General features: G+C 46.4%; 113 protein-coding genes and 1 pseudogene (1 of these 114 only partly in view). 40 read left to right on the top strand and 74 right to left on the bottom strand.

Going from position 1 to position 115,343, the window contains the following annotated elements; translation table 11 throughout:
* Positions 1-95: 95 nt before the first annotated feature.
* The 5 genes from ACVC9U_RS21345 to ACVC9U_RS21325 form a co-directional block, all read right to left on the bottom strand.
* Complete coding sequence (locus ACVC9U_RS21345; RefSeq protein ID WP_075751591.1) at positions 96-1,202, bottom strand: sensor histidine kinase; 1,107 nt, start codon at positions 1,200-1,202, stop codon at positions 96-98.
* Between the two features lie 14 nt (positions 1,203-1,216).
* Entirely contained in the window at positions 1,217-1,855 is a 639-nt protein-coding gene (locus ACVC9U_RS21340) for a response regulator (RefSeq protein ID WP_075751592.1), read from the bottom strand.
* A gap of 158 nt (positions 1,856-2,013) precedes the next feature.
* Positions 2,014-2,385: a DUF423 domain-containing protein gene (locus ACVC9U_RS21335; protein ID WP_041817476.1), complete on the bottom strand. Its 372-nt coding sequence runs from the start codon at positions 2,383-2,385 to the stop codon at positions 2,014-2,016.
* A 67-nt stretch (positions 2,386-2,452) separates the two neighbouring features.
* Positions 2,453-3,754, bottom strand: a complete 1,302-nt coding sequence (locus ACVC9U_RS21330; RefSeq protein ID WP_075751593.1) for a purine/pyrimidine permease — start codon at positions 3,752-3,754, stop codon at positions 2,453-2,455.
* 38 nt (positions 3,755-3,792) lie between these two features.
* On the bottom strand, positions 3,793-4,101 hold the full coding sequence (locus tag ACVC9U_RS21325; RefSeq protein ID WP_020453335.1) for a YwdI family protein: 309 nt from the start codon (positions 4,099-4,101) through the stop codon (positions 3,793-3,795).
* 270 nt (positions 4,102-4,371) lie between these two features.
* On the opposite strand from ACVC9U_RS21325, the gene ACVC9U_RS21320 reads away from it, so the two are divergent.
* On the top strand, positions 4,372-5,754 hold the full coding sequence (locus ACVC9U_RS21320; RefSeq protein ID WP_441391490.1) for an aldehyde dehydrogenase: 1,383 nt from the start codon (positions 4,372-4,374) through the stop codon (positions 5,752-5,754).
* Between the two features lie 51 nt (positions 5,755-5,805).
* Here ACVC9U_RS21320 and ACVC9U_RS21315 read toward each other — a convergent pair whose 3' ends face one another.
* Together ACVC9U_RS21315 and ACVC9U_RS21310 are read right to left on the bottom strand one after the other, a co-directional pair.
* Positions 5,806-6,483 carry a uracil-DNA glycosylase gene (locus tag ACVC9U_RS21315; protein WP_020453337.1) on the bottom strand — a complete coding sequence of 226 codons (678 nt, stop codon included), beginning with the start codon at positions 6,481-6,483 and terminating at the stop codon, positions 5,806-5,808.
* A 13-nt stretch (positions 6,484-6,496) separates the two neighbouring features.
* The gene (locus ACVC9U_RS21310; protein WP_020453338.1) at positions 6,497-7,315 is read right to left on the bottom strand and encodes a glycosyltransferase family 2 protein; all 819 of its coding nucleotides are present in this window, start codon (positions 7,313-7,315) and stop codon (positions 6,497-6,499) included.
* Positions 7,316-7,552: 237 nt separating this feature from the next.
* On the opposite strand from ACVC9U_RS21310, the gene ACVC9U_RS21305 reads away from it, so the two are divergent.
* Positions 7,553-8,365, top strand: coding sequence for a bifunctional hydroxymethylpyrimidine kinase/phosphomethylpyrimidine kinase (locus tag ACVC9U_RS21305; protein ID WP_020453339.1), 813 nt, complete (start codon positions 7,553-7,555; stop codon positions 8,363-8,365).
* 34 nt (positions 8,366-8,399) lie between these two features.
* On the opposite strand, the gene ACVC9U_RS21300 is transcribed toward ACVC9U_RS21305, so the two are convergent.
* The 5 genes from ACVC9U_RS21300 to ACVC9U_RS21280 all read right to left on the bottom strand — a co-directional run bounded on the left by ACVC9U_RS21300 (position 8,400) and on the right by ACVC9U_RS21280 (position 12,998).
* Positions 8,400-8,666 carry a hypothetical protein gene (locus ACVC9U_RS21300; RefSeq protein WP_065644515.1) on the bottom strand — a complete coding sequence of 89 codons (267 nt, stop codon included), beginning with the start codon at positions 8,664-8,666 and terminating at the stop codon, positions 8,400-8,402.
* 89 nt (positions 8,667-8,755) lie between these two features.
* Positions 8,756-10,192, bottom strand: a complete 1,437-nt coding sequence (locus tag ACVC9U_RS21295; protein ID WP_441391489.1) for a sucrose-6-phosphate hydrolase — start codon at positions 10,190-10,192, stop codon at positions 8,756-8,758.
* A gap of 18 nt (positions 10,193-10,210) precedes the next feature.
* Positions 10,211-11,590 (bottom strand): sucrose-specific PTS transporter subunit IIBC, encoded by a 1,380-nt coding sequence (locus tag ACVC9U_RS21290; protein WP_023857021.1) that lies wholly within the window; start codon positions 11,588-11,590, stop codon positions 10,211-10,213.
* Positions 11,591-11,834: 244 nt separating this feature from the next.
* A complete protein-coding gene (locus tag ACVC9U_RS21285) occupies positions 11,835-12,665 on the bottom strand; it encodes a PRD domain-containing protein (RefSeq protein WP_075751595.1) in 831 nt (276 codons plus the stop codon).
* Positions 12,666-12,707: 42 nt separating this feature from the next.
* Positions 12,708-12,998: a hypothetical protein gene (locus ACVC9U_RS21280; protein ID WP_075751596.1), complete on the bottom strand. Its 291-nt coding sequence runs from the start codon at positions 12,996-12,998 to the stop codon at positions 12,708-12,710.
* Between the two features lie 482 nt (positions 12,999-13,480).
* Between ACVC9U_RS21280 and ACVC9U_RS21275 the strand changes: the two genes are divergently transcribed.
* Entirely contained in the window at positions 13,481-15,901 is a 2,421-nt protein-coding gene (locus tag ACVC9U_RS21275; RefSeq protein WP_441391488.1) for a S8 family peptidase, read from the top strand.
* A gap of 123 nt (positions 15,902-16,024) precedes the next feature.
* Positions 16,025-16,273, top strand: a complete 249-nt coding sequence (locus ACVC9U_RS21270; RefSeq protein ID WP_020453346.1) for a hypothetical protein — start codon at positions 16,025-16,027, stop codon at positions 16,271-16,273.
* Here ACVC9U_RS21270 and ACVC9U_RS21265 read toward each other — a convergent pair.
* Complete coding sequence (locus ACVC9U_RS21265; RefSeq protein ID WP_441391487.1) at positions 16,270-17,277, bottom strand: LLM class flavin-dependent oxidoreductase; 1,008 nt, start codon at positions 17,275-17,277, stop codon at positions 16,270-16,272. The two genes, ACVC9U_RS21270 and ACVC9U_RS21265, sit on opposite strands and share 4 nt — an antisense overlap.
* Before the next feature lie 253 nt (positions 17,278-17,530).
* On the bottom strand, positions 17,531-18,280 hold the full coding sequence (nfsA, locus tag ACVC9U_RS21260) for an oxygen-insensitive NADPH nitroreductase (RefSeq protein WP_020453348.1): 750 nt from the start codon (positions 18,278-18,280) through the stop codon (positions 17,531-17,533).
* A gap of 144 nt (positions 18,281-18,424) precedes the next feature.
* Here nfsA and ACVC9U_RS21255 point away from each other — a divergent pair, with 144 nt between their 5' ends.
* Positions 18,425-19,600: an amidohydrolase gene (locus ACVC9U_RS21255; protein ID WP_441391486.1), complete on the top strand. Its 1,176-nt coding sequence runs from the start codon at positions 18,425-18,427 to the stop codon at positions 19,598-19,600.
* A 26-nt stretch (positions 19,601-19,626) separates the two neighbouring features.
* Here ACVC9U_RS21255 and ACVC9U_RS21250 read toward each other — a convergent pair whose 3' ends face one another.
* Together ACVC9U_RS21250 and ACVC9U_RS21245 are read right to left on the bottom strand one after the other, a co-directional pair.
* On the bottom strand, positions 19,627-20,796 hold the full coding sequence (locus ACVC9U_RS21250; RefSeq protein WP_441391485.1) for an FtsW/RodA/SpoVE family cell cycle protein: 1,170 nt from the start codon (positions 20,794-20,796) through the stop codon (positions 19,627-19,629).
* A 111-nt stretch (positions 20,797-20,907) separates the two neighbouring features.
* Positions 20,908-22,092 carry an FtsW/RodA/SpoVE family cell cycle protein gene (locus tag ACVC9U_RS21245; RefSeq protein WP_020453351.1) on the bottom strand — a complete coding sequence of 395 codons (1,185 nt, stop codon included), beginning with the start codon at positions 22,090-22,092 and terminating at the stop codon, positions 20,908-20,910.
* 278 nt (positions 22,093-22,370) lie between these two features.
* On the opposite strand from ACVC9U_RS21245, the gene ACVC9U_RS21240 reads away from it, so the two are divergent.
* On the top strand, positions 22,371-23,726 hold the full coding sequence (locus tag ACVC9U_RS21240; protein WP_441391484.1) for a YjiH family protein: 1,356 nt from the start codon (positions 22,371-22,373) through the stop codon (positions 23,724-23,726).
* Between the two features lie 319 nt (positions 23,727-24,045).
* The gene (gene ywcE / locus ACVC9U_RS21235) at positions 24,046-24,306 is read left to right on the top strand and encodes a spore morphogenesis/germination protein YwcE (RefSeq protein ID WP_020453353.1); all 261 of its coding nucleotides are present in this window, start codon (positions 24,046-24,048) and stop codon (positions 24,304-24,306) included.
* 50 nt (positions 24,307-24,356) lie between these two features.
* Here the strand turns inward: ywcE and ACVC9U_RS21230 are convergent, their stop codons facing one another.
* The 8 genes from ACVC9U_RS21230 to ACVC9U_RS21195 form a co-directional block, all read right to left on the bottom strand.
* A complete protein-coding gene (locus ACVC9U_RS21230) occupies positions 24,357-25,556 on the bottom strand; it encodes a clostripain-related cysteine peptidase (RefSeq protein ID WP_020453354.1) in 1,200 nt (399 codons plus the stop codon).
* Between the two features lie 17 nt (positions 25,557-25,573).
* A complete protein-coding gene (locus tag ACVC9U_RS21225; RefSeq protein ID WP_145653687.1) occupies positions 25,574-26,029 on the bottom strand; it encodes a GNAT family N-acetyltransferase in 456 nt (151 codons plus the stop codon).
* Positions 26,030-26,040: 11 nt separating this feature from the next.
* Positions 26,041-27,849 carry an ABC transporter ATP-binding protein gene (locus ACVC9U_RS21220; protein WP_441391483.1) on the bottom strand — a complete coding sequence of 603 codons (1,809 nt, stop codon included), beginning with the start codon at positions 27,847-27,849 and terminating at the stop codon, positions 26,041-26,043.
* Positions 27,843-29,768 (bottom strand): ABC transporter ATP-binding protein, encoded by a 1,926-nt coding sequence (locus ACVC9U_RS21215; RefSeq protein WP_441391482.1) that lies wholly within the window; start codon positions 29,766-29,768, stop codon positions 27,843-27,845. Before ACVC9U_RS21215 ends, ACVC9U_RS21220 begins: the two co-directional genes overlap by 7 nt.
* Before the next feature lie 42 nt (positions 29,769-29,810).
* The gene (locus ACVC9U_RS21210) at positions 29,811-31,811 is read right to left on the bottom strand and encodes an asparagine synthase-related protein (RefSeq protein ID WP_441391481.1); all 2,001 of its coding nucleotides are present in this window, start codon (positions 31,809-31,811) and stop codon (positions 29,811-29,813) included.
* Positions 31,808-32,272 carry a lasso peptide biosynthesis B2 protein gene (locus tag ACVC9U_RS21205; RefSeq protein WP_441391480.1) on the bottom strand — a complete coding sequence of 155 codons (465 nt, stop codon included), beginning with the start codon at positions 32,270-32,272 and terminating at the stop codon, positions 31,808-31,810. Before ACVC9U_RS21205 ends, ACVC9U_RS21210 begins: the two co-directional genes overlap by 4 nt.
* Positions 32,272-32,544: a PqqD family peptide modification chaperone gene (locus ACVC9U_RS21200; RefSeq protein WP_003186189.1), complete on the bottom strand. Its 273-nt coding sequence runs from the start codon at positions 32,542-32,544 to the stop codon at positions 32,272-32,274. The genes ACVC9U_RS21205 and ACVC9U_RS21200 overlap by 1 nt, the downstream gene beginning before the upstream one ends.
* Before the next feature lie 358 nt (positions 32,545-32,902).
* Positions 32,903-33,535: a response regulator transcription factor gene (locus ACVC9U_RS21195; RefSeq protein WP_020453360.1), complete on the bottom strand. Its 633-nt coding sequence runs from the start codon at positions 33,533-33,535 to the stop codon at positions 32,903-32,905.
* 171 nt (positions 33,536-33,706) lie between these two features.
* Between ACVC9U_RS21195 and ACVC9U_RS21190 the strand changes: the two genes are divergently transcribed.
* Entirely contained in the window at positions 33,707-33,823 is a 117-nt protein-coding gene (locus ACVC9U_RS21190) for a lariocidin family lasso peptide (protein WP_423734433.1), read from the top strand.
* Positions 33,824-33,922: 99 nt separating this feature from the next.
* On the opposite strand, the gene qoxD is transcribed toward ACVC9U_RS21190, so the two are convergent.
* The 5 genes from qoxD to galE all read right to left on the bottom strand — a co-directional run bounded on the left by qoxD (position 33,923) and on the right by galE (position 39,314).
* On the bottom strand, positions 33,923-34,288 hold the full coding sequence (gene qoxD / locus ACVC9U_RS21185) for a cytochrome aa3 quinol oxidase subunit IV (protein WP_003186195.1): 366 nt from the start codon (positions 34,286-34,288) through the stop codon (positions 33,923-33,925).
* Positions 34,288-34,902, bottom strand: coding sequence for a cytochrome aa3 quinol oxidase subunit III (qoxC, locus tag ACVC9U_RS21180; protein WP_020453361.1), 615 nt, complete (start codon positions 34,900-34,902; stop codon positions 34,288-34,290). Before qoxC ends, qoxD begins: the two co-directional genes overlap by 1 nt.
* A gap of 14 nt (positions 34,903-34,916) precedes the next feature.
* Positions 34,917-36,866, bottom strand: coding sequence for a cytochrome aa3 quinol oxidase subunit I (gene qoxB / locus ACVC9U_RS21175; RefSeq protein ID WP_025810604.1), 1,950 nt, complete (start codon positions 36,864-36,866; stop codon positions 34,917-34,919).
* Between the two features lie 17 nt (positions 36,867-36,883).
* On the bottom strand, positions 36,884-37,852 hold the full coding sequence (qoxA, locus tag ACVC9U_RS21170; RefSeq protein ID WP_020453363.1) for a cytochrome aa3 quinol oxidase subunit II: 969 nt from the start codon (positions 37,850-37,852) through the stop codon (positions 36,884-36,886).
* 472 nt (positions 37,853-38,324) lie between these two features.
* On the bottom strand, positions 38,325-39,314 hold the full coding sequence (galE, locus tag ACVC9U_RS21165) for a UDP-glucose 4-epimerase GalE (RefSeq protein WP_020453364.1): 990 nt from the start codon (positions 39,312-39,314) through the stop codon (positions 38,325-38,327).
* A gap of 800 nt (positions 39,315-40,114) precedes the next feature.
* On the opposite strand from galE, the gene ACVC9U_RS21160 reads away from it, so the two are divergent.
* From ACVC9U_RS21160 to ACVC9U_RS21145, 4 genes are all read left to right on the top strand, one after another.
* Complete coding sequence (locus ACVC9U_RS21160) at positions 40,115-40,264, top strand: anti-repressor SinI family protein (RefSeq protein ID WP_041817368.1); 150 nt, start codon at positions 40,115-40,117, stop codon at positions 40,262-40,264.
* 536 nt (positions 40,265-40,800) lie between these two features.
* Positions 40,801-41,364 (top strand): flavodoxin family protein, encoded by a 564-nt coding sequence (locus ACVC9U_RS21155; protein ID WP_020453365.1) that lies wholly within the window; start codon positions 40,801-40,803, stop codon positions 41,362-41,364.
* 175 nt (positions 41,365-41,539) lie between these two features.
* Entirely contained in the window at positions 41,540-41,854 is a 315-nt protein-coding gene (locus ACVC9U_RS21150; RefSeq protein WP_441391479.1) for a DUF485 domain-containing protein, read from the top strand.
* Positions 41,851-43,389, top strand: a complete 1,539-nt coding sequence (locus ACVC9U_RS21145) for a solute symporter family protein (protein ID WP_441391478.1) — start codon at positions 41,851-41,853, stop codon at positions 43,387-43,389. Before ACVC9U_RS21150 ends, ACVC9U_RS21145 begins: the two co-directional genes overlap by 4 nt.
* Before the next feature lie 53 nt (positions 43,390-43,442).
* Here the strand turns inward: ACVC9U_RS21145 and xylB are convergent, their stop codons facing one another.
* A complete protein-coding gene (xylB, locus tag ACVC9U_RS21140) occupies positions 43,443-44,942 on the bottom strand; it encodes a xylulokinase (RefSeq protein ID WP_441391477.1) in 1,500 nt (499 codons plus the stop codon).
* Positions 44,942-46,288, bottom strand: coding sequence for a xylose isomerase (gene xylA, locus ACVC9U_RS21135; protein ID WP_041817477.1), 1,347 nt, complete (start codon positions 46,286-46,288; stop codon positions 44,942-44,944). The genes xylB and xylA overlap by 1 nt, the downstream gene beginning before the upstream one ends.
* 196 nt (positions 46,289-46,484) lie before the next feature.
* Between xylA and ACVC9U_RS21130 the strand changes: the two genes are divergently transcribed.
* The gene (locus ACVC9U_RS21130) at positions 46,485-47,648 is read left to right on the top strand and encodes an ROK family transcriptional regulator (RefSeq protein ID WP_252607138.1); all 1,164 of its coding nucleotides are present in this window, start codon (positions 46,485-46,487) and stop codon (positions 47,646-47,648) included.
* Positions 47,649-47,680: 32 nt separating this feature from the next.
* Here the strand turns inward: ACVC9U_RS21130 and thiE are convergent, their stop codons facing one another.
* The 5 genes from thiE to ACVC9U_RS21105 form a co-directional block, all read right to left on the bottom strand.
* Positions 47,681-48,355, bottom strand: a complete 675-nt coding sequence (gene thiE / locus ACVC9U_RS21125) for a thiamine phosphate synthase (protein WP_441391476.1) — start codon at positions 48,353-48,355, stop codon at positions 47,681-47,683.
* Between the two features lies 1 nt (position 48,356).
* Entirely contained in the window at positions 48,357-49,166 is an 810-nt protein-coding gene (thiM, locus tag ACVC9U_RS21120) for a hydroxyethylthiazole kinase (RefSeq protein WP_020453372.1), read from the bottom strand.
* Entirely contained in the window at positions 49,163-50,080 is a 918-nt protein-coding gene (gene cidR / locus ACVC9U_RS21115) for a cidABC operon transcriptional activator CidR (RefSeq protein WP_020453373.1), read from the bottom strand. Before cidR ends, thiM begins: the two co-directional genes overlap by 4 nt.
* A 130-nt stretch (positions 50,081-50,210) precedes the next feature.
* Positions 50,211-50,480, bottom strand: coding sequence for a YwqI/YxiC family protein (locus ACVC9U_RS21110; protein ID WP_065644440.1), 270 nt, complete (start codon positions 50,478-50,480; stop codon positions 50,211-50,213).
* On the bottom strand, positions 50,477-50,905 hold the full coding sequence (locus ACVC9U_RS21105) for a YwqH-like family protein (protein ID WP_020453375.1): 429 nt from the start codon (positions 50,903-50,905) through the stop codon (positions 50,477-50,479). Before ACVC9U_RS21105 ends, ACVC9U_RS21110 begins: the two co-directional genes overlap by 4 nt.
* A 458-nt stretch (positions 50,906-51,363) precedes the next feature.
* Here ACVC9U_RS21105 and ACVC9U_RS21100 point away from each other — a divergent pair, with 458 nt between their 5' ends.
* Both ACVC9U_RS21100 and ACVC9U_RS21095 read left to right on the top strand, forming a co-directional pair.
* Positions 51,364-51,750 carry a CidA/LrgA family holin-like protein gene (locus ACVC9U_RS21100; RefSeq protein WP_441391475.1) on the top strand — a complete coding sequence of 129 codons (387 nt, stop codon included), beginning with the start codon at positions 51,364-51,366 and terminating at the stop codon, positions 51,748-51,750.
* On the top strand, positions 51,732-52,418 hold the full coding sequence (locus tag ACVC9U_RS21095) for a CidB/LrgB family autolysis modulator (protein WP_441391474.1): 687 nt from the start codon (positions 51,732-51,734) through the stop codon (positions 52,416-52,418). The genes ACVC9U_RS21100 and ACVC9U_RS21095 overlap by 19 nt, the downstream gene beginning before the upstream one ends.
* A gap of 296 nt (positions 52,419-52,714) precedes the next feature.
* On the opposite strand, the gene putP is transcribed toward ACVC9U_RS21095, so the two are convergent.
* Both putP and ACVC9U_RS21085 read right to left on the bottom strand, forming a co-directional pair.
* On the bottom strand, positions 52,715-54,181 hold the full coding sequence (putP, locus tag ACVC9U_RS21090; protein WP_020453378.1) for a sodium/proline symporter PutP: 1,467 nt from the start codon (positions 54,179-54,181) through the stop codon (positions 52,715-52,717).
* A 97-nt stretch (positions 54,182-54,278) separates the two neighbouring features.
* Positions 54,279-55,469, bottom strand: coding sequence for a class I SAM-dependent rRNA methyltransferase (locus ACVC9U_RS21085; protein ID WP_441391473.1), 1,191 nt, complete (start codon positions 55,467-55,469; stop codon positions 54,279-54,281).
* Between the two features lie 169 nt (positions 55,470-55,638).
* On the opposite strand from ACVC9U_RS21085, the pseudogene ACVC9U_RS21080 reads away from it, so the two are divergent.
* Positions 55,639-55,992, top strand: a pseudogene (locus ACVC9U_RS21080) (VOC family protein).
* An 11-nt stretch (positions 55,993-56,003) separates the two neighbouring features.
* Here the strand turns inward: ACVC9U_RS21080 and ACVC9U_RS21075 are convergent.
* The 4 genes from ACVC9U_RS21075 to ACVC9U_RS21060 all read right to left on the bottom strand — a co-directional run bounded on the left by ACVC9U_RS21075 (position 56,004) and on the right by ACVC9U_RS21060 (position 58,441).
* Entirely contained in the window at positions 56,004-56,960 is a 957-nt protein-coding gene (locus ACVC9U_RS21075) for a phosphoglycerate dehydrogenase (RefSeq protein ID WP_441391655.1), read from the bottom strand.
* Between the two features lie 154 nt (positions 56,961-57,114).
* Positions 57,115-57,978, bottom strand: coding sequence for a glycosyltransferase family 8 protein (locus ACVC9U_RS21070; protein ID WP_441391472.1), 864 nt, complete (start codon positions 57,976-57,978; stop codon positions 57,115-57,117).
* Positions 57,979-58,094: 116 nt separating this feature from the next.
* Positions 58,095-58,274: a hypothetical protein gene (locus tag ACVC9U_RS21065; protein ID WP_142238584.1), complete on the bottom strand. Its 180-nt coding sequence runs from the start codon at positions 58,272-58,274 to the stop codon at positions 58,095-58,097.
* On the bottom strand, positions 58,271-58,441 hold the full coding sequence (locus tag ACVC9U_RS21060; protein WP_441391471.1) for a hypothetical protein: 171 nt from the start codon (positions 58,439-58,441) through the stop codon (positions 58,271-58,273). Before ACVC9U_RS21060 ends, ACVC9U_RS21065 begins: the two co-directional genes overlap by 4 nt.
* A 310-nt stretch (positions 58,442-58,751) precedes the next feature.
* Between ACVC9U_RS21060 and ACVC9U_RS21055 the strand changes: the two genes are divergently transcribed.
* The 3 genes from ACVC9U_RS21055 (at position 58,752) to ACVC9U_RS21045 (ending at position 62,837) form a co-directional block, all read left to right on the top strand.
* Entirely contained in the window at positions 58,752-59,915 is a 1,164-nt protein-coding gene (locus ACVC9U_RS21055) for a sensor histidine kinase (RefSeq protein ID WP_441391653.1), read from the top strand.
* Positions 59,908-60,546: a response regulator gene (locus tag ACVC9U_RS21050; protein ID WP_003186252.1), complete on the top strand. Its 639-nt coding sequence runs from the start codon at positions 59,908-59,910 to the stop codon at positions 60,544-60,546. Before ACVC9U_RS21055 ends, ACVC9U_RS21050 begins: the two co-directional genes overlap by 8 nt.
* A 116-nt stretch (positions 60,547-60,662) precedes the next feature.
* Positions 60,663-62,837, top strand: a complete 2,175-nt coding sequence (locus ACVC9U_RS21045) for an MMPL family transporter (RefSeq protein WP_003186255.1) — start codon at positions 60,663-60,665, stop codon at positions 62,835-62,837.
* Between the two features lie 96 nt (positions 62,838-62,933).
* Here ACVC9U_RS21045 and ACVC9U_RS21040 read toward each other — a convergent pair whose 3' ends face one another.
* From ACVC9U_RS21040 to ACVC9U_RS21015, 6 genes are all read right to left on the bottom strand, one after another.
* Entirely contained in the window at positions 62,934-63,674 is a 741-nt protein-coding gene (locus ACVC9U_RS21040) for a YwaF family protein (protein WP_003186257.1), read from the bottom strand.
* Between the two features lie 94 nt (positions 63,675-63,768).
* Positions 63,769-65,100 (bottom strand): MFS transporter, encoded by a 1,332-nt coding sequence (locus ACVC9U_RS21035; RefSeq protein ID WP_021837792.1) that lies wholly within the window; start codon positions 65,098-65,100, stop codon positions 63,769-63,771.
* Between the two features lie 62 nt (positions 65,101-65,162).
* A complete protein-coding gene (dgoD, locus tag ACVC9U_RS21030; protein WP_003186261.1) occupies positions 65,163-66,311 on the bottom strand; it encodes a galactonate dehydratase in 1,149 nt (382 codons plus the stop codon).
* 16 nt (positions 66,312-66,327) lie between these two features.
* The gene (locus tag ACVC9U_RS21025) at positions 66,328-66,954 is read right to left on the bottom strand and encodes a bifunctional 4-hydroxy-2-oxoglutarate aldolase/2-dehydro-3-deoxy-phosphogluconate aldolase (RefSeq protein ID WP_003186263.1); all 627 of its coding nucleotides are present in this window, start codon (positions 66,952-66,954) and stop codon (positions 66,328-66,330) included.
* Between the two features lie 27 nt (positions 66,955-66,981).
* Positions 66,982-67,935 carry a sugar kinase gene (locus ACVC9U_RS21020; protein WP_003186265.1) on the bottom strand — a complete coding sequence of 318 codons (954 nt, stop codon included), beginning with the start codon at positions 67,933-67,935 and terminating at the stop codon, positions 66,982-66,984.
* A 17-nt stretch (positions 67,936-67,952) separates the two neighbouring features.
* Positions 67,953-68,711 (bottom strand): IclR family transcriptional regulator, encoded by a 759-nt coding sequence (locus ACVC9U_RS21015; RefSeq protein WP_441391470.1) that lies wholly within the window; start codon positions 68,709-68,711, stop codon positions 67,953-67,955.
* 229 nt (positions 68,712-68,940) lie between these two features.
* Between ACVC9U_RS21015 and ACVC9U_RS21010 the strand changes: the two genes are divergently transcribed.
* Positions 68,941-70,290 (top strand): M28 family peptidase, encoded by a 1,350-nt coding sequence (locus ACVC9U_RS21010; protein ID WP_003186270.1) that lies wholly within the window; start codon positions 68,941-68,943, stop codon positions 70,288-70,290.
* Between the two features lie 53 nt (positions 70,291-70,343).
* Here ACVC9U_RS21010 and ACVC9U_RS21005 read toward each other — a convergent pair whose 3' ends face one another.
* Positions 70,344-71,705 (bottom strand): MFS transporter, encoded by a 1,362-nt coding sequence (locus tag ACVC9U_RS21005; protein ID WP_441391469.1) that lies wholly within the window; start codon positions 71,703-71,705, stop codon positions 70,344-70,346.
* On the bottom strand, positions 71,706-71,891 hold the full coding sequence (locus ACVC9U_RS21000) for a hypothetical protein (RefSeq protein WP_075751626.1): 186 nt from the start codon (positions 71,889-71,891) through the stop codon (positions 71,706-71,708). It lies immediately after the preceding gene.
* 219 nt (positions 71,892-72,110) lie between these two features.
* On the opposite strand from ACVC9U_RS21000, the gene ACVC9U_RS20995 reads away from it, so the two are divergent.
* Complete coding sequence (locus ACVC9U_RS20995) at positions 72,111-72,341, top strand: Ger(x)C family spore germination C-terminal domain-containing protein (RefSeq protein WP_081379872.1); 231 nt, start codon at positions 72,111-72,113, stop codon at positions 72,339-72,341.
* Positions 72,342-72,371: 30 nt separating this feature from the next.
* Here the strand turns inward: ACVC9U_RS20995 and ywaC are convergent, their stop codons facing one another.
* On the bottom strand, positions 72,372-73,010 hold the full coding sequence (ywaC, locus tag ACVC9U_RS20990; protein ID WP_441391651.1) for a GTP pyrophosphokinase YwaC: 639 nt from the start codon (positions 73,008-73,010) through the stop codon (positions 72,372-72,374).
* Between the two features lie 213 nt (positions 73,011-73,223).
* On the opposite strand from ywaC, the gene ACVC9U_RS20985 reads away from it, so the two are divergent.
* The 8 genes from ACVC9U_RS20985 to ACVC9U_RS20950 all read left to right on the top strand — a co-directional run bounded on the left by ACVC9U_RS20985 (position 73,224) and on the right by ACVC9U_RS20950 (position 80,556).
* A complete protein-coding gene (locus ACVC9U_RS20985) occupies positions 73,224-73,307 on the top strand; it encodes a YjcZ family sporulation protein (protein ID WP_071583652.1) in 84 nt (27 codons plus the stop codon).
* 242 nt (positions 73,308-73,549) lie between these two features.
* Complete coding sequence (locus ACVC9U_RS20980; protein WP_003186278.1) at positions 73,550-73,699, top strand: teichoic acid D-Ala incorporation-associated protein DltX; 150 nt, start codon at positions 73,550-73,552, stop codon at positions 73,697-73,699.
* 14 nt (positions 73,700-73,713) lie between these two features.
* Positions 73,714-75,222, top strand: a complete 1,509-nt coding sequence (dltA, locus tag ACVC9U_RS20975) for a D-alanine--poly(phosphoribitol) ligase subunit DltA (RefSeq protein WP_071583639.1) — start codon at positions 73,714-73,716, stop codon at positions 75,220-75,222.
* The gene (gene dltB, locus ACVC9U_RS20970) at positions 75,219-76,376 is read left to right on the top strand and encodes a D-alanyl-lipoteichoic acid biosynthesis protein DltB (RefSeq protein WP_075751629.1); all 1,158 of its coding nucleotides are present in this window, start codon (positions 75,219-75,221) and stop codon (positions 76,374-76,376) included. The genes dltA and dltB overlap by 4 nt, the downstream gene beginning before the upstream one ends.
* 15 nt (positions 76,377-76,391) lie before the next feature.
* On the top strand, positions 76,392-76,628 hold the full coding sequence (gene dltC / locus ACVC9U_RS20965; protein WP_003186284.1) for a D-alanine--poly(phosphoribitol) ligase subunit 2: 237 nt from the start codon (positions 76,392-76,394) through the stop codon (positions 76,626-76,628).
* A complete protein-coding gene (gene dltD, locus ACVC9U_RS20960) occupies positions 76,628-77,797 on the top strand; it encodes a D-alanyl-lipoteichoic acid biosynthesis protein DltD (RefSeq protein ID WP_075751630.1) in 1,170 nt (389 codons plus the stop codon). The genes dltC and dltD overlap by 1 nt, the downstream gene beginning before the upstream one ends.
* Before the next feature lie 171 nt (positions 77,798-77,968).
* Positions 77,969-79,060 carry a branched-chain amino acid aminotransferase gene (locus ACVC9U_RS20955; RefSeq protein ID WP_075751631.1) on the top strand — a complete coding sequence of 364 codons (1,092 nt, stop codon included), beginning with the start codon at positions 77,969-77,971 and terminating at the stop codon, positions 79,058-79,060.
* Positions 79,061-79,293: 233 nt separating this feature from the next.
* A complete protein-coding gene (locus tag ACVC9U_RS20950; RefSeq protein WP_065644419.1) occupies positions 79,294-80,556 on the top strand; it encodes an MFS transporter in 1,263 nt (420 codons plus the stop codon).
* A gap of 103 nt (positions 80,557-80,659) precedes the next feature.
* Here ACVC9U_RS20950 and licH read toward each other — a convergent pair whose 3' ends face one another.
* From licH to ACVC9U_RS20920, 6 genes are all read right to left on the bottom strand, one after another.
* Positions 80,660-81,988 (bottom strand): 6-phospho-beta-glucosidase LicH, encoded by a 1,329-nt coding sequence (licH, locus tag ACVC9U_RS20945; RefSeq protein ID WP_075751632.1) that lies wholly within the window; start codon positions 81,986-81,988, stop codon positions 80,660-80,662.
* Positions 81,988-82,317 carry a PTS lactose/cellobiose transporter subunit IIA gene (locus ACVC9U_RS20940; protein WP_020453402.1) on the bottom strand — a complete coding sequence of 110 codons (330 nt, stop codon included), beginning with the start codon at positions 82,315-82,317 and terminating at the stop codon, positions 81,988-81,990. Before ACVC9U_RS20940 ends, licH begins: the two co-directional genes overlap by 1 nt.
* Before the next feature lie 15 nt (positions 82,318-82,332).
* Entirely contained in the window at positions 82,333-83,649 is a 1,317-nt protein-coding gene (gene celB / locus ACVC9U_RS20935) for a PTS cellobiose transporter subunit IIC (protein ID WP_154495557.1), read from the bottom strand.
* A 50-nt stretch (positions 83,650-83,699) separates the two neighbouring features.
* Positions 83,700-84,005 carry a PTS lichenan transporter subunit IIB gene (gene licB, locus ACVC9U_RS20930; RefSeq protein WP_075751634.1) on the bottom strand — a complete coding sequence of 102 codons (306 nt, stop codon included), beginning with the start codon at positions 84,003-84,005 and terminating at the stop codon, positions 83,700-83,702.
* Positions 84,006-84,131: 126 nt separating this feature from the next.
* Entirely contained in the window at positions 84,132-86,078 is a 1,947-nt protein-coding gene (locus tag ACVC9U_RS20925) for a BglG family transcription antiterminator (protein ID WP_441391468.1), read from the bottom strand.
* A 326-nt stretch (positions 86,079-86,404) separates the two neighbouring features.
* A complete protein-coding gene (locus ACVC9U_RS20920; protein WP_065644414.1) occupies positions 86,405-86,995 on the bottom strand; it encodes a DNA-3-methyladenine glycosylase in 591 nt (196 codons plus the stop codon).
* A gap of 224 nt (positions 86,996-87,219) precedes the next feature.
* On the opposite strand from ACVC9U_RS20920, the gene ACVC9U_RS20915 reads away from it, so the two are divergent.
* From ACVC9U_RS20915 to prpB, 4 genes are all read left to right on the top strand, one after another.
* Positions 87,220-87,891 carry a GntR family transcriptional regulator gene (locus tag ACVC9U_RS20915; RefSeq protein ID WP_075751636.1) on the top strand — a complete coding sequence of 224 codons (672 nt, stop codon included), beginning with the start codon at positions 87,220-87,222 and terminating at the stop codon, positions 87,889-87,891.
* 75 nt (positions 87,892-87,966) lie between these two features.
* Positions 87,967-89,082 (top strand): citrate synthase, encoded by a 1,116-nt coding sequence (mmgD, locus tag ACVC9U_RS20910; protein WP_065644413.1) that lies wholly within the window; start codon positions 87,967-87,969, stop codon positions 89,080-89,082.
* 36 nt (positions 89,083-89,118) lie between these two features.
* Positions 89,119-90,558, top strand: coding sequence for a bifunctional 2-methylcitrate dehydratase/aconitate hydratase (locus tag ACVC9U_RS20905; RefSeq protein WP_441391467.1), 1,440 nt, complete (start codon positions 89,119-89,121; stop codon positions 90,556-90,558).
* Positions 90,559-90,570: 12 nt separating this feature from the next.
* Positions 90,571-91,488 carry a methylisocitrate lyase gene (gene prpB, locus ACVC9U_RS20900; protein WP_075751638.1) on the top strand — a complete coding sequence of 306 codons (918 nt, stop codon included), beginning with the start codon at positions 90,571-90,573 and terminating at the stop codon, positions 91,486-91,488.
* Between the two features lie 47 nt (positions 91,489-91,535).
* Here the strand turns inward: prpB and ACVC9U_RS20895 are convergent, their stop codons facing one another.
* From ACVC9U_RS20895 to ACVC9U_RS20880, 4 genes are all read right to left on the bottom strand, one after another.
* On the bottom strand, positions 91,536-92,726 hold the full coding sequence (locus ACVC9U_RS20895; protein WP_178388294.1) for a chromate transporter: 1,191 nt from the start codon (positions 92,724-92,726) through the stop codon (positions 91,536-91,538).
* Positions 92,727-92,738: 12 nt separating this feature from the next.
* Positions 92,739-93,047 carry a PadR family transcriptional regulator gene (locus tag ACVC9U_RS20890; protein ID WP_020453412.1) on the bottom strand — a complete coding sequence of 103 codons (309 nt, stop codon included), beginning with the start codon at positions 93,045-93,047 and terminating at the stop codon, positions 92,739-92,741.
* Between the two features lie 144 nt (positions 93,048-93,191).
* The gene (locus tag ACVC9U_RS20885) at positions 93,192-94,907 is read right to left on the bottom strand and encodes an ABC transporter ATP-binding protein (protein ID WP_075751640.1); all 1,716 of its coding nucleotides are present in this window, start codon (positions 94,905-94,907) and stop codon (positions 93,192-93,194) included.
* A gap of 114 nt (positions 94,908-95,021) precedes the next feature.
* Entirely contained in the window at positions 95,022-95,684 is a 663-nt protein-coding gene (locus ACVC9U_RS20880) for a rhamnogalacturonan acetylesterase (RefSeq protein ID WP_075751641.1), read from the bottom strand.
* A gap of 318 nt (positions 95,685-96,002) precedes the next feature.
* Between ACVC9U_RS20880 and bslB (ACVC9U_RS20875) the strand changes: the two genes are divergently transcribed.
* On the top strand, positions 96,003-96,587 hold the full coding sequence (gene bslB, locus ACVC9U_RS20875) for a biofilm surface layer hydrophobin BslB (protein WP_075751642.1): 585 nt from the start codon (positions 96,003-96,005) through the stop codon (positions 96,585-96,587).
* A 226-nt stretch (positions 96,588-96,813) separates the two neighbouring features.
* Positions 96,814-97,287 (top strand): biofilm surface layer hydrophobin BslB, encoded by a 474-nt coding sequence (bslB, locus tag ACVC9U_RS20870; protein WP_075751643.1) that lies wholly within the window; start codon positions 96,814-96,816, stop codon positions 97,285-97,287.
* Positions 97,288-97,326: 39 nt separating this feature from the next.
* On the opposite strand, the gene ACVC9U_RS20865 is transcribed toward bslB (ACVC9U_RS20870), so the two are convergent.
* From ACVC9U_RS20865 to sigY, 7 genes are all read right to left on the bottom strand, one after another.
* Positions 97,327-98,556, bottom strand: coding sequence for a multidrug effflux MFS transporter (locus ACVC9U_RS20865; protein ID WP_075751644.1), 1,230 nt, complete (start codon positions 98,554-98,556; stop codon positions 97,327-97,329).
* A gap of 111 nt (positions 98,557-98,667) precedes the next feature.
* Positions 98,668-99,444 (bottom strand): ABC transporter permease, encoded by a 777-nt coding sequence (locus ACVC9U_RS20860; protein ID WP_035337984.1) that lies wholly within the window; start codon positions 99,442-99,444, stop codon positions 98,668-98,670.
* Positions 99,441-100,328 (bottom strand): ABC transporter ATP-binding protein, encoded by an 888-nt coding sequence (locus ACVC9U_RS20855; RefSeq protein WP_441391466.1) that lies wholly within the window; start codon positions 100,326-100,328, stop codon positions 99,441-99,443. The genes ACVC9U_RS20860 and ACVC9U_RS20855 overlap by 4 nt, the downstream gene beginning before the upstream one ends.
* Positions 100,328-100,540: a PLD nuclease N-terminal domain-containing protein gene (locus tag ACVC9U_RS20850; protein WP_035337990.1), complete on the bottom strand. Its 213-nt coding sequence runs from the start codon at positions 100,538-100,540 to the stop codon at positions 100,328-100,330. The genes ACVC9U_RS20855 and ACVC9U_RS20850 overlap by 1 nt, the downstream gene beginning before the upstream one ends.
* Complete coding sequence (locus ACVC9U_RS20845) at positions 100,537-100,755, bottom strand: hypothetical protein (RefSeq protein WP_025810585.1); 219 nt, start codon at positions 100,753-100,755, stop codon at positions 100,537-100,539. The genes ACVC9U_RS20850 and ACVC9U_RS20845 overlap by 4 nt, the downstream gene beginning before the upstream one ends.
* Entirely contained in the window at positions 100,756-101,079 is a 324-nt protein-coding gene (locus ACVC9U_RS20840; protein WP_075751645.1) for a YxlC family protein, read from the bottom strand.
* On the bottom strand, positions 101,076-101,609 hold the full coding sequence (gene sigY / locus ACVC9U_RS20835) for an RNA polymerase sigma factor SigY (protein WP_075751836.1): 534 nt from the start codon (positions 101,607-101,609) through the stop codon (positions 101,076-101,078). The genes ACVC9U_RS20840 and sigY overlap by 4 nt, the downstream gene beginning before the upstream one ends.
* Before the next feature lie 153 nt (positions 101,610-101,762).
* On the opposite strand from sigY, the gene ACVC9U_RS20830 reads away from it, so the two are divergent.
* Positions 101,763-102,974 carry an MFS transporter gene (locus tag ACVC9U_RS20830; protein WP_075751646.1) on the top strand — a complete coding sequence of 404 codons (1,212 nt, stop codon included), beginning with the start codon at positions 101,763-101,765 and terminating at the stop codon, positions 102,972-102,974.
* A 70-nt stretch (positions 102,975-103,044) separates the two neighbouring features.
* On the opposite strand, the gene ACVC9U_RS20825 is transcribed toward ACVC9U_RS20830, so the two are convergent.
* Positions 103,045-103,425, bottom strand: a complete 381-nt coding sequence (locus tag ACVC9U_RS20825; protein ID WP_441391465.1) for an enoyl-CoA hydratase — start codon at positions 103,423-103,425, stop codon at positions 103,045-103,047.
* Positions 103,426-103,731: 306 nt separating this feature from the next.
* Positions 103,732-105,330: a catalase gene (locus tag ACVC9U_RS20820; protein ID WP_075751648.1), complete on the bottom strand. Its 1,599-nt coding sequence runs from the start codon at positions 105,328-105,330 to the stop codon at positions 103,732-103,734.
* A gap of 185 nt (positions 105,331-105,515) precedes the next feature.
* On the opposite strand from ACVC9U_RS20820, the gene katA reads away from it, so the two are divergent.
* The 4 genes from katA to ACVC9U_RS20800 all read left to right on the top strand — a co-directional run bounded on the left by katA (position 105,516) and on the right by ACVC9U_RS20800 (position 109,825).
* Positions 105,516-106,973, top strand: coding sequence for a catalase KatA (katA, locus tag ACVC9U_RS20815; RefSeq protein ID WP_075751649.1), 1,458 nt, complete (start codon positions 105,516-105,518; stop codon positions 106,971-106,973).
* 116 nt (positions 106,974-107,089) lie between these two features.
* Entirely contained in the window at positions 107,090-107,506 is a 417-nt protein-coding gene (locus ACVC9U_RS20810) for a Fur family transcriptional regulator (protein WP_081379873.1), read from the top strand.
* Positions 107,507-107,512: 6 nt separating this feature from the next.
* Positions 107,513-108,466, top strand: coding sequence for a ferrochelatase (gene hemH, locus ACVC9U_RS20805; protein ID WP_075751651.1), 954 nt, complete (start codon positions 107,513-107,515; stop codon positions 108,464-108,466).
* Between the two features lie 333 nt (positions 108,467-108,799).
* On the top strand, positions 108,800-109,825 hold the full coding sequence (locus tag ACVC9U_RS20800) for a pectate lyase family protein (protein WP_075751652.1): 1,026 nt from the start codon (positions 108,800-108,802) through the stop codon (positions 109,823-109,825).
* Between the two features lie 37 nt (positions 109,826-109,862).
* Here the strand turns inward: ACVC9U_RS20800 and ACVC9U_RS20795 are convergent, their stop codons facing one another.
* The 4 genes from ACVC9U_RS20795 to cydB form a co-directional block, all read right to left on the bottom strand.
* The gene (locus ACVC9U_RS20795) at positions 109,863-110,714 is read right to left on the bottom strand and encodes an NAD(P)H-hydrate dehydratase (RefSeq protein ID WP_075751653.1); all 852 of its coding nucleotides are present in this window, start codon (positions 110,712-110,714) and stop codon (positions 109,863-109,865) included.
* 164 nt (positions 110,715-110,878) lie between these two features.
* Positions 110,879-112,630, bottom strand: coding sequence for a thiol reductant ABC exporter subunit CydC (cydC, locus tag ACVC9U_RS20790; protein ID WP_075751654.1), 1,752 nt, complete (start codon positions 112,628-112,630; stop codon positions 110,879-110,881).
* A complete protein-coding gene (cydD, locus tag ACVC9U_RS20785; RefSeq protein WP_075751655.1) occupies positions 112,627-114,351 on the bottom strand; it encodes a thiol reductant ABC exporter subunit CydD in 1,725 nt (574 codons plus the stop codon). The genes cydC and cydD overlap by 4 nt, the downstream gene beginning before the upstream one ends.
* Positions 114,351-115,343, bottom strand: partial view of a cytochrome d ubiquinol oxidase subunit II gene (gene cydB, locus ACVC9U_RS20780; RefSeq protein WP_020453435.1) — the 3' portion only. Its footprint extends 24 nt past the window's final position; only the last 993 of its 1,017 coding nucleotides appear in the window; its start codon lies off the right edge, out of view — the gene reads right to left on this strand; its stop codon occupies positions 114,351-114,353. Before cydB ends, cydD begins: the two co-directional genes overlap by 1 nt.

Here is a 115,343-nt window from a genome sequence, read left to right as displayed (position 1 = left end):
CTCATTTTGACTTCATTATAAAAAAAAGATGAATGGTGCGGCAGTGCAGCATTTCATCTTTTTCACATGAGAAAATTCATATTCAATTCATGAAATCATTCATGCTTGGGCAGCAGGGTGGTGACAGAGAAGCCGTTCGAACCGTCAACAATCACCTTTCCGTTAACAGAAGCGGCCCGTTCCTCCATCCCGATGATCCCCATCCCTTTCTTGATTTTCTGCCGCCCTTTTCCGTTGTCTTTCACTTCGGCTTTAATGAGCGTATTCAGCACATGAATATAGATGGACACATGTGTCGCTTCAGCATATTTCACCGAGTTTGTCAGCGCTTCGGTGATATTTTCAAAAATAATCTTCCACTGAATTTGAGAAATAACATCCAAATCGCCTTTATGCAAAAATGAAATATTCATATGGTACCGCGCCGAACATTCATCGATAAACAGCTTCAATCTGTGGATACCCATCTGTTCTGAAGGCGGTTTGACGCTTTTTAACGTCAATCTGATGTTTTCGATCCCGTCCTTGGAGATGTTAATCGCGTTTTGCAGGAGCTCGGAAGCTTTTTCCTTGTCTATGTCAAGGACGCGCTTCGCCGCTTCGAGCTGAATCAGCGCTCCTGTCATGGAATGGCCGATTTTATCGTGTATTTCCTGGGAAAGCCGGTTGCGCTCCTCAAGCTTATACGTATATTCGGATTGTCTGATAAACTCTTTGTTTTCCCGCAGCATGTTTGTTAGCTTCTCCAGGTCTCTTCTCGTTTGATCGATATGATGTTCAAGCTTTTCAATCCGCGCTGCATCATGGCTTGCCGCCCAGTACAGCAAAAATTGAAAAGCGGCTGTCAACGCGTAGACCGCTGAGATGCTTTCATTGATAAACAAAACCGGACCGATTGAAGCGGCAAGTACCACCCACTTCGGCAGCCCGAAATCAGCTGCTCCTTCATACAGGCTAAAAGGAAGAAATAATATAAATAGGGGGTGCACATCTGCATAAGAAACAATTGAAATAATGACAGACATAATAATAAAAAGCTTTTTTATTTTTCCTTCAGGTAAAATCGCAATCCCGAGGTTGATACAGGCGTAAACAAGAAGGCTGAATACAAGCCACGGCAGATTGTCAATTTCCGAAGAAACGCATTGATAGATGATAAATCCCAACAAAATCAGTTTACCGGTCATAATCCGCAATTCCATGGTGATCCCCCAGGTTAAAAGTTAACGTTTCCGGTTAAATAATAAATCGCGATTTGCGTCCGGTGTTCAAGCCCTGTTTTCCCCAAAATCGAGGAAATATAATTGGCGATCGTACCTTCAGAAATAAACAGCTCTTTCGAAATTTCTTTATTGGACAGCCCTCTGGCGATCAGAGCCATAATTCCGAGCTCGCGTTCGGTAAACAGGCTTTCGTCTATTTTGGATTCCGCTTCTTTTTGCTCCGCCAAATTGGATTTAATCTTGTCGAGGATGACATCCTGCATGACAGTATGGCCGTTGAACACGCTTTTAATCGCGTCTCTGATTCGCTCAGGCTCGGCATTTTTCAGCAAATATCCTTTTGCTCCGTTCCGTATTGCAGCAACGATGTATTCGTCGTCATCAAACGTTGTTAAAATAAAAGGCTTGGCGCCCGTTTCTGAAATGAGCCGCGCAGCTTCCACTCCATCCATGTTGGGCATGCGGACATCAAGCAGTGCGATATCCACAGCTTGGCCGCGGCAAAATTCGACCGCTTGCAAGCCATCCTCTACCGTCGCCAGCACTTCAAATTCATCATAAGTGCTCAATATGATTTTCATACCCTCTCTTATGAATGAATTGTCATCCGCAATGATCACTTTAATTTTCATCTTTGAACGGAGACCGGTCCTCCGCCATGCACATCCCTTCTGTCAAAATGCAAAAGCCGGGTCTTTCGCCCTGTTCATAACATTAAATTACCATGAATCAGCCCCTGTTAAAATAAAAAAAAGCCAATCCTTTTCAGGAGATTGGCTTTTTAGTAAAGCTACAAGTATTTGACCGCTGAAACAACAACCATGATCCATGCGGCAATAAACGCCACACCGCCCAGCGGAGTAATCGCGCCGAGGACGCTGATTTGCGTAAGGCTGAGGACATATAAACTTCCTGAAAATAAAACGATTCCGGCAAACATCAGCCAACCTGCCGCAGTTACGCTTCCCGCATCTGTAAGCTTTGCCGCGATGAGCGCGACGGCAATTAAACCGAGCGCATGATACATATGATACTGGACGCCGGTCTGCCAGATTTGCAAATATTTCTCGGGAATTTTCCCTTCAAGACCATGAGCTCCGAACGCCCCTAAAGCAACCGCAAGCATCGCATTGACAGCACCTAAAATTAAAAATAATTTCACGATCAAATCCCCCGCCTTTCTTTTATCATCATAGCGCACACGCCTTTAATTTCAACGTTTGCACATCTCATGACACGATATTGTCAAATTTCTTTTTCCGAAGCTGCATCTGTTCCGCAGCAATCGCTACAATTGTTCCAAGGACAAGCCCATTGCTTAAAATAGAAACAAAAACAGGATGCATTCCTTCCAAAGCACTTTCAGGTACAAACATGACCCCAACGCCGGCAAGGAGCGCAATCCCGGTAACAAAACGGATGCGGCCTGCCTCGTCCTTTTCATAAGAATCGAATTCGGCAAATGCCAGGCCGACCATCGTTGAAAACACGACGAAGTTCACCGCAAAGCCGACCGGAGACGGCAGGCTGGCAAAAGTATTCATAACCAGCGGGAAAAAGCTGATGACGATCACGATCAGACTCCCGAGCAAAAACGGTTTTTTCGAAGACATTCTCGTCGTTTGAATAAACCCGGCCGCCCCGGATATCGGCACCGTCCCTACAGCTCCGAGCAATCCGCTCAGCAAATGGCTGACGGAGGCGATAAATCCGGCAGGACGGGCCCGCTTCCTCTCCTCCAGTTTCTCAAACTGTCTGACCGCTCCTTCAACCACCCGTATGCTGGCGAGCATATTGACGATTAACAACACTGTAATAAACAGCGAAGTAACGACTAATCCGCTGTCAAACAGCGGCATCCCGAACGGAAAAATATCCGGAAGGTGGAACAGCTGGTTCGCACGCTCAGGCGCCTTCGCCACGCCGAATACGGCAAATAAGACCCAGCCGCCGAAAAGCGCAATTAAAATTGAATATTGCTTAAGTACCGGAATCTTCGACCGGCTCATCAGAAACGTAGCCAGCATGATCACAACCGCCAGCAAAAACACGGGTATATCGACCTCGTTTTTCCGGTAGCCGATCCCCATGACACCTTTAACGATCGGATCGCTAAGCTGGATAACCAGCAACAGTAAATAAATGCCCGTCACAACAGGGGTAAACATCACAGCCAGCTTATCAATGACTTTAAATAAACTAAAAATAAAGAAGAAAACCGCGCTTAACAGCATCGCTCCCTGCAGCCCCTGAAGCGTTTCGATATGAGTCGCAAATACGGTCCCTGTAAGACCGGAATAAATCGTGTACACGCCCCACCAGAGGCCAGCCGGACTCTCATTAATCGGCAGGCGGTGTCCCAATAAACATTGGATAAAAGCCGTTGTGCCGAGCACGAAAAAAGTGCTTTGAACCAGCCCTGCGGTCTCTGCCTGGTTCAGCCCGAATGACTGCCCGATTGCAATGGGCACCACGATTGCGGACGCAATAATAAATGCCGTCCATTGTAAAGCCCCAAAAAGCAGTTTCAAGTTGATCAACCTCTCTTTTTTAAACAGCCGGACGGCGCCTAGAAATCAAAAATAGAATCTCCGTTGCCGTCATCTTCATGCTTTTGTTTCTCTTGTTTTTTGTATTGTTCAGCACCGGCGCTTCCCATCATTTTTTCTAGCATCAGCTGGTCGCTCGATGGTTTATTGGCCGTTTGAACATAGGGTGAAGACTGGACAGAAGGCCGCTGCTGCGGTTCAACAATGACGTCGCAAAGAGAGCGGATAACCGCGATGTGCATTTTCAATTCGTTTTCCTGGCTGCATTCCTTTGCTTTTTTCAATTCGTCCTCCATCTTCTCCAGCAAACTTGATATATGTATGTTCATCAAATCGATCCTCCAAACCGTTTTCAGTTTCCATTTCATTTTACCAAATTAACTTCTCTCGTGCCGAATGCACTTTGCAAATATCCATTGCGAAAAATTGCCTCTCCTGCTGTGAAATATGGCCTTTTGCACTTTTAAAAAAGATATCTGCAGGCAAACGCAGGTGGAAAACGCCGATTTTCTTACGGCTAGAAGTTGACAGCTGAAAAGGCTGTCACACATAATGAAAAAAACTTCACTCGAATTTCTAAAAGCGAAAGGAAGCAGGGAATGGCAGAACGTACACCCTCCATCGAAACGACTGTTACCGAGCAAAAGCGATATTTTTTAAGCGGGGCAACACTCGCTGTTGAAAATCGTCTGGAACAGCTCAACATTCTTAAGAATGCTGTAAAAAAATATGAACGGGACATACTTGAAGCCCTTCAGAAAGACCTTAATAAATCAGAGCACGAAGCCTATATGACGGAAATAGGCATTGTACTGGAAGAAATCCGCTTCATCAGCAGACGATTAAAAAAATGGGCCAAGCCGAAAAAGGCCAAAACGGCCGTCTCGCACATCGGTTCAAAAAGCATCGTCATTGCGGAGCCTTATGGCACGGTCCTGATCATCGCACCATGGAACTATCCGTTTCAGCTTGCCGTTTCGCCTCTGATCGGCGCACTTGCTGCGGGGAATACGGCCGTCATCAAACCGTCAGAGCTTACTCCCGCTGTATCCAGCGTCATATCCAAGATGATTAAGGAAATCTTTCCGCCCGAATATGTGTCCGTTATTGAGGGCGGGGTGAAGACGAATCAAGAGCTTTTGCGGCAAAAATTTGACTATATCTTTTTTACAGGCAGTGTTCCCGTGGGCAAAGTCGTCATGGAAGCCGCAGCAAAACAGCTCATTCCAGTCACACTTGAGCTTGGCGGAAAAAGCCCCTGCATCGTGCACAAGGATGCTGATCTCAAGCTTGCAGCTCAAAGGATTGTTTTCGGAAAGCTGACAAACGCAGGACAGACGTGCATCGCGCCTGATTATCTGCTCGTACACAAAGATGTAAAAAGCGAGCTGATGCGCGCTCTCAAGCAATCGATCCAAACCTTTTACGGAAAAGCGCCGGAAAGCCATCCGGCGTACGGAAAAATCATAAGCGAACGTCATTTCGAACGGTTACTCCGCTTTTTACACAACGAGAATATCGTTACAGGAGGAACGTATCAAAAAGACGCACTTAAAATTGCTCCGGCCATTATCGATGAACCTGACTGGGAATCGCCGATCATGCAGGAAGAGATTTTCGGGCCGCTCCTTCCCGTCATCGGCTATGAAACAATCGAAGACGTTATCCAAATGGTTCAAAGCCGCCCTAAACCGCTCGCGCTCTATTTGTTCACGAATGAAAAAACGGTACAGAAGCACATCCTCAGCCGGGTTTCATTTGGCGAGGGATGCATCAATGACACGCTGATGCACACAGCCACACCTTACCTCCCCTTTGGCGGCGTAGGTGAAAGCGGAATCGGAAGTTACCATGGGTATCACAGCTTTAAGACGTTTTCCCACGAGAAAAGCGTTTTAAAACAGACAAACCTGTTTGACATTTCATTCCGTTACCCTTCATCAAAAAACGGGCTGCGGATCATCAAAAAACTTCTCAGCTAGATAGGAGCCAGACAAAACGAAGAACCGCTTATTTTAGCGGTTCTCGCGATTTTAAAGATTCGGAAGGGACCAATCAATCGGCTCATCACCGATTTGTTCCAAATACTGATTGGCTCTTGAAAACGGTCTGCTCCCGAAAAACCCGTTTCTAGCCGAGAATGGGCTCGGATGCGGCGATTGGATAATGAAATGCTTGGATGTATCGATTCGTTCTTTTTTCATTTGGGCATGCCGGCCCCAGAGAATAAAAACGACCGGCTTATCTCTTTTGTTTAAAACATCTATGATACTGTCTGTCAGCTGTTCCCAGCCTTTTCCTTTATGCGAATTTGCCTGACCCCGTCTCACGGTCAAAACGGTGTTCAGCAGCAGAACGCCTTGCTTAGCCCAGCTCACGAGAGAACCGTGATTGGGGATGTCGGCGCCAATGTCATTCTGCAATTCTATAAAAATATTTTTCAAAGAAGGCGGCGGATTGACGCCGGGTTGTACGGAAAAGCTTAAGCCATGAGCCTGCCCCGGGCCATGATACGGATCCTGGCCGAGAATCACAACTTTAACATTTTCATAGGAAGTATAATGCAAAGCATTGTATATATCGTTCGGTTCAGGATATACGGTGTGTTCTGCATACTCCCTTTTCAGCATTTCCCTCAGTTCTTGATAGTAAGGCTTATTAAATTCGTCCTTTAGCTGCTGCCACCAGCTGTCATTCAAAATCTGTTTCAATGTTCAGGCCTCCTTAACTCAATTGTCTTGCAGCGGAAAGCCTGGATGCGACCGGTTTTCCGTCCCAGACGATTTCGCTTTCCGCTTCCCTTTTTTTCATGGCAGGTTCTTCGAGAAGTACGAAAAAGTTCTTTGTCGGCAGCTTGCCAAGCTGATGCTTTTCACTCAAGACATCCAAATAATACTGTCTCATTCCGCCAAGATCTCCGGATTGGTTGTCACCCTGATCTGAAAACGCATAGATTACGCTTGCAAAAGGAACCCTTTTCACGCGAAACCGCTCAGCTGCTCTCAGGAAAAAGTCCCAATCCCAATAATTGTGGACGGCAGGATCAAAATAGCCGATCTCGTCATGAAGAGACCGTTTGTACATACTCCCTGAAGGAACATATGTAGAAAACTTCCTCATTTCATCCAAGTTAAAGGAATACGCAAAAAGATAACGGCTTGTCGGAATTCTTTTATCCTCTTTTTCTTCGAAAGACACAATCTCAGCATCCGAATAAACAAAATCGGCGGTCTCCAGCGCATTTAACATTCTTTCCATATGGCACGGAGTGAAAAAATCATCATCATCACACAGCATAATAACATCTCCGGAAGCTTCTTTCACCCCTATATTTCTCGCTTTTACATGCTTCACGTTTTCTTTCAGATGTATAACTCTGATCGGAAGGTCTGAATAAAGGCGCTCAACAAAGTCGACGCTCTCCCCGGCATCATTAACAATAATGACTTCAAACGGTGCAACAGACTGTTTTGTAATGGATTCAAGCAATTCGCACAAAGCGGTGACCCGGTTGTGCGTGACAACTACGATAGATATGTTCATGTTTGTAATATACGCTCCTTCTTATTTCATTCTAAACATATTAAATCATAATGCGAATAATTTCACATGGATCAAAAGATGGTTTGGTTTTTTATGCCAACCCATTCACGAAATTTGGCAGAGGACCGCTGCACTATAAAGCGGCAGTCATTTCATTGTGATCTTGCGAAAAGCTGTCTATAATAAGTAATAAACCAACTTTGGATGGAATCTCTTATCGTGGAGGATTGACTGAACATGACAATGCACAAAGCACTGACAATCGCCGGCTCTGACTCAAGCGGAGGCGCCGGCATTCAGGCGGACTTAAAAACGTTCCAAGAAAAGAACGTCTATGGAATGACGGCCCTTACGGTTGTTGTCGCCATGGATCCTGAGAACAACTGGAATCACCAGGTATTCCCGGTTGATACAGAGGTCATCCGCGCCCAGCTGTCGACGATTGTGGACGGCATCGGGGTAGATGCGATGAAAACGGGCATGCTTCCGACCGTTGACATCATTGAATTGGCGGCAGACACAATCAAGAAGCACAGCATGAAAAATGTCGTCATTGATCCCGTTATGGTATGTAAAGGGGCAAATGAAGTGTTGTATCCCGAACACGCAAAGGCTTTAAGAGAGCTTCTGGCTCCGCTTGCCACGGTCATTACGCCAAACCTTTTTGAAGCCGGCCAGCTCAGCGGACTTGGAGAAATTAAAACGGTTGAGCAAATGAAGGAAGCGGCAAAAGTCATTCACGGGCTCGGCGCTGAACACGTCCTCATTACAGGGGGAGGCAAACTGAATCACGAAAAAGCGGTAGATGTATTATTTGACGGCCGCGATGCAGAAGTCATCGAAGGAGAAAGAATTGAAACTCCATACACGCACGGGGCGGGCTGCACCTATTCCGCAGCGATTACGGCTGAACTCGCCAAAGGTTCAAATGTAAAAGAAGCCATTTATTCTGCAAAAACGTTTATTACGGAAGCCATCCGCGAATCGTTCCGTTTGAATCAATACGTCGGGCCGACGAAGCACTCCGCTTTACGGCTCAGCGGCAAATAAAAAGCCAGCCCCATTAAAAGGGGCTGGCTTTTATTTAGCTTTCACGTTTCATCGTTCTTGCAGATGATCTTAAGAAAGTCTCGATCGATTCCACAAAAAGAGCATATTCTTTCATTTGTTCATAAGTGTCTTGAAGTTTCTTTTGTATTTCTTCATCATTCGGAATTGTTTTATCTTCAATACCGCCGATCAGCTTCTTCATCTGAAGGAGCAAACCATTGTATTCCTCTCTCGTATCCTCAATATGATCCGCTATTTTTTTCAAACGCACGGCTGTCAACTTCTGCTGGTTTTGATCCAAAAAAACAACCCCTTTTTCACTGCACTCTCTCTAAAAAAAGCATATCATAAAGGGATTGTACAGAAAATAGCAAACCGCACCCGCTCCCTTTATGCCACCGTCCAGGATGTCACATTCACTATGATTTCTTTTCTGGCACTGATCCAAACATCATTATTTCCCGGGTAAGGAAAATATCTTGCCGTAAAGACTTCCTCTCCCCCATTGATGAAGATTTCAATCGCAGACGCGTCTAAAAAGATGTTTAAATCGCGAAGCTCATGCAAACGGCACTGTCTGGCTTCCGTTATTTCATCAACATAGCTGTTTCTTTCCAAGGTTATGATGCCGTCAGCTTTATTGTAAATGAGCCGCGCGGCACCCCTGAAGGAAATCTCAAAGCTCTCTTCAATAAGTTGCGGGCTGATGAAAAGCTCGGTTTTGTCCGGTTGAACAATGTCCAGTTTTTCGGTGCCTTGATTAAGTGATATTGCCGCGTGTTTTTCGTTTTGGCGGAGACTTCTAAGCTCCGCGACCGGTTTTTGAACGATTTTATCGTTTTGCAAATGCAATTCCCTCGGCAATGTCATACAGTGCACCCATTGATGCTGAATCGTCGGCTGGCTCTGTTCATCCTGGTCTGGAACACCCATCCAGGCGACCAAAATCCGCCGGCCTGATTCGTCTTTTGTCGTCTGCGGCGCATAAAAATCAAAGCCGCGGTCAAGCTCTTCAAAATCTCCGTGTGTAAAACCTGGTTTCTGCTCGTTCAATTCACCGACAAAATAACCTGACTGATAGACGTTTTGGTAGCGCATCTCTTTCGCTTCAAGGCCTTGCGGGCAGACAATTAAAACGTCTTTGCCGTCCAGTTCGAACATGTCAGGGCATTCCCACATATAGCCGAATTCCCCGAGCTGATTTGTATTTGAACCTGTGATGTCGCCAAGGAACTGCCAGTCTTTCAAATTATCCGATTGAAACAGAACGGCTCTGCCCTCAAGTTTTTCAGTCTGGGCGCCGAGCACCATGTACCAGCTTCCATTCTTTTCCCATACTTTCGGATCGCGGAAATGAGCCGTATATCCTTTCGGAAGCCTTGCAACAACCCCCTGTTTTTCAAATGAGATGCCGTCTTTCGAGACGGCGAGACATTGATAGGTCTCCCTATTTCCCTCGCCGTCTCTGACATTCCCCGTATAAAACAGGTGGAGCACATCATTTTCAGCGATCGCGCTTCCTGAATAACAGCCGTTTTTATCAAACCAGTCGCTCGGCGTGAGGGCGATCTCTTCATGCCGCCAGTTCACGAGATCTGTTGAAGAGTAGTGCCCCCACAGCTTTGCACCGTGCCCCGTTTTAAAAGGCATCCACTGATAAAAAAGATGGTAAACTCCCTTCCACTGAATGAACCCGTTCGGATCATTCAGCAGTCCGACAGGAGGCATGATGTGATAATGCAGCCGATAGGGATCAAGGTTTACAATATCCCGGTATTCTCCAACCCGGTTTATTGCCTTTTGACGAAGCTCCTGATCTTGATTCATCGTTTTCCCCTCCTTCCGTCACTTTTTCTCGTCTTCATTAATGCCTAAGATAAAGGCTGTGATAAACGCGACAGACACAGAGATCGCCATTCCGATTAAATAATGGATCAGGTTGCCCATTCCAAGAGGGGCGACAATCGCAATCATCGGAATTCCCGTCAAACCGTAGGCGTTTGCCGCAACATTCATAAAGACAACGTATGCAGCACCGAGCGCTCCACCGGCCATTGCCGCGATAAACGGCTTGCGGTAACGAAGGTTAACACCGAAAATAACAGGTTCTGTAATACCGAGAAAAGAAGAGAAAGCAGCAGGTAAAGCGATTTCTTTTGTTTTTGCGCGCTTTGCCAAAAAGAATACGGCAAGTCCGGCCCCGCCTTGGGCGACATTGGACATAGACCAGATCGGAAGCAGGTAGTTCCTGCCGATATCAGCGATAAGGCCGGCCTCAATCGCGTGGAAACTGTGGTGAACACCAGTTAAAACGATCAGCGAGTATGTTCCTCCGAAAATCAGTCCGGCAACAGGTCCGGCAAGATCATATACATAAGTTAAAACGTTCGTGATCCCTGTACCAAGCATTCTTCCTAAAGGACCGATTGCGATAAAGGCAATAAATCCCGTTGAAATAATCGTGACAAACGGTGTGACTAAAAGATCGATCGCGTTTGGAACAATTTTCCTTACGCCTTTTTCGATTTTACTCATCACATACACGGCAAGCAAAATTGGAACAACGGTTCCTTGATAGCCAAGCATCTCGATTTTGAGCCCGTAAAAGTTCATGACATCCGGTGATGCAGTTGCCAGTCCCCAAGGATTGAACAAGCTCGGGTGAATTAAAATACCTCCAAGTACAGCCCCCAGGTAAGGGTTGCTGCCAAATTCCTTCGCAGCACTGACACCGATCAAGATCGGAAGGATAATAAATGCCGCGCTTGAGAACATATCAAGCATTTTATACAGCGCCGCATCAGGATCGACCCACTGAAATGCCTTCATCATCCCCAACAGCCCCATTAATAAACCGCTTGCAACAATGGCCGGGATGATTGGCACGAAAATATTTGACAGCGTTTTCGCGAATCGCGCTAAAGGATTCATTTTTCCCTTTGCGGCATCGCTGTGCTGAACCGTTTCCTTTTGGTCAAGATTCAGCTCTTTGGCAAACTGTTCATACACTTTATTAACAAGTCCTGTTCCGAAAATAATCTGGTATTGGCCAGAGCTCGAAAAGGCTCCTTTTACACCTTCCAGCTCTTCGACCTTTTCCTGGTCGATTTTCGCTTCGTCCTTGATCACCAAACGAAGCCTTGTCGCACAATGAGCTGCACTGATGACATTATCTTCTCCGCCAAGAAGCTGTATAAGACGTACGGCGATTTCTTTGTGATTCATGATGACTCCTCCTTTTTTTAAAAAAAAAGCAGAAAAGACCTAAAATTCACCAACGAATGGCGGATAGATTCTCCCCATTCATCTAGCAAATTTTAGGTCTTGCCTGCTTTACCAGTCACAATCCCCAGTATTTTTTTTTTAATACGCTTTCATTTTATTATGTGATAACGCTTTCGTCAACTACTTTTTTATTTTCTGTGAAAATCGACCTAAAAAAAGCCTGATCGCGCGTTATCAGGCGGTATTACCTATAGGAATCATTTAAACGCTGGACATGCAGCGTAATATATCCGACTTCCGATTCCGGAAGATGAAGATCATATTCAATTTTTACATAATCCGCCAGACCTGCCGCACACCGGTAGCTTTCAGGATACTTTTGCCGGATGAAATAAAGCATGTCATCGTCCATGACATGAAACGCTTCATTTGATTCCAGCCTGTTGATGGCATACCTGAGATGCGTGACAAGACGCTGATATGAGATGCTGTTTTCGTCAATCTTCTGATTGAAACAGCATTCGATTTTTTCTATCAATTCTTTGATGATGTTCGTGTATTTAAGTGTCTTCTGCATGTTTTCCGCATCCATTTTTGCGGTATGAATATGCAGCGCAATATAACCCGCTTCATCATCAGGCAATTCGACTTTCAATTTTTCTTTGACCAAATCGATTGCCCAGAGTCCGATCTCATATTCTTTTTTATAAAGCGCTTTGATTTCATTTAATAATTTATTTTGAATGACGAATCCTTTGCGGACTCGCTCGATTGCAAATGACAAATGATCCACAAGGGCGATGTGGATATGATCGCTCAACGGTGCGGACAGCCGCCCTTCCGCATAGCTGATGATCTCTTCGGCAGCTTCAATATGTTCTTCCGGAAGTGTTTCGAGGATTTGTTTAAACTTTTCATTTTCTTCATGAATGGTAAAAATTTTTTCTACCTTGTTTCTTGGAATGGTATCGTTTTTGCCTTTTTGAAAAGCGATACCAGGCCCCATGACAATTTTTTCTTGACCATCCTCCTTTATGATTGCTGCATTGTTGTTCAGTACTTTATAGATTTTCAAAGCTGTCACCCACTTCCCGTTATGAGTGGGATTTTACCTTGTTTAAGTTCCCGTGTAAAGAGTTGGTCCGGCTCTTACTCTTTTCACCGCTTTTTTGCAAACAGCCTGGCTTGGTTCTGTTGTATAACTGCCGGGCTTCACTCTCTTACAGCCCGACATCCCCTCTGTCTTCTCTTCTCTTTTTTCCGAAAAGCCGCCTGCCTGATAAGCATCGGCAGCCTGATATGTACCGCCGGCGAACGCCATCACCTTCATCTGAGTCTCTCTGACAGGCACCACCGCATTCAGCAGTACAGCCGTCCATAATTTTAAAAATGATATCAAACCTTTCATACCGATCCCCTCCAGTTTCGTTGTGATAAAACTAGCAACTCTATTAAACTTTCTTGCTCTATCTTATCCCAGCAAAATGAAAATGTTTGTCACAATGTGTGTGCAAATTGATTCTAGTTTTTAGAAGTTTTGTTGAAAACTGATGGAAACGCATGATTCAACGGAAACAAACCATGAATGTAACTTACTCACAGCTTATCCTAAGGATAAACACATATTACCCACAGGGTATATCCACATATCCACATATTTATTCAACATTTAGTATAAGAACGTATATTCCCTACAATATCTATACACAAGTTTATTCACTTATACACAGTAAATTGTGCATAAATCTAAAGAAACACGCTCCAATACATTGAATCTTTGAAAATTATTTCTATATATAGAAGGATTTTTTTGAAAATGAGAGAATATTTTAAAAGTTCGAAACTCTAAGGATTACAAAGAAATCATTTATCCATAAGGGGGAAAACAGATTGAGAAAAAGTATCATGCGCAATTTCGTTATGGCTTTTATTCTATTATTTGCGTTATCCACATTCCTCACCGGAGTGCAGGCAACATCCGTTCCCGATCAAAAGTCGCCTGAGCTTGAGAAAGCTGAAATCTACGGTGATATTGATGTGACGTCTGATAAACAGACAACGGTTATTGTGGAGCTGAAAGAAAAGTCGCTTGCCGAAGCAAAAGCGAATGGAGAAAAACAAACGAAAGCTTCTTTAAAAACCGCTCGCAGCAAAGCGAAAAACAGTGCGCTGAAAACACTTAAAAAAGCGAAAATAAACCGTGAATACGACCGTGTATTTTCGGGTTTTTCAATGAAACTGCCGGCCAGTGAAATTCCGAAGCTGCTCGCCGTCAAGGAAGTTAAAGCGGTTTATCCGAACGCAGCTTACAAACCTGACAGCATAAAAGGAAAAGACGTGACACTTGCAGCGGACGCCATTTATCCACAGATGGATAAAAGTGCACCGTACATCGGAGCGGATCAGGCATGGAAATCAGGCTATACCGGTAAAGGCATTAAGGTAGCCGTCATTGACACGGGTGTGGATTACACACATCCTGACTTAAAGAACAATTTCGGCCCATATAAGGGGTATGACTTTGTGGATAATGACTATGATCCACAAGAAACACCGGCAGGCGACCCGCGCGGGGAAGCAAATGATCACGGCACTCATGTTGCGGGGACCATCGCCGCGAACGGACAGATTAAAGGTGTGGCGCCAGAAGCAACGCTGCTTGCTTACCGTGTGCTCGGCCCCGGCGGCTCAGGAACAACCGAGAACGTGATTGCGGGCATTGAAAAAGCCGTTGCGGACGGAGCAAAAGTGATGAACCTCTCATTGGGAAATTCACTGAACAGCCCTGATTATGCAACAAGCATCGCACTGGACTGGGCAATGGCCGAAGGGGTTGTCGCCGTTACGTCAAACGGAAACAGCGGACCGGAAAACTGGACGGTCGGCTCGCCGGGAACTTCAAGGGATGCGATTTCCGTCGGCGCCTCACAGCTTCCATATAATGAATATTCTGTGACGCTTCCTTCTTATTCATCAGCAAAAGTGATGGGATATCAGGAGGAAAAAGATCTTGAAGCTTTGAACGGTCAAGACGTGGAACTTGTTGAAGCCGGCATCGGACAAGCTGACGATTTCAAAGGCAAAGATATGAAAGGAAAAGTAGCGGTTATCCAGAGAGGCGTCATTCCATTTGTGGATAAGGCTGAAAACGCCAAAAACGCCGGCGCTGTCGGAGCCGTGATTTACAATAATGTAACAGGGGAAATCGAGGCCAATGTTGTAGGGATGGCCGTACCGACCGTCAAATTGTCGAAAGAAGAGGGCGAAAAGCTTGTTCAACAGATCAAAGAAGGGAAACGCTCCGCTGTCTTTTCTTTCAAATTGGACAAAAAACTCGGGGAAACGATTGCCTCCTTCTCGTCCCGCGGACCTGTCATGGATACATGGATGATTAAACCTGACGTTTCAGCGCCAGGCGTCAATATCGTCAGCACCATTCCGACCCATGATCCGAAAAACCCTCACGGTTACGGTTCAAAGCAGGGTACAAGCATGGCTTCCCCGCATGTCGCGGGAACGGCAGCCATATTAAAGCAGGCCAAACCGGATTGGACGCCAGAGCAAATCAAAGGCGTGCTGATGAATACGGCAGAAAAATTGACGGATGAAAACGGAAAGCCTCTCCCTCACAATACGCAAGGAGCGGGCAGCATCCGCATCATCGAGGCCCTTAAAGCTTCATCCATTGTAACGCCGGGCAGCCATTCATACGGAACATTTCTGAAAGACAAAGGGAAACAAACGAAAAAACAAGCGTTCACGATTGAAAACCTTTCTTCACACAGAAAAGCCTATCAGCTCGAATACTCCTTTAAAGGAGCGGGCATCACGGTATCAGGAACGGAACGAGTCGTGGTACCAGCCCATCAAACAGGTAAAGCAGCGGCAAAAGTAACCGTCAATTCCGCGAAAACGAAAGCAGGCACATATGAAGGCACGGTTTACATCCGTGAAGACGGAAGAAAAGTCGCCGAAATCCCGCTCCTGTTGATCGTCAAAGAGCCAGACTACCCGCGCGTCACATCCGTAACGGTTGAACCGGGGGCAAAGCAGGGCGCTTACACGATCGAAGCCTACCTGCCGGGCGGGGCTGAAGAGCTCGCATTTCTCGTCTATGATGAAAATCTGAACCTTCTCGGCCAGGCCGGCGTTTACAAAAACCAGGGCAAAGGCTATCAATCTTATCAATGGAACGGCAAAATCAATGACGCCGCAACCCTTAAATCCGGAAAATACTATATGCTAGCCTATGCGTCCGCCAAAGGAAAATCAAGCTACATCTTGACGGAAGACCCTTTTATCGTCGAATAATGACAAGCCTTGTTGAGAACCACTCAACAAGGCTTTTTTATGTTAAAATACGGATAATGCGTTCAGGAGAAGATCTCCCTTCTCTTCAAAACGTGAAAAAAGCAATTGGAGGACATCGTATATATGCTTTCTTTTATCGTATTATTCGGCTTATCCTTCATTATTGTCTGCTTTATATTTTTCACGATTTTGTACCTCGCCGTCAACCTGCAGAAGCGCGAGCCCAAGCCTTTTCAAAAAGCCGCGGAGCAAACCGTCGATACCGTCATCCTAGTTCCGCTCAGCTGGCTGTTTACCGCTTTATACATATGCATTCTGTTCATTCTTTTCCCGATCCGCCATTTTCTCGATTTTTTTCAGCAAAAACGCTAAATTGACTGATGAAACGCTTCGGCCAGCAGCCGGTATGATTCCAGCCTGTCTTGAAAATCGTGCGTGATCGTCACCGCCATGATTTCCTCCGTTCCGTAAGCGCCGGCCAGTTCAAGCAGCTGTTCCTTCACTTGCTGCGGCGTCCCGATGACCATCCGTTTTCGATTGTCTTCCACTCTCTTTCTTTCATAAGGAGAATATTGATATGACAGCGCCGTTTCCAATGATGGAAAGCCTTCGGTCACTATCCCCTGTTCATTGGCCAATAAAGAGAAATCCAAGCTTTTTGCAAGGTTCTCCGCTTTCTCTTCTGTCTCAGCGCAAATCACAAATACGGCAACGATTACGTTTGGCTGTTCCCCCAATACAGAAGGTTCGAACCTCTCTTTGTAAAGTCTGGCCGCCTCTTCTCCGCCTTCACCGTTAATAAATTGGGCAAATGTATAGGATGCCCCTGTTTGGGCGGCAAGCCTTGCGCTTTCCCCTGAGGAGCCGAGCAGCCAAACAGCGGGCGCTGTGGCGACGTTCGGCGATGCGGTCAAGTTGGGAAAGCGGTGATGTTCATCGGCTTGATCGTATAAATATGTGACGAGATCCTGAATTTGTTCGGGATATTGGTCAGCCATCCGTCTTGCTCCATTTTGAAGAGCCATGGAAGCGATCGGCATCCCTCCCGGAGCACGCCCGACACCGAGATCAATCCTGCCGGGCGCAAGCCCTTCCAAGACGCGGAAGTTTTCTGCTACCTTGTAGGCGCTGTAATGAGGAAGCATGACGCCGCCGGAGCCTATACGGATCTTCTCTGTTTTAGCCGCAAGATAACCGATCAAAACCTCCGGACTTGATCCTGCCAAGTTACTTGAAAAATGGTGCTCGGAAACCCAAAATCTCTTGTATCCGAGCCGCTCCGCCGCTTGCGCGAGCTCCACCGTATGCTGTAAAGCCTGTTCAGGTGTGCTTCCTTCAGAAACGGGAGTCTGATCAAGTATGCTTAATGACAACATCTTTTTCACCCCAAATCTTCGTTTACTTTTCCTGCGCAAAAAGAAATAATAGTATCATGGATAAACCTAAAGGAGCTCCTAATACTGATGAATGAGACGAAGCAAAAAACGCACCCGCCAGCCGTAGAAGAACGCTTTGCAAAAGGCTGTTTATTTGGAATCCTTTTCAGTCTGCCCTTTTGGCTGATGTTTTATCTTTTCCTTCAATACACGCTGATAAGGAACTTCCCCTCCTAGTCGGAGGGGAAGTTCCTTATCTTTTATTAAAACCTTTTCCTTTAACGAATTCATTCATATACGCACGCGGCGGGTTTTTGAGGCTGCCGGTGATCTGGTCTGTCCATTTGTCAGACCGTTTGCCGTCTGTCCGCTTTTGATAATAGTTTGAAATCGTTTCGTCATATGCGGACATATGTTTTTTAAACTCAGCATCGTCCGATTGATAGGCATTTTCATGATAAATGTGATCAAGCGGCAGACGCGGCTTTTTATCCGACAGGTTGGCCGGATGGCCGACGACAAGCCCGAACAGCGGCAGAACGTATTCAGGTGTTTCAAGAAGCTTGGAGACTTCGTTCAAGTTATTGCGAATCCCGCCGATATAGCAGATGCCGAGGCCCATTGATTCGGCCGCTATTGACATATTTTGAGCGGCAAGAGCTGCATCGATGACGCTGACCATAAAGGTCTCCGTCCCTTCAAGAGAAGCTTTGATATCTACACCCTTTTCCCGGGCCATTTTGTCATGCCGGTAAAGGTCTGCGCAAAATACAAACAGATGGCCGTTTTTTTCAACATATGGCTGATTCCCGGCCAATTCCGCAAGCTTACGCTTCTTGTCCGGGTCGGTGACACCGATGATTGAATAAGCTTGAATATAGCTGGACGTCGATGCGCTTTGAGCGCTCTCCACAAGCAGGCGAACCTCTTCTTCGGTCAGGAGCTGATCTGTAAAAGACCTGATCGAACGGTGATTTAAAATGGTTTCAATCGTTTTATTCATCCTTTTACCTCCTCAACCTTTATCATATCCAATATCTGCTTTTCCCTAAAGCAAAACGGTTTGGCGGACTGCAAAAGGATTCAATTTCATATGGTAAAATGATAGAATCGTCTTACTATTTTTGAAGCGGAAAGGGAGATGACGGTGAAGTCCGTAATTGAAGAATTAGATGCATTATATCCGGAAATGATCGAACTCAGGAGACATTTTCACCAATATCCGGAGCTTTCCCATCGCGAGGTCAATACACCGCGCACCATTGCAAATTACTTGGAAAACCTCGGGATTGACGTGAAAACAAATGTCGGCGGCCAAGGGGTCGTCGGTCACATTAAAGGCGGCCGCCCCGGCAGGACGGTCGCCTTGAGAGCCGATTTCGACGCTCTGCCTTTACAGGATCAAAAAAATGTTCCGTACCAGTCGACTGTCCCCGGCGTCATGCACGCTTGCGGACACGATGCCCACACGTCGGCTCTCCTCACAGCCGCAAAAGCCCTGGCAAAGCATCAAAAAGACTTGAAAGGAAATGTCGTGCTGATCCATCAATTCGGTGAAGAGGTCACACCAGGCGGCGCCAAGCCGATGATTGAAGCCGGCTGTCTCGAAGGCGTGGATGCCATTTTCGGCACCCACATCTGGGCTCCGATGCCCGTCGGTCAAGTCGGTGTTACATCAGGCCCAATGATGGCAGCCGCTGATAAATTTACAGTCACGATATCCGGGCGGGGCGGACACGGAGGCGCGCCTCACTTAACGACAGACGCTTTAATCACAGGAGCCTCAGTCGTCAACCATCTCCAGCAAATCGTCAGCCGCAGAATCGATCCGACAGAAGCAGCCGTCTTGTCGATCGGAACATTTCATTCAGGCCAGGCGTTTAACGTCATCGCCGAAGAAGCGGTCATCGAAGGAACGGTCCGCACCTTTTCAAAGCATGTCCAAGAGACGGTCATCGCCGAGATGGAGCGCGTCATCAAGGGCGTCTGCGACAGCAACGGCGCTTCGTTTTCACTCGATTATGAGAAAGGCTACCCGCCTGTCGTCAACCATGAAAATGAAACGGACATCGTCCGTCAATGTGCAAAACGGCTAGTCGGCCCTGAAGCCGTCATCGAACTCGAACCGAATATGATCGGCGAAGATTTCTCTTATTATCTTGAACATATCCCTGGATCATTCTTTTTTACCGGTGCGGGCAACCCGCAGACTGGAGCCGTTTACCCGCACCATCACCCGATGTTTGACATCGATGAAAAAGGCATGCTGAACGCGGCGAAAATTCTTGTGTCGGCGGCTCTCGCATTTTTAAACCAAGACTAAAGACAGCCTGATTCGGCTGTCTTTTTTCACTTAAACATATACCCTTTATATTTTGTCAGCTGGCAGCTGGCGTTATAAACGATCGCATAGCCGATCAAAGCAGACAACACAGAGCTCCCTCCGTAGCTGATGAACAGAAGGGGAACGCCCGTAACCGGCATCAGTCCGACGTTCATTCCGATATTTTGGAATGTATGGATGACAATCAATGCCGTATACCCAACACAGAAAAATGACGCAAACTTGTTGTACGGGTGTATCTTATCGATCAGCACGACAAGCCGGTAAATGAAAAGGAAAAACAGGATGACGACAAAAGTACAGCCAATAAAGCCGAAACTTTCCCCGATGACGGCAAAGATGAAATCGGTTTGGCCTTCAGGAACGTATACTTTCAAATTGTTCATGCCCGTTCCGAAGATTTCTCCAGAGCCGATCGCCGTAACGGCCTTTTCGGTCTGATACGTATCGTTCGCGTCCTGCTGGCTCGAATCGACCCATGTCATCACCCGGTTGATCTGGTATTGCTGGATGTGCAGCGTATCCTTCGAAAACTCCGGAAAATTGATCACCAAAAACAGAACGAGCAGTACGAGGGCGATTCCTGACCCTGCCACAATCGAAATCAGCTTCCAGTTCACACCTGATAAAAACACCATAACGGCGACAAAGAACATGCAAATACCGGCCGTACCGGCGTCCTGCATTAAAATCAAACCGACCGGAACTGCAGATACCCCTGCGATTTTCAGCAAAAGGTGAACATCCTCCTGCATCGAGCGCAAGCCTTTCGGACTTGCTTTGGAGATCACCGAAGCCAGCATCATAATCAGGCCGATTTTCATAAATTCCGACGGCTGCAGCGTGACCGAACCAAATTGAAACCAGCTTTTCGCTCCTTTGATAATCGGTGCGATCGACGTTGGACTGAACTTTAAGACGATCAATGACAAGATGCCGAATAGATATATGTATATGCTGAATTTTTCAAGCTGCTCCAGATCAAAATAGAGAAAGCCGGCGATCACCGACATGCCAAGCAGATAAAAGAACAATTGCTTTGCCGGATAACCCTTCAGTGAAAAAGACGGCTCTGCAGCGTAAACAGCGATCACACTGATCAAAAAGAACATCGCTAATATAAAAATCAAATCTCCCTGATAATAGGGACTTGTCGTATTTTTCTTCTGGCTCATTATACCCCGCCTTATTTCTTCATCAAAAGCACTAACTTTCATTATAGCATGAACAACCGTTCACATTGTGAAAAAGGGTGAATAAAATAACAGCCTGTATTCATCAGGCTGTTATTTGAACATATAGCTTTGATACTTTGTTAACTGGCAGCTTGAATTGTAGACAACCGCGAAGCCGATCAAAGTTGCTACGACTGAGCTGCCTCCATAGCTGACCAAAAGCAGCGGGACGCCGGTCACGGGCATAATGCCGATATTCATTCCGATATTTTGAAAGGTATGAATGACAATTAAAGCGGTAAAGCCCGCACAGAAAAATGAGGCAAACCTGCTGAACGGATGTATTCGGTCGATGAGCACGACAAGCCGGTAAATTAAGAAGAAAAACATAATGACAACAAACGTGCATCCGACAAACCCGAAGCTCTCGCCGATGACGGCGAAAATAAAGTCTGTTTGCGCCTCTGGTACATAGACTTGAAGATCGCTTACACCATTTCCGAATACTTTCCCCGAACCGATCGCCAGCTGCGCCCTTTCGACCTGCATTTTATCGTCGGCATTCTGTTCGCTCGGATTGACCCAGGTCATGACGCGGTTGATTTGGTATTGTTCAACCCCGAGTGCTCCCGCAACATCGGGAAATTTGATGATGACATATAAAATCAAAGCAACGGCTGCAAGACCCGTTCCGAAGATAAGAGAAATCAATTTCCAGTTCACGCCCGACAGGAATACCATCACAAGAATCACAAACGCGACGATCCCGGCTGTACCCGTATCCTGCTCTAAAATCAAGCCGAACGGAACAATGATAATACCGGCGATTTTCAGCAGAAAGATGCAGTCTTCTTTCAACGTACGCTTGCCGACAGGCCCGTTTTTCGACATGAAGGAAGCCAAATACATGATCAGCCCGATTTTCATGAATTCCGACGGCTGCAGCGTAAACCCGGGAAGCATAAACCAGCTTTTAGCACCGTTGATGACCGGCGCAAACCTGTATGATCCGATATATGCCGGACTGAACTTTAACACGATCAGCATCAAAATGCCGAGCAGATAAAAATAAAAGCTGAGCTTTTCAAGCTGCTCCAAATCAAAATAAAGAAACACGATGATGATAAAGGCCCCCAGCAAATAGTAAAGGGACTGTTTCATCGCAAAGGGTTCATTATATTGATTAAACTGCTGAGCGGCGTACACAGCCACAACGCTAATGATAAAAAAGACAATATAGACAAAAATCAAATCCCCCTGATAAAAGGGATTTGTAATATTCTTTTTCTGACTCATTCGAAATCCCGCCCTTATAATATGACACAATGAAATAATGCAGGAAGACGGCATCCGCTTCCTCACAAATGATATGACGTACAAAAGAACAAAATGTTTCGATTTTATTGCGGACAAATTCCCATTCTATTTTAAAGGATTTTTCCAACTATTGTCGAATGTGATAAATTCATTGATTTTTGCTTGAAATGTATTAAAATGAATAATGTTGCATAAAATTAAACTTTTGCCTCCGGCAGAAGCGGTACAGAATCACCAATTCATAAGGAGTTTTTCATTTGGATAAAGCACTTCAAAAGCGTAAACGGCTTGATCTCATAAAATTTTTGGTCCCTTCCCTTATCGGAATTATTCTGTTTATGATTCCCGTTAAAATTGAAGGAAATTTAACGATTCCAATTGCTGTTTTTTCAAATGCATTGCAGAAGCTGCTTCAGCAGCAATTGCCGCTGATCATGACGGTCATCGTAACCGCAACTTTTATCTTAACCTTTATCACCAAAACCTTTCATCCGGCTTTCATCAAAAAAAGCGAGTTTTTCTATAACCTGCTGAATGTTTCTTTATTTTGGTATATCGTCCGCCTTGTCGGAATGATCTTCGCTGTGATGGCGTACTTTAAGATCGGACCTGAAGCAGTGTATGCCGACAGTACCGGCGGAACATTATTATTCAGCCTGCTTCCCGTTCTCTTCTCCGTCTTTCTATTTGCAGGCCTGTTTCTGCCGTTTCTGTTGAATTTCGGCTTGCTTGAACTGTGCGGCGCTTTGATGAAAAACCTGATGAGGCCTGTCTTTAAGCTGCCGGGGCGGTCATCGATCGATTGTATGGCTTCATGGCTCGGCGACGGCACGATCGGCGTGCTCCTGACGAGCAAACAGTATAAAGAAGGATTCTACACGAAGCGTGAGGCCGCCGTCATCGGCACGACTTTCTCAGTCGTCTCCATCACGTTTTGCCTCGTGATTATTTCACAGGTTAACCTTGCCCATATGTTCGTTCCGTTTTATTTGACAATATTGCTGGCGGGTGCCGCAGCCGCGGTGATCAGCCCGCGGATTCCGCCTTTATCAAGAAAGGCTGATACTTATATTACAGATCAAGCGGATCAGGATCAAGAGGAGATTCCCGAAGGATACACTCCATTCCAATGGGGGCTCAGCCAGGCTGTCGGAAAAGCAAAACAAAATACAAGCGTCAAAGATTTCTTGCAGGACGGAGCTAAAAACGTACTCGATATGTGGATGGGCGTCGCTCCCGTCGTCATGGCGCTCGGCACAGCCGCGCTGATTGTCGCTGAATATACGCCGGTTTTCAAATGGCTTGGACTGCCGTTCATTCCTCTTCTCGAGCTGCTGCAGGTTCCTGAAGCCGCCGAGGCCTCACAAACGCTTGTCGTCGGGTTTGCCGACATGTTCCTGCCGTCCGTGCTCGGAAGCGGCATTGAAAGTGAAATGACCAGGTTCATTATCGCCTGTGTATCGGTTACACAATTAATCTACATGTCCGAAGTCGGCGGTCTCTTGCTCGGTTCCAAAATCCCGGTGACATTCCTTGACCTCGTCTTGATTTTTCTCGTTCGGACGCTGATTACGCTGCCTGTCATCGTACTGTGTGCCCACTTTATTTTTTAGACAAATAAAAGGCTCCCGGCGCCATGCCGAGGGCCTTTTTTGTTTAGAAAAAGTCGTTGATCCAAGGGGTCTGCGGCCTTATCGTGCGGTCCAGCCTGTCTACTTCTTCTCCCCTTCACCCTTTATGTCCTACTGAATCACCGCGAAAATTGAGCCGATAGTTGGAGCGGAAAATGCTTTCCAGTATGTATCATTTTTCGAAGAACGTGGTATAATAAATGTAACAGAATGTTCACAAAATATTCTCCAATTAGACACAATTGTCGTTTTATTCCGCTTTTTTGGCAGCGCTATCATTATTGAAAGGGGCTGAAAATGCATGGATATGTTTTTCGCTTACTTGCTGATTGCAAGCGCCACTCCTTTATTTTTATGGCTGGACAACAAAAAGGTAGCAATTTCTTCTATTCCGCCAATCATTTTAATGTGGGTATTTTTCTTTTTCTATATGACCAGCAGCCTCTCTCCTACAGGACACTCTCTCATGATCGTACTCTTTATTCTCAACGTTGTCATCGCCCATGTCGCCGCTTTCATCATTTACGGACTCCCATTGATTCGAAAGCACATGAGCCGATAAAAAAAGTGCCGGTATTTTCGCCGGCGCTTTTTTTGCTGTAAGAGACACCATTATAGATCAAAGTTAAATGCTGAATGGGAGTAATCTTTGATGAATGTTTGATACCGGCCGCTGAAATCAAGCAGGTTGTATATGTTTGATTTTTCCGCAAACCGCTTCTGGTTGTCTTTGGCCGGATAATAAACGGACATGCCGCTTCCTCTCGGGTGCTCCGGAGACTTGATGTTCATGATGACAGCCTTCTTGACGGATTTTACGACCTCTTTTGCTTCTTTTTCGGCTCCGATCTGCTGACCGATCAAGCTTGACAGATCCGCCAAATCAACCATATCCGATTCATCTGCATAATCTTCGGCAGCGAGACGTGCGTAGTGAAGCAGGCGCTTTCCATCCGGCTCTTTCAATGCCCGGTTCATGCTTAAGCTCAATCTGTCGAGGGCATCGACAGCGTCTTTGACACGGTTCAATTGAATGAAAGACTGCTGCAGATCTTCTGTTTCACCGTTTTCTTTTGACTGCTGTATGTAGCCTGCAGCGATTTCCCTGCCAAGCTCTTTCGGATCGATTGAAGGGTCGTCTTGTACAGACTGCAGCGCCCTTTTGTAATCCCAGCCGTTTTGATTCGTATAGTCGACTGAAGCCAGCATGTACTTTCCATAACCCCTCAAGGCATATGCCGTTTCAATTCCGGCCATTTTGCAGTTGTCAAAACCTATTAAATCAAACTTTTGCTTCGTGTGTTCATAGGCCTTTTTGATTCCCGACTGGAGCTCGCTTATTTTCATTTTTTTATTGCCGAAGTTTTCGTCTCCCCCGTAGCCGTCAACCGAACCAAGCCCATGCCCCCAGAAGATCAATACATATTTTTTAGCCGGGTATGTTTTGACTCCCCATGTGATAAAATCTGTGAGGGAGCCGGGACTGTCCATATTTGTCTTCCCGATATTTTCGAGGGGCGCCAGCTTCTGATGTTCGACTTTCCACCTCTGATTCACCTTGTGACTGATTGACGGGTTCGCCCATTTCTTAGCTCCTCCTGTCTGAAGAACGACATTGACGTTTGAAGATGAACCGGCATCCATCATTTCCTGAATATCATCGCTTGCCATATGAAAATCGCTTTCCATGTCAGATCCAATCATATATACAAGAATGGTATAGTCATCCTTTTCTTTTAATAGAGCAGCTGATGCCGGCTGAAAAAAGGCGACTGAAACAACGGAAAAAACAATCCATTTGATCAGGTTCATCGTCTTACGCTCCTTATTTAAGATTCCGGGAAATAAATCAGAGAGTAGTAGCCGTCCTCATCCGGCTGATCGTGTTCCAATGAATATCCGACGGATCGGAAGCACGCTAAGCAACTCTTGTTATCCTCTTCAATTCCGGCAAACCATTTGTTGATCCGGCTCATTTCCGGCAATGCCATCGTCCTTTTGATGAGCGCTTTTCCGTATCCCCCTCCGCGCAACAACGGATCGACTAAAAGGGCAATGTTCCCGGTCGAATCTTCCTCAACCTCAACCATGACAGCACCGACGGGCTTGCCTTCCTTTAAAGCCGCCCATACCTGGTAGTTTTCATTCCCGTCTGTAAAATTGAACCACTCGTCAAGTGGCATCATCCCTTCCAGCCGCCTTTTCACCTCTGCATCCTCAAACCAGGTCTGCAGCCATTCAATATCTTCTTTTCGAAACAGACGAAGTTCTTCTATATTGCTCATTGTTTTCTCCTTTACTGCACGTATTTTTCAGCCTGCAGGCGATACAGCTCTGCATACTGGGCCTGATTTTTCATCAATTCTTGATGGGTGCCGGCCTCCGCTACCCTTCCTTTTTCTAAAAATACGATGTGATCGGCAAAACGGGCCGTACTTAACCGGTGCGAGACGATAATGACTGTTTTGCCTTGCGTCAGCTTTTGCAGCTTATCAAATATTTCTTCCTCAATAAATACATCCAGCGCAGAAGAAGGTTCATCAAATATCAAGATGTCGGCAGACTCGTCACGCATAAACGCGCGGGATATGGCGACCCGCTGCCATTCTCCCCCCGACAAATTCCTGCCGCCGAACAATCTGCCAAGCTCTGTTTCATAACCGTCTTCAAGCTTATGCAAAAACTGATCCACTCCGCCGAAGGCCGAAGCGCTTTTTACTTTAGCCAAGTCGGTGCAAGAAGAAATGTCGCCGAGACCGATATTGTATTTCAATGTCATTTCGTACCGCAAAAAATCTTGAAACACAGCCGCGGCACTTGACCGGTAATGTTCAATATCATACTTATGAAGCGGTAAACCATTATACGAGATCGCGCCTTGATTGGGATCAAAATAACGCAGGAGCAATTTAACGAGTGTGCTTTTGCCTGATCCGTTTTCTCCTACAAGAACGGTCGTCTTATTCAATGGAATATCGAGCTTATGAATATCAAGAACCGTTTTGGTTCCATCATAAGAAAATTCCACTCGATCACATGTAAATCCTTTTTCCTTTTGAGCAGCTGGAGCGGTATCTCCATTTTCCATGGCATTTTTGCTGTTTAAAAAAGAATGAACATTTCCGAGGTGCCTCGTTTCTCTTGCACCGATCGCAAACGCAGCGAACATTTCATTGATTCCTTCGTTGAACTGAACCGCGGCTCCGATAAACAGCATCACATCCCCGATGGACAACCGACCATAAAAAGCCTGGTGCACGATGTAAATCAGGACGGCACCTGCGGCCAAAGATTGTAATACCGACCAGAACAGCTGATACAGCGCCAGTTTTTTTTGATCGTTGGACAGCGTATGGAGGAGCTCCATCGAGGTGTTTTTATAAAAAGATTTAAAAAAAGGAACAAGATTGTATATCTTAACCTCTCCGGCTGTTTCAGACATGAGAGGGACACCTGCGTAATATTCCGCGCGCCGCCTCAGCTCCTGAACCTCTTTCCGTCCTTCAAAGGTCGCGTTGTTTAATTTCGCCTCCCAGTACAGCTTTGGAACGGCCAATATGAGAAACAGCAGCGGCACCCAAGGTGCAGACATGCCAATCAACAAACTGCTGGCTGCAATCATCACCATTCCGCCAAAGGTTTGAGACACGATGGATACCCACATCGTGACAAAATATTCATTATAGCGGATGATTTGTGTATTGGTATGAAAAGATGCGTCTTCAAAAGCCGCGATATCAGGAATGGAAATTGCCTTTTTCATGAGCATTTCATCAAGATAAGCTTCGAGCTTGGCGGTAAGGAGCCTTTTCTGCATTTCGGCCACAGGCTGAAGGGCATCTACGATCAGTGTAAAAGCAATGTATGCAAAGGCCGCCCAGACCAGTGTATTCCAAGAAGACAGCTCAAACGGCGCCCGTGCAATCTCATCGATCACCTCTGCGCTCAGCCAGACGAGGAGCGGCCCGAGCATAGCACCCAGCAAAGTGATCATAAACAGAACCGCCGACTTAAAAGGGTCGCAGCGCCAAAACAACATTAATCCGTAAAATATGATGGAAGCGGTTTGAGGCAGCTTTTTGAAAAAAGAATAAAACTTCAGCAATATACCTCGTCCCTCCCCTGAAACGATTTGGCCTGCATGCGGAACATTCTGCTGTATTCCCCGTTCTTGTCCATAAGTTCCTGATGGCTTCCCTCTTCCGCGATTCTTCCGTTTTTCAAAACCAGTATGCGGTCAGCCATTTTTACCGTACTGAACCGGTGGGAAATCATGATCACCGTTTTCCCCTCTGTGAAGCTGTGAAACTGCCGAAAAATATCATACTCAGCCCGAATATCCAAGGCTGCGGCAGGCTCGTCCAATATGACAAGTCCGGCATCTTTCATAAACGATCTGGCTAAAGCAATCCGCTGCCATTGGCCTCCAGAAAAATCGGTACCGCCCCATTCAGGGCCGATCATCGTTTCCAGCCCTTCAGGCAAATCCTCGATCATCGTTTCCAGCTTGGCAGCCCGGGCTGAGGCGCGAATTTTTTCCTCATCACCTAAAGCTTCCGTGCGGCCTATCGCGATATTGTGCCGGAATGACAATTCGTACTTGCCAAACTCCTGAAACACGACCGCCATCCTGTTTCTCAGCTCTTGAAGATCGACCTGGCGGATGTCTTTGCCGTTCACTTTAATCTCACCCTCATCATATTCATAAAAACGGCAGAGCAGTTTGATGAGCGTTGTTTTCCCCGATCCATTCGCCCCTACAATGGCAATTCTTTCGCCCGGTGATACTGAAAAGCTGATTCGATTCAGAACATCGCCTGTACGCATGTCATCTGATTCAGGCTGCTCGTCGTGATCCCCCAGCTCTTCATCCTCAAGCTCATCGAACATATCCAAATCTTCCTCATCCGCATCAGCTTCATTTACCTGGGTACACGCAGCCGCTTCTCTGAAAGGATAGCGGAAGGTTACATTTTTGAATTCGACTGCCAGCGGTCCTTCTTCTTCGAGAGATTCGCCATTGGAAGGAAGCCTGATATCCTTTTCAGCGTTCATAAAAAGAAAAAAGTCTCTTCCCATTCTCCATATATCCAACGTATCTGCACCTTCTTTGGCGATATCCCGGAGAGCCGTTGATAATTGAAACACAGCTCCCAAGTACAGCGATATATCCCCCACAGAAAAACTGCTTGAATGGGATTGGGACAGAATCCAAAAGTACCCCAAACCCGTTCCCGCCCCAGATAAGAAACCCGTTAAAACCGACCAGCGCGAGCTTCTGACTTGAATATTCCGCAGCACAGAATATAAGCCTTTAAAAGCAGATTGATATAAATTAAGAAAGAAAGACCCCAGGCCAAACAGGCGTACTTCTTTAGCGGATCGTCTTCCGAGCAGAATGTGGCGCGCATATGCGGCTCTCCTTCTGACAGGGGCGTAATCCTTGTGATATTCCCACTCCAATTCATTATAATGATTATGGACAAAAGCGAATGGAGCGGTAGACAAAATAAGGATGAGAGCAAGGACGGGCGACAGATAGGCGATGATCAAAACGACGCCCGCCAAAGACATAATGGCAGTCACCAAGTTGGAACTGATATTAATGAATTGGGAAGGAAGCCATGTCGAACGATCCCGCAGCGTTTCCAGCCGGTCCCTGTATTTTGGATCCTCAAAAAAACGCATCCCCGGAATGCGGTCAAAAGCGTCGATTAACAAACTGTTGACTGTGATCATCGATCTCTCAGAAAGCATGGCCTTTACCCATTTTTCCAATGATTTAACGACACTGATCATGACTAAGCTTCCCGCATAAATGACAGCCCATATTTCAGCATGGATGACGGCTTCCTGCTCGACAATGCCGTCGATCATTTGCTTTGAAGCGTACAATTGGATTAAAGGGGCTCCGGCTTCGATCAGCATGAAGGAAACCATGCAAATCATCAGCCACGGGCCGGATTTCCAGACCATTTTTCCAAGCAGGCCCGCCGTTTCCAGCGGCTCTTGGATATGCTTCATCTTCCACACATGCTTCACCTTCATTTTCTTTACCTATTGTGGTCATTGATACGAGTATATTTTGGCTTTCTCCGGCGTATTGACGGTTTCGATATCAGCCATGACCCTTGGTTTTCCCGGACGGCTCCGATCGAGAAGGTGCTCCTTTCCCTTGGATGCTTCCCTGAGCCATATTTCCAAGTCAATGACAGATCTCATGTACTGATAGCCCATGCCCAGATCATTATTTGGATCTTCAGAGCGGATAGCCATAGCCAGCAAGTGTTTCCACCATATATCGCGCTTAATGATACCGAGTTCTTCAACGAAGACACGCTCCCCCGGTTCAAAAAGCTGAAGGACGTGTCTGCGGTCATTCATAAAGCTTTTCCTTGCCATATGGGCATATGTTGTTTTCGTTGATCTGTTATATACATAGGACGGCAGGATATCGGTGAAAGATTTGCGAAGAAGCATTTTAGAGCCGGCATAATGTTCTTCAAGCCCTTTTAAAACATCAAAATGCTGTTCAGGCGGTACGGAAAATGAAAATTCGATCAGCCGCCGGTCCAAAAACGGATGGTACGTAGGCAATGTCACACCAACAGCATCCATGTACCTCGCTCTCGGCCACAAAAAGTCATAATGAAACCTCTTGCCCCACACTGAGAGCTCCCGGCTTTTTCGATAGCGAAGATGATCTTCCTTATTGATCTCCCGTTCTCTCTTTCGGTGTTCTTCAGTAAAATATTCAGGCAGCTCATATTCCGTATCTGACCATAGGAGGTCGTAATAGAGCTTTTCGCCGATATAAGGCATGAAAGGGGCGATTCCGTATTGAAATCCGAGTTTCAGCATCTCTTTCACGCTGCCGCCTGACCATTCGCGAAGCAATTTGTAGATTTCAGAAAACCGTCTCTGCCGAAGCAAGGAATCGATCACTGACACTTCTCCGCTAAAAATGAAATCCCCGCCCTCACCTGTAAGAACAGACGAAGCACCATACTCTTCAGCGATCACTGTAAAAGTCTCATTAACCAGTGAATTGGCTCTCGGATCAGGACCGTCTACAAACCAAAGCGGATCACGCCCGATTTCCGCGTTAGGAATTTTGGCTGTAGCGTCTCCAAGAATGATCAGGCCGGGGATGTCCATATCTCGCATCATATTTTTCACAAGGTCCCTGTCATGGCTTAAAATCATGTCGGGATCGGCGAATGATATGTTGACGGCCAGCAGCTGTTCCTTGCATCCGCCTGCGATTGCGGCGGCGGTTACGGCAGCTGAATCCAGTCCGCCGCTTAATTCGACAATATGCTTTTGATCTTTTAAACGATCTGCTGTCACTTCCTGAAGAAGCTCCCGGAACCGTGGAACAGCATCTCCTGCAAGATCTTTTTCGTTTAACAGCTGCGGAAGTCCCCAATAGCTATGCACATGAACCGCATGATCCCTGCTGAGAAAAGCGTAGGAGGCCGCAGGCACTTTGCGTATTCCTTTGAAAAACGTCCGATCTTCAAAGCCGTTTTCTCCCACAGCGAAGCCTGAAGTGGGAAACATTCTGCACACATCTTGATCGATGATAAAAGGAATATCATGAACAAGCAAAAGGATGCGCATGTCATTCGCTGCAAACCATTCTCCTTTCGGACTGACCCAGTAGTAAACCGGACGGGTTGCGTATGTATCTGTCGCTAAAATAAGGCTATGCAGACTGTCATCCCACCACATCATTGTAAACTCGCCATGCGAGTGAGACAGCATGGCTGCTTTGTCCTGCTTCAATGATGCGTACAGCTTGTCATATTGCTCAATCTTTCGGGTGCCATCCGATTTTGCGTTAAGACCGCCGCTGATCCAGCCGTCTAAGATCACGGGGTGCAAAAGATTTATTTGAGTTGAAGGTCTAAAAGCTTCATCGTATCGGATATGCGCTTCAGCCATGTTTGCGATCCCGCAGCTGTAGCTGTGAATCTGTTCCGCCCGCCCCCATTTCTTGACGGCGGAAACCCACTCTTGCCATAAAACGGTGTTGTCTCCCTGCATTCCAAACCATATTTTCATCCTAGAGATAACACCCACCTTTCAGCATAAGCGCTCATCTTATACGTCTGTAAAACTTTTAAATTCTTATTTTTATGATTCGGGTCAATTGAATTGCCGTTTTCCATTTGAACCCAAGCATGAGAAAACATCTTGTCATCGATTTTCTTGACACCGATCACGAGATCGGCATCAGACCCATTGCTGAATAAAATAGATTGAATTGTCAATGCAATAGAAACGCATGAAGTAACTAAATGGTCGTCTTCATCAAGCGAATACAAATATTCGCCGTGGCGGTGCAGTTCGTCTGTATCAAGCAGCCCTGCACCTCTTTGCTGCGCGCTCGCATACAGCGGAAACAGATGGATCGCAATTTTTTCATAGGCTTCTTCAAAGTCATGATTTAACAGCATCATACGTACAAAAGCATGAACGGTTGTAAAATACTCATGATTTTTGACAGGCGCTCTCTTTTTCATCAGCTTTTATCCTCTATTTTAATCAGCTTATGATGTGTCAGTTCCTGTATCGCCTCATTTAAAATCGCTGACAATTCTTCCTCCGTCTGATCGAACGCCGATTGCCACTTGATCAGAATATCTTTTTTATCCTTTCGTTCATTTTCAATTTCGATCCACAGCTCTTTTAAAGCCCCTTCCAATCCGAAATACTGCCCGTTGTCCAGGTTTAGGACGATGCATTCATTCTCCAATACGGTTGTCGCCGTCTCTTGATTTCGAATAATTTTCAAAGTTAGACCTCCCCGGTATGCATGATTTCAGAAAAATAAAGGAGAAGAGAGCCGGTAAGCTCTCTTTTAGCACTTTATGCATGATGTTCTTTTCACTCCCAGGTGAATGCCGTTATTTCTCGGCGCTGGAGCGTTTTATAAAGAGCCTGCAACACGATGATACCCCTGAATTTACCAACTGATCACATGAATCAGATTATCACAGGACAATATCAAAAAAACCGCAAAAAACTACCGAAAACCGACATGATTAGGCAACTGTATCAACGGGCCATTATTACGGGATTTATTCGGAGGAAAAAAGAAAAAGAGAGCCTATCGACTCTCTTTTGCAGGGAAAAACGAATATATACCTTGTTTAAGCTTTCTGCTTGATCAAATTAAGCATCGTTCCTTTTTTTACTGCACAGTACCGCGACGTTACTTTTAGCTTTTTATAGATTTTGCTTAAGTGATACTCTACGTTGCGCGTCGACATTTGTAAGTCCGCTGCGATCTCTTTATTTGTTTTACCGCTGGCCACCTTCTGCAAAATATCCAGTTCTGTGTCTGTTAAATGCTCGTCCACCGCAAGATCGGAGTCGAGCCTCAGTTTTTGCAGCAAGCCGTCGGGAAATAACACAGCCCCTTTTAAACACAATAAAATACTCGAAGCAATCATACTGTCTGTATACGATTTATCGATAAACCCTTTGACGCCGGCTTCGATCAGCTTATTAAAATATGAGTGGATTTCATCTCCCGAAAACATAATGATAATTTTGGATTGAGGTGCGATTTCAAGCGTTTTAAGAGACAATTCCAACCCGTTCATCCCCGGCATTTTTAAATCATAAAGAAAAACGTCTATATGTACCTCTTGATTTTTTAAGAGGTCGAGAGCTTCATTTCCTTCGTGGCAAACGATGACATCCATATTATATTTTTTTAATATTTCCTTCATTCCGGATGTCAAAACTCTGTAGTCGTCTACTAACAACACGCGAATCATCAGTAACACTCTCCTTAAGTCAGTTTCCTCCGAACAAATACCGCAATAAAAACCTCATGAATAGAATTGAAGGATGATGTCGGGTTTTCGTGCCTTTTTGTGGTTTTTACCACTTTATTCTATGATAGCATGAATATGTAATCAACTGGAAGTAATAAGGAGGTGACACAGATGCGCAAATTGGAAACTGCCCAAGTTAAAAACTATGGTACATTCCTGACTGTTACTCTTTCTAAAAAGAGCAAGCCGGGCGACGGCAAATTCGGCCGCGGCGTAAAACGCGGTTAAGAGTGTATGAGAAAGAGAGAGCCTCGGGCTCTCTCTTTTTCCGTTCAGCAATCAAAAAAGAGTGCGGATCGTTGAAATCCGCACTCTTTTGCCAATCAATTAATGTCCGCTGTGCTCAGAATGTTTTGCACCTGGTGAACCGCCCTCAGGGTTGTCTCCGTGATAGTTGTGAGCAGCGAAGATCCAGACGGAACCGGCAATAATCGCAACCGCAATAAATGCGGCAAACAACGTATTCCCGACTTGGATTTTGCCGCTGTCACTTTCAGTCATATGCATAAACATTAAGAGCTGAAGTCCAGCTTGGATGATCGCAAAACCGAAAATAATCCACAGCTTTGCAGCCATGCTTAAATCCGTATAAATCACCCACAAGGCCAATAAGGTCAGCACAATGGACAACACGAACCCGACAATATGCTTCCAAGGAAAGTGGCTGTGTTCAGCCGATTGTTTTGCTGCCATTATACATTCACCAACCCTATCAAATAGACGCCGGTAAAGATGAAAATCCATACCACGTCTAAGAAGTGCCAATACAAACTTGAGATAAACAGCTTAGCAGACGTTTGCGGGGTTAGGCCGCGCTTTTTCGTCTGAAGCAAAATGCCGATAATCCAGAAGATACCGATCGATACGTGCAGTCCGTGCGTTCCCAATAGAACAAAGAAAGATGACCAGTAAGCACTTGTCGATAAAGTGGCACCTTCATGTACATAATGATTGAACTCATAAAGCTCATAGCCGACAAACCCAGCACCGAGCAACAGGGTAATGATCATCCAGATCATCACGCCTTTCAAACTGCCGCGGCGCATCTCATGCACTGCGATGCCGCATGTGAAACTGCTCGTTAACAGCAGGAACGTCATGATTAAAACGAGCTTTGCGTCGAACAGTTCTGCCGGCAGTACGCCCCCCGCTGTTCTGTTATGAAGAACAGCATAGGTCGCAAATAACGTAGAGAATAAAGCAATCTCCGCTCCAAGAAAAATCCAAAAGCCAAGGATATTCAACCTTCCGATTTCAGAACGGTATTCCATAGGAGCGTTAGAATTGCTGTGTTCTGCATGTTCCATCAATCCCGCCTCCTTTACTTGGCATTCTTTCGTTCAGTCTCTTTTATTTCCTCAACACTTACATAGTAGCCGTCGTCATATTCAAATGAACGAAGAATCATACAGAGGAATACACCGATCAGACCGACGATTCCCATCCAGAACCATTCAAAGACAAGCCCGAATCCAGCAAATCCGAAGCATAATGACATGAGAAACGGACGGCCTGAATTGCTCGGCATATGAATCTTTTTAAACTTGCTTTCAGGATGAATCTCGACATTGTCTTCCTTCATTTGCGCAAATGCGTCAGGTGATGTGACCTCAGGCAGAACCGCAAAGTTATAGTGCGGCGGGATCGCAGAAGATGTAGCCCATTCAAGCGTACGACCCATTCCCCAAGCATCTCCTGATTCTTCGCGTTTTGAATGACGGAAGCTGTAGAAAATGTTGTAGCAGAGAACGATGAATCCCGCGGCCATCAGCAATGCGCCGAATGTCGCAATCATGTTCAATGCAGTCCAGCCGTCTTCTGCTCCGTATGTGTAAATACGGCGAGGCATTCCTTGCAATCCAAGGAAATACATCGGGAAGAAACAGATGTTAAAGCCCGTCATGAACAGCCAGAAGAACCATTTTCCGATGCGTTCGTTCAGTTTGTGACCGAACATTTTCGGATACCAGAAGATCAATCCGGCGAAACATGCAAACACAGTACCCGCGATCAGCACATAGTGGAAGTGCGATACGAGGAAGTATGTGTTGTGATATTGATAATCCGCAGCTGCCATCGCAAGCATAACGCCCGTAACACCGCCGATGACGAAGTTCGGAATAAATGCAAGCGACCACAGCATCGGCGTTGTGATTTTGATTCTGCCTCGATGCAGCGTCAACAGCCAGTTAAAGATTTTAACCCCGGTCGGCACCGATATCGCCATCGTCGTAATCGAGAAGAACGAGTTGACCGCCGCGCTGTTGCCCATTGTGAAAAAGTGGTGCAGCCAAACGACGAAGCTGAGAACCGAAATGGCAACAATTGAATAAACCATTGCTTTGTAGCCGAACAGCTGCTTTCTTGCGAATGTCGCAATGATTTCTGAAAAAATACCGAAAGCAGGCAAAATAACGATGTAAACCTCAGGATGTCCCCAAATCCAGAACAGGTTCGCCCACAGCATCGGCATACCGCCGTTCGCCAAGGTGAAAAAGGCTGTTCCGAACAAGCGGTCAAATGTCATCAGCGCCAAAGCCACTGTCAAGACAGGGAAGGCGAAAATGATAATCACACAAGTGATCAGCGTTGTCCAAGTGAACATCGGCATCCGCCATAGGGTCATGCCTTTTGTACGCATTTTCAGGATGGTAACCATAAAGTTAATCCCGGTGAGAAGCGTACCGATACCCGCGATCTGAAGTCCGAGCAAGTAATAGTTCTGCCCAGGCCCAGGACTCAGCTCATTGCCTGCAAGCGGCATGTAAGCCGTCCATCCTGCATTCGGCGATCCGCCGATGACGAATGAAATATTAAACAGCATCGCTCCGACCATGAAGGTCCAGAAACTCAAGTTGTTCAAATACGGGAATGCAACATCGCGCGCACCGATTTGGAGCGGTACGACGACGTTCATTAATCCAATAAGAAACGGCATCGCCATGAAAATGATCATGATCGTACCGTGTGTCGTAAACACTTCATTATAGTGGTTGGAATCTAAAAAGCTGTTATTAGGAAGCGTGAGCTGGGCACGCATCATTAACCCGTCGACACCGCCGCGGAAGAACATAATGACTGCGGCAATGAGGTACATGATTCCTAAACGTTTATGATCGACGGTGGTAATCCATTCTCTCCAAAGCCATTTCCATTTTTTGAAGTATGTCAGCACAAATACGATTGCAATGGATGTAAGCAAAATGGAAATCTGTGCTCCAAGAATTAATGGGTCACCTGTAATTATGAATTCGTCCCATTTCAAATTCATGCAAGCTTCCTCCTTTCCTAGTGAGAATCTTGGTCTTCAGATTGTTTTTGATCTTTGTTTGTCTTCACGTTTTCAAACGGATCTGATTTTGAGTGCGGAGACAATGGTTTATAGCCCAATCTTTCGCGCGCTTTAATGGCGTATTCCGCATCATTTCCGTGGTTAACGTACTTCAGGTGTGTCGATGAGAACGTCATTTCGTCCGCATGCTGAGGAAGCATCAGTTCATCGTACTGGCTTTTCGTCAGCTTAGGAGCTTCTTTCTGCGTTTTCTTCACCCAGTCGTTAAACTTGCTTTCAGATACCGCTTTGACATCAAACTGTTGTTCTGCAAAACCTTCACCTGTGAAGTTTGCATTTCGGCCTTTATAAGTACCCTCATGGTCTGCCTGCAAATATTGCTCCATTTCCATTCCGGACATGGCATATTTTTGCCCGCCAAGCTGCGGAATCCACAGTGATGCCATAGAATCGGCAGATGAGATTTTAAACAAGATCGGTCTGTCTGTCGGGATATTCAAATAGTTGACCGTTTCGATATCCTGTTCCGGGTAGCTGAATACCCATTTCCAATCGACAGATGTCGCATATACGACCAAAGGTTCCTTGTCCTTTGATGCTTTTGGAGCCTCTTCTAGAGAATAAATTGTTTGAACTGTCGGCACTGACAGCGCAATAACAATTAAAATCGGTACCACTGTCCAGACGATTTCTAAAAATGTATTGCCTTCTACTTCCGGGCTGTAAGGAGACTTTCTGTCTTTACGCTCACGGTATTTCACAATCATCACAGTAAAAAGGACAAATACGACCGCTACGATAAACAGCATAAATCCAATCGATAATAGAATAAGATCTCTTTGCTGCGAAGCAACCGGTCCTTTAGGATCCAATACCGCGATTTGACTGCAGCCGCCCAATAAAAAAACGGAGGAAAGCAGAGTCAGCATAATCAGTGGTTTAAATGCTCTGAACAAGAGGATCACCATCCTTCCTTAAATGATGTCTAAAATTTGGTCAGAATATCTAAGATAAAAGGATTCTGAAAAACTTTTTTCTTCTACCTTGCTATGCTATCAAAATCTTCACCAATTAGCCTTATTTTTTTCGATTGTTCACCTTTTTTTCACCCGAATGTCACAAAATCGTCAAAATTTGTTCATGATATTATGAATAACGAAGGAAATAGACTGGTAATTTTTTAGTTCTTTTTACACACATAGCAAGAGCTGACAAATCCCTCCGGAACAAAAAATCTGTCAAATTTAGGTTTACCACAATAAAAAACTTTGGTCAATCATTAATTTAACATTGTTAAATTTTTTCATAGTGAATCATTATCTTCCCCCATTCCTTTTCCCTGTTGACAACCAGCTTTAAACTTCAAAACATCAAAAAAGAGCTTCCTTCTGTAACTGAAAGCTCTTTTTCATCCTATTTAATAAGCGTCATCGCATTCTAGCTTTGATAGCCGTTCGGATGTGCTTTAAACCACTTCCACGCGCTGTCAATGATCGTTTCCAGCTCGGCGTATTTCGGCTGCCATCCCAGTTCTTTCACTGCTTTTTCCGAAGAGGCGATCAGCTGTGCCGGGTCTCCTGCACGCCGCTCTGCAACCTCCGCCGGTATCGGGCAGCCTGTCACTTTCCGGGCTGTTTCAACGACTTCTTTGACCGAGAAGCCCGTGCCGTTTCCGAGATTGTATACGGTGCTTTCTCCGCCCTTTCGAAGCCTTTCGACAGCGAGGATATGCGCGTCGACCAGATCCATTACATGGATGTAGTCTCTGATGCACGTACCATCTGCAGTCGGATAGTCGTCGCCGAAAATCATAATCTTGTCGCGTTTGCCAAGCGCGACTTGAAGAATGATCGGGATCAGGTGCGTTTCAGGCTGGTGATCCTCGCCAACCAATCCGTCTACATGCGCCCCGGCAACATTAAAGTAGCGAAGGACGACATGACGGATTCCGTATGCTTTTTCAGACCACTTCAGCATTTTTTCAATGGCAAGCTTCGTTTCCCCGTAAGGGTTTGTCGGATCCGTCGGATCTGTTTCCATAATCGGCACACGATCCGGTTCACCGTATGTTGCAGCCGTTGATGAGAAGACAATTTGCTTTACATCGAACTCTTTCATGACCTTTAACAGGCAAACGGCTCCGTATACATTGTTGTCATAATATTTGAGAGGATCTGTTACGCTTTCTCCAACTAAAGAATCGGCCGCGAAATGCATGACAGCCTCAATCTCGTTTTCCTGAAACACTTTTCTCAGGAATGCTTCATCGCGCAGATCTCCATTATAGAAAGAAGCTCCCTTTAAAGCCGCCTCTTCATGTCCAGTTTGCAGGTTATCAATAATCACGACTTCTTCATTGCGGCTTAACAGTTCCGCTACAGCATGGCTTCCAATATAGCCCGCCCCTCCGCATACTAATATTGCCAATTCATTTCTCTCCTTTCAGCGGCGTTATTCTTCTATTTTAAATCTATAAAACGCCTGTGAATCTCTTTTTCAATCCTAAGATGATATATTCGCTTTTTCATTTTACCACCTTCAGCATTTTCCGGCTTGTATTTTCATCATTTCTTCAAATAAAAACTAGGGGTAAAACAAATGGAAAGGTTTCTGTTCCATTAAATGCCTTACAAGGAATAGTTCGGGTTTTTATCCATATCAATGGTATCATCCTGGTGAATTAAAGCGATTTTGAGGCAAAAACTATACTTTTTTCACTGCATTTGAAACCAATGTTCATTTTTCCCACTTAATACTGGTCGATAATAGTATTTTCGTATTACCCTTCTTTAACCCATACAGCAACTAAGCCGAAAGGACCCTCCCTACCCACCATGTCTTTATTCTAAATCATTCCTTGAAACCATTGTTTTTCCAATACTTTTGCGTAATAATCTGCCAAAAATCTCTTTCTTATTTTTAGAATATTCAAAGGATATTCGGCTGCAATTGAGAAATTTTTAATAGGGAAAAATGATCATTTTTATTTGAATACTATCCAGTCAGTAATTGATTGTTTATTATTATAAGTAAGAATCTAAGATTTTTTGGTTTTTTTAGTCAGTTATTTAGGGAATAGGTAGGTTTATCAAAGATGACTTTGTGAATTTTTTATGAAATTTGTCATTGTTTTCACATGGCTGTTGTTTTATAACTTTTATTGCATCTCAAGGAAAAACCGTTTTTTTCTTTGAGGTGAACAACGTCTTATCATATTGGAGGAAGCTATGAATACTCAAACGAAACACAAGTTGGACAAAGATTGGGTGATTTTGATGAAGGAGGCGAAAAAACTTGGGCTGCAAATTGAAGATGTGAAAGAATTTCTTCACAGTCAGCCAATCCAAAGCGATGCTGAAAAACCGATAAAGCAATAAGCGTTTAGAAGCATCAGTTATCCAAAAAAACAGGCGGTTCTGTTGAATCTTGATCTATCAAGATGATCCAACCGGCTGTTTTAACGAGTGTTTTAATTGATAATGACGTATTTGAGCAGCAGGCCTGCTGCCTGTGTATAGATTCTGTCTGCTCCATAGAAACGCGCGTTTTAAGGAGCAGCCTTACCTTTGCCCTGTACATAGGTCGTTTCATTTTTCCAGCTTCACTCTCTTAAGGGGTACCAGACCGGATTGAATAAGGCGTTTTAGAGGCATGCTGACCAACGCTGACGCCAACAGTCCCATACACTTTCTTCTGCATCGGTTTCGATTGCCTTTCTCCCAAAGGGGGGCGGAGCTTTTCGTCTTGATCCTTCTGATAATATCCTCAGGCTTCCTTTCCATCCTCTCTTTTCTGTTAAGTTCGCCTATATAATCGATTTTTCCGATGGTAAATATCTAAAATATCAATTTTACTGATGATTGTTGTTATCTTAAACTGAATTCATGACCGATTCCAAAGGAGGATGAAGAATATGGGGATAGCAGCAATCTGCGGAAGCTCCCGCGAAAATGGAAATACGGAAGAACTGATGAATCGATTAGTAGACGGACTTGATGCCGATAAGATATTTCTGCGAAACTATCATATTCAGCCCGTATCGGACTACAGGCACAGCAATACAGCCCCTTTTTACCCTGATGATGACTACAGAGACCTGATCAGCCGGGTGCTGGAGAAGGATATCCTGGTTTTTGCCACTCCGATCTACTGGTACGGCATGTCGGGTCTGATGAAAAATTTTATTGACCGCTGGTCACAGACATTGATAGAGCACGGAAGATCTGCATTTAAACAGCAAATGGCGAAAAAAACGGTCTACGTCGCAGCTGTCGGAGACGACGATCCCCGCTTGAAAGGGCTGCCGCTCATCCAACAGTTTCACTACATATTTGATTTTATGAACATGACATTCGACGGCTATTTGCTCGGCAAAGGGAACAAGCCCGGCGGCGTGATGACAGACCGGGAAGCGATTGCGTCTGTAAATGAACTGAGAAGGAAGCTGACAGAGGCGGAAACGGGGCGGAAGGCATGACAAATGAGAAGGTGAACAAAAGGTTTCTTTTATGGAAAAAACATTTATTTGAGATGATCAGGTCTTTCATCTTATATAAATAAAACGCTGTGTGAAAATTGAAGAATAAATCCGGAGCTTGTTACATACCTTTGTTGTATCTTTTCAGACAAACACAGGGAGGGGCAAAGAACAAATGAGAGAAGGCAAAATAGATTACAGCAAAGCTGCGGCATCTCCGGAGTTCCAGGGGTTGTTATCACGGAAACGGGCTTTTATTGTACCGATGACGATTTTCTTTCTGCTCTTTTATTTCCTGCTGCCGGTTATGACATCATACTTCACATTTTTGAATCAGCCGGCAGTCGGAGCCATCACATGGGCATGGGTTTTTGCGATAGCTCAGTTTGTTATGACATGGACGCTGTGCATTGTGTATACAAAAAAAGCCGGTCAATTCGATCAAATTGCAAACGATTTCAAAAAGAAGATTGGAGGCGTTGATTCATGAGTGCCACAGCCTTTATTCTGTTTCTTGCCATTGTTGCTCTCACGCTTGTCATTACGTATTTCGCGGCCAAACAGACAAAAACGGCCAATGAGTTTTACACGGCGGGAGGAGGGCTTACCGGCATTCAAAACGGACTGGCTATCGCGGGAGATTACATGTCAGCGGCTTCTTTCCTCGGCATTGCCGGGATGATCGCTTTGAACGGGTTTGACGGCTTTTTCTACAGCATCGGCTTCCTCGTCGCTTATTTAGTCGTGCTTTACATTGTGGCAGAGCCGCTCCGAAACCTCGGCAAATTTACAATGGCGGACATGATTGCCTCCCGTTTTAAACAAAAGAAAATTCGCGGTGTCGCCGCATTAAACACGATCACGATCTCCACCTTTTATATGATTGCACAGTTAGTCGGCGCCGGTGCGCTGATCAAGCTTCTGCTCGGCATCGATTATACGCTGGCAGTGTGCATTGTCGGGGTTTTGATGACCATCTACGTCGTATTCGGTGGAATGATCGCAACCAGCTGGGTCCAGATCATCAAGGCCGTTCTCTTGATGGCGGGGACGCTCATTATTTCAATCATCGTTTTTTCAAAATTCGGCTTCAGCCTGACGAACATGTTTGAACAAATGAAAACAGCTACTCCGCTTGGGGCGGATTTTTTGAACCCCGGCAATAAGTATAAAGTTCCTCTTGAAACACTTTCACTCAATTTGGCGCTCGTCCTCGGAACAGCCGGCCTGCCTCACATTCTCATCCGGTTTTATACAGTAAAAGATGCCAAAACGGCAAGGAAATCGGTAATCTCGGCTACATGGATTATCGGTATATTTTATATTATGACGGTCTTTCTCGGTTTTGGTGCTGCCGCGTTTGTCGGTTTTGAAAACATTTTAGCTGCCGATAAAGCGGGGAACATGGCTGCACCGCTTCTTGCTCAGGCGCTCGGCGGAGATTTTCTGTTCGCCTTCGTCTCAGCCATCGCGTTCGCAACGATTTTGGCGGTGGTTACAGGACTTGTTCTGTCGGCGGCATCCGCCTTTGCACATGATATATACAGCCAGATTATTAGGAAAGGCGCGGCTACAGAAAAAGAGCAAATGATAGCTGCAAGGTGGGCTTCCATCGGCGTATCCGTCCTTTCGATTCTGCTTGCTGTCTTCGCCCAATCCCTGAATGTCGCGTTTCTTGTCTCGCTTGCATTTGCCGTGGCGGCAAGCGCCAATTTGCCGCTCATTATCTTCACCGTCTTCTGGAAGAGATTCAATGCGGCCGGCGCTTTGGCCGGCAGTCTGACCGGTCTTTTAAGCGCGCTGATTCTCGTCTCCATCAGCCCGAGCGTCTGGGACCCGACCGGAAACGCCATCTTTGTCGGAGAACCGCTGATCCCGCTTTCCAACCCGGGAATCATCTCCATTCCGCTCGGCTTTTTAGGCGCTTATCTCGGGACGATTCTGTCTTCAAAAACCCCTGATCAAGAAGCGTTTGCAGAAATTCAGGTCAAAGCGCATACAGGCATTCACATGGATCAATCTTAAACTCGATGTAACCCGAAAAAAACTTATGAGCCGGCCGGCCCATAAGTTTTTATTTATTCCCGAAAGCTCGCCAGCCGTTCATTCAGCGCTTTCGTGTGCCGGTAGACATCTCTGTAAATTTGAAACAGAGCTTTGTATTGTCTGCTGTATTCACGGCGGGGCGAAAAGGTTTCTTTGATGAGAACGAATCGGTCTGCACAAGCTTCAAGCGACGGAAACCAGCCGCTCCCGACGGCCGCGATCATGGCTGCTCCGTATGCCGGCCCCTGTTCGCTTGTCAGTCTAATGATGTCGGCGTTGAAGATATCCGCCTGGATTTGCAGCCATTGATCGCTTTTGGCGCCTCCGCCGATTGAAATCACGCGGCTGATGTCCTTTCCCGCGGCACGGAATTGTTCAATGCTCTCGTGAAGGGAGAATGTGATGCCTTCAATGACGGCTCTGACGAAGTCCGCCCGTGTATGTGCGCTGTCCATACCGATGAAGCTGGCGCGAATATCTGCGTCGGCATGAGGGGTTCTCTCCCCTGACAAGTAAGGGGTAAACAGCAGCCCCCGGGCACCGGGACAGGAATGGTCAATATCGCTGATTAATTCGTCAAATGACGATTGGCCGGCAAATACATCTTTAAACCAGCTGAAGCTGCGTCCCGCAGAAAGCGTCACTCCCATTGAATAAAACGCATTGGGGGCGGCGTGGTTCAGAAAATGAATATTGCCATCAAACTCTTGATCTCGGTTTGATTCATATGTGAGAACAACCCCTGAGGTGCCTATGCTGCAAAGGGCGGTTCCTTCTCTTAAAATACCGGCGCCGACCGCCCCGCATGCATTATCAGCGCCGCCGGCAAACACCTTGACTTCAGGAGCCAGACCGGTTTCGGCCGCGAATTCCGGACTGACGCCGCCGACACAGGCGCCCGGCTCAATCAGATCCGGACATAAGGACTCCGGGATACCGAGCTTGCTGCAGATTTCCACGCTCCATGTCTGATGTTTCACATCGAGCAGGAGCGTTCCGGCCGCATCTGAATATTCGCTGTGAAGACGCCCCGTCATCGTGTACCTGACATAGTCTTTCGGCAGCAAAAAAACGGCCGCCTTTTCAAACAGCTTTTTTTCATGTTCTTTCACCCATAAAAGCTTCGGAAGGGTAAAGCCTTCGAGCGCCGGGTTTTTCGCGATCTCGAGCAGGCGCTCCTTTCCGATTTTGTCGTTAATCAGCCGGCATTGTTCGGTTGTCCGTGTATCGTTCCACAGGATCGCGTTTCGCAAAACCTCTCCTTTGCCGTTTAAAAGTACCAATCCATGCATCTGTCCGGAAAAGCTGATCCCTTTAATCTGAGATGCTTTTCCCGGGAAATGCATAACTAATTCCTTAATGGCTTCCTTCGTTTTCACCGCCCATTCTGCGGGATCCTGTTTAGAATAACCGGAATGGGGCTGAATGATGGAAAATGGTTTGGAGACCTCGCCGCACAGCTCTCCCCGCTGATTGACAAGGATGATTTTAACCGCGCTGGTGCCGAGGTCGACCCCGATCACGTATTCCACTAGCGTGTCTCCTTTTCTGCCGGCGCTTCGCGCAAAGCGTTCAATAAGTAACGGTTAACGGTCGCTTTCAGTCGTTCCTGGCGGCCTGACTGATTTTCAATTTGGTCGTGTTCAAGAGCGTATGCGGCGAGCTTTTTCAGATCGGTGCGGCCTTCTTTGATCTCAAGCCCGATGCCTTTCGTATAGCTTTCATAACGTTCTTCAATGACCTGGTCGAGCGCTTTGTCTTCAAGCAGACGGGAGGCGACTTTCAAGCCGACTGCATACGTATCCATTCCTGCGATATGAGCGTGAAATAAGTCTTCATCCGCAAAAGACGGGCGCCTTACTTTAGCATCGAAGTTAATGCCGCCGGTTTTAAACCCGCCTGCTTTCAAAATTTCATACATCGCCAGTACCGCAGAATACAGATCGGTCGGGAACTCATCGGTATCCCAGCCCAGGAGCAAATCGCCCTGATTGGCGTCAATGGAACCCAGCACATCGTGCAAGGCAGCCACCCTTAGTTCATGCTCAAATGTATGCCCGGCCAAGGTCGCATGGTTCGCCTCAAGATTGAGTTTAAAATGGTCTTTTAAACCGTAAGTTTCTAAAAAGGCGATCGTTGTGGCCGCATCAAAATCGTATTGGTGCTTCGTCGGCTCCTTCGGCTTCGGCTCGATCAAAAATTGGCCGTCAAAACCGATTTCGCGCGCATACTCAACCGCCATTCTGTAAAATGAAGCCAAGTTTTCGAGTTCAAGCTTCATATCTGTATTCAGCAATGTTTCATAACCTTCTCTTCCGCCCCAGAACACATAATTTTCCGCTCCAAGCTCCTTGGCGATGTCCAGCCCTTTTTTCACTTTTGCGGCCGCATAGGCATAGACATCTGCATTGCAGGAAGTTGCGGCTCCGTGGACATACCTCGGATGGGTAAACATATTGGCTGTATTCCAAAGCAGCTGAACACGGCTAGTCTCCATCATTTCTTTAAGAAAAGACGACATTTGATCCAAATACGCAAAGGTCTCACGCAACGTTGCTCCTTCATCAACGATATCAACGTCATGAAAGCAGAAATAGGGCACGCCGAGCTTTTCAAAAAATTCAAAAGCCGCTTCCGCCCGTGCTTTTGCTTTATCCAAAGGATGTGTCATCCGGTTCCACGCCCGGAACATCGTCCCGTCGCCGAAAGGGTCTTTCCCGTCCGCATCAAAGGTATGCCAATACGCAACAGCGAAGCGAAGATGTTCCTTCATCGTTTTGCCGCCGACGTATTCATCAGGGTTGTAATATTTAAATGCGTAAGGATTTTCCGAATCGGCTCCTTCATACTCAATCATTCCAACATTTTTAAAAAACATTCCGATCTCCCCCTTCACTTTTCCTTGCAAAGCAAACGTTAAATAACAAGTTTGTTTAACCATTAAACTAACTTCCTTGTATTTATTTTACAAGATGAATCAATCGCTTTCAATGGAAATGAAGGAAAAAATTGAGTTTTCTAAATTTGTTATACTATAATAAATTCACAGCTTCAAAACAATGGAGTGATTGACATTGAATACAGCGGATCAAGCCCTTGTAAAAAAAATGAACAAAGCTCTGATTCTTGAGCAGATTATTGAGAACGCACCCATTTCAAGAGCAAAACTTTCGGAAATAACGGGATTAAATAAAGCGACCGTTTCCTCCCAAGTATCTTCCCTGCTTCAAAAGGACATCATTTATGAAACCGGCCCCGGCGAGTCAAGCGGCGGCAGGAGGCCCGTTATGCTGAAATTCAATCGAAAAGCCGGCTATGCGGTCGGTGTAGATATCGGAACCAATTATCTGATTGTTGTGTTAACCGATCTTGAAGGGCATTTGATTGAACAATTCGAACGGACGCTGGATGAAGAAGACATTCAGGCGACAGAAGAGGCATTAATCGAATTGACAGGGCTAGCCGTTGACAAAATACCGCCTTCCCCATACGGATTGACCGGAATCGGGGTGTGCGTACCCGGCTTGGTGGACAACGAACGGCAGGTGGTGTTTACGCCAAATAAGCCAATCCATTTGATTCCGTTAAAAGAAAAACTGGAAGAAAGGTTCGGCGTTCCCATTTTAATTGAAAACGAAGCAAATGCCGGTGCCGTTGGCGAGAAGAAATACGGAGAAGCCGGACAGCTGGAGCATGCCGTGTTTGTCAGCATTAATACCGGGATTGGTTTAGGGATTTTAATGAATGGAAAACTGTTTAGAGGTGTGCAAGGTTTTTCCGGAGAAGCCGGGCACATGTCCATTCACTTTGACGGCCCATTATGCCGGTGCGGGAATAGAGGCTGCTGGGAGCTTTACGCTTCGGAAAAAGCCGTCTTCTCTCACTATGGAGCGAATTCCGAAGCCCCGCTTTACGAAACCGTTAAAGAACTTGCAGACCGCAGTGATCCGGGTATGATGGAGACGTTTGAAAGATTCGGTTTTCATCTCGGCATCGGACTACTCAACATCTTGAAGACGTTGAATCCTGATACGATTATTTTGCGGAATACCATTGTGGAATCCTATCCGATCATCGTCGATGCGATTAAAAAAACGATTGCCTCAAGAAGTGCAGCAGAAGCCTTGTCTAATTATCATTTGAAAATCTCCTCGCTTGGCCGCACTGCCTCATCGCTTGGCATGTCCTCCCTTGTGATCGGGCATTTTCTGGAACGGTTTATGAACGAGAGATTTTAATTTTTATATCAAAAAAAAAGCGCATATTCCATTTAGGAATGCGCGCTTTGTTTAGCAGCTTGCACTTTCTTGCTGAACGCCTCGGCGGCCGCCTTTGGATCGGCAGCCTTGCTGATGGCGCTGATGACACTGATGCCGTCAGCGCCGGCCTCGATGACGGGGACGCAGTTTTCGGCCGTGATCCCGCCGATTCCGACCACAGGTATGCCAATCCCCTGCCTGCGGAGCTCTTGAATGAGCGAGACGCCCTGCACGGCTTTTGTATCCCGCTTTGTTTCAGTCGGGTAAACGGGTCCTGCACCGATATAATCCGCTCCATCCTTTTCCGCCTTTACGACTTCTTCAAGGTTATGCGCGGAGACGCCGAGGATTTTGTCCCCGATTCTCGCTCTGACGTCGGCGGCCTTATCATCATCCTGTCCGATATGCACACCATCGGCGTCAAGCGCAAGCGCGAGTTCTACATCATCGTTGATGATAAACGGAACATTGAACTGTTTGCAAAGAGCCTGCACCTGTCGAGCAAACGCCTTTTGATCTCCTGCTTTTAACGCGCCCTCGCCTTTTTCGCGGAATTGAAAAAGTGTCGCACCGCCTTTAAAGGCTTGTTCAATGACAGTTAAAGGATCGCCTGCAGTATTGTTTGAACCCATAATAAAATAGACTGACAACAGATCTTTCATCGTTTCTTTTGAGACTCGCGTCATCTTATTCCACCTCTCTGATCCTGCCGCGTTCTTTTATATCCATCAATTCAACAGCGGCAAGCTGATTCAAAAACTCGATTTGAAAGCTTCCGGGCCCCCGGCTTTCCGTTTTCTCCGCGGCCAACTCGGCCGCCGTTCCATAAAAAGCGGCTGCAGATACAGCGGCATGGCAAACGTCTTTTTCAACGGCGCAAAACGCACCGATGACAGAGGTAAACAGACAGCCTGTCCCCGTCACTTTCGTTAACAGTTGATGTCCGTTGCCCACGGTATACGTTTTTGTTCCATCAGTTATGACATCTTCAGCTCCGGTTATGATGACGGCTGTATCCCATAATTTCGCGGCTTTTTTGGCGAGCTCTGTTCTGTCGCCGCTCCCTTCACCTGCATCCACGCCTTTGATCAGCCAGTCCTCTCCAAGCGTGTTGGCAATTTCCGCGGCATTGCCTCTGACGGCGGAAACCTTCACTTCGCGCATAATTGCTTGAGCCGATTCTGTTCGAAACGGCGTCGCCCCAGCACCGACTGGGTCAAAAATAACCGGCACACCGTGTTCATTGGCGGACTTTCCTGCAATAATCATCGATTCAACAGATTCCCGGCTGAGCGTGCCGATGTTCAGCACAAGGGCTCCGGCGATCTTTGCCATGTCGGCGGCTTCTTCCCTCGCATACGCCATCACCGGCGATGCGCCGAGAGCCAGTAAACCGTTCGCCGTAAAGTTGGTGACGACATTGTTTGTCATATTGTGTACAAGCGGTTTTTGCTTTCTGACTTTCTCAATTCCTCTTGCGGCATCTTCCAGGTTCATTCGGCTGCATTCCTTTCTGTTTTTGAATTATCGCTCCATATATACGATTTTGTATGATCAATCCACGCCCTCGCCGCGAACGACAGGTAGCGGTCTTTTCTCCATATGACGGCGACATGCCAAGGAATGGCCGGCCTCACCAGCGGAATGATTCTCACTCTTTCCGGGTCAAGATCCCGGCAGATTCTTTCGGGCAAAAGCCCGATTCCAAGGTTAGCGGAAACCATTTCGCTGATGAAATCCCATTGCGAGGTTTCATAAATGACATTCGGCTGAAATCCCGCCTTCAAGCAAGCCGTAATGATCCGTTCGTGAAGAACAAAGTCTTCCCGGAAAAAGATAAACGGTTCTTCGCTTAACTGCCGAAGCTCGATCTCATCCGCATCGGCAAAACGATGAGACGGGTGGACGATCAGCATCAAGTCTTCTTTTACGATTGTAAAGGAGTGAAAAATCTCCTCTTTTGCAGGCAGGACGACAACGCCGATATCAAGCGATCCGTCTTCTACTCCTTCCTGCACTTTCACAGAGCCGTGCTCAACAAGCTGAAAGGTGACGTTCGGATATTTGTCTCTGAAATCCCCTATCACTTTCGGAAAAAAGCCGGAGCCGATCATCGGCGGCAAACCGATCCGGACGTGCCCTTTTTTGACGTCCATCAAGTCATTCAGCTCTGAAGTTAAATTTTGAAACGACTTGGTGATTTCCTGGGCCTGCACATACATGCTTTGCCCCGCATCAGTCAGCTCGATCTGACGCCCCCGCCGGTAAAACAGCTCGATCCCGAGCTCTTCTTCAAGATTTTTAATCATTTTGGAAATTGTCGGCTGGGATATGTATAATGACTGAGCGGCTTTTGTGAAGCTTTTCAGACGGGCTACCTCCAAGAAATAGGTTAAGTGGCGTATGTCCATTTGTTTGACACCCTTTCAGAGTTCCTGCTTGTATTCATATTCTAAACCAATTTCATTGTTTTCTGCACCCCCGCGGAGCATCCTTCTATATCAACATAAAAAAACGCCGCCGGCATACAGCCGGCAGCGCCTATCTTCGGGCAATCGCCTCATCCTGTTCCTTCAGCGTGTCCACATTCGAGCGGGTGTCCTCAATGTTTTTACGAACAGCCTCTTTATACTGTTTAACCATATTGCAAATTTCGGCTTCGCGTTCAAGCCACTTTTTCGTAAAATCAAGGTTGTTCCGCCCGAGCGCTCCGGCTGACGGGCTTTTTAAAGACACGGCTTGAAGCGTGCTGCTTACTTGTTCCAGCTGCTTCATAACCGCTGCATGGTTAAGTTTAATCGTTTTGCTCATTTCAACCATCCTTTTAAACCGTTGATTGTGCTGTGCAGAGCGTCGACGGCCTCCTCTCCTTTTTCCATCAGAAAGTCCGCCCGGTCGGCTGACCAGCTTGCAGCTTGAACAGCCCCTTTTTCAGAATCTAAAGCAAATATCTTTAAATCAATTTTATGAATATACCGATCATACTCATCGGTGAAAATTCTGTACATTGCCGTGTGCGCTTCATCACGTGCTTCGTCAAAATCGGCTGCCCTGCTTCCGGTCCACGACTCATCAAGGTTCGGCCGCAAAATCTGCCTGATTTCTTCGATTCCGAGGTTTTGTTCCCGCTCTACATCGCGCTTTGCCCGCTCCAGCCTTGCAATTTGTTCTTCCAGCTCTGCCGCCTTATGGGAGAGGACACCGTGTATTTTTTGCAGCGTGTCTGAGTAGTCCATTATTGTCACCTCTGAAATTGCAGTATGATTCGCATTGATTGCGGTTTTTCATAGATTCACATCTTTGACTAGACTTTCTCTCATTTCCAATATTTATAGTTTAAGTCGAAAATCACGGATGTTGAATAGGCTGTAAATACTGTTTTTAGGGATATATACACAGGTCGCCGTCTTCCTCACACCGCATTTCAAGGACATATAACCTGTCTTTTTGAATCATCTGTACACCGCTTTCATCGCGGGCAAGTCTAAAGGCACGGGAATACGGCAGTTTAATGGTCACAAAAAATCGCCAAATGATTCCGGACGACAATTTCTAATTTTAGTCAGGAAACTGTTTCTTTTGACCTGATTTGCGCTTTTAACTATAGACAAAATGAATATTATCTATTCTGTATATGTATTTTACCTATACTTAAAACTCATGTACACTCTTGTTTAGAAAGGGGGATAATGACATGAAAACATTCATTAAAGGATTAGGTCAGGTCGCTCTTTTGTTTTTATTCGCGCGTTTCATGAATCTGATTGCCGAGGTTCTTCATATAAACATTCCCGGCAGCATTCTCGGGATTATCGTCATTTTTGCGCTTCTTCATTTCAAAGTCATTAAGCTGGAATGGATTGAAATCGGCGCCTTGTGGCTTCTCGCGGAGCTGCTTTTGTTCTTTGTCCCTTCAGCCGTCGGGATTATGAACTACGGAGATATTCTGGCTGAATTCGGCACAAGCATTATACTCGTTGTCCTCATCAGTACATTCGTCGTCATGGTGTCGACCGGAATGCTGACTCAATTGATTGCCAAAAGAAAGGAAAGGAAAAGAACATGCTCATCGGATGCTTAAGCCTGATCGCAACAGTGTTAATTTATCTCGGTGCAAAAGCGGTCTATTCACGCCATCCAAAGGTGTATGCGTCACCTTTATTGGTCACGCCGGTGATCCTTGTCGGCCTGCTGCTTTTCATCAACGTGCCCTTTGAAGCGTACAATGCGGGCGGTCGCTTGTTGACAGACATGCTCCAGCCGGCTACCGTGGCTTTTGCGATTCCGTTGTACAAATACTTTCCAGTCTTGAAAAAATACGCGGTTGAGATCATTATCAACGTGACTGTAGGCTGCTGTATCGCGATCCTGTCAACAGCGTTTATCGCAAAACTTTTCAAGCTGAATGAAGACCTGATTGAGAGCCTCGTTCCCAGATCGGTCACAACGCCAATTGCAATGAGCGTTTCTGAAATGATCGGCGGAATGCCCGCGGTGACCGCTGTTTTTGTTATATTGACCGCCCTGTCCGGATCAGTGATCGGACCGATGGTCATTCGCTACTTCCGGATTGATAATGAAATCGCAAGAGGCGTGCTGCTTGGCACAAGCGCCCACGGCGCAGGTACGTCAAAAGCATTTGAGCTCAGCTCCGTGTCCGGAACGATTTCAAGCGTATCGATGATCCTGGCTGCGATTATCACGCTTTGCGCAGCGCCGTTTCTCATTTCCCTTATTGCATTGTCATAGCCGAAAAATAAAAAAACCAAATTGGGGAAGTTTTTTCCGCCAATTTGGTTTTTTTCATTTAGACATCGAGCAGCACATCAGCAATAATAAAAAGAAATACACCTGATAGCCTTGTCATGCGGCAGTTTGGGGGAAATTCAAACCGAAAAGTGTGAAATTCCCCCGATCCATCCGCCGCCATTCCCGAGAAAAATCCATCGCTTTTTTTTTTGGAAAATATCCGCAAAAATCCCGTGAAAGCCCCTGTGAGAAAAGCGGCCGTCAACAATACGTTGACAAAGACCATCAATATAGTCTCACCCTTTCAGCTGTTCAACCGCTGTCTCAAATTCCTTTTCAATCTCTGCCGGCGGCTTCTTTGTCATCAGGCTGACGGCGATGATCACGACTGTACAAACAATAAATCCGGGAATGATTTCATAAACCGGGTCAAAAGCTTTCACTTGCTCCCACACAATAACGGTCAGCGCACCGGACAGCATCCCTGAAAGGGCGCCCCACTTCGTCATTCGTTTCCAATACAGGCTCAGCAGAACGACAGGGCCAAATGCCGCCCCGAAGCCTGCCCATGCATAGCCGACAAGATTCAGTATCGTTTCATTCGGATGAAGCGCCATCATAAGTGCGATCAGTGAAATGGCGAGGACAGACAGCCTTCCGACAAGAACAAGTTCTTTGTCAGAAGCCCCTTTCCGGACAAACGCTTTATAAAAATCCTCTGTCAGCGCGCTTGAGGTTACAAGAAGCTGCGAAGAAATCGTGCTCATGACAGCTGCTAAAATGGCGGCCAGCAAAAACCCCGTAATCATCGAAGGGAACAAAAGGTCGGCCAGCTTAATGAATATCGTCTCGGCATTCTTTAACGAAAGATGATTCGCGCTGAAATAGGCGATGCCGACGAGCCCTGTCAGCATCGCTCCGCAAATCGAAAAGATCATCCAGCCCATGCCGATTCTTCTGGCACTCTTCAACTCTTTCACGCTGGAAATCGCCATAAACCTGACAATAATATGAGGCTGTCCAAAATAGCCGAGCCCCCATGCCAGTAAAGAAATAATCCCGATTGCGGTTGTTCCTTGAAACGGGCGGAGGAGGTCCGGGTTGACCGCGCTCACTTCCGAAAACGCCGGCGCAATTCCCCCCAATTGGACAAAAACAACGATCGGCATTAAGATGAGCGCGATAAACATGAGCGTCCCTTGAACAAAATCGGTCCAGCTGACAGCCAGAAAGCCCCCGAAGAGCGTATAAAGAATGACAACCCCGGCCGTCAGCCAGATGCCGATCCGATAATCAAGGTGGAATGCGGTTCTGAACAGCTCTCCGCCCGCCACCATTCCGGATGATGTATAAAAAGTGAAAAATACTAAAATAACAAAAGCCGACGTCACCCGTAACAGCCTTGAACCGTCTTTAAAACGGTTTTCGAAATAATCCGGTATGGTAATGCTGTTGCCGGCCGTTTCCGTATACGTTCTCAGCCTCGGCGCAACATACACCCAGTTCAAATAAGCGCCGATTGTCAGACCGACAACGATCCAGCCGCTGCTCAATCCGTTCAGAAACATCGCACCGGGCAGCCCCATTAATAGCCAGCCGCTCATATCGGAAGCACCTGCGCTTAACGCGGTGACAGCGGGGCCCAGATTCCTTCCGCCAAGCATGTAGTCGGTCAAATTTGAAGTTCTTCGATATGCAAAATATCCGATAAAAAGCATTCCTGCCATATAAATACCTATCGATATTAAAATTCCGTAATCCATAACTTCCCCCTGCCTGAGTTTTTCGCGTAATATCAATATACATGAATAATTGATCGACAGGTATTGTTTTTATCGCAAAATTTTTCCCGTCCTTACATTAACGGCGGCGGATCCGCAAAAAGACAACTTTTAAATAATCGCCTTCAGGATAGCTTTTCACCGTATTAAAATCTTCAGGAAGCGAATGCTCCTCAAGCACTGTAAAGCGCGTCCCTGTTTCTTTGCATGCCGCTTCGATAAAACCTTTGAATTTTTTCATTCCAAAAGCGCTGCTGTTCGTCGAAGCGACGATTACACCTTGATCTTTAGTGATCCGAATCGCGTCTTTCAACAGATTTTTATAATCCTTTGCCGCGCTGAATGTATGCTTTTTTGTTCTCGCAAATGAAGGTGGATCAAGGATGACGAGGTCAAAGGCGAGTTCTTTTTTGACCGCGTATTGAAAATATTTAAAAACGTCCATGACTTTAATATCATGAGCTTCATAATCCAGCCCGTTCACGCTGAATTGTTCGATCGTCCTGCTTAAACTGCGGTTTGCAACATCAACGCTCGTCGTTTTTTCAGCGCCTCCAAGCGCCGCCGCCACAGAAAATGCACCTGTATATGAGAAGGTGTTGAGCACGGTTTTTCCTTCCGCATACCGGTCCCTAACCGCTTTGCGGACATGGCGCTGATCGAGAAAAACGCCGGTCATCGCTCCGTCATTGAGGTAAACGGCAAAATGAATGCCATTCTCTTTCACAATGATCGGAAATTCCCCTCTCTCTCCTCTGACAAAATCGTCATCTTCTACATACTGCCCGGCCGTATTAAACCGTTTTTTCTCATATACGGCTTTATAGTCCGTCAATTCATCAAGGGCTTCCATAATCGTTTCCTTAAACGTATAAATCCCTTTGCTGTACCATTGGAACAAATAGTAGCCGTCATAATAATCAATCGTAAAGCCGCCGATTCCGTCGCCTTCCCCGTTAAACAAACGAAAAGCGGTCGTATCCGGGTCTTGAAAAAGCGTTTTTCTGGCCTGAAAGGCGTTTGCCAACCTGCTTAAAAAGAATGACTGATCAATCGATTCCTCTTCGTTTCGGGTCAGAATCCAGCCGATCCCTTTGTTTTGCTCGCCATAATAGCCCTTTCCCAAAAACCTGCCGTTTTCATCGGCAACCCTGATCAGCGAACCTTCTTTTATACCGTTTTCTTGCAAAGAAACAGCTTCTTTTTCAATTAAGGGATAGCCCTTTTTCATTTTTGCAGCGAATGGATGTTTTATTTTTAATGTATGCATTTGATTTCAGTCCTTATTTTAAAGTCTTCTCTATCCTACCATAACGCCTGATCAATATTCTTATTCATCATGTAATCGATATAATTGACAGATGATTCCGATCTTTCTAAAATGATGGAGAAACGAAAGGAGGAATGGCGAATTGGCGCGAATCGACCACGTAGGGCTGATGGTGAAAGACATTGATGCTTCAATCGCATTCTACCAGGATGTGATCGGAATGACGCTGAAAGGCAGAATGACCCATACAAACGGCGTCATGAAGCTCGCTTTTTTAGGCTTTTAGAACAGAGACGAGACAGAGCTTGAATTGATCGAGGGATATAACGACAGCCTTCCTCAAGAAGGAAAAGTACATCATTTTGCCGTCTCAACCGATGATATCGAGGCTGAATTCGCCCGCGTAAAAGGCGCCGGCATCAAGCTGATGGAAGACGAGATCACCGTATTGCCGAACGGCTTCCGCTATTTTTTTCTTTTTGGGCCGGAAGGAGAAATGGTCGAGTTTTTTCAAAGAACATAACCGGACGCGGCTTATCGCGTTTCCGGTCTTGATGGAACGCGGAAAGCCGGCGGCTGTTTTTCGATAAACCTTTTGATATTTTGATATGTCACTTCTTCGATGCGCCTGATGCTTTCATACGTAGCGCCGCCGATATGCGCCGTGCATATGGCATTGCCGAGGCTGGTGATCCGGGCGGCCGGCGGTTCGGTTTCAAAGACGTCCAATGCTGCACCTCTGATCTGTTTTTGTTCAAGCGCTTGAATGAGCGCGCTTTCGTCTACCACTTCTCCGCGGGCAATGTTGACCAGGTACGCGGTTTTCTTCATTTTTGCCAGCTTTTCTTGATTGATCAAATGATAGGTGGCCGGTCTTAATGACGTGCTGATACAGACAAAGTCAGATTTCGCCAGGAGATCGTCAAGCTCTGCGAACCGTACATTCAGCCGTTTGGCTGCATTATAGTCTTTGTATGTGCCGTACGCCAAAACGTTCATATGAAACCCGGAGGCCCGCCTTGCAACCTTTTTGCCGATTTCCCCAAAACCGATAAGACCCAGCGTTTTTCCATCGAGCTCATAGCCCATCGCCGATTGCCATAAACCGGCTTTGACTGCGGCGTTTGACTGCGGGATCGAACGGGCGCCGGACAGCAGAAGGCCGAATGCCAAGTCGGCGACTGCCGAGGCGTTTTGGCCGGGAGCATTCGTGACAAGGATTCCTTTTTCGTTTGCATATTCTACATCAATATTGTCGATTCCCGCGCCGAATTTCATGATATATCGGAGTTCCGGGGCGGCGTCGATCAGCTCCCGATCCGCTTTTTCAATGCCGGCGATATAAATATGGACATCCTTGATATGAGTCAGTAAATCCTGTCTCGTCAACCGATTTGAATCCAAAAACACAAATTCGGCACCGAGCCGTTCGACCCTTTCCTTCAACAGCGGCGCTGCGCGGTAAAACAGTCCGTTAAGCGTCAACAGCACTTTAACCAAAAGCACTCCTCCATTCGTCAAAAATGTTTGCACGCCAAGAAAAATGCTTGTTTCCGATGAAAGGAAACAAGCGAATATGGGGATACGTCAGGGTTTGTTGTAAATTATATCGATTCATCCTGCGATTTAAAATGAGATTGGCATGTTAGCTGACATGGTTTTTAGACAATTTGGCCGGCTGGTTAAAGGCTGTGGACTGCAAATACTTAAAATATTGACGGGCGTACGGGTGTGAGGTGTTTGAATTCCAAGGCTTGTTTCCGCCGCAGAAATGAACGATTGCCGGATTTGCCCTTGTTTCCATATAGCGCTTTTGATCAATGAGGGAAGCCGGTGTTTTTTCTTTTAAAATAATGTGTGTTTGGGCATTCCACCTCGGATGAAGTTCGAGCCACTGATCATAAAGAATCGCATTCAGCGCGTCTTGGTCATGAAACACAAACATGTCTTCATCGTTGTTATTGATAAAGTCGATGACTTTTTTCGAAATGTCGTTTTTTCTCCAAGCTTCCATATCGATAACCATAATACCTGAGTTAAAATATTTTGCTTCGTCGCTGATGTTCATCTTTTTCAGCCGTTCATGCTGGCCTGCATCTTCAACCGCCGCTGCGTAATACGGTGAAATGTCCTTGTCCCACAACTTCGATATATCCTCTAAAACTAAGGCGTCGCAATCGACATAAATCATTCGTTTGACGGATTCGTCATCAATCAGATCCGGGATGGAAATCCGATAGTATGCCGCTTTTGTAATATGGCTGCTTTCGATCGCCCGGTCATACTGGCTTTTTTCTACATTAAGAAATGTAATGGGGGCTCCGAATTGAAGGGTCGTCTCTTCCAGACGCTTTTTATTTTCCGGTTCAATCCCTCCGTCGATGACATACAGTTTCACATCGCGCGTCTGATCCATATTCGTCAGCAATGATGCGAACATCACGCTTAAATGCTGTGCGTAGTTATTGTCTGTACAAGAAATAATATGCATGGTTCGGTCGCTTTTCATATGTCTTCCATCTCCTTTTCTTTTTTTGTTCTATTCCCTTTTTTCAAAAGATAAACACCGTCGATAGGCCGAAAAAAAAGGATCTTGCAAGATCCTCAGATTGTATGGCGTCTATTTCACGATCTTTTGGCAAAAAGCTTCTTTGAATAAAAGTAAGGATAGCCAACAATGATGAGTGGAGCTGCTAATGCAAGGAGTACCCATGAGCCTGAGTGACTGTCTCTAATGACTCCAATGAATATACAAGTACCGATGAGAACATATAATAAAGCACCTAAAAACCAATACATATTCATTCCTCTTTTTCTTTACACGTGTTCTTGGATTGACTATTTTTGTTTCTATGCTTGTCTGTTTTTTCGTTCGTATTGCTTAATCGATCAGGGCACTGATTTTTTGACACTTTCTCAGTTCGGATACCTTTTCTTTTTAATGATAAAATTGTGTGATCAATCGATTTCAATGTTGATCATTCCTTTAATAAATAGTGAGTTCTTCATTATTTTAAATGTAAATTTGAAAAGATAAAACGTACATAAAGGCAGAACACTTATGTACGTTTGGGCAATGAACATATGTTGGGAACATCTAATGGTTCACTGCACCTTGGTATTGTTGTGTTCCTTCTCTTCCTATAAAATGATTGGATAAATGTATATTGCACGATTAATGAATGACATGAATCTCTGTTCGGTTAAACTATTAAAGGAAGTGGATGAGGTTTGAATCCTTTCAAAGAAAAGTACTACTCACATGATAGACGGGCATTAAATATGCTTGCGCTCAGAGTGCCTGGCCTGGCTTTTATTCTCATGATCTATGTAGCCTCTGTCGTGCTGCAATTTCTTAATGGGAGCTGGTCCATTTTATTGCTTCATGTGTTCACAGTATTGACCGCCATTTTTGCTTTGCTGCATTGGCATTCATATCGCTGGGTTAAGAAAAGGGTCATTCTATATTTTGTGCTGCAAGGTTTGATTACTTTTACACTGGCTAATGTCATGACCGGCTTCTTAGTGCTGATTATCATTGGCCTTTATGCATTTTTGATTGGACAGATTATAGGAATGGCAGATAGAAAAAAGACTTTCCTCATACTTTATTTATTGCTGCTGCTGTTCATCAATGTAGTATATCAGATTCACAAAGGTGAATATTTGCATTTTCTTGTCATTGCCGTACCTACTATAACCGTGATTATTACTTATGCCGCTACATTATTTGCCCAAGTCGATGAAAAGATAAAAGCGCAGCTGACTCTTGAAAGGCTGGAGCTGGCTCATCAGCAGGTCGAACAGCTGACGCTGCAAAACGAAAGGCAGCGTATGGCCCGGGACTTACACGATACGCTTGCTCAAGGACTGGTCAGTTTAAATATGCAGCTGGATGCGATTCATGTTCATCTCGCCAAAGGCAACACAGAGAGAGCAATAGAAATCATTCAACAATCAATGAAAAGAGTGAGAGGTACATTGGCGGACGCGCGTTCAGCGATTGACGATCTGCGCAGCAAATCAGAAGAAATCGGTTTTTTAAAAGAAAGAATTACCTCATTAATGGATCATTTTCAAGAGTCGACAGGCATGGCTTGCTTTTTAGACTACAGATTAGACCAAGTGCCGGACGTTCGAACAGCTGAAAACTGTTATTACATCATTGGAGAATGCATAGCGAATGCCGTAAAGCATGCTGAAGCAGAAACGATCTCAGTGTCCATTTGGGATGATGATAAGAGGAGGCTCCATTTAACCGTCAAGGATAACGGCAAAGGATTTGATGTTGAAAAAGGCAAGAAAAAGAGAGGACATTATGGGCTTCTCTGCATAGAAGAACGCGTCAGAGCAATGAAAGGCCAATTCAATATAAAGAGTACAACATCTAAAGGAACACAAATTGATATCACTGTACCAATTCAGGGAGAGATGCCAGATGAATAAGGTTTTAATCGTTGATGACCATCTTGTCGTGAGGGAAGGTCTGAAGCTTTTAATTGAAACGAATGATCACTACATCATCATAGGAGAGGCGGAAAATGGCAAAGCAGCAGTCCGCCTTGCAGATGAATTAAAACCGGATATTATTCTCATGGATTTGTATATGCCGGAGATGAGCGGGTTAGAAGCCATTAAACTAATAAAAGAAAAACACGACATCCCCATCATTATTTTGACTACGTATAATGAAGATCACTTAATGATCGAAGGAATTGAATTAGGGGCGAAAGGATATCTATTGAAGGATACAAGTTCAGAAACCCTTTTTCATACGATGGACGCAGCAATAAGAGGAAACGTGCTATTGCAGCCTGATATCTTAAAACGTCTGCAAGAAATCCAATTGGAGCGGATGAAGAAGCAGAGCAGTGATACGCAGCTGACAGAAAAGGAAGTCATAGTTCTAAAAGCAATTGCTAAAGGTCTTAAAAGCAAAGCGATTGCCTTTGATTTGGGCGTCTCTGAGAGAACAGTAAAGTCTAGACTAACGTCCATTTACAATAAATTAGGCGCGAATTCAAGAACTGAAGCAGTGACGATTGCCATGCAAAGAGGCGTTCTGACATTAGACTAATAATATCAAATTAAAATTTGCCCAAACGTACATGCCCGAATGTACGTTTTTTTTATTTCATTGTCCACTACAATGAGAAAGAATGTGATCAAGCAATGTGTTGAAAGGAGATTATCATGTCAAAAATGTTATATAAATTAGGAGGATGGGTTGCTCGCAATCGCATAAAAGTAATATGCGCATGGATCGTTGTGCTAGTTGCTTCGATAGGCCTTGCAATCACGTTAAAACCAAGTTTTTCTGAGGATATGTCCATACCTGACACACCTTCGGAAAAAGCGATGGATGTCATTCAAAAAGAATTTCCCCACGGTCCTGATAAAGGGAGCATACGGGTTATTTTCGGTGCTGAAGATGGGGAGAAACTGACTTCGAAGTCAGCGGAAAAAGCAATAGAAAATACGTTAAAGGAAATCGATAAAGATGGTTCCGTTGACTCGATTGCAAGTCCTTTTGTGACAGGAACAATCGCGAAAGATGGCACAGTTGCCTATGCTGATATCAAGTATAAATCATCAGCAGATGATATTAAAGATTACTCTATCAAACACTTAAAAGACAGTTTGAAAATGGCTGATTATGAAGGATTGCAAACTGAACTAAGCGGAGATGTACCAGGAGCTGAGATGGAGATAGGCGGTATCTCTGAAATTGTCGGCATTATTTTGGCCTTTATCGTTTTGGCCATTACGTTTGGCTCTTTATTAATAGCAGGTTTGCCGATTTTAACAGCACTGATTGGATTAGGTGTAAGTATTGGGCTTGTTTTGATTGGGACACAAGTATTCGATATCGCTTCCGTCAGTCTATCATTAGCCGGAATGATTGGCCTTGCAGTTGGAATTGATTATGCTTTATTTATTTTTACGAAGCACCGCCAGTTTTTAGGCGAAGGTATACAAAAAAATGAATCAATTGCGAGAGCTACAGGAACAGCCGGGAGTGCAGTCGTTTTTGCCGGACTTACTGTTATCGTAGCACTTTGCGGATTGACTGTCGTTAACATTCCTTTTATGTCTGCAATGGGGCTGACAGCAGGACTTAGTGTACTGATGGCTGTTCTCGCTTCAATCACGCTTGTGCCTGCCGTCTTGTCGATAGCGGGGAAACGGATGGTTCCGAAAGCAAACAAGAAAAAAGAAAAACAAAGCGCGGAAACAAATGTCTGGGGACGCTTTGTCACAAAGAATCCTATCATGCTAAGTGTATGCAGCATTCTGATTTTGCTCGTTATTAGTATCCCATCTATGCATTTGGAGCTGGGCTTGCCTGATGCAGGGATGAAAGCGAAGGATAACCCGGATCGCCGGGCTTATGACTTGCTTGCCGACGGTTTTGGAGAAGGATTTAATGGTCAATTAACAATCGTAGCGGATGCCGCAAGTGTAACAGAAAATAAGGCGGAAGCCTTCGCAGATGCAGTGAAAGAAATAAAGGAACTGGACCATGTAGCGAGTGTCACTCCGGCAATGCCTAATAAAGAAGGGAACTTTGCCATCATTACAGTAGTTCCTGAAACAGGTCCAAATGATGCAGCAACGAAGGATTTGGTAAAGGATGTACGCAGCTTATCAGATAAAAACGGAGTAGATTTGCTCGTTACTGGATCAACCGCAGTGAATATTGATATTTCAGATCGCCTTAATGATGCGATACCGGTGTTTGCTGTACTCATTGTTGGTTTTGCGTTTGTATTGCTGACAATCGTATTCCGTTCGTTGCTTGTGCCTCTTGTTGCTGTCGCAGGTTTCATATTGACGATGACAGCCACTCTTGGAATCTGTGTATTTGTTTTACAAGACGGGAATCTCATCGACTTTTTCAAAATACCTGAAAAAGGGCCGATACTCGCGTTCCTGCCGATTTTATCCATTGGGATTCTGTTCGGATTAGCGATGGATTATCAAGTATTCCTTGTAAGCAGAATGCGTGAAGAATATGTAAAAACAAAGAATCCAGTACAAGCCATTCAGGCTGGATTAAAACACAGCGGTCCTGTTGTCACCGCAGCCGGCCTGATCATGATATTCGTTTTTGCAGGGTTTATCTTTGCTGGTGAAGCTTCTATTAAAGCCAACGGGTCGGCTCTTTCCTTTGGTGTGCTCTTTGATGCATTTATTGTACGAATGACACTGATTCCAAGTCTGATGAAGCTGATGGGGAATGCAGCCTGGTATTTGCCAAAATGGCTGGACAAGATTATTCCGAATGTAGACATAGAAGGGCATCAACTCACGAAGGAAATACAGCCAGAAACAGCTCATGAACAAAAGAAACAAATCAGTATGTAATAGAAAGCAGATCTTTTACGAGATCTGCTTTTTTGCTTCATACAAACGTTTATTTTTTAGAAAAGGTTAATCGCTAATATCAGCCATGGAAAAGAATCATGCATGATCCTTTTTTTCTCTCACCTTCCCGGCAATCCAAAACGGCAAATAGAGAAGATAGAAGAAGACGATCGTGACCGCTTCAGCTGATAAAAGATACCACGGCCATGGCCCGAGCACATCTAACAGCGATGCTCCGCCGCCGGGCTTCTTCATCATGTACATATAGTTCGAGTTCAGCAAACGGTTGATCAAAAAAATGAGAGCGCCATAAACATTGACAAGAAGAAACGTGACCCAGAGAGAGCGAACCGTCGGCTTATACCTTTCGGCTGCAATCATCAGGAGGCAGGCGAGAACGACGATCCCGTGGGAAATGAAAAATTCAAAAAAGCGGAAATGAGGAAAGCCGTACCTTCCCAAGTCAGGCGTCAGAATCGCCTGCAGCGCGCTTCCCAAACCGGCAAAATAAAGAAATTTAAACAAGTTGAGGTTTTTCGTCAATAACAGAATGATGACGAGATAAACCGAAAGGTCGCTGAGGTGGAGCGGCAAACAATAGCGCGGCGTCCATGAATTTACATAGATAAACCAGGAGTGGTAGCTGATTTCAGAAATCAATAAAACCGCCACAAAGGCATAGCGAATCACCCGGTTCCACCGCGGTTTTTGCAACGTCTTGCGAAAGACGAACAAACAAACGCCGAGCGCTGCAAGCACCAGCAAAGTCAGTATATGAGATGTTGAAAAAAATTGAAACGAGCCGAGCTGATAATCTTTTTGAAAGTATGTTTTCATCCTGAGCACCTGTCATCAAAATATTTGAACGTTATTTTGTGACAAACCATGATCTATTATTCAAAAAGGCCGCCGAATATCCGGCAGCCGGGTGTCACATAGAAATAGAATCGTTTTCCTCTGCGTTATCATTGACCTGAATCCGTTCAACCTTTCCGACAAGAAAGATGTAGGAAAGCGCTCCCGCAAGGGCGAGGGCTCCGATAAAGACGAGGGCGGGCGCAAAGCTTCCGCCGTTGGCGAGAAAGCCGATGACAATCGGAACGATAACGGAGGCGAGGCTGCCGACAAAATTAAATACTCCGCCGGTCAGCCCGATCAAATGCTTAGGCGCTAAAGACGATACAAGCACCCATGTAATGGAGGCCAAACCGTTTCCAAAAAAGGCGAGCGTCATAAACAAAATGATCAGAGATGTCTGATCGACATAATTGGCACCGATAATTGAAATAGACAGGAACAATCCGGTAATAATCGGTGTTTTGCGGGCAACCCCGGCCGATACGCCTCTTTTGATCAAAAAGTCGGACAGGAAGCCGGACAACAGAACACCGGTAAATGCCGCAAGAAATGGAAGCGAGGCGAGAAAACCGGATTGGAGAAAATCAAGGCCTCTATATTTTACAAGGTATGTCGGAAACCACGTCAGAAAAAACCATAAAGTCGAATTAACGGCGAACTGTCCGATATATATGCCCCACAGCTTGCGATGAGCGGTCACTTGTTTAAAATGCTTCCAAGTAAATGCCGATTTCTCTTTCTCGGAAGTCCGGCCGCGGCGGACGATACCCCCGCCTTTTTCAATATGGTCAAGTTCAGCCTTGTTTACCTTTGGATGACGATCAGGATCACGATAAAAGATATACCAGATCAGGCCCCAGATGATGCCGATCACCCCTGTTACAATAAAAAGGCCGCGCCAGCCGACGACATGCTGGATGGCGCTGAGCGCCGGCGTCAAAAATGCAAGGCCGGCAAATTGCCCCGACGTATAAAATGCAATGGCTGAAGCTCTTTCCTGTTCAGGGAACCATGAAGTCACCACCCGGTTATTGGTCGGAAAAGCCGGCGCTTCAAACGCTCCGGTCGCAAGACGCAAGCCGAATAGCGAACCGAAGCCGCGGACAAACCCCTGAAGCAATGTTGCGAGCGACCATGTAACCAAGGTAAAGCCGTAGACAAGCCTCGGGCCAAACCGGTCGACAAGCCCGCCGCCCGGTATTTGCAGTGCGCAGTAAGCCCAGCCGAAAGCTGAAAAAATCAAGCCCAATTGAACGGCAGACAAGTTTAAATCGTCCCCGATTGCAGAAGCTGCAACAGAGATATTGCTTCGATCCATATAATTGATCACGACACATACAAAAATAAACAGCAGTACCCGCACTCTAACCTTTGTCGGCTTCTCTTTTAAAGTTGTTTGTTTCATGACAGGCCCTCTCCTTTTATTTGATTGTAATGACGGACACCTTTTGAAAACGGTATCATTTTTTACCATTCAGCTATGCTTCCGTCCTTGTGCCGCCATACCGGATTGCGCCAGTTGTGCCCGATATCAGCCATTTTACGGACGTGATCTTCATTGATGTCCACCCCAAGGCCAGGTCCATCCGGAATCCGGACATAGCCGTCCTCATAGAAAAACACCTTTTGATCTACTATATAATCAAGCAAATCCGTCCCTTTGTTGTAATGGATCCCTAAGCTTTGTTCCTGTATAAATGCATTGTGGCACGTTGCATCAACCTGAAGGCATGCCGCCAGAGCGATCGGGCCCAGCGGACAATGAGGGGCGGCGGCGACATCAAATGCTTCCGCCATCGACAGGATCTTTTTGCATTCGGTAATTCCGCCGGCGTGTGACAAGTCAGGCTGAATGATATCGACATAGCCGTCAGTCAGCAGGTTTTTAAACTGCCACTTTGAAAACATCCGTTCTCCAGTCGCAATCGGAATTGAGACGAGGCTGGCGATATCGCGGAGCGCCTCGTTGTTTTCCGGCAGAACAGGCTCTTCTATAAACATCGGCCGAAACGGTTCAAGCTCCTTTGCCAAGATCTTCGCCATCGGCTTGTGCACCCTGCCGTGAAAGTCAATGCCGATTCCGATGTACGGGCCGACCGCTTCTCTGACTGCTGATATTCTTTCAATCACCTGATCGATTTTTTCATGTGAATCGATGTATTGCAGCTCTTCCGTGCCGTTCATTTTGACGGCTGTAAAGCCTTTATCAACCACCTGTTTGGCAGCGAGGCCGACGTCTTGAGGCCTGTCTCCGCCAATCCATGAATAGACCTTGATCGATTCCCTGTTCTTCCCTCCGAGCAGCTGATGCACGGGAGCGTTGTAAAACTTGCCCTTAATGTCCCAAAGCGCTTGATCGATGCCTGCAATCGCGCTCATCAGAATGGGCCCGCCCCGATAAAACCCGCCTCTGTACATGACATTCCAATGGTCTTCGATGTTCATCGGGTCTTTGCCGATCAAATATTCCATTAACTCGCCCACAGCCGCCTTAACTGTCGCGGCCTTTCCCTCGATTACCGGCTCTCCCCATCCTGTAATGCCTTCATCCGTTTCGATTTTTAAGAAAAGCCAGCGCGGCGGAATTAGGAAACACTCGAATCCTGTTATTTTCATCTCTGATCTCCCCTTTTTACTGTTTTGCTGCTTCAACAAATTGCTTTGCTTTTTTGGACAGCTCTTCTAAAAACGCGTCATTAACATCTTTATTAGCCCGAACAAGCGAACCGCCGATTCCCGCTCCGACCGCACCGGCCTGCAGAAACTCGTGAAGGTTTTCCAATCCGACTCCTCCAGTCGGAAGCAGCGGAATATGCGGAAGCGGTCCGTGGATATCCTTGATATAGCCAGGCCCCATTGTTCCGGGAAATACCTTGATGATGTCTCCCCCGCTTTCATACGCCGTCAATATTTCAGTCGGGGTAAAAGCGCCTGGAATGCTGACCGCTCCATACCGTTTTGTCAGCTTGATCGTCTCTTCATTGACGGTCGGAGACAGGATAAACCGCGCGCCGGCTAAAAGCGCCGCTCTCGCAGATTCGGGATCAAGTACGGTTCCCGCTCCGACAAGCATTTCGTCCCCAAAATGCTCTGAAACCGCTTCAATCGCTTTGATCGCTTGAGGGGAATTAAGCGTAATCTCCACAAGCCTGATGCCGCCCGCTTTTAATGCGCCGGCAATGCTCACTGCCTCCTCCGGATTGTATCCGCGGATGATCGCAATCAGTTTTTGTTCTTCGATGTGTGACAATACCATCATTTCTGCCACCCTTTCTCTACGGTTTTTTTATCGGCTGACATCTTCTTCATCAGATTGTTCCATAAACGCAAACAGTGATTCGCGGTCAGGCAGCCCTTCAATATCACCGTTTACCGCCGCTACCATGGCGCCGACGGCACAGCCCCGTTTGACAGCTTCTGAAAGCGGAATTTGATCAATCAAACCCGATAATACGCCGGCCGCAAAGCCGTCTCCGGCACCCACGGGATCCGCTGCTGCCTGAATCTGATAGCCTTCCGCATAGCCGCTTTCGTTCCCGCCGGCATAATAGGCGCCTTTTGAACCAAGCTTGATGATCGCAGTTTCAGCCCCCAGCCCGCGGATGGCTTCCGCAATTTTTTTCTCATCAGCGGTGCCGAACAAAAAACGCCCTTCGCTCAACCCCGGAAGCACGATATCAGACCGTTTGATAAGTTCAAACATGGTCTGCCGCGCCCGCTCTCCGTCCCAGAGCTTTTTTCGAAAGTTCGGATCAAATACAACGCATTTATTGTGCTTTTTGGCGAGCTCCACTGCATAAAACACCGCATCTGAAGCGCTTTCACTTAAAGCCGGGGTAATTCCCGTAATGTATAAAAGCCCCGCTTTCTCAATGTATTGCTCATCAATATCGCATTTCTTTAAAAAACTCGCCGCTGAAAGCGTCCTGTAATAGAAGACATTGACTTTGGCCGCGCTTTTCCTTTCTTTAAAAAACAAACCGGTCGGCGCCGCGTCATCGAGCTTCACCTGGCTCACATCGACTCCTTCTCCTCTGACAGAAGAAAGAATCATCGCCCCGAACTCGTCTTTTCCAAGCCGTGTAATCCAGCCGGCTTTTTTCCCGAGCTTCGAAAGCCCGATCAGCGTGTTGGTTTCTGCGCCCGCTATTCTCACCTGATAGTTTCTTGCGTATCTGAGAGGGCCGTCTTCATTCGGAGTGAACAGCGCCATTGTCTCTCCTATGCTAATAACATCCATCAGAACTCTCTCCTTTGCTAAAGCGGCTTTCTATATCCGCCAATGCTTTCTGTAATTTTTCCGGCTGTGTGAAGCAGCTGCTCAACGATAAGTGCCTTTCTTGCGAGCATGCGCTCCTTTGGCCCGGCAGTGCTGATCGCCGCCTTCATTACGCCATCCGGACCATAGACAGGCGCCGCCAGACAAAACAAACCTTCTTCATTTTCTTCATTGTCAACGGCATATCCCTGTTCCAAAAATGTCTGCAGCTGCTTTTCCAGCTCATCTCTGGCGGTGATGGTATGCCCGGTAAACCGGATAAATTCCATGCGGTCGAGCAGCCCTTCCCTTTTATCCTCCGGCATGAATGCCAAAAATGCCTTGCCAAGCCCGGTGCAATAAAGCGGTTTGCGCGAGCCGGGCTGTGCGGTTGTTCTGATTGACCTGTTGTTATCGATTTTTGCGATGTAGACGAGCTGATCATCGGATAGAACGGCCATAAACACCGTTTCCTGAACGCCGTCCATCAGCTGTTTTAAAAAAGGAACGCCCTGCGATGAAATGTCTATCGACTCCATGGCAGCGGTTCCAACTTGAATCAATTTTGCCCCCAGCCTGTAACGCTTGACAGCATCCTGCTGAAGGTAACCTTCATCCAAAAGTGTAGCGGCCAAATTGAATGTACTGCTCTGAGGCAGCGAAAGTTCTTTGCTGATTTCCTTTACGGTTAATCCATCCGGATGATTTGACAGCAATTCAAATATACGTACAACACGTACCGCGGATTTTACTGACATGACACCCTCCAAAATTCACATATGTGATTCAAAATCAGGATCCTGATAATTCGGACGTATTCTAAACAGAAAGAAGGCTCACGTCAACCATCCTATCAAACAAAAAAATTTTTTTATTAAACTTCAAATTACCAGTCTATCGAATCATTTATCTGAAGCATGCAGGATTCACCCGTTCTGCTGCGAATATCTCTTCTCAGGAAAACAAGACCATCAAGGGGGTTTATGTATGAAGAGAAAAATGATGATGTTCGGATTGGCGCTATCGATCATTGCAGGCGGCGTGGTCGCCGATGGAACGGGGAATGCAGCTCAAGCGGCCCCTCAGGAAACAGCCATCGCAAAAGATATCGAAAAATTCAGCAAAAAATTCAACGAGAACCGCGCCTATCAAACGATTTACCATTTAAGCGAAACGATCGGGCCGCGTGTGACAGGCACGGCAGAAGAAAAAAAGAGCGCCGCTTTTATCGCCTCACAGATGAAAAAGTCAAATCTGAAAGTAAGCACACAAAAGTTCAGCATACCTGACCGGCTGGAAGGAACGCTTACCGTTCAGGGAAATAACGTGCCTGCGCGGCCTGCCGCCGGTTCCGCCCCGACTGCAGCAGAAGGCTTAGCCGCTCCTCTCTATGATGCCGGCCTCGGCTTGCCCGGCGACTTCACAGAAGAAGCGAAAGGAAAAATCGCCGTCATTTTGAGAGGAGAGCTGACATTCTATGAAAAGGCCAAAAACGCTGCTGACGCAGGCGCAAGCGGAGTTATCATTTATAATAACGTCGACAGCCTCGTCCCTCTGACTCCGAATCTAAGCGGTAATAAAGTCGATATTCCAGTTGTCGGCGTCAAAAAGGAAGACGGGGAAAAGCTGCTTTCTGAACAAGAAGCGATCCTGAAGCTGAAAGCTCATAAAAATCAAACCTCGCAAAACGTAATCGGCGTCCGCAAAGCAAAAGGTGTCAAAAATCCTGACATCGTTTATGTGACTTCGCATTATGACAGCGTTCCATATGCACCGGGAGCCAATGACAATGCCTCCGGCACTTCAGTCGTCCTTGAACTGGCCCGAATTTTGAAGACAGTGCCAGCCGACAAAGAAATTCGCTTTATTACATTCGGAGCCGAAGAAATCGGACTCCTCGGTTCGCGCCATTATGTCAGCACATTGTCAAATCAGGAAGTCAAACGGAGCGTTGCCAACTTTAACTTAGATATGGTGGCGACAAGCTGGGAGAATGCTTCACAGCTGTACATCAATACGCCCGACGGTTCGGCAAACCTCGTCTGGCAGCTAAGTAAAGCCGCTTCTTTAAGCCTTGGAAAAGACGTATTATTTTTACATCAAGGCGGATCATCCGACCATGTCCCATTCCATGAAGCCGGCATCGACTCGGCCAACTTTATTTGGAGAGAGCCGGGAACAGGCGCTTTGGAGCCTTGGTACCACACCCCTTACGACACGATTGAACATATCAGCAAAGACAGGCTGAAAACAGCCGGTCAAATAGCGGGAACAGCTGTGTATAACTTCACCAAGAAGGAAAACAGAAAACCGTCTTACAGCTCAGTTGCCCAGTAATTTTAAAAAGGAGCAGATTGATTCAATCTGCTCCTTTTTTATACCGCTTCTTTTCAATCCTTCATCAGCTTAATAAACCTGAAGCTCATCAAAACGCTGCCGATGGCAACCACAATCATGACCACCCCCAGATCCTGAAAATGACCCGCGGTTATTTCTTCTCCAAACAACAGACCCAGAATGACGGACGAAAAGATCGAGCCAAGATAGCGGCATGTTTGGAAGAGCCCCGAAGTGGTTCCGACGATGTCCGGCGGGCTTGCCGTAAACATGGCGGCCTGGAGGGCGACATTGCCGAGTCCATAGCTGACCCCCAGCAAAGAGAGGATGATGCCTTTCCACAACATCGGTGCATCGACAAAAAACAATGTGAGCAGGATAGCGCCGGCTGCCATTAAGCAAGAACCAATTAAAACGGGCTGCGTTTCACCTGAACGGTCAATCCATGTCCCGACGAAAGGCGAAATCAATACGCTCGTCCCGGACATGAACAGCATCAAAAGACCGCTCGTTTGAACGGAAAGGTGCATTTCATCCTGAAAATAACTCGGAAGTCCAAAAAACAAACAGTAGTTAAAGATGTTCAGCATAATAAATTGACCATAGACCGAAGTTAGCGTCCTGCGCGCGATCAACAGTCTGATATCAATAAACGGGCTGTTCACTCTCAGCTCCCACCAAACAAACATCAAAAGCACGACAAGCCCGAACATCCCCTCGGCAAAACGGGGCTCGCCCGTGCTCAATGAGAGCAGGAATGCCAGCAGGAGAACGATTCCGCCCGCAAACAGAAGAATCCCGGTCAGATCAAGCCGCTTGATGACGGCGCGGACATTTAAGCCGGCTTTTTTCTCATCTTTCGGAAACATGTACATCCCCAGCAAAAAGCTGAACAAAATAAATGGAAAGTTCACGAGGAAAATGGCGGGCCATCCCCCGAGAACGATTAAAAATCCCCCCACAGTCGGTCCAAAAGCGGTCATAGCCGAAGAAAAAATGGACAGCACACTGAGTGCCGACGCCCGCTTCTCATGAATATGGCTTCTGATCAGGCCCACTCCCGAAGGATAAATGGCGCCGCTCCCAATCGATTGAAACAAACGCATGATCAATAAGACGGAAAAAGCCGGTGCGAGAGGAGCGCCGATTGCCGATACGGCAACGAGAACAAGCCCTGACAAAAACATCTTTTTCCGGCCGATTAAATCGCCGATTTTTCCCGTGACAGGCTGTGCGACCGCACTGGCTAAATAAAAAGATGAAATCAGCCATGATACGGTTGCAAATGAAAGATGAAACTCATGCTGGATACTGTGCAGCGCCAAAGAAATCATTGAAGAATTGAGCGGATTCAGCATCGTCCCTGATGCAACGGCTGTTAAAAACAGGGCGCGGTTCTTTTTCAATCCGGCCATTTACTTAGCGTAAAGCAGCCTTTCGCCAGCTCCGTCCGATTTACCGCCCGCACCCGCATCACGGCCGAAAGCATTGCCGACGGCCCCGTATAAAGCAGCATCAAGCCGTTGCGCCCCCCGGTTCATCATCGCTGCCGCTCCGTTTTGCAAACCGCATTCCGCAAGTTTTACAATATCCGATTTCATTTTTAGACCTCCTCGTGCTCTTATCATTTTCTTGTTTTCTTTTTTCGATTCATGACAGTCATAACCTTTGATACAAAGGAGCGTTCTTCCTCTTTTTCTTTTAGTTGAAAAACGTATTTGACGGAGCTGGCATAGTGAAAGGTTCAAAAAAACTTATCAGAACGCTGACAAAAGAAGAACTCGAAGGTATCGCCGGGCCATGACTTCCAAAACAAAAAGCTGAAAGAAGTCGAGCGGCTTGCCGGAGATCGGGTCAAAGTGTGGATGAAGAGCGCGCTCGGCAAACTGCAGGGCGAATACCGGACGGACATCTTGAAATTCGGGAATTCAGCACCTGCAAGAATCGAAAAAGCGGAAAGGAAATGGGATGAGATTTTCACCGAAGCTGATATGACATATGATGTTGATATCAACATTGACAACTTCGGGTCAAGCGGCAGAAAAAAATAGCAACCGGGCTAAAAAATGCCCGGCTGCTTTCTATTGATCCGCTTTTGTTCGAATATGAAGCATTTTTTCATCCAGATAATTCGCGATGTCAGCCGCTTCTTTCAGCTCATCCGTGAGCTGGTTCGGCACTTCATTGTTCAATTTGTAGTAGATTTTATGTTCGAGGCTCGCCCAGAAATCCATCGCGATTGTCCTGATTTGAATCTCCACCTTGGCGTGCTCGACGCGGTTGGTCAAGTAAACAGGCACCTCTACAATCAGGTGGAGACTTCTGTATCCGTTCGGCTTCGGATTTTTAATGTAGTCTTTCATTTTTAAAATCTTGATGTCTTCGTGTTCCTTCAGCACTTCAACCATATTGTAAATGTCGGATAAAAACGAGCAGACGATTCTGAGACCCGCGATATCATTGATGTGCTCCTTAGTGGCCTTTGTCGTAATATCGCAGCCCTTCCGCACAAGCTTGTTGATCAGGCTTTCAAAGCTTTTCACCCTTGATTTCGTATGCTCAATCGGGTTATGGCCGTGGATTAAATTATATTCTTGGCTGATAATCGAAAACTTCGTATCCATTTGATCCAAGGCAAATTTATAGACGAGGAGTTCGTTCTTCCAGTCCTCCATCAGGTTTCTTAAATCTTCTATCTGGGCTTCAGGCAGTCCTATCATCTTATCTATCGCCATATCCATCATATTTTTCTCCTTATGACATCATTTCGTTTTTTCAGTTAGTAGACGTGCACGTCCACGGTAAAGTTTCGACTTAAAGCGGAAGATCAAAAAGTGGCCTGGTTGATCATTTTCCACTTTTTTAAATTTATTCCCCTTTCAAAAGTCAGAAAACATTCATATTCTGTATTACCACTTTACGGAGGTGAGAATATGCCATACTCTAATAGCTTCGCTTTGATCGTTGTATTATTTATTTTGCTGATCATTGTGGGTTCCGCATTTGTAAGGTACTAATTCCTTCACGCACTTCCGACAAACTGCAGGTTCATATCGAAAGGCGCTCCGCTTTTCATATGAGCCTGTTTTTTTTGATTTAAAAAGAATTTATTTCCACAATAACAAAAAATGTTTATAATAGGGGAGGCTCTGAGCTGACGGCGCTCAGAAATAAAACTCTCCCACAAATGAAACTTTTATACAACATTTTCGTCTTATACTGTTGTTAAGGCAATTCAATAACGGAAAGGAAAAGATCAATGTTAAATAAGCTAAGAATGTTGTATGAAAAAACAACAATGAAGTGGCTGCTCAACACTTCCTATTACTTTCTTATTCTCGTACTGCTGTTTTTAATTTACGGATTCCACACAGCAAATACAGGTTCATATATTTATAATGACTTTTAATGGAGAAAAAAACAATGAAACTGATAGAAACAATTAAAAAATACGCGCAAACACAACCCGATACCCTTGCTTTTGTGAATGAAGAAGAAAAACTGACATACGGAGAGCTTTGGTCACAATCTGAGCGCCTTGCCGCACGGATTCAAAGCGAAGCATTAACAGAGGCTTCTCCGATCATTGTCTACGGACATATGAAACCGGTCATGGCGGTTTCTTTCCTGGCTTGCGTGAAAGCCGGCCATCCGTACATTCCAGTTGACGTATCGATTCCGGCAGACCGGATTCTGAAAATCATCAACAGCTCAAAAGCCGAGCTTATACTCAATAACTCAGGCACTTCTGTTGACACGGGAGACGCCCTCATTTCCGTTGTGGAACCGGGCGTTCTTGAAGGAGACGGGGTGCCGGAGACAGATCCCGGACGCTGGGTTCGCGGTGAAGATACCTTTTACATTATCTACACATCCGGAAGCACGGGAAATCCAAAAGGCGTGCAAATCTCAGCCGACAATCTTCAGAGCTTCACAGATTGGATCACGAATGACTTTCCGGTGGAAAGCGGCCAAGTGTTCTTAAATCAAGCCCCGTTTTCCTTTGATTTATCGGTGATGGACCTTTATCCGTGCCTGCAGTCCGGAGGCACATTATGGACGGTTACGAAAGATATGATTAACCGGCCGAAACTGTTGTTTGAAGCGCTGAAACAGTCCAACGTCAACGTCTGGACATCAACGCCTTCATTCGCCCAAATGTGCTTGATGGATCCGTCTTATTCTGAAGAGCTGCTTCCTGAGCTGAGCTTGTTTATGTTCTGCGGAGAAACGCTTCCGTCGTCAGTCGCCAGACAGCTTAAAGAGAGATTTCCGAAGGCTCGTGTTTTTAACACATACGGCCCGACCGAAGCGACCGTTGCCGTCACTTCCATCGAAGTAACAGACGACGTATTAAACAAGTATTCTTCTCTTCCCGTCGGTTCTGAAAAGCCGGAAACCGAGATCGTGATCATCGATGAAGACGGAAAAGCCGTCCAAGACGGGGAAAAAGGCGAGATCATTATTACCGGAGCCAGCGTCAGCAAAGGCTATTTAGGCGAAAAAGCGCTGACGGAAAAAGCGTTTTTCTCTTACAACGGCGCCCCTGCTTATCGCACCGGTGACGCAGGGTACAAAGAAAACGGCCAGCTGTTCTTCCTCGGAAGACTCGATTTCCAAATCAAACTGCATGGCTACCGGATTGAGCTTGAAGAGATCGAATACCAAATCAATCAGTCCCGATACGTGCAGTCGGCGGTCGTTATTCCATACTACCGCGAGGAGAAAATCGAGTATCTGATTGCCATGATCGTGCCTGCCGAACACGATTTCGAAAAGGAATACCAGTTAACCAGCGCGATTAAGAAAGATTTGGGCAGCAAGCTGCCTGCATATATGATTCCGAGAAAATTCATGTATCAAAAAGAGATTCCGATGACAGCAAACGGTAAAATCGACCGCAAGAGATTAAAAGAAGAGGTAACCGTATGACACCCTATGGTTCATTTCTTTTCTTCATTATATTAGGAATTTTACTGGCGCCGACCATCATTCTCGGACTGAACGGAAAAAGCTTCCGCTTATATAATATGGCGGTTTCCGTTCTGGTTCTGGCGCTAATTTTTTCGAACAGCCTGCACGGGCTGATCATGCTGTGCCTGTTTACGCTTTGGCAAATGGTTCTGATCAAAGGCTATATCGCTTACCGTCTCAAAGCGAACAGCGGCATCGTATTTTGTCTGGCTGCAGCAGCTTCTATCCTGCCTCTGGCACTGTCAAAGCTGCTGCCGTTTTTCGCAGTTGACAACTGGGCAACATTTCTCGGAATCTCGTATTTAACTTTTAAAGGGGTTCAGCTCATCATTGAAACCCGCGACGGTCTCATTAAAAAGCAGCTCCCAATCAGCAGACTGCTTTACTTTATTCTCTTTTTTCCGACCATCTCGTCAGGGCCGATCGACAGGTACCGCCGTTTTGAAAAAGACGATCAGACGGTATGGACGAAGGAGCAATACGAAGAACTGCTTTACAAAGGAATCAATAAAATCTTTCTCGGCTTTTTATATAAATTCATTATCGGCTATTGCATTAATACGTATGTCATTATGAAACTGCCGTTTTTGACTTCCGGCAGCATCTCACATGGATTGGCATACATGTATGCGTACAGCCTTTATCTGTTTTTTGATTTTGCCGGCTACACGGCTTTTGCGGTCGGCGTCAGCTATATCATGGGAATCAAATCCCCTGAAAACTTTAATAAGCCGTTCATCAGCCGCAATATTAAAGATTTCTGGAACCGCTGGCATATGTCGCTTTCCTTCTGGTTCAGGGACTACGTGTTCATGCGCTTTGTCCTTTGGATGACGAAGAAAAAATGGATCACAAACCGGATGGCTGTTTCCAATATCGGATATGTGCTGCTGTTCCTTCTGATGGGCGTCTGGCACGGCCTTGCCCTTCAGTACATCGTCTACGGGCTGTATCACGCGCTGCTCATGGTCGGCTTTAACTTCTTTGAAAAATGGAATAAGAAGCACAAGTGGTGGCCGAACAATAAGTGGACGACAGCCGTCTCAATTGTGGTCACCTTCCACTTCGTTTGTTTTGGATTTTTAATTTTCTCAGGGAAACTAATACACTAAAAGGAGATTTTCATAATGGATTTTAATCAAGAAGTACTTTCAGTTTTAGCAGAGGTATGTCAGGACGATATCGTAAAGGAAAATCCGGATATTGATATTTTCGAAGAGGGAATCCTCGATTCCTTCGGCACGGTGGAATTGCTGCTTGCATTCGAAAGCCACTTTAACATCACAGTGCCGATTACAGAGTTTGACCGGGATGCATGGAACACGCCAAATCAAATCATAAAGCAGCTGAATGAGTTGAGATAATGAAAAAGCGTTTTTTATTCGGGCCAATCATCTTGGCATTTTTACTTTTTTTCACCGCGATCTCGATCCCAAATGCATGGCTGGCAAAGCTGGTTCCGAAAGATCGCGTCGAAACTTCAGCTACAGAAATAAACCCGATGATGTTCCAGGGTATGTATCTTCAAGGCAAAGCGCTTGAAGATCCGAAATATCTGCCGATTTACGGATCATCGGAATTGTCCCGGTTAGATGCCTTTCATCCGTCTAACTATTTTAAAGTAAACAATCAAGGGTTCACGCCTTACCTGGTCGGGAAAGGCGGTTCACAGTCCTTGATTCATGCAATCAACTTTGCGGCGCAGTCTGATCAATTAAAGGGCAAAAAAATCGTTTTCATTATTTCTCCGCAGTGGTTTCAAAAAAACGGCTCGGACGAAGCCCACTTTGCGCCGAACTTCTCGGCTTTGCAGGCATACGATCTTGTGTTCAATCAAAATGTCGATCCCGAGCTGAAGAAAAAAATGATCAAACGCATGCTTAAATTTCATGCAGTTACAAATGACGCTCTGCTTTCAGCCCTTTTTAAAGCCGAGCTCGATCAAGACAAAGTGGCGCTGTCTCTTCTGACGCCGCCGGCAAAAGCTTACCGGAGCATTCTGGAGAAAAAGGACATCTACTATTCCATGGTTGAAGGAAACGGACCGAAGCGGACCATTTCCCAGGATGTAAAAAACAAATCGTGGGATGAATTAAAGCAGATGGCTGAAAAGGTCGGCGCCAAAGAATCGCACAAAAATGAGTTTAAAATCTCAAACGGCGTTTATAAGAAATTGAAGCCGAAGCTGAAAAAGCTTAAAGGCCACAATAAAAAGATGAACTATGCCGAGTCAGTCGAGTTCCACGATTTCCATCTCATGATGGATGTTCTGAAAGAATCCGGTGCAGAACCGCTGTTCATCTCGGTTCCGGTCCACGGCAAATTTTATGACTATACCGGCTTCCCTAAAAAAGGCCGGACAGATTTCTATAAAAAGATTAAAAAAGAAATCGAACAAGAAGGCTTTCAAGTTGCTGATTTAACGAATCATGAATATGATCCATACTTCTTGAAAGATACGCTCCACCTTGGCTGGAAAGGCTGGGTTTACGTCGATCAGGAGATCGAATCCTTTTATAAAAAGTCATCATAAAAAAGGATTCCCCTATGGGGAGTCCTTTTTTTGTCCGATTTAAATTTTTAAAGTTTCCAAAAATTCTATTTTACAAATTTCTCTGAAATCTATTGCGATTATCAAGAGAAGGTTTAAAATAGAAGATAAATATTTTTTGGAAAAAGACTAGAAACGGCAGGGAGAATGAATATGACAAAACAAACGATCAGCGTACAGCTCAGTACAGCAAAAAAGCAAAAACCAGAGGCTGACCGGCTCGAATTCGGCCGGACATTTACCGACCACATGTTTATCATGGACTATACGGCTGAAAACGGCTGGCACGATCCGAGAATCGTTCCTTATCAGCCGATTGAAATGGACCCGGCGGCAATGGTTTACCACTACGGGCAGTCCGTTTTTGAAGGGTTAAAAGCTTATTTATCAAGCGAAGGCAGAGTTCTTCTGTTCAGACCTGAAAAAAACTTCGAGAGGCTCAATAAATCCAACGACCGCCTCTGCATTCCGCGGGTTGATCCTGACACCGTTCTGGAAGGGCTGAAGCAGCTGGTTCAGATCGACAAAGAGTGGATTCCTCAAGCTGAGGGGACATCCCTTTATATCCGTCCGTTCATTATTTCAACGGAACCGTACCTCGGCGTCGCCCCGTCCAATATGTATAAAATGCTGATCATTTTATCGCCGGTCGGATCTTATTACAAAGAAGGCATCCGCCCTGTGAAAATTGCTGTTGAAAGCGAATTTGTCCGTGCTGTGGCAGGCGGTACAGGCAATGCGAAGACGGCCGGAAACTACGCGGCGAGCCTGAAGGCCCAGGAAGTGGCGGAAAGCAAAGGCTTCTCGCAAGTGCTTTGGCTTGACGGAGTTGAAAAGAAATACATTGAAGAAGTAGGCAGCATGAACATCTTCTTCAAAATCAGCGGTGAAATTATCACTCCGGCTCTAAACGGAAGTATTTTGGAAGGCATTACGAGAAATTCCGTCATCCATCTATTAAAACAATGGGGGCTTTCCGTAACCGAAAGGAAAATTTCAGTTGATGAACTGGTTCAGGCTCACAAAGACGGCCTGCTTGAAGAAGCGTTCGGCACCGGAACCGCCGCTGTCATTTCCCCGGTCGGCGAGCTGATCTGGAAAGACGAAAGCCTTGTGATCAACAGCGGGCAAACAGGCGAAATCGCCAAAAGGCTCTACCAAACGATTACCGGTATTCAAAAAGGCGCTTTGCCTGACACATTTGGCTGGACAGTTGAAGTTGATAAAGTCAGCCAGTCTTGCTAAGCGGTTTAAGCTCTCTTTTGCAAAAAAGAGGGCTTGCACCCTTATCGCGAAATGTGCCGGCGGCAGGCTCTGTTTCCACACCGCTCCCCCTCTTTTTCATTCCGCCTAGTCAATCCCCCCGCACAAAACGATTCCATTTTATATATTTTATGTTAAAATTATCAATAACCATACCGGAAAGGAGAGATTATCCGTTCTCATGTAACATGCAAATCAAGAAAGGACGCTGAACAATGGATCAAACAAAATTGAGCGTCTGGGAAAAGAATTACACGTTCCTTTTCATCTCCAGGCTAATCAAAATCTCGGCTGACTGTTTTGCCTTCAACTCTATTTTATGGTTCTTAATTTTTGACGGAAAAGGTGCAATCGGCACCTCCCTGCTTCTTGCCGTCACTTTCCTCCCTGAAGCCTTTTTGGCGCCGGTTACAGGGCCTTTAGTCAAAAGAAGCGCCCTGAAATTCTGGATGTATTTTTCGGATTTAACAAGAGCAGCCGTCGTCATTACAATACCGATTTGCTACTTAAACGGCTTTTCACCGATGTGGTTTGTTTTAGGGCTCATGATCATCCATTCGGCAACAGGTGCGACTTATAACCCGGCGTCGATTACGCTGATTCCGCAGATCGTGAACGAAAATCTCATCCAAAAAGCCAACGCGATTCTCCAGTCTTCTTCAGAAATCATCAGGCTGGGAGCCGTTACATTGTGCGGAGTGCTGCTGACTTTTATCGGCCCTGCAACGACTTTGGTCTTTTCATTTATCTTTTATATCATATCGGGCCTATTCGTGCTTTGCATCAAATACACCATCACCCGGAATCAATCACAATCTAAGTCTCTTGCTCAAAGAGGTACATATTTTGCGAGATTAAAAAGAGGATTTACATTGGTGAAAAACCACAAAATATTATATCCGCTGGCGATTTATTGCATCTTCATGAACCTGGCGGCTTCACCATGGGAAGCCCTTTCTGCGGTATATGTTGCAGAGGATTTAAACGGAACGCCGTTCATCCACTCGCTGCTGAAGGCTACGACGGCAGGAGGAGCATTTTTACTGGGTTTTATCCTTGCAAAAGTAAAAATCAACAGGTACGGACTCCTTTTCATCACGGCAGGCATTCTTGAAGGTGCGGCTTATTTTATCGCAGGACTGAATACTTTCCTGCCGCTCGTATTTCTCGCCGCCTTTGCATTCGGAGCAGCCATCAGCTCGATCAATGTCCCCGAATTCACGATTATCCAGACATCTGTCGAAGGGGATGACCAGCCTCAAGTGTTCGCAGTCATCCATATGATCACAAATCTATCGCTTCCTTTAGGGGCAATTGCCTGCGGATATGCCGCAAAAACGCTTGGCGCGGGAAGCGTGATCGCAATCGGCGGCTTCATCGAAATCATTGCGGGCATCGGCATCCTCATATTCACTCAGCTTGCCAAAGCCCGGCAGTCAGATCTGGTCAAAGAAAAAGAAGCAAGCGCAAATATGTAAGCATGAATGGGACGGCCGCTGTTTCGCCCGGGCCATTCGGACACGGCGGCGCCTATATCTATTAAAAGGTTCCGGCTGACACACCGGAACCTCAATTTTATTCCTATGCTTCTACAGATTTAAAAAACTGCGGAAGATGCTCTTTATGCGCTTCAAGCATTTCATCCAGTATTTGTTTCGCAATCTTGTCGGACGGAACGAGCGGGTTGATTGTCATGGCGACAAGCGCGGTGTTGTAATCACCTGTAACAGCCGCTTCAGCCGCAACGCGTTCGAATGATTTGATTTGCTGGACAAGGCCTCTCACGGTGACAGGCAAATCTCCGACCGCGATCGGTTTCGGCCCGTTTTTCGTCATGACACAGTTGACTTCCACTGCGGAGTCATCCGGAATGCTTGCGATCGCTCCGTTATTCATCGTGTTGACAGGCTGAATGTCGTGCTTGTCATTATAAATCGAGCTGATCAAGTTGCAGGCGGCATCACTGTAATATGCCCCGCCGCGCTTTTCAAGCTGGGGCGGTTTGATCGCCAGCTCCGGATCTTTATACAGATCAAACAGTTCCTTTTCAACTTGCTGAACGACCTCTGCACGCGTTCCTTCCGTTTTTGAAGCCTCCAGTTCATGTTCGAGCATCTCCTGCGTTTTGTAGTAGTAGCGGTGGTAGCCGCACGGAATCAGGCCGAGGCCCCGGATAAAGTCAGGTTCCCACGATTCTCCGGAGATGTTTTTCATCGTCATCGCATTTTCGGGATCTGCCATCGCTTCGATCACTTTGTCTTTGACGCTGACACCGTCCAGGAAAACGTCGAGTCCGAACACCATATGATTTAATCCGGCAAATTGAATGTTTATGCGGCTTTCATCAACATCGAGCGCTTTTGCAACCCCCATCTTCATGCCGATCGGCACATTGCAGAGCCCGACGACTTTTTTCAAATTAGAGTAGCGGAGCAGCGCTTCAGTCACCATGCCTGCCGGGTTGGTAAAGTTGACAAGCCACGCGTCAGGGCACAGTTCTTCGATGTCTTTTGCAATCTCAAGGATGACCGGAATGGTGCGGAGCCCTTTGAAAAGACCGCCCGGTCCATTTGTTTCCTGTCCGATCACCCCGTATTTTAATGGAATTCGTTCATCTTTTGCTCTCGCTTCGAGCAAACCGACGCGGAATTGCGTCGTGACAAAATCAGCGTCTTTTAAAGCCTCCCTGCGGTCGAGCGTCAGATGGACTTCGATCGGGACGCCCGCTTTTTCGACCATTCGCTTCGCCAGCGTGCCGACGATATTGAGTTTTTCCTCTCCTTCCGGTATATCGACGAGCCAGAGCTCGCTGACCGGAAGTTCGTCATGTCGTTTGATTAATCCCTCGACAAGCTCGGGCGTATAACTAGAACCTCCGCCAATTGTTACGATTTTCAATCCTTTTTTCATCAATTGACACCTCCGTGGACATTCATTTTTTCATACAGCTCGACAATCTCCGCAGCCAAATCTTTCATGGTCATCGCATTCATTAAATGATCTTGGGCATGAATCATGAGAAGTGAGGGTTCGGTTTTCGCCCCCTTCGCTTCATTTTGAATCAAAGCTGTCTGAAAGTGATGCGCCTTGATCAGTTCTTCGTCAGCTGCCCGGATCTTTTCTTTTGCAGCGGCGAAATCTCCCTTTTTGGCTTCGGCTATCGCTTCCATGCAAAAGCTCCTGCCGTTTCCTCCGTGAAGGATAATTTGAAATATCGTTCGTTCCAATTCCTCGGACATCTTGGCACCCCTTTTCTATACACTGGCCTGTTGACCGTCGCTTACGGCCGTTCCGGCCTCCAGTTCGCTCTCTTCTCTCAGCTTTTGTTGATCCCACATTCTAAAGAACGGATAGTATACGACAAACGAGATCAACAGATTGATCAGCTGCATGACCGCTCCGGAAATTTTCCCTCCTGTTGCTAAATATCCGGAAAAGCCGGGCGGCATTGTCCACGGCACCGCAATCCCAGCCGGCTTTGCGACAAGACCTGTACTCATTCCAATATAGGTTGCCGTTAACATTAACAGCGGCGACACGATGAACGGAATCAGCAGCATCGGATTCATGACGATCGGCATCCCGAAAATAATCGGTTCGTTGATGTTAAAAATAGCGGGACCGATGGCTAGTCTGCCGAGCTGTTTCATCTGCTTGCTTCGCGCTCTGACAAACATCGTAATGACCAAAGCCAAAGTGGCGCCGCTTCCGCCGATGTTAACCCAAATCTCAAAAAATTGCGTCGTAAATATGTTCGGGAGCGCTTCACCGGCTTGGAAAGCAAGACGGTTTTCGTCCATCGCACCGTACCAGATCGGCGACATCACTCCGCCGACAATGTTTGCTCCATGGAGACCGCAGGACCACAGCAGCATTTTCACAGTTTCGGCAATAAGGCTTCCGCCGAGACTGCCTCCAAGGATGGACAGAGGTGTGCCTAAAAGTACGTTGACGACATTATGGAGGCTATCAAACGGCGTCATTTCAATTAAAAGGCGCGCCACCCAGATCGAGCCGATAACGGCGAATCCCGGAATCAGAGCGATAAATGATTTGCTGACAGCCGGCGGTACGCCGTCCGGCATTTTGACGACAATATCCTTTTGAACGACCCAGCGGTAAACCTCAGTCGAGAACATCGCGATCAGCATGCCGACAAACAGACCTTTGCTTCCCATTAATGAAATCGGGATGCCGCCTGACACTAAAATTTCCTCTGTTGCGCCTTCAGGTGTGAACGGAATCTGGTATGGGGTCGCAAGCAGAAAAGCTGCTACGGCAATGGCGCCCGATGACAGAGCATCAATATCGTATTTCTCGGCCAGGCGGTACGCGATACCGAACGTGGCGATCAGCGCCATAATGTCAAAACTGACATTAACCGGATAGCTTAATTTCTCAGCCCATTGCTCGCCAAAAATCCCTGCCATGAATTCCGGATATCCCGGAATCGGCAAATTGGCTAAAATGAGAAACAGCGATCCGATAATGATTAATGGCATGGTCAGAATAATACCGTCTCTGAGAGCCTGCAAATGGCGCTGAGCGGCAATTCTGCCGGCAACCGGCATGACCTTCTCCTCTAAAAACGCATTAAACCTATTCACTTGTGCCGCCTCCTTTAAGAGCCGGCAAGCTGTTCGGCGGATTTTAACACTTCTGCTCCATTACAAGTTCCGTAATGGACCGTATTGATGACATCGACGGGTACACCTTTCAATTCTCCTAATTTTTTTAATTGCGGGAGCATGTAACGGACTTGCGGACCAAGAAGCAATACGTCGGCTTTATCGATATGATTCTGAACCTCTCCTCCGGAAACAGCCCAGATTTTATAGTCTTTGCCTTGTTCCTCTGCACTTTTTTCCATTTTCGTCACAAGCAGACTCGTTGACATTCCTGCAGCGCAAGCTAGTAAGATATTCATGTTCATATGTCCCCCTTTTACGTATCGTGTATGATCTCTTTTACAGTTCCATCATACAATGAAACCGTTTTCATATACACTTAATGATTTTCCTCAGCGAAGAGGAAAAAAGACAAGGGGACATCTTCATTTTGCATATCGATGTGCCGGCCCGCTTTTTTTGAAGACGGACATAAACTCCCCGTACGTTTTGCATTTTAGAAGCTCCCGGACAATGACCCTGTCATCTAAAACACGGCCCAAAAATTTGTACATCTCTTGCAAATTTGCTGTATTGTCCTTTTCCACGCAAAGAAGGCAAACGAATTGAACCCTCTTATTCTCCCAGACTATCGGTTTTTGCAGCGTGCAAACCGCCCAAAAAGTCGAATCGGTTTTTGGTGTCATCGGATGCGGAATCGCAACCAGATTGCCGAAGCAAGTGGGCGCAACGGCCTCCCGTTCAAAGACGGAGGCTTCAAGCCCCGCGTCTGCAAGCCCTGATTGCATCACTTTTCCGCACAGAAAGCGGAGGACCTCCTCTCTTGAAGACAGACTTTCCTGCAAAAAGACGAGCTGTTTTTTCGTATATGTCGAAGCGATTCCGTCATCTTCGGCAAGCACCTGTTCTATTTTCGTTAAATCCCCTCCTCCCAATATGGCGTTTACTTGAATCACCGGAATGGGAAGATCAGCGGACAGCGGTATGGTGCTGATGACAAAATCAAGTGCATGGAGCGACATTTGATTCAGCTTGTAGTAATCAACCGTTCCAAGGATCTCAAGCTTTGAACCGAATGTTGCCCGCAGTCTGTCTTGAAGCAGCATGGCGCTTCCGGCTCCTGACGCACAGACAATCATACAGCGTTTTGAGGGCCTGTTCATGTTTCGTCTTTCCATGGCTGCGCCGATATGCAGGGCGAGATAGCCGACTTCGCTTTCCTGAATGTCAAACCCCGTCTCTTTTTTGATAACTTCACCAGCTTGAATCCCGGCTTCAAATGCGAGGGGATAATTGGCTTTAATTGCGTCCAGCATCGGATTTCTGATATTCATACCGTATTTGCAGCGATTCAGAGCCGGTTTCAGGTGAAGACCGAGACCGATTTTTAATTCTTTGTCATTCCCAATGCCGAGGGTAAATTTTTGATCGATGGCTTTCATGATCAATTGCGTCAGCCGGTCTGTCTCTTCGTCCATCATGTTTTCGATTGCATTGCTGCGAATGGAGGCCATTACCGTCCTTTTCGCGCCAAGCAGATGAATGGCGATGTAGGCTGTTTCTTTTTCCGGAAAGACCACTTGCAGCTTTTGTTCAAGAGTGCGGACAATCGCCCTCGCCACTTCATATTCTTTATGATTCATAATCTCCTTTACATCTTTGGAATAAAGAGAAACATGTTTGCCGCTTCGAATGCGTTTGCATGCAATGGCGACGTGGATGAGAAGGTTGTTTAGTCCGATATCTGAAAGAGAAATTTGATCTTCGCCTATTTTTTCTAAAATCGTCTGACGGATCATAGCCAGCTCTTCTTTTGGGAGAATGGATATCCGGGTATTCATAATATCAATATCCGTTTCCCGCTTTGGAAAAAGGTGCTCTGCGATGCACGATCGCAGCTTCATCTCATCTCCCTTCAGTTTAAAGCCGTAATTCGGTTTGATCTTCAGTTCAATGTCGTAAGGTTTGAGCCTTTTCTTCACATCTCTCATATCGTTTTGGACCGTCGATTTGCTGATAAACATCTCACCGGCTAAATCTTCAAGTTTGACATACTCCTCAGTTAAGAGAAGCCTTTTTAATAAATAGAGAATATGCTCATTCGGAAAAACGGGAGTAGAAAGCTCTTCATGAAATGTGTGCTGCAGAAGCTGGCGAAAGAGGCGGTCATTCTTGATGGAGAGCCGATAGCCTGCACCTCTGATCGATTGGACGGCAGCGCCGTTTTTGGAGAGAAGCCGGTCTAATTCTTTCACATCTGACCTGATCGTCCGAGAGGTTACATTTAGCTCATTGGCCAAATATGTGCTGGTTAACGGTGATTCTGCTCCTATCAATTCGCCGAGGATAAGCTTAAGCCGAACATTGAGCATAGAAAAAGACCCTCCCACTAAGATACTTGAACCGAGACCAAACTATACACTCAGGTATATTCATTCTTTTTGTGAAAATTGTCTCATAGTTAAGTAAATTCTATTATGGCTGCGCTTTCAAGTCAATTTGGCCTTTCTCCAAGAAAAAAAGCCGGTTTACCCGGCTTTCAGATTCTTTTTCTCTCTTCGGCTTTTGATGATTTTCCATGCGATCGGATAGATGACAGGCGCCCATTTGACGGCGCTTTTAAACATTTTTTTCATAGCTTGGCTCCCTCCTGTTTTTTTTACTGTTTTCCCTGATGAACAGGAGCCAAACCTTTTAACTATCTTGAGACATAGCGGTTTCCTTTTATCCAGAATCGCCAAGGGTATTCCCTCGCTTCTCCTGAGTTGTCAATGCCAATTCGCGGACCGCTTAAAATGTCCTGGGGTTCATACCCTTTTGCGATATAAAGCGGCGGCGCTGTCAGCGGTCTGCCATAATCGTTCATCGTGATGGAAAGCGCTTTTGTCAGCTTGCCCGGTCCGTTCGTCCAATCGCGCGGTTTCTTTCCGCTTCTACGCTTCTCCATCAGCGTGAGGCCTTCATGGGGTTCAAGCGCTCTGATCAGCACGGCCTCAGGTTCATCGGCTCCTCCGCTTACAACATTGATGAGTGTGTGGGTGTGCATGGTGTACGTATAGACCAAGCCGGCTTCATGATACATGATTTCCGTACGTTTCGTCCGGCGGTTGCCGTAGCTGTGCGCCGCTCTGTCTCCGGGCCCTTTATAAGCCTCTGTCTCCACAATATATCCTGAAGCAGTCCCTTCTTCTGTTTCTTTGACGAGCAGACAGCCCAGCAGGGATTGGGCGAGTTCGATTGTTGGTTTGTTGTAAAATTCGAGCGGGAGAGGTTCGTGAGCTGGATTCATTTTTTGGATGGCCTCCTTTTTGCTCAAAGGCGAAACGCGCCTCTTTGTCGATTGTGATATATTTTACCATTTTCAACAGACGGGATGCCAGCAAATGAAGGCGCCTTGATTGAGACGATGATCTTCAATTATATTTTTGGTCTTTCGTGGATGACATTGACATATCTGTATTATTGTATACAATAATAATTATATTCTGAAAAAAGGAGGCGAAAGCTTTTTTCATGCATTCTTCAAATCCAGTCAAAAGACAGTCTGCAAGTGATTACGCTTACAACGAATTAAGAACGAAAATTATCGAACTTGAATACCCTCCCTCTGAACAGCTTGCTGAAGACAGTCTTGCAAAGGGTTTAAACATCAGCAGAACGCCTCTTCGCCAGGCTCTTTACCGGCTGGAGCTTGAAGGATTGGTCAGCAAACAGCCGAACGGCAGGCTTCGCGTATGCCCGATTTCGCTCGCCGAAGCGAAAGAGGTTTTTAAAGTTCGGGAAGCGCTTGAAGGACTGCTCACTGCCGAAGCCGCACAGCTGGTGACGCCGGAGAGCCTTCATCAGCTTGAAGACCGCATCGAACTGATGAAGCTCGCTGCCGTAAAAGGCCGCAAAACAGATACGGTCAAATACGGATCAGAATTTCATTCCATCTTGCACGCCATCAGCACAAACGCAACCGCAAAACGTTTTCTGGATCAGCTTGAAAGCAGGATTGAACGGTATCGCAGAATCAGCGGATACAAAAATCCTGACTACAAACCGTCTGTATCTTTCAATGAACACTTGGACATTTTTAATGCCGTCAAAGAAAAAAACAGCATTTTGGCAGAAGCCGCCATGCGTTCCCACATTAAACGAAGCTTGCGTTCCATTGAAGAAACGCTGGAACGTTCATACTAATCCGCCGAACAGCCAATGCCATTCTCACAGCACGTTTTTGACACAAAAGTTAAAAAACGAATAAGAGGTGGAAAAATGGGCAAACAAGGTGTATTTAAACCGGGATTAGAAGGCGTTATTGCTGGGGAAACAAACATTTCCTTCTTAGATACGGAAGCGGAACAAATCGTCATTAAAGGCTATGATTTAATCGAACTTGCAGAACAAAAAACATATCTTGACCTCGTCTATCTTCTCCTTCAAAATAAACTGCCTGATCCAATGGAATTGCAAGGAATTGAAAGCGCTATAAAAAATTCATATGAACTGCCCGGCGGAATCTATACCATTCTGAAGGCGCTTCCGAATAACACCCATCCGATGGATGCCCTCCGAACCGGGATTTCCGCTTTGGCAGGATATGATCCTGAATTGAATGACAGGTCTCCATCAGCAAACAGAAGCAAAGCGCTGCGCTTGATCGCACAGGTTCCGAATATTACCGCCAACAGCTACCGCATCCTTCACCAGAAAAATGTCATCACACCTGATAAACAGCTTTCATTCAGCCAGAACTTTTTATACATGCTGACCGAAAAAGAACCGACTCCGCAAGAAACAGCTGTCTTTGATCAGACATTAATGCTGTACAGCGAACACGAAATGCCGAACTCCACATTTGCCGCAAGAGTCATCGCATCGACAAACACAGACATATACGGTGCTTTCACAGGCGCCGCGGCATCGCTTAAAGGACATTTGCACGGCGGCGCGAATGAAGCAGTGATGTACATGCTGCTCGAAGGGGAAACAAAATCGGGCTTCTGCAAGCTGATTGAGCATAAGTTAAGCAGAAAAGAAAAAATCATGGGCTTTGGGCACCGCGTCTATATGAAAAAAATGGACCCGCGCGCAGCCCTGCTGAAAAAGGCGCTCTATTCGCTATCTCATAAAACCGGCAGACAGGATTTATATGAGATGTGCGATGCCGGCGAAAAGCTGATGCGCGAAGAAAAAGGCCTGTATCCGAACCTCGACTACTATGCGGCTCCGGTCTATTACCTGCTCGGCATACCGATCGACCTCTATACTCCGATATTTTTCGCGGCACGGTCGGTCGGTCTAAGCGCGCATGTCATTGAACAGCACGAAGACAACAGGCTGTTCCGCCCGAGAGTTCACTATACCGGACCGCGTCATCTTCATCCATAGTTCGGTTTTGATTCAGAAAGAAGGGAGATCAATGTTATGAAAACAGAAAGTCTAACGCTCCAACATTGCGATCAATTGCTGGAAGAGATCGCAGACTATACGGTAAATGCCAAGATTTCAAGCGAAGAAGCGATTGAAACCGCCCGTTACGTCTTAATGGATACACTGGGCTGCGGCATTTTGGCGCTCAAATATCCGGAATGCGCCAAACATCTCGGTCCGATTGCCCCGGGTACCGTCGTCCCGAACGGCACCCGCGTCCCGGGAACGCAATTTGAGCTCGATCCTGTTCACGGAGCCTTCAATATCGGCTGCATGATCCGCTGGCTCGATTATAATGACACATGGCTGGCAGCCGAATGGGGCCACCCGTCAGATAACCTTGGAGCGATTTTAGCCTGCGCTGACTATGTCAGCAGGCAGCGGCTCGCGGCGGGAAAGGAACCGCTTACCATTCACGATGTATTAACGGCAATTGTGAAGGCTCATGAAATCCAAGGCGTTCTTGCTCTCGAGAACAGCTTAAACAGAAACGGGCTTGACCATGTGCTGTTTGTAAAAGTCGCCTCCACTGCTGTGGCATGCTCACTATTGGGAGGCACAAAACAGGATGTTGTCAACGCCGTCTCCCAAGCCTGGGTCGATAATTCAAGCCTGCGGACGTACCGCCACGCTCCGAATACCGGTTCGCGAAAGTCCTGGGCAGCCGGTGATGCGACAAGCCGCGGCGTGAGGCTTGCAATGATGACCTTGAAAGGCGAAATGGGATATAAAACCGCTTTATCCGCTCCAATGTGGGGTTTTCAGGATGTCCTATTCGGCGGAAAAGAATTGACGCTCGCCAGACCGCTCGACTCTTATGTCATCGAAAATGTCCTTTTTAAAATTTCGTATCCGGCGGAATTCCATGCTCAAACGGCTGCTGAAGCCGCGATCAGGCTTCATCCTGAAGTGAAGAACAGACTTGATGACATCGATCAAATCGTGATCACGACGCACGAATCGGCCATCCGGATTATCGACAAAACGGGAGAATTACACAATCCGGCTGACCGTGATCACTGCCTTCAGTATATAACAGCGATCGGGCTGATCTACGGCGATATTACCGCTGACCATTACGAAGACGAAACCGCGCAAAATCCGGAGATCGACAGGCTGCGCGAAAAAATGACGACAGTCGAAAACAAACAGTATTCTACCGATTATCTCGACCCGGAAAAACGCTCGATCGCCAACGCTGTTCAAGTGTTTTACAAAGACGGCACACACTCGGAAAAAATCGCGGTCGAATACCCGATTGGTCATCGGCGCCGCCGCAACGAAGGTATCCCGCTGTTAAAAGAAAAATTTATCAATAACTTAAAAACGCGCTTTCCGGCGGGGCAAACGGAGCGAATCAATGCCCTGCTGAATGATCCTCGCCAATTAAGCGGTACACCTGTGCCGGACTTTATGGAATTGTTTGTGATTTAGGAGGTTTTGAATATGTGGATTGTCTCGAAACAATCAACTCAGGAAGAACTGGCCAATACATTCAGAAAGCTGATGAAAGCGCCTGATATTTTGAAAATACCAGGCGTTCATGACGGGATGGCAGCCATTACCGCAAAAAACATCGGCTTCAAAGCGCTCTACCTCTCCGGGGCAGCCTACACGGCAAGCCGCGGGCTCCCTGACCTCGGAATGATTCACTCCCAGGAAATCGCTGAAAAAGCCAGCGAACTTGTGAGAGCCGCAAATCTTCCGCTTTTGGTCGATATCGACACCGGCTACGGCGGTGTACTAAATGCGGCGCGCACGGCAGCCGAAATGGCTGAGAGCCGGGTCGCAGCCGTTCAAATCGAAGATCAGCAGCTGCCTAAAAAATGCGGACATTTAAATGGAAAGACACTTGTCCCGGCAGAAGACATGATCGCAAAAATTAGAGCGATAAAAGAAACCGCCCCTTCGCTCGTCATTGTGGCACGCACGGATGCAAAAGCAGCGGAAGGGATGGAAGCCGCCGTCAGACGCGCCAATTTATATGCCGACGCGGGAGCCGATGCCATCTTTCCGGAAGCATTAACGAGCGCAGCCGAGTTCCAGGAAATGGCCTCCTCCATTAAAGCGCCGCTCCTCGCCAATATGACCGAATTCGGAAAAACGCCTTATTACACGGCTGACGAATTCCAAATGCTCGGCTGCAGTATGGTTATTTACCCGGTGACTTCCCTGCGCGCTGCCGCGAAAGCTTATGAGCGGGTCTTCGCGGAAATTTTCGAAAAAGGCACGCAAAAAGGCGTACTCGATGACATGCAGACGCGCGAAGAATTATATGATGCGATTCATTACTACGACTATGAAAAACTGGACGAGAATATCGCCAAAACGGTGCTTCCCGAAATCGGAAAAGAACATCGTTGATACGCGAAAAAAGGCTGCCGAATTGTCGGCAGCCTTTTCCACTTACATCAGAGCTGCATCAACGCGCCTCCGGCAGCACCGGCTGCAACGATAATCCATGACGGAAGCTTCCAGTAGACAAGCAGGCTGAATAAAACCGCGGCAAATGCAAAATCGACCGGCGCCAATATCGAGCTGGTCCAGATCGGATGATAAAACGCGGAAATCAAAATTCCCACAACGGCTGCATTCACTCCCATTAAAGCGCCTTTTACTTTAGGATTGCGGCGCAGCGTATCCCAGAAGGGCAGCGTCCCCAAAATCAGCAGGAACGCTGGCAGAAAAATCGCCGCTGTGGCGAGCAATCCGCCTTGCCAGCCGCTGATCACCGCACCAAGATATGCAGCGAATGTAAACAAAGGCCCCGGGACAGCTTGAGCGGCTCCATACCCGGCTAGAAAAGCCTCTTCGCTTAACCAGCCCGTCGGTACAAATTCCCGTTCTAATAAAGGCAGGACCACATGCCCTCCTCCGAAGACCAAAGAACCCGACCTGTAAAAGCTGTCAAACATAGCAATCCAGCCGGAAGATGTCATTTCTCTGAGCACCGGCAGCAGAATGAGAAGCCCGAAAAACAAGCTGAGACAAACCGCCGCAAAACGGCGCGACACTGGAAACCGCATGACGGAATCATCCGTTTCAACTTGCTCTTTATAGATAAGATAACCGGCGAAAGCGGCGAGCAAGATGACTCCAACCTGTGTAAAAGCCGTCTGCCAGAGAAGGGTGGCGACTAGAGCAAACAGCGCGATCGCCTTGCGCCTTTTATCAGGTGTCAGCTTTTGCGCCATCCCCAAAATGGCATGGGCGACTACGGCTACTGCTACGATTTTCAACCCGTGAATCCAGCCGGCTGTCCCGATATCGAAGCCTTGCAGAATCATGGCAAATAATACGAGTGCTATGACAGATGGGAGAGTAAACCCGATGAACGCTAGGATGCCTCCAATGATGCCGGCTCGCATGACGCCGATTCCGATCCCCACCTGGCTGCTGGCAGGGCCGGGCAGGAACTGGCATAAAGCGACCAGATCGGCATAGTTTTTTTCGTCCATCCATTTTCTTTTACGGACATATTCGGCATGAAAATATCCTAAATGGGCGATCGGTCCTCCGAACGATGTCAACCCAAGCCTGGTTGAAACGAATAGAATTTCAAGCAGCGACCTCAAGCTTCTGTCCGCTTTATGCTTTGTCATCATTCCACTCCTCTATTCTTTAATTTCTTTAAACAGTTCATATGCTTTCAACCTTGCTTCCTTCAGTACGCTTGCTCCTTTTTCCGTGGTTGAGTAGTATTTTCTGATTTTCCCGTCCACATTCTGTTCTTCTTTTCGAAGAAGTCCGTCAGATTCCATTGAATGAAGGATCGGATACAGCGTTCCCGCACTGATGTTATATCCGTGCTCTTTCAATTCCTCAAGCATCCACAATCCGAAAATCGGATGTTCGCTGGCGTGGTGCAAAATATGAATTTGAATAAATCCTAGAAATAGCTTTCGCAATACTTTATCTTCCAATACCGCACCCCCTTTAACGAAATCCAATATCGAAAACCGATATCGATAGTTTATAACGAAAGTGTAGCATCGGTTCTCTCTCTTTTCAAGGTCTTTTGCCCTTAAAAAAACAAGCCCAAACATGGGCTTGCCTGTTTCAAACATTTACGACTGATACTGTACACGATGAAGATTCGCGAAAATACCGCCGCGCTCAACCAGTTCATCATGTGTTCCTTCTTCTGCGATTCCGTTTTCTGTCACGACCACAATCCGGTCGGCATTGCGGATCGTGGCAAGTCTGTGAGCAATGACAAGCGTCGTCCTGTCTTTTGCGAGCTCTGTCAAAGCGTTTTGAATCACCTGCTCCGTCTCTGTGTCAAGTGCTGATGTGGCTTCGTCCAATATGAGAATCGGCGGATTTTTAAGAAACATCCTGGCGATTGCGATCCTTTGCTTTTGGCCCCCTGACAGCTTCAGCCCTCTTTCGCCGACCTGGGTCTCATAACCGTCCGGGAGCGACTCGATGAGCTGTTCCAAATGCGCCATTTTGGCGGCCCGCTGAATCTCTTCATCTGTCGCATCCAGTTTTCCGTAGGCGATGTTTTCGCGGAGCGTCCCCGTAAAAAGAAACACATCCTGCTGAACGATGCCGATTTGCGAACGGAGAGAACGTTTAGTCATGTCGCGAATATCGATACCGTCAATTGTGATGGCCCCGCCGTCTATATCGTAAAAACGCGGAATCAGCGAGCTGATCGTCGTTTTGCCCGCTCCCGAAGGGCCGACAAAAGCGACCGTTTCTCCGGCTGTAATTGACAGATCGACACCTTGCAGGACGGGTTTATGTTTTTCATAGCCGAACGTCACATTCTTGAAGACGATGTTTCCTTCCAACTCCGGAACATCAATCGCATCTTTGCGGTCGACAATCTGCGGCTTTGTATCGATCAACTCCGTAAACCGCTTAAATCCTGCCATTCCTTTCGGATAAAGCTCCAAAATGGCGCTGATTTTATCAATCGGCTTAAACAACACGTTGACATAAAGAACAAACCCGACGAATTCCCCGTAGGACATATTCCCGGAAAAACTGAGCCATGCTCCGAACACAAGCACTGCCAGAATCATCAGCCGCGTCATCAAAAAGGTCCCGGCAGTCGTGAGAGCCATCGTTTTGTAGCCTTTCAGCTTTGCCTTGCGGAACTTTTGATTGTTCTTTAAAAACCGGGAAATCTCAAAGCGCTCATTCGTAAAAGATTGAACGACGCGAACGCCTGAAACGCTGTCCTCAACCCTGGCGTTAACATCGGCGATTTCGCTGTACATCTGGCGCCAAGCACGGTTCATCCTGATATTTGAATAAGTGATTAAAATAATCAATAACGGCACAAACAGAACAGCGACCAATGCAAGCTTCACATTAATCGTCAGCATGATCCAAAATGCACCTAAAAAGGTCATCACGGCGATGAACAAATCTTCCGGTCCGTGATGGGCCAGCTCTCCGATATCAAACAGATCATTTGTGATGCGGCTGATGATATGTCCAGTTTTTGTATTGTCAAAGTAGCGGAAAGATTGGCGCTGTACATGTTGGAAAAGCTCCTGGCGCATATCCGTTTCGATGTTGATCCCGAGCTTATGCCCGAGATAATTGACAATGTATTGCAGGCACGTGCTGAGTAAATAAATCAGTAAGAGGCCGATGCTTACCCAGACAATTTCAAGCCAGTCTCCCCCGGGAATCAGCGTATCGATGAACCACTGAACGACTAGAGGAAAAGCCAGCTCAAGCACTGCGACGATGATCGCACTGCTGAAATCGATGAAGAACAGACGTTTATGAGGTTTATAGTATGAAAAAAAGCGGCGTATCATAAGATGATGTGCACTCCTTTTGAGAATCTTTACGAGATTGATCGTATCACAGTTTGGCATCGGAAGTGCAAAAATTTTGAAAAATAATTGAAAATTATTCTCAAGTAGACTGTTTTATAAAGGAATTCCCGTTTCTTTTGCTCCCTGTGCAACCAGCTTAGCGATTTCGTTTGCCCCGAAGTCGCAAAAATGGGTGTCGTCCCTGGCTCCGTCCGGATAGTTGGGGTGTTCCCCCGGTTCAAGCCATAAAAACAGCTTTTTGGAAGCTTCCGGTCCAAGCGATTCAAGCAATTGACGGCTTTTGAAGGCGAGATCGATGAGCGGCACCCCAAGCTCTTCCGCAAGCTGTATCATCGCATCAGGATAGTCGCCGTGGGTATTTTTGAACCGGCCATCGCTTTCAAATGATCTTCTCTGGACCGGTGTAATGAGGACCGGATTGGCTTTTTTTAACCGGGCGTCATCTATATACCGGCGCAAATGCTGCTTGTAAGTTGTGTATGGCTCTGTATAGCGATCATCCGGCTTTTGGTCGTTATGACCAAACTGGACAAACAAATAATCGCCGCTTCGGATCTGTGTCATGATTCGCTCCAGCCTGCCTTCTTCAATAAAGCTTTTTGAGCTTCTCCCTGATGCCGCTTCATTGCGGATCAAAACACCGGCGCTTAAAAACGCGCCAATTTTCTGTCCCCAGCCTGCACGCGGCGCCCTGTCGCTATCATAATCGCAAACCGTTGAATCCCCGGCCAAAAACAACTGAACGTCTCTCATTATCCATCCCCCTCATTCCTTTTTGTTTTATATTAAAACGCCCCTCAAAGAACCGCAACCCAATATACATATTTAACCATTTTGTTCTTTATACGACTCCTTTTTATAAAAAAAGGCTATAAATTAACAGAAAACTATTAATTTATACTAATTTTTTTAGAAATTTATCTAAAAATATTTACTTGGATGGTAAATGGTGATAGATTAAGTAAACAAGAAAAGGAATATAGTTGATCGCGATCTCGTTTCTACCTTTTCTTGAAAATAATAGGACGTCCTCTACTTTTTAACTTTAACATTGCATTTAGGAGGAACTTATCGATGCTTAAACGAAAATTCATTCGCAAAATCAGTGTTGGTCTATTAGCTTCTGCAGCATTGTTTTCATTTATCATTCCTACCCAAGGGGCAAATGCCCAAGAGGTGAAAACAAATCATTTTAGAGGACCGATCTTTTGTCCGCCGCCATTCAAGCCGTCGCCTAAGCCGCAGCCGCCTCAAAAACCGCAGCCGGATTATCCGCAACCGGATAACCCGACTCAGAAGCCTGTGCTTGAGGCAAAAACCATTAACAGCAATAAAGAGTGGTCAACTTCTGACATTGAAATTACTTATAAACCAAACACTTTTGTCGGTTCAAGCTATGTTGAATTTCATTTTCCATACCGCTTTCATGCAAGCACAAGAGATACACTAAATGGAAAAACGCTTGACTATACACAAATTTTAAATGACGGACAAACGGTCCGAGTTCCCGTCTATGCTTTAAGCTCTTCTGAGTTCAAATTAGTGATGGTTCGGAAAACGCTCCCAAATGCAGGGACTCACAGAATTACTGCTGAACTGCAGCAAAATGGAAAAAACATCAACCATGCTGAAACAACTTTGGAGATTGTTCCTCGTTAAATCAATGTTCGGCCTGCCGGCATCGATTTGCCGGCAGCCGTTCTGCTGTATTTCCCTTTACATATCATGCATTTTTTAAAAGTTTTTAGAATTTTCCTCAAAAAATATTTACTTGAATGGTAAACGGTGATAGATTGATGGGGCAGGAAAAGGAATATAGTAGATTAAGAACTTATTTTTTCCTTTTTCATCTTTTTTAAAAACATTTATTAGGAGGGGGAAGTACATGTTAAAACGTAAATTTATCGGAAAAATGGGAGTCGGCCTATTAACTTCGGCAGCATTGTTTTCTTTCATTCTTCCGACCGAGGAAGCGAGCGCCACTTTTTTCAGAAACGCTCCGACGCTTCATGTCGAAACGGTTGACAGCAACAAAGAGTGGACAACCTCAGACATTGAAGTCACTTACAAACCGAACTCTTTTGTCGGTTCAAGCTATGTTGAATTTAACTTTCCATACCGCTTCCATGCGAACACAAGAGATTCGCTGAACGGCAGAACACTGAACTATACACAAATTTTAAATGACGGGCAAACCGTCAGAGTGCCGGTTTACGCTTTCAGCTCCTCTGCGTTCAAACTGGTCATGGTTCGGAAAACGCTTCCAAACGCAGGAACTCACAGAGTCACCGCGGAGCTGCAAAAGTTCGGACGAAACTACAACCACGCTGAAGCTACAGTTGATATCCTGCCACGCTAAAACATTTCAGCCTGCCGGTAAAAGAACCGGCAGGCTTTTTCATTTAAGCGCTGTCCGCCGAACCAGCATGATAAAACAAGCGAGCGCGCTGATATTGCAAAACAGAATGACGACTGCCATCGGTAAAGCTGTATGGCTTCCGCCAATACCGACGAGCGGCGCCGCGGCAGCTCCTAAAGTAAACGGAAGCAGTCCTAAAAGCGCAGATGCGCTTCCGGCCGATTTTCCCTGGCTCTGCATCGCCAAGGATCCGCTGGTCGTCGTCACGATTCCGATGCAGGAAACCACGACAAACAGCGGGATTAAAATCAGAATCAGCGGTGCTTTGAAAAAGACAGAAACAAATAAAACAACGCTTGCGGTAAAAGACAGCAGCAAACCGCTCCGCAAAAGGGACGCTTCGCCGAACCGGCCGGCAAGCCTGCCCGTAATCTGAGCTGCGATAATGATGCCCAAGCCGTTTAATGCGAAACAAAAACTAAAGGCTTGCGCCGACAATTTGTAAATGTCCTGCAAAACAAACGGAGAGGCCGATATATAGCCAAACATCCCCGCTACGATCAGCCCTTGCGCCAAGGCGTAACCCATAAATGTGCGCTGGCCGAAGAGCCTTCCAAATGATACAAACGTCTCTTTAAACCCGCCTGCCGTGCGGTTTTCCGGAGACAGCGACTCTTTCACCCCGAATATCACGGACAAAATCATCAGCAAGCCAAAAAGGCCGATGATGAAAAATACGCCGTTCCAAGTCGTCCATTTCATCAGCTGTCCGCCCGCTACCGGGGATATGATAGGCGCAATCCCGTTAACCAGCATCAAGAGCGAAAAGAACTTTGTCAATTCTGTACCGGAATATAGATCGCGGGCAATCGCGCGTGATATGACGATGCCGCCTGCACCCGCTGCACCTTGTATAAAGCGCATCGCAATCAAGACCCATACAGAGGATGTCATAGCACATAAAAAAGAGGCCGCGGCAAAAACGGACAGCGAAACGATCAGCGGGAGCCTTCTTCCAAGGACATCGCTGAAAGGGCCGATGACAATTTGGCCGATTGCCAGCCCCAGTAAACACGATGTTAAACTGAGCTGAACGACGGAAGCATTCGTATGTAAATCAGATGCCATCTGCGGAAGGCCGGGCAAATATAAATCGATCACAACCGGACCGATTCCCGATAAAATACCCAATATGACAGCGATCCATATCCTGTTCGGCTTAGCTTTCGACTGAGCCGCAAGATCTGCCTGGCTGTTAAACGCGCCCATTGGATCACTCCTTTTTTTATATTCTTACATACCGCCCTCAGAACCTACCAGTGTATTGTATACCTTAAGTTATGTAGATGACAATCAGAAAAACCGGGCGAACCCGGCTGATTAGTAAGATTCATATCTTTTAAAAACAAAAACGGTGGACATGAACAAAAGAAGCACAACTCCCGAAGACGAAAACACCATCCAGCCGAAAGCATGGTCCCATGAACCGTGCATGATAAAATAGCCAGCCTGGCTTTTCGCCTTATCAGGCATCCATTCGGTAAAACGGGGAAATAAGGAACCAGCCAGTGAAACAAAGGCGATGAAACTGATGCTCATGCCGGCAATCCCCCCGATATGGCGAAACAGAGCGCTGAAAAACATCGTGACCGACATGACAAATACAATCCATATACTGTACACGAATAAACTAAATAAGAACCGGTCAAATTCAACCTTTCCGAATAGAAGGTTTGTATAATAAAAAGCCAAACCGTAGCTCACAGCAAATGAAACCAATACGAGCAGCACCTGCTGAAGCCACTTGCTGCCGATATACTGAAGCGGGCTGACAGGTCTCGCCATCACCAATGAAAGGGATCCTTGGTTTCGTTCGTGGACAATGCTGCCCATCACACTCAAAACGAAAATTGCCGTACCGACCGTACCGAACTGGGACAAGGTGCTCGCCATCACCTCTTCACCTTTCGGCCTTGGTATGTCGATCACGGCTCCCTCAGGCAAATTCCCGGCCATATCGAGAATTTGGGGCATATAATACAGGCTGAGCGGCTGAATCAAGCCCAGAAGGATCAGAATGACAGGCAGCCAAAGCAGCTTTCCGTCCCTCCAGCTTTCCGTCCATTCTTTTTGAAATAACATAAAAAATGAATTCATAGTCCCATCACCTTCAAATACATATCTTCCAAGGACATCGTTTTTTGTTCAAAACGAACAATCGATAATTGTCTGCTCAAGCATTCAGCCAACAGCCGGCGGCTGTCAGACCGATCTGTTAAATAAAATTCAGCTTGTGAAGGCTTTTGATACACGACTTTGCTGACATAAGGCAGGTGTTCCAGCCATCCTTCAAGGCTCTCTTCAGCTGTCAGGATATAAGATGACTTGAAATGCCGATTCTTCAATCTGTGAAGCGGACCGGACCATTTGACAGCCCCTTCTTTCAGCATGATCACTTGATCGCACACCTCTTCGGCATCATGCAGCACATGAGTCGAAAATAGAATTGTCATCTTCTTTTTTAAATCTTTCATCATATCAAGGACTTCGCGCCGCCCCGCCGGATCGAGCGCAGAAACAGGTTCATCCAAAATCAACAGGCTCGGCTCATGAACCAAAGCCTGCGCAAGCCCGAGCCTTTGCTTCATCCCTCCTGAAAAACCGCCGATTTTCCGGTCTTCTTCCTTTTCCAGACCGACATAGCGCAAAGCGGTTCGACTCTTTTCCAGGGCTTCACGACGTTTCATTTTAGAAAGTCTTGCAGCGAACACCATATATTCCAAAGCTGTCATCCATGAAAAAAACGCAGGATGCTGAGGCAAATACCCGATTTCCAGCCTGTTTATCGATTCCTTCCCCAAAAAGCGGATGCCTCCTGATGTAGGCGCCAATAAACCGGAAAGCATTTGCAATGTCGTCGTTTTTCCCGCTCCGTTCGGCCCGAGAAGGGCAACGCATTGCTGATATTCAAGGTCAAAGCTGACATTTCGGACAGCTTGGTGCTGCTGATACATTTTTGTTAAGCCATTGACGGACAGCATCACACACGCCTCCTTTCATATGTTTTTTTACCGATGATAAAGTAAGAGACGGGGCCGACAAAACTGATCCCTACTATGATCAAAATCCACATCCACTTTGGGCCATTTGTTTTCTCCTGTTTCATGCAACTGATCAATGCGGACACCGCTAAAATGAAATACAGCACAATGAAAGGGGCAAGCAGCGCCCAAGGTATATCTGCTTCAGTCATGATGACGGCCTCCTTTTCTTATGAAACGGCCTTACAACAAATAAATAATAGAATAATAAAGGCATCGGTGTTTGGATCAAGCCCCATATGCCCCAAAACCACGCATTGGCTCCTTTTTTCTTCGCATTAAGAAATAGAAAGATACTCTGCGCAAATAAAAGCGGTGAAATGTAAAGCAGCAGCAGCAGTTTTTCCTGAGTCATATCAAGATTCATTTAATCAGCCTCCCCGTCAGCCGCACGCCGTCTTTTTTCTAATAGGGCGAGCGCTGGCAGTAATATAATCGCCGCTCCCTGCACCACGATAAAAACAGCCGGTACTTGAACGGAAATCGTCAAGTAAGCCGATAAAATCACCAGCGCCATGACGATAAAACAAAGCAATTCCTTTTTGAGCGCCCGCTTGCGTTCTTGCTTAAACCGCGCTAAACGCTGATTCAGTTCAAATACTTGAGGAACCGGCGGCACAAAAGTATCATCCATTCTTTCGAGTTCGCGTTTCAAATGTGTAACCGTTTCTTTTTTATCTCGTTCATTCACTGTTCCCACTCCTTTCGGATTTTCTTTAATCCATGATGCACCCGCGATTTGACGGTACCTTCTTTTATTTTCAGCATGTTTGCCACTTCAGGGTAAGTAAACCCGTAATAGTGTCTTAACAAGATTGGCATTCTGAACTCAGGCTCAAGAGCAGCAAACAGCTCCAAGTATTCGCTCCATTCGTGTCCGTGAAGGGCGGACTTCCATTTCATTTTTCGCAAGGCTTCCTCTCCTGCTGCTTGCGTTTTGCGGTTTTCGCGTTTTTTCCGGCGCTGATGGTCGATAAACAGCCGGGAAGCAATTGAGATCAGCCATGTTGAAAATTTCGCGTTGCCCTGAAATTGATGAAGGCTGACATACGCTTTCAGCATCGTTTCCTGGACCAAGTCCTCTGTGAGATCAGGGTTCAGCGTTAATTTCAGAACATATTGATATACAAAGGGGTAATGAAGCTGAAACAGTTTCGTAAAAGCCGCATCTTCCCCGTCTTTTGCCTGTATGATCAGTTCTTTTTCATCTGCTTGATCCACTAAAACGCCAACCCCCTTTCTTTTTGTCTCTGTATCTAGGACGACGGCTGCAAGCAAACCGTTCAATTGTATTTCAATAAGATAAAAAATCATCTTGTTTTCCGACCGCGGTTTATGATGTACTGGAATTTAAAGGGGTGTGAGTAAAAAGGGATGGAACTGCAAAAACAAATCGTCTATGAAGAAAAACAAATTTTAAGGAAAGATCATATAATCTTTTGGGGTGCCGTCTTTTGTTTCTGGTTTGCTACATACATCTATGTCCCTGTTTTCGGATTATATTTAGACAACATCGGATTTTCATATTCAGCGATAGGAATAATACTCGGAAGCTACGGCGTCACACAGATATTACTGCGGTTTCCGTTCGGCATTCTGTCAGATGTTCTTTCGCCGCTTAGAAAACAGCTGTTGATCAGCGGCTTTGCAATGTCTCTGTTGAGCTGCTGCATATTTCTGTTGTTCGATTCGTTCATCATGGTGATCACGGCCAGGCTGCTCGCCGGTATGACTGCGGCGATGTGGGTGATGGCAACCGTTTTATACTCGCAGTATTTCACAAAAGATCAATCGTCAAAAGCGATGGGCATTCTGCAGTTTTTAACGGTTCTCCCCCAATTTGTCAGCATGGCTGTCAGCGGATACCTCGTCCATTTGTTCGGCTGGATGTTTCCGTTTTGGATCGGTGTTGCCGTTTCGTGCATCGGGCTGATTCTGTCATTTTACATTAAAGATAACGGGCCCCGCCATACGGCCAAAGGGATGGCTTTGTCAGACTATGTTAAACAGACGTTGCGTCTTCCTGATTTAAAAGCGATTACAACATTATCGTTTTTAGCCCACGCCGTGCTATTTATGACCGTGTTCGGGTTCACGCCGATTTACGCGGAATCGGTCGGCATCGATGAGAAGCAGCTGATTTGGATCATGTGCGCTTTTTTTGTTCCGCAAACGCTGGCTTCCGTGTGGTGTATCTTTTACAAAGTAAAGGCAGCCGATGCACTGATATGGATATCTTATGTGATAACGGCTGTTTTCTTTTCCTTGCTGCCGTTCGCCGAGACCCTTTTCGCGGTGTGTGTAATCCACGCCGTGACAGGACTGACATTGGGGTTTATTTTTCCGCTTTTGGTCAGCAAAGTTGTCCAGCTTGGTACGCCTCAGCTCAAAATGTCTGTAATGGGTTTCTATCAATCTTTTTATGCGCTCGGTTTTTTTCTCGGACCGGTTGTGGCGGGAAAAACGGCTGAACTGTTCGGGCTGCGGGAGGTTTTTTGGTTTGCCGGGGCTTTGTCATTGGCAGGGGCAGGAGTGATGCTCGTTTCAAAGCAGTTTTCGATACGTACAAAAAGCAGGCGGGGATGATGCCTGCTTTTTGCTTTGCTCAATAAGATATTTTAGCAGAACCGGCAGGATACCAATTGCCATTCTGCGCTTATGCCCATCCGTAAACCATATCGCCTGAATTGACCTTTTCTCTGATCAGCTCAAGCCTTTCGCTTGAGTTTGCCTCATACCTGCTTCCCGTTTTTGCCGGTATTTTTACAGATAAAATGTTGTCCTTTAATGTATCAGGCTCCTCATCAGTGCTTGTCCATGCGACTCTTTCATAATAAGTCTGATTAAACGGACTCTCCAATCCTTTAATATAAAAGCGAACTGTTTTGCCAACCACCTTGACATCTGTATATGCCGTGCTGTAGGGATGAATCGATTCCTGAGAAATTGACTTTCCGTATGCCAAAACAGACGTTCCGCCGGCACCGCAAAGCATGATTCCCAACATGAAAACGACCGCTGCCAACTTTTTCAACATGAAAACTCCTCCCTTTTTTCAACTTTTTATGAATGTTTAATTTTACCATATTTTCCGTTTGCTTCTTTGCTTTGGATTTGTACATTTGTTGAATATAGGGAAATATTGGTTAAAAGGCGTAAGCGGGGATAAGTTTCTTTTGCTCGTTATTTTCTCGACAAATTGGAGCGAACACCCTAAGCCTCTTCTGTATTCTTCTTTTTCCTCCACGGCTGAACCGATTGTCTCCATTAATTCCAAAATAAAAAGGATACGCTGAAGCGCATCCATATCTTAACATCAATTTGAATAGACAAGGATAATCCTTTAATAAGGATCTTCACTATGCCCTTTTTCTTCCGCCTGTCTCGGCGCATCTTCGGCGCCTTCTGCCCCGATCGGCTCCCGGCTGGATGTATTTTGGCTGGAAGCGTTTTTTAATCCTTCTTCGACCCTGCTTCCATATTCCTTGTCGCATTGCTTCAGCATATCGATCATTTTCGTTTGAATTCTTTGATCGCAGGGGGCAAGTGTATTGACCAGATTCGTAATCAACTCGTCCTTTTCCCAATCTTCGAAATGCCTGTACGTGTCCCCGGCCTGCTTGAAATTATTCTGCCTTTCGATACTTTCGCGCACCAGATTTCCTTCGACATGCGGGGTATATTCTTTGCCATCCTGCTTCGCTTCTTTCAGCCCGTTGATGGTTGAAGGTTCATAGTTGATGTGTGGGCTTTGATTTTTGCCTAAATCGACCTTGTACTGCATCTGGCCGCCCCGCTGATTGGTTGCCACCCTTTTTTTCGGCGCATTGATCGGCAGCTGCAGATAGTTGGCCCCTACTCTGTATCGCTGTGTATCAGAGTAGGAAAACGTACGTCCCTGAAGCATTTTATCATCGGAAAAATCAAGTCCGTCGACAAGAACCCCTGTTCCAAATGCCGCTTGCTCGACTTCCGTAAAGTAGTCTTCCGGATTTTTGTTTAATACCATTTTGCCGACAGGAAGCCAAGGAAATTGCTCCTCAGGCCATAGCTTTGTATCGTCAAGCGGATCAAAATCGAGTTCAGGATGCTCATCATCGCTCATGATTTGAACGAACAACTCCCACTCGGGATAGTCTCCCCGCTCAATCGCTTCATATAAATCCTGTGTGGCGTGATTGAAGTTCTTCGCCTGAATTTCTTCCGCCTCTTTTTGCGTCAAATTTTTTATGCCCTGCTTCGGTTCCCAGTGATATTTCACAAGGACGGCTTCTCCTTCTTGATTTACCCATTTGTACGTGTTGACACCGGACCCCTGCATCTGCCGGTAGTTTGCCGGAATGCCCCAAGGAGAAAACAAAAATGTGATCATGTGCATGGCTTCAGGCGTGTTGGAAATGAAGTCAAAGATTCTTTCGCCATCCTGCAAATTCGTAACCGGGTCCGGCTTAAATGCATGGATTAAATCAGGAAACTTCACCGCATCGCGGATAAAGAAGATCTTCAAGTTGTTTCCGACCAGATCCCAGTTCCCGTCTTCCGTGTAGAACTTAACGGCAAATCCGCGGGGATCACGAAGCGTTTCCGGTGAAGATATCCCATGGGTCACCGTCGAAAAACGGACAAACACCGGGGTTCTCTTCCCTTTTTCCTGAAACAGTTTTGCTCTCGTATATTTTGAGACCGGCTCATCGCCTGCTGTTCCATAAGCTTCAAAATAGCCGTGCGCTCCGGCTCCCCTGGCATGGACGACCCGTTCGGGAACCCTCTCCCTGTCAAAGTGGCTGATCTTCTCCAAGAAATCATAGTTCTCCAATGTAGAAGGCCCCCGGTTGCCCACGGTCCTGATATGCTGATTGTTTGTGATCGGGTGGCCCTGCCGGTTTGTTAACGTATCATCCGTCTCCATGTCAGACTTCTGCTCGTTTGAATGCTGATCCATCTCCATACCTCCTTTATTTGGAATCAATAATAATTTATCCCAAATCAAGGAAGTTATTCAGGTTTCAATATATTTAATCAACGATAATAAATTTTTCTTTATAATTATTATAAATAAATATTGTTTTTTTCTTGAGAAATGTTATCATTATTTTGTAATTAAAATTTACGCGAGGTGATCCTTTGATGACGACAAATAAAAACAACCTAACAACCAGCTGGGGCGCTCCCGTTGGAGACAACCAAAACTCAATGACAGCTGGTTCACGCGGACCGACGCTGATTCAGGACGTCCACTTGCTCGAAAAGCTCGCCCACTTTAACAGAGAGCGTGTACCCGAACGGGTTGTGCATGCAAAAGGCGCCGGTGCGCACGGTTACTTTGAAGTCACAAATGACGTTTCCAAATATACAAAAGCCAAATTTTTATCAGAAGTCGGAAAACGCACACCGTTATTCGTCCGTTTTTCAACTGTTGCAGGCGAAAACGGTTCAGCCGATTCCGTCCGCGACCCGCGCGGATTTGCTGTTAAATTTTATACAGAGGAAGGGAACTATGATCTCGTCGGAAACAACACACCTGTTTTCTTTATTCGCGATGCGATTAAATTCCCTGACTTCATTCATACTCAAAAGCGCCATCCGGTCACACATTTGAAAAACCCGGATGCCGTATGGGATTTTTGGTCATTGTCTCCAGAGTCCCTTCACCAGGTGACCATCCTGATGTCTGACAGAGGCATCCCCGCCACTTACCGGCACATGCACGGTTTCGGGTCCCACACATTCAAATGGGTGAATGCCGAAGGAGAAGGCGTCTGGATCAAATACCACTTCAAAACAGAACAAGGCATTAAAAACCTGACCGAAGAAGTGGGGACAAAGATTGCAGGTGAAAACCCCGATTATCATACACAGGACTTGTATGAGGCGATTGAAAAAGGTGATTTCCCGGCATGGAAGCTGTACGTTCAAATCATGCCGCTGGAGGATGCGGATACGTACCGTTTTGATCCGTTCGATGTTACAAAAGTATGGTCGCAAAAAGATTATCCGCTGATTGAAGTCGGCCGCATGGTTCTAAACCGCAATCCGGAAAACTATTTCGCAGAGGTTGAACAAGCTACATTCTCCCCTGGAACATTGGTGCCCGGCATTGAACCGTCTCCCGACAAAATGCTTCAGGGACGCCTGTTCGCATATGCGGATGCGCACCGCTACCGCGTCGGCGCAAACCATAACAGCCTGCCGATCAACCGGCCGAAAGCGGAAGTCCGTAATTATCAAAGAGACGGACAAATGCGCTTTGATTCAAACGGCGGCGGCTCTGTCTACTATGAACCGAACAGCTTCGGAGGCCCTCAGGAAACTCCGGAAAACAAAACAACGGCTTATCCGGTGTCAGGTTCGGCGGACAGCACGGCTTACGACCATAACGACCACTACACACAGGCCGGCGATCTTTACCGCCTCTTGAGCGAAGAAGAGCGGACCCGTCTTGTCAGCAATATTGTAGGTTCGATGAAGCAAGTGACAAAAGACGAAATTAAGCTTCGTCAAATTCAGCATTTCTATAAAGCAGATCCGGAATACGGCACACGAGTTGCCGAAGGATTGGGCTTGTCCGTTCCACAGGAAGTCTGAGGCTCATTCATTTCAATCATTCTCACTTTTATTCTCATTTTTTCAGGAACAGGCACCCGTCTTCTTTAACATGCGGGTGCCTGCCCTTAATCAAAGAACGACAGGGGATGTTACGTGTGGAAGACGAACAGCTCGTCCCTTTATTAAAGAAACGGGGTTTACGAATAACAGCTCAGCGCGTCCTGATTTTAAAAACGATTGTCTCTTTGGGCGGCCATCCATCGGCGGAAGACATTCACCGGGAATTGCCGTACATGAGTCTCCCGACAATCTACAGCAACTTGAAATTATTTGTGAAGCTCGGCATTTTAAAAGAGCTGTCCCACGGAGACGCGAAAAGCAAATATGAACTGTTCACATCAGAGCACTATCATGTCATCTGTAAATCGTGCGGGAAGATCGCTGATCTGGACTATCCTCACCTCAAAGAGGTTGAGCATGCAGCAGCTCAATTGACGAACTTCAAAGTGAACTCGCATTATTTAGGAATTTACGGAATCTGTACAACATGCCAAGAACAGCAGCAGAGGTGAAGACATATGGAACGAAAAAAAGTCGGCCTGTTAGTCATGGCATACGGAACCCCTTATCAGGAAGAAGATATCATTCCGTATTACACGCATATCCGTCATGGAAAACGGCCGTCCGATGATATGATTGAAGACTTGAAAAAACGCTACAAGCATATCGGCGGAATCTCTCCGCTCGCGAAAATTACGCTCGCTCAGGCAAAAGAGCTGGAAAAAACGTTGAACGAGCGCCAAGATGAGGTCGAATACGTGATGTATCTCGGCTTAAAACACATCTCTCCGTTTATCGAGGATGCGGTTGAACAAATGAAAAAAGACCAAATTGAAGCGGCCGTTTCCGTCGTCTTAGCTCCCCACTATTCCACCTTCAGCACTGAAGTATACAATCGGCGCGCCAAACAGGCCGCAGCAGCAATCGGCGGCCCCCGGATCGCATCGATTGACGAATGGTATCAGGAAGAAGGCTTTATTCGCTATTGGTCTGAAGAAATCGGCAGCATTTTAAACGGCATGTCTGAAAAAGAACGGAAAAAAGCGGTTCTTGTATGCTCAGCACACAGCCTGCCGGAAAAAATCAAGGAACATGGCGATCCATACCCGGATCAGCTCGTGAAAACGGCCCGACTAATCGGAGAACGGCTGTCGTTTGACCAGATCGCCGTAGGCTGGCAAAGTGAGGGCAACACACCCGACCCTTGGCTTGGCCCCGACGTCCAAGACTTAACAAAGGAACTGTATCAGGAAGGCTTCCGGTCATTCATTTACGCACCAGTCGGCTTTGTGTCTGACCACTTGGAAGTGCTGTATGACAACGACTATGAGTGCAAAGTGGTTACGGACGAGCTTGGCGCAAGCTATCACCGTCCGCCTATGCCGAACACCGATCCGCGGTTCATCGATACGCTTGCCGCAGTCGTAGAGCGAACATACAACAGCACAGAACAGGAGAAAGCAGAGCTGTAGATCGCTCCGAAAAATGAAAAACTGAAGAAAACATGATTTAGAAATAGAATCTGTGGATTTTCATTTCCATAGATTCTTTTTTTTGCACCATTATGATGAAAGACCTTAAACTAAATGCGCTTATTCTCAGATTCGTGTCATTTGGCATAATCACCAGCTTATGCGCAAATCCAACTCACATCATGATTATTCAGATAATTCAGAAACATATGCTATGCTCTCTCTGATTCCAATAAAAGGGAGGGATAATCAGTGTCCATCACCCGGTATCCGCCGTAATTGTGAGCGCTTCCTATATAGCGGCGGCATGAAAAAAGAATAGGAGGAATTCATATGAAGAAATTAATCAGCATCATCTTTATCTTTGTATTAGGGGTTATCGGGTCTTTGACAGCGGCGGTTTCGGCTGAAGCAGCTTCTTCGTTCAGCTCGGGCAAAGTCAATCCGCTTGCCGATTTCAGCTTAAAAGGCTTCGCGACGCTAAACGGCGGAACATCGGGCGGAGAAGGCGGTCAAACGGTAACCGTAACAACGGGAGATCAGCTGATTGCGGCATTAAAAAATAAGAATGCAAATACGCCATTAAAAATTTATGTCAACGGCACCATTACAACTTCAAATACATCCGCATCAAAGATTGACGTCAAAGACGTGTCAAACGTATCGATTGTCGGGTCAGGGACCAAAGGCGAACTCAAAGGCATCGGCATCAAAATATGGCGCGCCAACAACATCATCATCCGCAACTTAAAAATTCACGAGGTCGCCTCAGGCGATAAAGACGCGATTAGCATTGAAGGGCCGTCTAAAAACATTTGGGTTGATCATAATGAGCTTTACCACAGCCTGAACGTTGACAAAGATTACTATGACGGATTATTTGACGTCAAAAGAGACGCCGAATATATTACATTCTCTTGGAACTATGTGCACGATGCGTGGAAATCTATGCTGATGGGTTCATCGGACAGCGACAATTACAACCGGACGATTACATTCCACCATAACTGGTTTGAAAATCTGAATTCGCGTGTGCCGGCATTCCGGTTCGGAGAGGGGCACATTTACAACAACTATTACAGCAACATCATTGAAAGCGGTATTAATTCAAGGATGGGCGCGCGCATCAAAATTGAGAACAACCTCTTTGAAAACGCCAAAGATCCGATTGTCTCTTGGTACAGCGGTTCACCAGGCTATTGGCATGTATCCAACAACAAATTTGTAAACTCTACAGGCAGCATGCCGACTTCTTCTACTACAACCTATAATCCGCCATACAGCTACTCACTCGACAATGTCGACGATGTAAAATCAATCGTCAAGCAAAATGCCGGAGTCGGTAAAGTCACTCCATAAACTTTGAGGTGAAACGTTCGGAGGCATTCCGAGCGTTTCACTTATTTCCATCCTCATACGCTTTCCAAACCGTAGGCAGCATATCGGAAAGTTCATGCGCGAGAAGCGTATGGGCCGATCTGGTCTTTGTCCATGCGTCCGCACATGCGCCGTGCAGGTGGACAGCATTCAGCACCGCTTCTCTCGGATTCTCATGACAGCACAGCATCCCGAGAAGCATCCCGGTTAACGTATCTCCGGTTCCTCCCTTTGCCAGCGCCCCGTTTCCCGTTACATTCCGCCAGCACTTGCCGTCCGGGAAAGCAATGATCGTTTCATTGCCTTTCAATACAAGAGTAACACCGTGTTCCTCTGCATAATCTCGAGCATAGCCGGCCCGGTTTGCCTCAATTTCTTGAATGGACAAGCCTGTCATTCTCGAAAATTCGCCCGGATGCGGCGTTAATATCACCGGCGCTTTCCTTTCTTGGTACGATCGTTTTGAAAGAGCACCCGCATCAAGGACAACCGGGCATTCTTTCGTCAATACGTTCCGGACCGCTTGCTCAGTCATTTGCGAAGGCGGCAGCCCCGGCCCGATCGCAATCGCCCGGTAAGGTTCGGCAATCTCGCCGGACGCCGCCTTTTCTAAGCCGTCCCGCCAATACGTCGCTTCAGGGAGAACGGGGACGATCAACGGAATGGCACTTCCGCACGTTCCGATGACAAGCTTTCCAAGACCGCTCCGCATCGCCCCGATTCCTGCAAGGAGAGCCGCTCCCGGCATGTCATCGCTTCCCGCGAGCAAAAGGCCGGTTCCATAAGTTCCTTTATGACTTCCATTCCCCCTTTTCGGCAATGAGCCCTTCACGCAGTCTTTCGTCCATATCGGCAATTGTTCTGCAGACATCCCGGATCACACCTTTCAATACAAAGTTTAAACAAACGTTTAATTAAATACTAACTGAATCATACCCTTCACCGCTCTTTAACATGCAAAATAAAAGCAGTTGATGAGCGGGCCATATAAAAAAGACAGCTTCTCGGCTTGAAGCTGTCTTTTGCGGTTTTCTACTAAGAAAGCCGGCCGACAGGCGCATCCAGACGATAAAGTCTTGAATAGCGAGGATTGTTTTCCAAAAGCTGCTGATGGCTCCCTGCCATTGCAAGCTTCCCTTTGTCTAAAAACAGAATCCGGTCGGCCGCTTCGGCTCCTGCCAAATGGTGTGTAATCCATAGAACAGTCTTTCCATCAAGCACTTGAAACATCGTTGATAGAAGCTCTTTCTCTGTTTTAGGATCGAGACCTACGGTCGGTTCGTCCAATACAACGATTGGCGCATTCTGCAGCAGAATCCGCGCCAATGCAATCCGCTGACGTTCTCCGCCTGAAAAACGAATGCCCGTTTCCTGAACAGATGTATAATATCCTTCGGGAAGAGACTGAATATAATCGTGAAGCTTCACCTGGCGCGCTGCCCAATACACGTCCTCATCGCTCGCGTCAGGGTTTCCGAGCCTGATATTATTCAAAACCGTCGTATCAAACAGATGCGGCTGCTGATTAAAAACAGAGACTGCGCGTGAGATTTCTCCCTGAAGAGACTGTGCAGAAATGCCGTTCAATGTAATGTTTCCTTTAGAAGGAGCGAGCGCCCCTTGTATCAACGACAAGATCGTCGATTTACCCGCGCCGCTCGGCCCGAGCAAAGCGGTCTTTTCACCCTGTTTTAATATAAATGAAACACCGTCCAACACCGGATGGCCTTCTTCATAAGAAAAAGAAACATCTTCAAAGCGAAGCGTGACATCGTCCAAACCTACGGCCTCCGCCCGTTCCTGCTGAACAGCGGCTCCAATTTCTTCCCTTTTCGACGGCTCAAGCCCGTCCATTCTTTCTAAAGAATCCTGATACTCAGGGATTGACGCCGCTGCGTCTGAAAGCGGAAAGAAAGCTTCCGTCAAAGGAAACACAACAAGGACAAACGCCGCAATAAACACAGGAGCCAAGGCGCCTTCCGCGCTTTGTCCGCCCGCCCATATCAACATCAGAAGAACAAGTCCTGCCGCCAGGCATTGCATGGCAAAGTCCCTCCAACGACTGAAGCGCATCCGTTTCTTTTCGATCGCCAGCCATTCCTGTTCTGCTGCTTCATACGCATGGACGAAGTCGTTTTGCCGGCCGCTGAAAACCCAGTCGCTCACGCCCATGACCGCGTCTGTCAGCTGACGGTACAAGAGGCTTCGTCCTCTTTTCAACGCAACATTTTTCGCCCTTGTCACAAGCAGGGAAACAAGCGGAACAAGAAACACGAAAACCGCTGCATAGATCGCGATCAGCCCTGCAAAAGGCCATGAAAAAAAGCCGATAGCAGTGATGTATACGCCATATAAAAGAAGCGCCGACAGCCCGGGAAATACCGTTCTCAAATACATGTCCTGCAAATGCTCAACATCGTCGGCCAAAATGCCGAGCATATCCCCCGTTCGGAAGCGTTCACGCCATTTTAAAGCTTGAGGTTCCAGCATCCTGTAAAGCCTGACGCGCATATCGGATAAAATTTTCAAGATGATATGGTGTCCGGTCAACCGCTCAACATAGCGCGACACCGAGCGCATAATCCCGAAGGTGCGGACCGCTACGATCGGGACATAGATCATCAAAACATTTTCCGGACGCGTAGCCGCTTTGGATATTAAATAACCGGAGGTAAACATGAGAGCTGCAGCCGAGCATGCCGTCAATCCGCCAAGCAACACGACAATGATCAAAAGCCTTATATTTTTCTTGATATAGGGCAGAATCCACCCGTCTTCATTGTTCATGATGCACCTCCAAACGACTGCGCCTGCACGAGCTCATAATAAACGCCCCGCTTTTCAATCAATTCTTGATGTGTACCGGTTTCAGCCACCTGCCCATCCTTCAGCACGATGATTTCATCCATATCAAGCATCCAGTGAAGACGATGGGTTGCCAAAAAAACCAGCTTGTCTTCAAACAGTTTCAGCATCGTTTTTTTCAACTCGTATTCTGTTTCGATATCCAAGTGAGCGGTCGGCTCATCTAAAAGGAGAATCGGACGGTTGCCCAGGAAAGCCCGGGCAACGGCTGTGCGCTGCGCCTGTCCGCCGCTTAATGCCCTCCCGCCTTCACCGATCCGCTCTTCTAAGCCGGACGGAAGCTGATCAATCAGCTCCGTCAGCCCGGCGGCTCTTGCTGCCTGTTCAACTTCTTCGTCAGAAGCGCCGGGATGATAAAAACGGATATTGGCTCCGAGCGTATCCGGAAAGATATAGGGATGCTGCGGAATATACAGGAGCTGATTTTGCCAGCTGTCCGTCTGCAAATGCGTCCTCTCTTTTCCCCCGACTTTGATCACGCCGCTATTCGTTTCCAAGAAACCGCCGAGCACATCGATAAGCGTAGATTTTCCGGCACCGCTCTCCCCGATGATTCCGATTTTTTTCTTTCCTTTAAACGATAGAGAAATGCCGGATAAAGAGGAGTTTTCCTCCTCATCATGCCTCACCTCTACATGCTTGAACTCGATTTGATCGTCGTCTGACCATCGCTCAAGATCCAAAGGCTCCTCATACTTGAAACCGGGCGACTCCAATATCGCCTTGATCGCTTTACCGGCTTCCCGGCCGTTCAACGTAGCATGATAGTCATTGCCGACTTCCCGGACAGGAAGAAAAAACTCAGGCGCAAGAATCAGAATGGCAAGCGCCGGCTCCAGCATGATGGTGCCGTCAACAAGACCGAGACCGAGAAAAACGGCTACGGTTGCCACGGACAGCATGGTGAAAAAATCAAGTGCAAACGAAGACAGAAAGGCAATTTTAAGCGTGCCCATCGTCGCCTTCCTGTACCGTTCGCTCACATGAAAAATATTCTTCGTATGTGAACGGCTCATGCCCAGCACTTTCAATGTTTCCAGGCCGCGCAAGGAATCAGTAAAATGATTTGAAAGCATCTCATACGTCTTCCACTGGCTGTCCGCTTTTCTCTTTGCCGCATAGCCGAGAAGGATCATAAATGCGATTAAAATCGGCATCGTAATCATTAATACTGCAGCGGAGGATGTGTCTTTAAAAAAGACATAACAGACAACCGCCGGCGGTATAACGGCCATGCTGATCATTTTCGGCAAAAACAGCTCCAAATAACGGCGAAACTGCGCAATCCCTTCCATCGCGAGTGTGACGACGTGACCTGTTCCTTCTTTTCTCGCCAGTCTGGGGCCGGATTGGAAAAGCTTCTCCAAAAACTTTTTCCGCAGGTCGGCCCCCGTCTTGGCGGCATAATCAAAAATCAGCCTTTGCCTGACAAGGGTCACGGCGTGGCGGAATAAAAAAGCGGCGGTAAATAAGATGATCAGCGGAACAAGCGAACCGACCCGCTCGCCGTTAAAAAGGCGGGTCACCGCTTCAGCAAGCCATTCGGCCTGCATGATAATAGCTGCGCCTTGCATGCATGTCAGTACGGTGAGTGCTGCAAGAATTCGCTTCATTCCTTTATATTGCAAAAGATCTTTTCCCATTAATAAATCATTGGCTCCTTACTGCTGACCCGTTTTCGAAAAACATAGTAACTCCAGATCTGATAACCCAGCACGAACGGAAGCAGTGACAGCGCGACGATCGTCATCACTTTTAAAGAATAGTCTCCTGATGAAGCATTATAAACCGTTAAATCATATGCACTTTTGACCGAGCTGATCATGACGCGCGGGAACAGCGCAGTGAAAATCGTCGCCACTGTGAGGGCGATCCCAGCCCCTGTCATAGCAAATGTCCAGCCGTCGCGTTTTTGTTTCATAAATACGATCGACAGCACATAGCAAACGACAATCAGAGCCGCAAGCGGTATCGTCACATGTCCCCTGCCCGTGAACAAGTCCGTTTCAAAAATGGATAAAGCAACAAAGGCAACAAGCGCCGCCAAAACGGCGAATACGACTTTTTTGGCCAGCTGTCTTGCCCGGTCGCGCAAATCAGCTTCCGTCCTCAACGTAATAAAGATCAGGCCATGCAGCAGGCAGAGAAGCGTAACGGTGACTCCCCCTGTTACGGAATAAACGTTCACATAGTCAGTAAAACCGGCGTGCAGATTCATATCGGCATCAATCGGCATGCCGCGCAAGATGCTGGTAAACAAAACACCGAACAAAAACGGGGGCAGGATGCTGCCGAAAAATACGACCCAATCCCATGTTTTCTTCCATTTTGCGGTTTCGACTTTCCCTCTAAATTCAAACGCGACTCCGCGTCCGATCAATGCAAGAAGAACAAAGACAAACGGAATGTAATATCCGCTGAACATCGTGGCATACCAGTTCGGAAAAGCCGCGAAAATCGCGCCTCCCCCAGTCAGCAGCCAGACTTCATTGGCATCCCAGAAAGGGCCGATCGTATTGATCATCACCCTCCGTTCAAGCTCGTTGCGTCCGAGAAACCGTGTCGCCATTCCGACGCCGAAATCAAAGCCTTCAAGAAAGAAAAAACCGATGAACAGCACAGCGACTAATATAAA

The organism is Bacillus sp. GM2 (assembly GCF_056155945.1).
The sequence above is the reverse complement of the archived record's forward strand: the minus strand, read 5'-3'. Positions and strand labels throughout refer to the sequence as shown.

Coding starts and splice junctions, on each gene's coding strand:
- ACVC9U_RS21295 (WP_441391489.1), bottom strand. CDS start 10,192: ATGAATCAAGATCAGGAGCTTCGTCAAAAGGCAATAAACCGGGTTGGA.
- cydC (WP_075751654.1), bottom strand. CDS start 112,630: ATGAACAATGAAGACGGGTGGATTCTGCCCTATATCAAGAAAAATATA.
- dgoD (WP_003186261.1), bottom strand. CDS start 66,311: ATGAAAATAACAGGATTCGAGTGTTTCCTAATTCCGCCGCGCTGGCTT.
- thiM (WP_020453372.1), bottom strand. CDS start 49,166: ATGAACCTGGAAGATGCCGCAAGAGGAATTGAGAAAGTCAGAAAGCAA.
- qoxC (WP_020453361.1), bottom strand. CDS start 34,902: ATGGAACATGCAGAACACAGCAATTCTAACGCTCCTATGGAATACCGT.
- ACVC9U_RS21280 (WP_075751596.1), bottom strand. CDS start 12,998: ATGAAAGGTTTGATATCATTTTTAAAATTATGGACGGCTGTACTGCTG.
- prpB (WP_075751638.1), top strand. CDS start 90,571: ATGTGGATTGTCTCGAAACAATCAACTCAGGAAGAACTGGCCAATACA.
- cydD (WP_075751655.1), bottom strand. CDS start 114,351: ATGGGAAAAGATCTTTTGCAATATAAAGGAATGAAGCGAATTCTTGCA.
- ACVC9U_RS21020 (WP_003186265.1), bottom strand. CDS start 67,935: ATGGATGTTATTAGCATAGGAGAGACAATGGCGCTGTTCACTCCGAAT.
- ACVC9U_RS21050 (WP_003186252.1), top strand. CDS start 59,908: ATGAATAAGGTTTTAATCGTTGATGACCATCTTGTCGTGAGGGAAGGT.
- ACVC9U_RS20925 (WP_441391468.1), bottom strand. CDS start 86,078: ATGCTCAATGTTCGGCTTAAGCTTATCCTCGGCGAATTGATAGGAGCA.
- ACVC9U_RS20820 (WP_075751648.1), bottom strand. CDS start 105,330: ATGGATCAGCATTCAAACGAGCAGAAGTCTGACATGGAGACGGATGAT.
- ACVC9U_RS21085 (WP_441391473.1), bottom strand. CDS start 55,469: ATGCATACATTAAAAATAAAACATCCATTCGCTGCAAAAATGAAAAAG.
- ACVC9U_RS20830 (WP_075751646.1), top strand. CDS start 101,763: ATGGAACTGCAAAAACAAATCGTCTATGAAGAAAAACAAATTTTAAGG.
- ywcE (WP_020453353.1), top strand. CDS start 24,046: ATGGATATGTTTTTCGCTTACTTGCTGATTGCAAGCGCCACTCCTTTA.
- dltD (WP_075751630.1), top strand. CDS start 76,628: ATGAAAAAGCGTTTTTTATTCGGGCCAATCATCTTGGCATTTTTACTT.
- ACVC9U_RS20955 (WP_075751631.1), top strand. CDS start 77,969: ATGACAAAACAAACGATCAGCGTACAGCTCAGTACAGCAAAAAAGCAA.
- licB (WP_075751634.1), bottom strand. CDS start 84,005: ATGAATATCTTACTAGCTTGCGCTGCAGGAATGTCAACGAGTCTGCTT.
- licH (WP_075751632.1), bottom strand. CDS start 81,988: ATGAAAAAAGGATTGAAAATCGTAACAATTGGCGGAGGTTCTAGTTAT.
- ACVC9U_RS21155 (WP_020453365.1), top strand. CDS start 40,801: ATGGGGATAGCAGCAATCTGCGGAAGCTCCCGCGAAAATGGAAATACG.
- ACVC9U_RS21320 (WP_441391490.1), top strand. CDS start 4,372: ATGGCAGAACGTACACCCTCCATCGAAACGACTGTTACCGAGCAAAAG.
- ACVC9U_RS21245 (WP_020453351.1), bottom strand. CDS start 22,092: ATGAGTCAGAAAAAGAATATTACAAATCCCTTTTATCAGGGGGATTTG.
- ACVC9U_RS21290 (WP_023857021.1), bottom strand. CDS start 11,590: ATGAATCACAAAGAAATCGCCGTACGTCTTATACAGCTTCTTGGCGGA.
- qoxD (WP_003186195.1), bottom strand. CDS start 34,288: ATGGCAGCAAAACAATCGGCTGAACACAGCCACTTTCCTTGGAAGCAT.
- ACVC9U_RS21025 (WP_003186263.1), bottom strand. CDS start 66,954: ATGATGGTATTGTCACACATCGAAGAACAAAAACTGATTGCGATCATC.
- ACVC9U_RS20845 (WP_025810585.1), bottom strand. CDS start 100,755: ATGAATCTTGATATGACTCAGGAAAAACTGCTGCTGCTGCTTTACATT.
- ACVC9U_RS20915 (WP_075751636.1), top strand. CDS start 87,220: ATGCATTCTTCAAATCCAGTCAAAAGACAGTCTGCAAGTGATTACGCT.
- ACVC9U_RS20905 (WP_441391467.1), top strand. CDS start 89,119: ATGAAAACAGAAAGTCTAACGCTCCAACATTGCGATCAATTGCTGGAA.
- ACVC9U_RS20860 (WP_035337984.1), bottom strand. CDS start 99,444: ATGAATTCATTTTTTATGTTATTTCAAAAAGAATGGACGGAAAGCTGG.
- qoxB (WP_025810604.1), bottom strand. CDS start 36,866: ATGAATTTGAAATGGGACGAATTCATAATTACAGGTGACCCATTAATT.
- xylA (WP_041817477.1), bottom strand. CDS start 46,288: ATGTTTTTTAAAAATGTTGGAATGATTGAGTATGAAGGAGCCGATTCG.
- ACVC9U_RS21250 (WP_441391485.1), bottom strand. CDS start 20,796: ATGAGCCAGAAGAAAAATACGACAAGTCCCTATTATCAGGGAGATTTG.
- ACVC9U_RS21045 (WP_003186255.1), top strand. CDS start 60,663: ATGTCAAAAATGTTATATAAATTAGGAGGATGGGTTGCTCGCAATCGC.
- cidR (WP_020453373.1), bottom strand. CDS start 50,080: ATGGACATACGCCACTTAACCTATTTCTTGGAGGTAGCCCGTCTGAAA.
- ACVC9U_RS20825 (WP_441391465.1), bottom strand. CDS start 103,425: ATGTTGAAAAAGTTGGCAGCGGTCGTTTTCATGTTGGGAATCATGCTT.
- ACVC9U_RS21035 (WP_021837792.1), bottom strand. CDS start 65,100: ATGAAACAAACAACTTTAAAAGAGAAGCCGACAAAGGTTAGAGTGCGG.
- dltB (WP_075751629.1), top strand. CDS start 75,219: ATGACACCCTATGGTTCATTTCTTTTCTTCATTATATTAGGAATTTTA.
- ACVC9U_RS21100 (WP_441391475.1), top strand. CDS start 51,364: ATGAAAACATTCATTAAAGGATTAGGTCAGGTCGCTCTTTTGTTTTTA.
- ACVC9U_RS21265 (WP_441391487.1), bottom strand. CDS start 17,277: ATGTTGTCATTAAGCATACTTGATCAGACTCCCGTTTCTGAAGGAAGC.
- ACVC9U_RS21210 (WP_441391481.1), bottom strand. CDS start 31,811: ATGAAAATATGGTTTGGAATGCAGGGAGACAACACCGTTTTATGGCAA.
- katA (WP_075751649.1), top strand. CDS start 105,516: ATGACGACAAATAAAAACAACCTAACAACCAGCTGGGGCGCTCCCGTT.
- ACVC9U_RS21145 (WP_441391478.1), top strand. CDS start 41,851: ATGAGTGCCACAGCCTTTATTCTGTTTCTTGCCATTGTTGCTCTCACG.
- hemH (WP_075751651.1), top strand. CDS start 107,513: ATGGAACGAAAAAAAGTCGGCCTGTTAGTCATGGCATACGGAACCCCT.
- dltA (WP_071583639.1), top strand. CDS start 73,714: ATGAAACTGATAGAAACAATTAAAAAATACGCGCAAACACAACCCGAT.
- ACVC9U_RS21015 (WP_441391470.1), bottom strand. CDS start 68,711: ATGTCAGTAAAATCCGCGGTACGTGTTGTACGTATATTTGAATTGCTG.
- ACVC9U_RS21195 (WP_020453360.1), bottom strand. CDS start 33,535: ATGATTCGCGTGTTGTTAGTAGACGACTACAGAGTTTTGACATCCGGA.
- ACVC9U_RS20985 (WP_071583652.1), top strand. CDS start 73,224: ATGCCATACTCTAATAGCTTCGCTTTGATCGTTGTATTATTTATTTTG.
- ACVC9U_RS21110 (WP_065644440.1), bottom strand. CDS start 50,480: ATGAGCAAAACGATTAAACTTAACCATGCAGCGGTTATGAAGCAGCTG.
- ACVC9U_RS20895 (WP_178388294.1), bottom strand. CDS start 92,726: ATGACAAAGCATAAAGCGGACAGAAGCTTGAGGTCGCTGCTTGAAATT.
- ACVC9U_RS21005 (WP_441391469.1), bottom strand. CDS start 71,705: ATGGCCGGATTGAAAAAGAACCGCGCCCTGTTTTTAACAGCCGTTGCA.
- ACVC9U_RS20980 (WP_003186278.1), top strand. CDS start 73,550: ATGTTAAATAAGCTAAGAATGTTGTATGAAAAAACAACAATGAAGTGG.
- nfsA (WP_020453348.1), bottom strand. CDS start 18,280: ATGAATAAAACGATTGAAACCATTTTAAATCACCGTTCGATCAGGTCT.
- ACVC9U_RS21325 (WP_020453335.1), bottom strand. CDS start 4,101: ATGAACATACATATATCAAGTTTGCTGGAGAAGATGGAGGACGAATTG.
- thiE (WP_441391476.1), bottom strand. CDS start 48,355: ATGACGCGAGTCTCAAAAGAAACGATGAAAGATCTGTTGTCAGTCTAT.
- ACVC9U_RS21340 (WP_075751592.1), bottom strand. CDS start 1,855: ATGAAAATTAAAGTGATCATTGCGGATGACAATTCATTCATAAGAGAG.
- ACVC9U_RS21345 (WP_075751591.1), bottom strand. CDS start 1,202: ATGGAATTGCGGATTATGACCGGTAAACTGATTTTGTTGGGATTTATC.
- ACVC9U_RS21000 (WP_075751626.1), bottom strand. CDS start 71,891: ATGAAATCGGATATTGTAAAACTTGCGGAATGCGGTTTGCAAAACGGA.
- ACVC9U_RS20795 (WP_075751653.1), bottom strand. CDS start 110,714: ATGTCTGCAGAACAATTGCCGATATGGACGAAAGACTGCGTGAAGGGC.
- mmgD (WP_065644413.1), top strand. CDS start 87,967: ATGGGCAAACAAGGTGTATTTAAACCGGGATTAGAAGGCGTTATTGCT.
- ACVC9U_RS21160 (WP_041817368.1), top strand. CDS start 40,115: ATGAATACTCAAACGAAACACAAGTTGGACAAAGATTGGGTGATTTTG.
- ACVC9U_RS20800 (WP_075751652.1), top strand. CDS start 108,800: ATGAAGAAATTAATCAGCATCATCTTTATCTTTGTATTAGGGGTTATC.
- ACVC9U_RS20885 (WP_075751640.1), bottom strand. CDS start 94,907: ATGATACGCCGCTTTTTTTCATACTATAAACCTCATAAACGTCTGTTC.
- ywaC (WP_441391651.1), bottom strand. CDS start 73,010: ATGATAGGACTGCCTGAAGCCCAGATAGAAGATTTAAGAAACCTGATG.
- dltC (WP_003186284.1), top strand. CDS start 76,392: ATGGATTTTAATCAAGAAGTACTTTCAGTTTTAGCAGAGGTATGTCAG.
- ACVC9U_RS20920 (WP_065644414.1), bottom strand. CDS start 86,995: ATGAATCCAGCTCACGAACCTCTCCCGCTCGAATTTTACAACAAACCA.
- ACVC9U_RS21010 (WP_003186270.1), top strand. CDS start 68,941: ATGAAGAGAAAAATGATGATGTTCGGATTGGCGCTATCGATCATTGCA.
- bslB (WP_075751643.1), top strand. CDS start 96,814: ATGTTAAAACGTAAATTTATCGGAAAAATGGGAGTCGGCCTATTAACT.
- bslB (WP_075751642.1), top strand. CDS start 96,003: ATGCTTAAACGAAAATTCATTCGCAAAATCAGTGTTGGTCTATTAGCT.
- celB (WP_154495557.1), bottom strand. CDS start 83,649: ATGCCGGTTGCCGGCAGAATTGCCGCTCAGCGCCATTTGCAGGCTCTC.
- ACVC9U_RS21305 (WP_020453339.1), top strand. CDS start 7,553: ATGACAATGCACAAAGCACTGACAATCGCCGGCTCTGACTCAAGCGGA.
- ACVC9U_RS20855 (WP_441391466.1), bottom strand. CDS start 100,328: ATGCTGTCCGTCAATGGCTTAACAAAAATGTATCAGCAGCACCAAGCT.
- ACVC9U_RS21095 (WP_441391474.1), top strand. CDS start 51,732: ATGCTCATCGGATGCTTAAGCCTGATCGCAACAGTGTTAATTTATCTC.
- ACVC9U_RS21205 (WP_441391480.1), bottom strand. CDS start 32,272: ATGAAAAAGAGAGCGCCTGTCAAAAATCATGAGTATTTTACAACCGTT.
- ACVC9U_RS21230 (WP_020453354.1), bottom strand. CDS start 25,556: ATGAACCTGATCAAATGGATTGTTTTTTCCGTTGTTTCAGTCGCCTTT.
- putP (WP_020453378.1), bottom strand. CDS start 54,181: ATGGATTACGGAATTTTAATATCGATAGGTATTTATATGGCAGGAATG.
- ACVC9U_RS20865 (WP_075751644.1), bottom strand. CDS start 98,556: ATGGGCGCGTTTAACAGCCAGGCAGATCTTGCGGCTCAGTCGAAAGCT.
- ACVC9U_RS21150 (WP_441391479.1), top strand. CDS start 41,540: ATGAGAGAAGGCAAAATAGATTACAGCAAAGCTGCGGCATCTCCGGAG.
- ACVC9U_RS21065 (WP_142238584.1), bottom strand. CDS start 58,274: ATGAATATGTATTGGTTTTTAGGTGCTTTATTATATGTTCTCATCGGT.
- ACVC9U_RS20850 (WP_035337990.1), bottom strand. CDS start 100,540: ATGACTGAAGCAGATATACCTTGGGCGCTGCTTGCCCCTTTCATTGTG.
- ACVC9U_RS21310 (WP_020453338.1), bottom strand. CDS start 7,315: ATGAACATATCTATCGTAGTTGTCACGCACAACCGGGTCACCGCTTTG.
- ACVC9U_RS21055 (WP_441391653.1), top strand. CDS start 58,752: ATGCTTGCGCTCAGAGTGCCTGGCCTGGCTTTTATTCTCATGATCTAT.
- ACVC9U_RS21270 (WP_020453346.1), top strand. CDS start 16,025: ATGCTTTCTTTTATCGTATTATTCGGCTTATCCTTCATTATTGTCTGC.
- ACVC9U_RS21040 (WP_003186257.1), bottom strand. CDS start 63,674: ATGAAAACATACTTTCAAAAAGATTATCAGCTCGGCTCGTTTCAATTT.
- ACVC9U_RS21070 (WP_441391472.1), bottom strand. CDS start 57,978: ATGAAAAGCGACCGAACCATGCATATTATTTCTTGTACAGACAATAAC.
- ACVC9U_RS21190 (WP_423734433.1), top strand. CDS start 33,707: ATGCGCAAATTGGAAACTGCCCAAGTTAAAAACTATGGTACATTCCTG.
- ACVC9U_RS21105 (WP_020453375.1), bottom strand. CDS start 50,905: ATGGACTACTCAGACACGCTGCAAAAAATACACGGTGTCCTCTCCCAT.
- ACVC9U_RS21225 (WP_145653687.1), bottom strand. CDS start 26,029: ATGAGCAATATAGAAGAACTTCGTCTGTTTCGAAAAGAAGATATTGAA.
- ACVC9U_RS21215 (WP_441391482.1), bottom strand. CDS start 29,768: ATGAAGCATATCCAAGAGCCGCTGGAAACGGCGGGCCTGCTTGGAAAA.
- ACVC9U_RS20950 (WP_065644419.1), top strand. CDS start 79,294: ATGGATCAAACAAAATTGAGCGTCTGGGAAAAGAATTACACGTTCCTT.
- ACVC9U_RS20940 (WP_020453402.1), bottom strand. CDS start 82,317: ATGTCCGAGGAATTGGAACGAACGATATTTCAAATTATCCTTCACGGA.